Consider the following 111,609-nt stretch of genomic DNA (forward strand, 5'->3'; position numbering starts at 1 on the left):
ATTGCCGAGCCACCCAACGGCTGGATCAAAAGCGTCTTGGGGTTCAGGCAGTTCAGCCTCAGGGGACTACACCGCGTGCAAGCCGAGTGGAAACTCGTTTGCATGGCGTTGAATCTGCGAAGGATGCGCAGCTTGCAACTGCCTTGAGGGGCCAGAACACCCGGCATCGTGCATTGCCGTTCGTCTGAGCGCGGGATGGCGGCTCTAATACCCCACAAAACAGCAAACTTGCTTGCCAGCGTGGATGCCGGGTCAACCCCGGGCATGACAACTACGCTCTGCCGCGCAGACTCCTAGCCCTTCTTCGCGAGCACAGGCTGCCACTGCAGAAACGACTCTGGTGCCCCGTCAGTCCATGGCCAGACACCCTTAGTCGTCGGATAGACAACCTGCACGACTTCGAAGTCTCGGCCTCCATAGAAATCGATGGCCTGGCCAAAGTAGTCGTCATAGACTGACCGCGGCACTGCACCGATGTATATCTCAAAGCCTCCGAGGAAGCCGCCGTAGTATTGTCCGACCGTGAACCGTTCGCCCTCACGGACCCGCCTGTTGTACTCGTTGACGACAGAGTGGGCCATGGGCTGCTTGAGGCCAATGACCACCACCTCAGGTTCACCGGTCTCACGGTGGATTCCGATGGAGTACGCAAACGGCGGCAGATCGCCTTCCGGATCGAACACGTGCATGACGCTGCAGCCGTACTTGGCGATGTCTTCTTTGGTCCTCTGATCGCCCCCACGCTCCATTGGTGCCCTTTAACGTAAAAATGACCGGCGACCAAGACAAGGTGCGACCGAAGGGAGCGGACGCACTTGGGCGTCCGTGTCGATTGAAAAGTTAGAGCGCATTGACGTGCCTTTAGTCAGGATCTTGGTAGTAGAACCCCACATCAAGTGCAATTTGATGCTGCACGAGAAGCCCGGCTAATGGTACCGAAATGAAGGGTCCGCCACCTGTGCCGCTGCCGCCCCAAAAGAAGCCGAGATGAGTTTCAGTCCCGGCGGCGCGCTCTTCAGAGAGGGACACGCCCGGCTTCAGCCGACTAAGAAGCCACTCGACATGCAAGTATGGATCCAGCACGTCTGAGCCAATCGCCTCTTCCGAGTCGAAAGCCCAGGAATACCGAGGAAGGTCGGTCCGCCGAACAAATCCCGCGGCCCTAAGCCGTTCCGCACTCGCTAAGCGCGCCGGCGAGTGCTGGTCATCGCACTCGATCGCTTCGAGCAATTCCGAGCACAGAATTCGAGAAGCCGCGCGTGAGTCATCGGACTTTATGAAGAACGTGCAGTAGTACGCCATGCTGCGTGCGCTCTAACGTTCGACATGAGCGGCATGACGCGGCAGGCGAAGCCTGCCGTGGCATGTCCGCTCGATGGAGGGGTTAGAGCGCATGTTGGCCGTGGGCAGGGGTATTAAAGTTTTGGCAAAGCGCTCCGCAGCCACAACAGCAGCGGTATGCCGGCTACGACTACTACAGCCGTTACCAAGAGAGCCTCAATGTTGAGATTCTCGCGTGCTATTTCGAGGAAGTTCGGCTTTGCGCGGGCTTCCAAGAAGTAGCCTTGCACAGGTGACGCCAGTTTGATTGCCTCGGCGACAACCTGTACCAACCGATGGAGCCCAAGCAGGACGAGCATTCCAAGTATTGCGAACTGCCAGGGCGTCTGGAACGTGCGCCACCACATTGCTGAAGTGACACCAACAAGCATGAGGCATGCAACGAATGGCAGAGCGATGGCGACGAGGAATTGCATCGGGCGAGTGGCGAGGCGGTTGAAGGGAGTGCGCTCTAACGTTGAAGGTAACCGGACCGCAACAGTCGCCGCGGAGCGGCCTCCTGCAGTTGCGTGTCCGTGTTGACCGACCAGTTAACCCACAACCTGATGGCCGGCGTGCGCAATTTACGTGTTGCCAGGATGGAACCCTCCTTCAGCTTGCGAGGTTGGCTCACCTAGTTCCTCCAGCAAGGCCTCAACGATAGCCTGGACCGTGGTACTTGGTTCGGCACCAGTCTCTTCCCGAGTGCCCGCGGCCAGGTGGCGGACAACGTCAGCCAAGAGCGTCCCCCAAGCGGCGGGCTCGTCCACTCCTTGCGCGCGCCACATGCCGATGTTCATCGTGCAATGAAGGCCACGCTCTGCGATCCATGCGCTGAGCATTTGCACCGCGTCTGGATCTCTTTGAGCAGCCGGGGGGATGACGAGTGGGCGCATTGTTGCGGGTTAACGTGATATGGCCCGCAGACCTGCCGCATAACATGGCTGAACGCACATACCGAGTTCCTCCGCTATCTTCTTTAAGTCGTTGGTTTATATCAGGAAGTTGGTGTGGACCGCTACTCGCGCCGGTTGCGAAAAAGCTGCGGGAGCCGGCAACACCGCGGAATAACACCGATCCTCGATCGCTTGATATTCGCTGTAAACGTAGCCGCCGGCCTTGCCACGTCTAGGTTTCGCGGCAATACTGTATGCATGACCAGTTACGAAAATACCGGCAAACCCCGCACACCGCTGTTTCGGCCGCCCTTGCAGGCGCCACGTTTGCTCGGCCAATTGCGCGAGCGCTTGCGGTATTTGCACTACAGCTTGCGCACCGAGCAGACGTATGTGTATTGGGTGCGCTTTTTCATCCACTTCAGCGGCATCAAGCATCCTCGCGATATGGGCAAGCCGGAGGTCGAGGCATTCCTCACAATGCTGGCCACTGAGCGAAAGGTCTCAGTATCCACGCATCGACAGGCGCTGAGCGCGATCCTGTTCCTGTACAAGGAAGTCCTGGGGCACGAATTGCCCTGGCTGCAGGAGATCGGCCGGCCGTCGCCCAAGCGCCGCATACCCGCTGTGCTGACAATGGCGGAGGTCCAGCGGCTGCTTGGTTTCATCGACGGAGAAACGGGATTGCTCGCCCGCTTGCTCTATGGCACAGGCATGCGCCTGATGGAGGGGCTTTCGCTGCGCGTGAAGGACATCGACTTTGATCGCCATGCGATCGTGGTGCGGGAAGGAAAGGGTGCCAAGGATCGCGTGGTGATGCTGCCGCGGTCGTTGCAAGAGCCACTGCGCGAGCAACTGGCTCGCTCGCGGGTTCTATGGGAACAGGATCGAGCCGCCCAACGACCCGGTGTGAGCCTGCCCCATGCGCTCGAGAGCAAGTATCCGCGGGCAGGACAATCGTGGATGTGGCATTGGGTCTTTCCCTCTCCAAAGCTCTCTACGGACCCACGCACGGGCATAGAGCGACGTCACCACCTGTTCGAGGAGCGCCTATCGCGTGCGCTCCGTAGCGCCACCACCATGGGGGGCATCGACAAGCATGTTTCCGCCCACACCCTGCGCCACTCCTTTGCAACCCACCTGCTGCAATCCGGCACTGACATTCGCACCGTCCAGGAGTTGCTAGGCCACAGCGACGTGAGCACCACGATGATTTATACCCATGTGCTGAAGGTGGCCGCCGGCGGCACGTCGAGCCCCCTGGATGCGCTGCTGCCGCCGCCCGTGTGCAAAGAACCAGAAATGGCTTACGCCTGAGGCAAAAAACCTGGATTGCGAATCAGGCCCGCAATGACAAGCCCTACATCCCCATCACTTCCTCGAACCGCTCGCCGCTGCTTTGCTGCTGCAGCGCCCACATCTCCGCATAGCGGCCGCCCCTGGCCAGCAGGTCGGCGTGGGTGCCGCGCTCGACGATGCGGCCGGCGTCCATCACCAGGATCTCGTGCGCGTCCACCACCGTGGACAGGCGGTGGGCGATGACCAGCGCGGTCTTGTTCTGCGCCACGCCTTTCAGCTCCGCCTGGATGGCGCGTTCGTTGGCCGAGTCCAGGGCCGAGGTGGCCTCGTCGAAGATCATGATGGGCGGGTTCTTCAGCAGCGTGCGCGCGATGGCCACGCGCTGCTTCTCGCCGCCCGATAGCTTGAGGCCGCGCTCGCCCACCATGGTGGCATAGCCCTTGGGCGTGGACTCGATGAAACTGTGGATGCGGGCGGCGCGCGCGGCCTCTTCCACTTCGGCGCGGCTCGCGCCCGGTTTGCCGTAGGCGATGTTGTATTCCACCGTGTCGTTGAACAGCACGGTGTCCTGCGGCACGATGCCGATGGCCTGGCGCACGCTGGTCTGCGTCACCTCGCGGATGTCTTGCCCGGCGATGGTGATGCAGCCCTGCTGCACGTCATAGAAGCGATACAGCAAGCGCGCCAGCGTGCTCTTGCCCGAACCCGAAGGCCCGACCACCGCCACCGTCTTGCCCGCCGGGATCTCGAAGCTCACGTGGTGCAGGATCTGGCGCGCCGGCTCGTAGGAGAAGCTCACGCTTTCGAAGCGCACCGTCGGTTGCTCCAGCCCCTGCAGCGGCTGCGCGCCGGGTTTGTCCGCGACCTCGCGCTCTTTTTCCATCAGCACGAACATCTTGTCCAGGTCCGTCAGGCTCTGCTTGATCTCGCGGTACAGCACCCCCAGAAAGTTCAGCGGGATGTACAGCTGGATCATGAAGGCGTTGACCATCACCAGGTCGCCCAGCGTCATGCGCCCTTCCACCACGCCCGCGGTGGCGCGCCACAGCATGGCCACCAGGCCGATCGCGATGATCAACTGCTGGCCGGTGTTGAGCATCGACAGCGTGGTCTGGCTCTTCAGCCGGGCCCGGCGCAGCTTCTCCAGGCTTTCGTCGTAGCGCTTCGCCTCGAAGCCTTCGTTGTTGAAATACTTGACGGTCTCGTAGTTCAGCAGCGAATCCACCGCCTTGGTGTGGGCGGCCGAATCGAACTCGTTGGCTTCCTTGCGGAACTTGGTGCGCCACTCGGTGATGCTGACGGTGAAGAAGATGTACACGGCCAGCGCGGCGATCGTGATCCAGGCGAACCAGGCATCGAACTTGATCGCCAGGATGGACAGCACCAGCGTCACCTCGATCAGGGTGGGCACGATGCTGTAGAGCGAATACGAGATCAGCGACTCGATGCCGCGCACCCCACGCTCGATGTCGCGCGTCATGCCGCCGGTCTGGCGCTCCAGGTGGAAGCGCAGGCTCAGCGCATGCAGGTGCTGGAAGGTTTCCAGGGCGATGCTGCGGGCCGCTCCCTGCGTCGCCTTGGCAAACACCAGTTCGCGCAGCTCGGTGAAGAACGAGGTAGACAAGCGCAGCAGGCCGTAAGCCAGCAGCAGGCCCATCGGCACCACCAGCACGGCCGCCGGGTCGCCCGGCTTGAAGCTCATCGCATCGACCAGGTTCTTCAGCAGCACCGGCACGCCGACGTTGGCCACCTTGGCGCCGATCATGAAGGCCAGGGCGGCGATCACCCGCCACTTGTATTGCCACAGGTAGGGGAACAGCCGCCGCAGCGTCGCCCAGTCGGTGTGGGTGCGCGGCGCGGCGGCGGCGCCGGCGGGCAAAGAGGCTGAGGAGGAGCTAAGTTCGCCGGCACGGCGCATCGGGGACAATCCAGACTTGTGTTCTTAAGAATGAGATTGTGCCCATGTCCGCCAATTCAAGCGCACCCGACCTGGCCTTGCCCACCGACAAGGAACTGGTACTGAAGGTAATTCCGATGCCGGCGGACTGCAACGCCAATGGCGACATCTTCGGCGGCTGGGTCATGGCCCAGGTGGACTTGGCCGGTTCGGTGGTGCCGGCGCGCTATGTGGACGGCCGCATGGCCACGGTGGCGGTCAACCAGTTCATCTTCAAGCAGCCGGTGCGGGTGGGCGACATCCTGTCGTTCTTCGCGGCCATCACCCGCATCGGCAACACGTCGATCACCGTGCAGGTGGAGGTGTACGCCGAGCGCTTCCGGGCCCAGGGGCGCTACGTGAAGGTCACCGAGGCCTCGCTGACCTACGTGGCCATCGACGAGGGCGGAAAGCCCCGGCCTATCCCGAAAAGGTGAAATGTCATCCCGGACACGATCCGGGATCCATCCTCAGAATTTCCCGTGCCGGCCTTCGCCGCCGGCAAAGCGCGTGGCGCCTTCCAGCCCGTCGGCGATGCGGTGCTTGCTGCGCTCCCACTCCAGGCGCAGCGCCTCGGGCAAGGGCAGATCCCACTGCTGGTAGGCGTTCATGCGGTCGGCCAGCATGGTCCTTTGCGGGAACTTCGCCAGCTGCTGTGCCAGAGCCATCGCGGCTTCCCGCGCATCACCCCGGGGCACGACGCGGTTGCACAAGCCCATCTGCAATGCCTCGGCTGCCTCTACCTTGCGGCCGGTAAGGATCAGGTCCATGGCGTGGCCCATGCCGATCAGGCGCGGCAGCCGCACGGTGCCGCCGTCGATCAGCGGCACGCCGAAGCGCCGGCAGTAAACGCCGAAGTAGGCGTCCTCTTCCATGACCCGCATATCGCACCACAAGGCCAGTTCCATGCCGCCGGCGACAGCCGCCCCGCTCACGGCCGCGATGACCGGCTTGGACAGCAACAGGCGCGAGGGCCCCATGGGACCCTGGGGTTTGTCATCGCCGGCGCTGAAGTCGAGATCGGCCAGCGCCGCGCCGGGATGTTGCTGCGCGGCCAGCTGCGCGCCGGCCTGCAGATCCCAGCCGGCGCAGAAATGGCCGTTGGCGCCATGGAACACGGCGACCAGCGCTTCGTGGTCGGCGTCGAAGGCAAGGAAGGCCTGATGCAGGGCATGGGCAGTTGCCGCGTCCACTGCATTGCGCACTTCGGGCCGGTCCAGGGTCACCAAAGTGACGGGCCCGAGCTTCTCAACACGAACGCTTGCTTCCATTTTGTCATTACACCTTAAACGCACGCCTCCGGTCCGCTAAGTGACACCGATCCGGGCAGACCCTGTACATGATGCAGGCCCCGGAAAGTTATAACCGGGCACACAGAAGATGGAGAGACAGTGCAATTCGTACAACTGGTGATCAGCGGCATTGCGCAGGGATGCATCTACGGGCTGATCGCGCTGGGCTTCGTGCTCATCTACAAAGCCACCGAAACCGTGAGCTTCGCCCAAGGCGAACTCATGATGCTGGGGGCGTTCTGCGGCCTGGCGACCATGACGTTCCTGGGCTTCCCGTTCTGGCTGGCCGTGCTCAGCGCGATCGCGGCAATGGCGCTGTTCGGCGTCCTGCTCGAACGCGTGGTGATACGCCCCATCCTGGGGCAACCGGCGTTCTCCATCGTCATGCTGACCATCGGCATCGGCTATGTGGCGCGCGGCCTGATCACCATGATCCCGGCGATCGGCACCGAGACCCACACCCTGCCCGTGCCCTACAAGGACCAGGTCTGGAATGCCGGCCCGCTGGTGCTCAACGCCGAGCAGATGGTCGTGATCGGCGCCACCGCCGCGCTGTGCCTGCTGCTCTTCGCCGTGTTCCGGTACAGCAAGGTCGGCATCGCCATGCAGGCCTCGTCGCAGAACCAGCTGGCGGCCTATTACATGGGCATCCCGGTCAAGAAGCTCAACGGCCTGGTCTGGGGCCTCGCGGCATCGGTCGCCGCTGTCGCCGGCCTGCTGCTGGCGCCCATCACCTTCGTGCACGCCAACATGGGCTTCATCGGCCTGAAGGCTTTCCCCGCCGCGGTGGTGGGCGGCTTCGGCAGCCTGCCCGGCGCCATCGTCGGCGGCCTGATCATCGGCATCGTCGAATCGCTCTCGGGTTTCTACCTGCCCCAGGGTGTCAAGGACATTGCCGCGTACATCGTGGTGCTGATCATGCTCATGGTCAAACCGAACGGCTTGTTCGGCGAAAAACTCCGCAAGAAAGTTTAAGACAGCCATGCGCTTCATCTTCAAGACCGACTACAACCAGGACGTCAAGCTCGCCAAGCATGGCGGCCATGTGTTCTGGTACAGCGCCCTGCTGCTGTTGCTGCTGGCCGCGCCCTGGCTGTTCGCCGAGTACTGGCTGGCCCAGCTCACCTTCGTGCTGATCTACTCCATCGTCGGCCTCGGGCTGATGCTGCTGGCGGGCTTCACCGGCCTCTTCTCCATCGGCCACGCCGCCTTCCTGGGGGTCGGGGCCTATACGCAGGCCGTGTTCGTCAACATGGGCGTGCCCTTCCCCATCGCCCTGGCGCTGGCGGGCCTGCTCTCGGCCGCGGTCGGCGTCATCGTGGGCTTGCCCGCGCTGCGCGTGAAGGGCATCTACCTAGGCATCGCCACCCTGTCCTTCGGCTTCATCGTCGAGGAAGTGCTGGCGCGCTGGGAGTCGGTCACCGGCGGCAACTCCGGCATCCACGTCAAGCAGCCCGATCTGTTCGGCTACAAGGTCGATTCCGCCATCGGTTTCTATTTCCTGTGCCTGGTCATCACCATCGTGGCCACCCTGGGCATCCTCAACCTGCTGCGTTCGGCCACCGGCCGGGCCTTCGTCGCCATCCGCGATTCGGAGATCTCGGCGCAGAGCATGGGCATCCACCTGGCGCGCTACAAGACGCTGTCGTTCGCGCTGTCGGCGGCGCTGGCCGGCGTCGGCGGCGCGCTCTATGCGCACAAGCTGTCCTTCATCTCGCCCGACCAGTTCAACATCCTGCAATCGATCGACCTGCTCCTGATGGTGGTGATCGGCGGCCTGGGCTCGGTGCACGGCGCTTTCCTGGGCGCCATCTTCCTGATCTCCATGCCGCAGGTGATCTCGCTCACCAAGGATTACCTGCCGCCCGTCGTCGGCCAGGCGCCCGGCCTGCAGGGCGTGGTGTATGGCGCGGTGTTGATCGCCTTCGTGCTGTTCGAGCCGCTCGGCCTGTACGGCCGCTGGCTCAAGGTCCGCACCTACCTGCAGCTCTTCCCCTTCTACCGCAAGGGCCTGTTCAAGCGGCAGAAATCCTTCCAGAAATCGGACCGCCTGAGATGATCCAAACGCACAACAGCCCCCTGGCGGCAGCGGGCACCAACGGCCCCCTGCTCTCCGCGAAAAACCTCAGCGTGCGCTTCGGCGGCGTGCTGGCCGTCAACAGCGTGAGCTTCGAGGTCGAGCGCGGCGAGGTGTTCACACTGATCGGCCCCAACGGCGCCGGCAAGACCACGGTGTTCAACCTGATCAGCCGCATCTACACGCCCACCACCGGCGAAATCGAGTACGAGGGCCAGTTGCTCACCGAGCAGCCGCCGCACAAGATCGCCTCGCTGGGCATCGCCCGCACTTTCCAGAACATCGAGCTGTTCGAACACGCCACCGTGCTGCACAACCTGCTGATCGGCCGCCACACGCATCGCACCACGGGCCTGTGGAGCGACCTGTTCTTCACCGGCAAGGCAAGGCGGGGCGAGATCGAGGCGCGCGAGAAGTGCGAGCGCGTGATCGAGTTCCTCGACCTGCAGAAGCACCGCGATTCCATGGTCGCCGGCCTGCCCTATGGCGTGCGCAAGGTGGTCGAACTGGCGCGCGCCCTGTGCACCGAGCCCAAGCTGCTGCTGCTGGACGAGCCTTCGTCCGGCCTGAACGTGGAAGAAACCGAAGACATGGCCTTCTGGATCCAGGACATCAAGCACGAGCTGGGCATCACCGTGCTGATGGTCGAACACGACATGACGCTCGTCTCCAAGGTATCCGATCGGGTGCTGGCGATGAACCAGGGCGAAGTCCTGGCCATGGGCACGCCGCGCGAAGTACAAAACCACCCCGGCGTGATCGAGGCCTACCTGGGCTCGGTCGACGACATGAGCAGCCTCAGAAGGGAGCCGGCATGACGACCAATCCTCCCAGCGTGAGCGACACCCCCGTCCTCAAGCTCTCCAACGTCGAGTCCGCCTACGGACCTATCAAGGCCATCCGCGGCGTCAGCCTGCAGGTGCGCCGGGGCGAGATCGCCACCGTGCTGGGCTCCAACGGCGCCGGCAAGACCACGATCCTCAAGACCATCTCCGGCATCATCGATCCGCGCAAGGGCAGCGTCGAGTTCAAGGGTGACAACATCACCGCCAACGACCCGGCCCACATCGTGCGGCAGGGCCTGTCGCACGTGCCCGAGGGGCGCGAGGTGTTCCCGCTGCTGACCGTGCACGACAACCTGGTGATGGGCGCCTACACCCGAAAGGACAGCGACGGCGTGGCCCGCGACATGGAGGCGGTGTACGGCTACTTCCCCATCCTCAAGGAGCGCGCCACGCAGGACGCCGGCCTGCTCTCCGGCGGCCAGCAGCAGATGCTGGCGATCTCGCGCGCCATCATGGCCGCGCCCGACCTGATCCTGCTGGACGAGCCCAGCCTGGGCCTCTCCCCCAAGCTGACCCGCGAGATCTTCGAGATCGTGGTGCGCATCAACCGCGAACGGGGAACCACCATCCTGCTCGTGGAACAGAACGCCAACATGGCGCTCAACGCCTCCGACTACGGCTACGTCCTGGAGAACGGACGCATCGTGATGGAAGACACCTGCGCGCGCCTGCGCGAGAAGGACGACATCAAGGAGTTCTACCTGGGCATGAAGGAAGCCGGCGTGCGCGGCGAGCGCCGCTGGAAAAAGAAGAAGAACTGGAGGTAGGAACGATGTCGAATCTCTGGGACCTGTCCCATATCCAACCGAATACGTCCGTCGTCCTCGAGGGCGACACCATTCCCGCCATGTTCTGGAACGGCGTGGACAAGCGTGGCCAGCAGATCTGGATGCGCCAGAAGAAGCTGGGCATCTGGCGCGCCTGGTCGTGGCAACAGACCGGCGAGGCCGTGCTCGAAATCGCCGGCGGCCTGATGAGCCTCGGGCTGCAGCGTGGCGGCACCGCTTCCATCCTGTCCAACACCGTCATCGAATGGGTGCTGGCCGACCTGGCCATCCTCTCCTGCGGTGGTGTGTCCAACGGCATCTACCCCACCGACGCCGCCTCGCAGGTCCATTACCTGTGCGAGGACTCGGGCACCACCATCCTGTTCGTCGAAGACGACGAGCAGTTGGACAAGGCCCTCGAAGTGCGCCAGCAACTGCGCGGCCTCACCAAGATCATCGTGTTCGACATGGAGGGCCTGCGCGACCTGGACGATCCGGGCGTGATGAGCCTGGAAGACCTGCGTGTCCTCGGCCGCCAGTACATGGCCAAGAACCCCGAGGCGCTGATGAAGCGCATCAAGGCCTGCCGCCCTGAAGACCTGGCCATCCTGGTCTATACCTCGGGCACCACCGGCAAGCCCAAGGGCGCCATGCACAGCCACAAGGGTTTGATCTACACCGTGCGCGGCTACAACACGCTGGTGGCGCAGGACCACACCGACGAGCGCATGTGCTTCTTGCCGCTTTGCCACATCGCCGAGCGGCTGGGCGGCGAATATTTCTCCCTGTACACCGGCGCCGTCCTCAACTTCGTCGAGAACCCCGAGACGGTGCCCGAGAACGTGCGCGAGATTTCGCCCACCGTGTTCACCGCCGTGCCGCGCGTCTGGGAGAAGTTCTATTCGGCCGTGATGATCGCGCTGAAGGAAGCCAGCCCGCTGCAGCAAGCCGCCTACGCCTGGGGCATCGGCGTGGGCACGAAGATCGCCGACAAGGTGCTGGCGGGCGAACCGGTCGACGGCTTTCTCAAGTTCAAGTTCACCCTGGCGCGCTGGATCGCCTTGAACAACGTACGCAAGCTGATTGGCATCCACCGTTCGCGCTTCCTGGTCACGGGTGCCGCGCCCATTTCGCCGGAACTGGTGAAGTGGTACCTGGCGCTGGGCCTGCCCATGCTGGAAGTCTGGGGCATGACCGAATCGTGCGGCGCGGCCACCGGCGTTCCGGCGAACAAGATCAAGCCCGGCTCCATCGGCCCGGCGGCTTCGTACAACGAGGTCAAGCTGGATCCGCACACCAGCGAGATCCTGGTGCGGGGCGCCAACGTCTTCATGGGCTACCTGAACCAGCCCGAGAAGACCGCCGAGACCATCGACAAGGACGGCTGGCTGCACACCGGCGACGTCGGCCTGGTCGACGAAGACGGCTTCTTCCGCATCACCGACCGGATGAAGGACATCATCATCACGGCCGGCGGCAAGAACATCACGCCCAGCGAACTGGAGAACGAGCTGAAGTTCTCTCCCTACATCACCGACGCGGTGGTCATCGGCGACAAGAAGCCCTATCTCTCGGTGATCGTCATGATCGACCAGGAGAACGTGGAAAAGTTCGCGCAGGACCACGACGTGCCTTTCAGCAACTACGCCAGCCTGACCAGGTCGCCCCAGGTGCAGGAGCTGATACAGGCCGAACTCGATCGCGTGAACAAGAAGTTCGCCCGCGTGGAACAGATCAAGAAGTTTTTCCTCCTCGACACGCAGTTGTCCGCCGAGGACGAAGAGCTCACGCCCACGATGAAGCTGAAACGCAAACTGGTGCAGCAGAAATATGCGCCCCAAATCGAGGCCATGTACCGCTGACCGACTGGTCGGGGCCTATGTGAAACCCCTATGCGCAAAGTCGCCTAGGTGAAAGCCAATGTCGAGCGCTCCGGAAAGAATGCGTTGCCCATACACACCGCCTTCACTCCCGGAGACTCTCGATGAAGTTGAAACTCGCTTTTCTAGCCACACTGGCACTTGCTGCCGGTGCGGCGCAAGCACAATCCGCCGCCCCTGGCGTGAGCAAGAATGAGATCGTGCTCGGCACGATCCAGGATCTCTCGGGCCCTCTCGCCTCGTATGGCAAGCAAATCCGCATGGGCATGCAGATGCGCGTGGACGAGGCCAACGAAATGGGCGGCGTGCATGGCCGCAAGATCAAGCTGCTGATCGAAGACGACGGCTACGATCCCAAGAAGTCGGTGCTGGCCACCCAGAAGATGGTCAGCCAGGAACCGGGCATTTTCGCCATGGTGGGCCACCTGGGCACCGCCCAGAACATCGCCTCCATGCCGGTGCAGTTCGAAAAGAACGTGATCAACTTCCTGCCGATCACCGCCGCGCGCGAAATGTACGAGCCCGTGCACAAGCTGAAGTGGGCCAACGCCGCCACCTACTACGACCAGATGCGCATCGCCGCGCCGCGCCTGGTCAAGGACCGCAACCTGAGCAAGCCCTGCATCATTTACCAGGACGACGACTTCGGCATGGAAGTCCTGCGCGGCGCAGAAGCGGGCCTCAAGACCATCGGCAAGGAAATGGTTGAAAAGACCAGCTACAAGCGCGGCGCCACGGACTTTTCTTCGCAAGTGGCGAAGATGAAGGCCGCCGGCTGCGACCTGGTGGTGCTGGGCACCATCATCCGCGAGACCGTGGGCACCATGGCCGAGGCCAAAAAGACCGGCTTCAACCCGCTGTTCGTGGGCTCCAGCGCCGTCTACACCGACCTCATCCCCAAACTGGGCGGCAAGCTGGCCGAGGGCCTGTTCGCCACCATGACCTCGCAGCACCCGTACCTGGACGCGGCCGAACAGCCGATCCGCTTCTGGGCCAACAAGTACAAGACCCGCACCAACGAAGACCCGACCGTGTTCTCCGTGTACGGCTGGGGCGCGATGGACGCCTTCCTGAAGGTCGCCTTCAAGGCCGGCCCGAGCCTGACCACCGACAACTTCGTGAAGACCATGGAAACCATGACCTTCCCCCGAGATATGTTCGGTACGGCTGAGCTGACCTTCAGCCCGACCAAGCACCTGGGCAACCAGTACGCCCGCCTGTCGCAGATCCAGGACGGCCGCTGGAAGGTGACTTCCGACTACGTCGCCTTCGCCGGCCTGAAGCCGGTCCAGCAGAAGGACGGCAAGTGGAAGGTCGAGTCGGAGTTCTTCAAGGACCATTAAGTTCGTCGTTGCGGGCCTGGTGTCTAAGTGAATACGACAGCTTGACACCCGGGAGCGGCGGGCAAGAATACGCCTGACCCAACAGCCCGATCCACAGGAGACGCACGATGAAACTAAGAACCGCCGCCGCCCTTGCCGCGCTGGCGCTGGGCTCCAGCCTGGCCAGCGCGCAGAACGCCAACCAGGGCGTGAGCAAGACCGAGATCACGCTCGGCTCCATCCAGGACCTGTCCGGGCCGATCGCGGGCTTCGGCAAGCAGGTCCGCCTGGGCATGCTGTTGCGTGTCGAAGAGATCAACGAGCAAGGTGGCATCAACGGCCGCAAGATCAAGTTGATCGTCGAGGATTCGGCCTACGACCCCAAGAAGGCCGTGCTGGCCGCACAGAAGCTGGTCAACCAGGACAAGATCTTCGCCATGGTCGGCCACATCGGCACGGCGCAGAACATGGCCGCGATGCCGGTGCAGTTCGAGAAGAACGTCATCAATTTCTTCCCGGTCACCGCCGCGCGCGAGATGTATGAGCCCTTCCACCGGCTGAAGTACTCCTTTGCGGCCACCTACTACGACCAGATGCGCACCGCCGTTCCCAAGGTCGTCAAGGACAAGGGCGCCAAGAAGGTCTGTACCATGTACCAGGACGACGAGTTCGGCCTGGAAGTGATGCGTGGCGCCGAGGCCGGCCTCAAGGGCATGGGCATGGAACTGGCCGAGAAGACCAGCTACAAGCGTGGCGCCACCGACTTCTCGTCGCAGGTCGCCAAGCTCAAGTCCTCCGGCTGCGACATGGTGGTGCTGGGCACCATCATCCGCGAGACCATCGGCGCCATCGGTGAGGCCCGCAAGACCGGCTACAGCCCGACCTTCATCGGCTCCAGCGCGTCCTATACCGACCTCATCCACAAGCTGGGCGGCAAGGCGATGGACGGCCTGTATGCCACCCACACCGCGCAGCACCCGTACCTGGACGAGGCCGACCAGCCCATCCGCTTCTGGGCCAACAAGTACAAGACCAAGTACAACGAGGACCCGACGGTGTTCTCGGTCTATGGCTATTCCCTGATCGATGCGTTCGCGGCGGCCGCGCGCAAGGCCGGCCCCACCCTGACCACCGAGAGCTTCATCAAGGCCATGGACACCATGGTGATCCCGCCGGACATCTTCGGCAGCCCGGAAGCCAGATTCGGCCCGCAAAAGCGCCTGGGCAACGAGTTCTCGCGGCTCTCGCAGCTGCAGGATGGCCGTTGGAAAGTGGTGTCGGACTACGTCAAGCCCTGAACGGCCCGCACTCTGACAAAGCCGCCCTCGGGCGGCTTTTTTCTTGATAGGAGTGCTAACCTTGGCGGCCATGATCCAGCCGCCCCCTCCCAGCACGCCGCCCGACCCCCTCAACTCGCCGCTCTTGCAGAGCAAGTCCCTGTTGTGGCTGGTGGTGATCGTCACGGTGCTGTTCGCCGTCGTGCTGTGGCCCCTCAGCGGCGCGGTGTCCTGGGCGGTCTTCATGGCCATCGTGTTCTCGTCGCTGCAGGACCGGTCCGTCCTGGTTTGCCGCGGGCGCAAGGGCTGGGCCGCTTTCGGCACGCTGGTGGTCATCATCGTGAGCGTGCTGCTGCCCATGGCCTTGTTGACGGCGTCGATCACGCAGGAGGCTACCGCCTTCTACGAGCGCTTCAAGTCGGGTGACATCCAGCTCGCGGAGTACTTCCAGCGCGGTGTCGACGCGCTGCCCGAGTGGGTCCGCGCCACCCTGGGCCGCCTCGGCCTGGCCGACCTGGCCGCCGTGCAGGGCAAGCTGGTGGACGCTCTGGCCCGCAGCGGCCAGGCGCTGACGGCGCGCGCCTTCACCATCGGCCAGAACACACTGGACTTCGTGGTCAACTTCTTCGTGATGCTGTACGTGCTGTACTTCCTGCTGCGAGACGGCAAGACGCTGTCGGCCCAGGCCCAACGCGCCCTGCCGCTGAAGCCGGAACACAACAGGCGGCTGCTGAACCAGTTCGCTACCGTCGTGCGCGCCACCGTGAAGGGCAACGTGGTCGTGGCGCTGGTCCAGGGCGCGCTGGGCTGGCTTGCCTTCTGGTTCCTGGGCATCACGGGCGCGCTGCTGTGGGGCGCCCTGATGGCGCTGTTGTCGCTCCTGCCGGCCGTGGGCGCGGCCCTGGTGTGGGGGCCGGTCGCGCTCTACCTGCTGTCCACCGGTTCGATCTGGCCCGCGCTCGGCCTGCTGGCCTGGGGCGTGCTGGTGATCGGGCTGGTGGACAACGTGCTTCGCCCCATCCTGGTGGGCAAGGAAACGCGCCTGCCCGACTACCTGGTGCTGGTGGCGACGCTGGGCGGGTTGGCCGTGTTCGGCCTGAACGGTTTCGTCATCGGCCCGGTCATTGCGGCGATCTTCATCGTGGCCTGGGACATCTTTTCGGAAGCGCGCCAGGGACCCGCCGCGCAACGGGCCCCCGCCGCCGGCAAGACCAAGCGGCCCGCCGATCGGGCCACGATGTAAGGCGCAGCTGTTCCTATTTGGAACGCTTCGACTTGGCTGCGGCCTGGCCTTCGCCCGCGTCCCCCTGCATGCCCTGGGACATGCCGATCAGCACGCCACTGGCCAGTGCCGCGTAACTGTCCAGCAGCGCCTGCGCCGTCTTCAGGCCCATGGCCCGGCCTTCACGCAGCACAGCCTGCGCCTGGTCGGTCAGCTGCTCTACGGTTTGGGTTGCGTGCGCGCCGGTGCCGGTGCCCTTCATCTGGAACTTGTCCAGCACATGGGTCCAGGCAAGCTGCAAGGGGTTGGAGCCGTCGCCCACCGCCTTGCGGACCGTGCTGAAGAACATGTCCTCCATCTTCTCCAGGTCCGACAGGGCCTTCTTGACCTGGGTTTCACGCATGCCCGCACCATATTCCACCAACTGCTCCAGGGCGCGGCGATTGGCTTCCACGACCTGCAGCAAGGCTTCGTCCATGCCGGCGACGGCCTTGGCCAGCAGCGGCTCCATCTGTTGGGCGCCCATCGGGTTCTGCACGGCGCCTTGGGCCGCGGCCTGGCTGACCTGCTTGACCACAGCCTGGATGTTCTTCAGGGTCAGCTCGCGCCCCTGCAACGCCTTCAGCGTGGCCTCCTGCACGGACTTGCGAAGGGCTTCGCCTTGCCGCGCCGAGGCCTCGGCGAACTGGCCCATCAGGGCTTCCTGGTCAAAACCGAACTTGGGCATGGTGCCTCCCGGGAGTGGATGGTCGGCACACTATAAACCCGCATCATGAAACGATGTAGGCCCCCGAGCCGGCCGACATCAGCTTGCCGTCGGCCCCATAGAACTCCATGCGAGTGGAGGCGACCCGCGACCCCAGGCGCAGCACCTCGGCCCGCAACTCGAAAAACTCGCTGATGCCGGGCCGCAGGTAGTCGACCCGCAGGTCGATGGTGCCCAGCTTGGCGAAGCGGTGCAGGCGCTGCAAGGGCGGCTCATCCATGTGGCGCGCGCCAATTGCCGCCATCACGGCCAGACCTCCCATCGCGTCCAGGCCGGCGCTGATCACGCCGCCGTGGATGCGGTTGAACGAGTAGTGGCCCACCAGGTCCTTCTTCATGTCGATGCGCCCGGCGACGCGTTCCGGCGCCAGGCTGGTGATCTTCAGTCCGAGCACCTTGTTGAAGGTGATCTTGTCCTCGAAGATTTCCTTGAGGCCGGCGATGAATTCCTGCTCGAATTGGACCGGTACCTGCGGCGGATGTTTTGTCATAGATTCAGTTGCCTTGCAGCCAGGTCCTTCATGATCTCCTCGGCGCCGCCGCCGATCATCATGACCTTGACCTCGCGGTAGATGCGCTCGCTCTTCGTGCCGCGCATGAAACCCATGCCGCCCAGGATCTGCACCGCCTGGTCGGCGCAGAACTGCATGGTCTGGGTCGAGTGATTCTTCAGCATGCAAACCTGGGCAACGCAATGGGGGTCAGATTCCAATTTTCCCTCGTCGGCCAGCACGGTGACGGCATCCAGCCAGGCCCGGGTGGACGCGATGCGCATCTGCATGTCCACCAGCTTGTGGCGTATCACCTGTTTCTCCACCAGGGCGCTGCCGAACGTCCTGCGCTGGCGCGACCAGTCCAGGGCTTCGTCGAAGCAGGCCTGGGCGAAACCCAGCGCCATCGCCGACATGCCCAGGCGCTCGCCATTGAAGTTGCTCATGATGATCTTGAAGCCGCCGCCCTCCTCGCCCAGGAGATAGCGCACGGGGACGCGGACCCGGTCCATGCGCAGGTGCGCGGTGTCGGAGCACCACCAGCCCATCTTGTCGAGCTTGCTGCGCGATAGGCCTGGCGCGTCGCCCGGCACCAGGATCATCGAGATGCCGCCGGCGCCTTTGCTTCCTGCCTCGCCGGTGCGGACCGCCATCGTGATCCAGTCGGCGCGCATGCCGGAGGTGATGAACACTTTCTCGCCGTCGATGACCCATTCGTCGCCTTCGCGCCGGGCCGTGGTGCGCAAGCCCGCCACGTCGGAGCCGGCGCCCGGCTCGGTGATGGCGAGCGCAGCGATCTTGTCGCCGCGCAACACCGCCGGAATCACTTCCTGCTGTAGCTCCGGCGTGCCATGCCGCAGCAGCGGCGGCAGGCCGATGTTCAGCGAGAACAGGCTGGCCATCAGTCCGCCGCTGCCGCTGTGGTGCGCCATGGTGGCGGAGACGGCGTTGCGCAGCGCGAAGGGAGCGGGCGTGCCGCCCAACGCTTCGGGGTAGCCCAGGCCCAGAAGGCCGAGCGCCGCAGCCTCGCGATACAGCTCGCGCGGGAACTCTCCTGCCTCGTCCCAGGCAGCCACATTCGGTGCGATGCGTTCCAGCGTGAAGCGCCGGACCGTATCGGCCAGCGCCTCCACATCCTGCTTCAGATCGGCGTTCATGCCGCAGCCTCGAAAGTCACCAGCACCTGGGACGTAGCCGCCTGCTGGCCCTGTTCCACGTGCACCGCCTTCACCACCCCGTCGCGCGAGGCGGCCAGCACATGCTCCAGCTTCATCGACTCCAGGACCAACAGCGTGTCGCCCCGCACCACGGTGCTGCCGGGCTGAGCCTTGATCGCGATCACCTTGCCGTTGAACGGCGCACGCAGTTCATTCGCGCCGGCTGCACCGCCTGCGTTGGCGGCGGGCTGGAAAGAGACATCCTCCACCACGAGATCGAGTGGTCCGGCCTGCACATGCCAGGCGCCGTCGTCCATGCGAACGCGGGCGCCGGCGGGCGGCTTGATCAGTTGCGTCTGGCCGCCCTGCTCCACGTCCAGCGTGCCGTCGGCTTGTTCGCGCACTTGCAGCGCCAGCACGCGCCCGCGATGCAGCAGCCGCAATGGCCGCGGGAACGGGGCAGGCAGCCCGGTGCCGCGTTCGCCCAGGCCAGCGTAGATCGCCGCCAGTGCCGCCGGCACCAGTGCAAGCTGCTCTTCCCGCACCAGGGCTTCGCGCAGTTCATCGGCGCCCTGGTCCAGGAAGGGGATCAGTGCGGCGCCCTCCCGGAATCGGGGATGCCGCAAACAGGCCGCGAGAAAGCGCCGGTTGGTCGGCAGCCCCAGCAACTGCGTGCGATCGAGCGCCGCAGCCAGCTGGTCGATCGCCTGCGCGCGAGTCGGCGCGTGCGCTATCAGCTTGCCGAGCATGGAGTCGTAGTGCGGCGGCACCTCGAGTCCTTCGAAAAGCGCATGGTCGAAGCGCACGTCGCCCGGTTCGCGGAAATGCCCCACCGTGCCCGCATGCGGCGTGAAGTGCTCATCCTCCGCACACAGGCGCACCTCGATCGCATGACCCTGGAACCGCACCTGCTCCTGCGCCAACGGCAGGGGCTCACCCTGCGCCACCCGCATTTGCCACTCGACCAGGTCCAGACCGGTCACGGCCTCGGTGACCGGATGCTCGACCTGCAGGCGGGTGTTCATTTCCATCAAGTAGAACTGGCCTGCTTCCAGCAGGAACTCCACCGTGCCCGCGCCGACGTAGCCCGCCGCCTGCGCAAGCTCCACCGCACAGCGGCCCATGCGCTCGCGCAAGGCCGCATCGACTGCCGGGCTGGGCGTTTCCTCGATGATTTTCTGGTGGCGCCGCTGCACCGAGCAATCGCGCTCGCCCAGGTGGATGCAATGGCCGTGCGTGTCGGCGAACACCTGCACTTCCACATGGCGTGGTTCGAGCAAGGCTCGCTCCAGCAGCAATTCGCCGGAGCCGAAAGCCGATTGCGCCTCCGAGCGGGCGCCTTGCACGGCCGCCTGCAGCTGGCCGGCCTGGGTCACCAGCCGCATCCCGCGCCCGCCACCACCGGCAGCGGCCTTGACCATCACCGGAAATCCGACGCGCTGCGCCTCGGCGGCGAAGCGCGCATCGGACTGGTCTTCGCCCTGATAGCCCGGCAGGCAGGGCACGCCGCGCGCCTGGGCGATCTGCTTGGCCGACGACTTGCTGCCCAGCGCGCGGATGGCCTGCGGCGGCGGTCCCACCCACACCAGTCCGGCGTCGATGACGGCCTGGGCGAAGTCGGCGTTCTCGCTCAGGAAGCCATAGCCCGGATGCACGGCATCCGCGCCGGTGGCGCGGGCCGCGGCGATCAGCTTGTCGACACGCAGATAGGAGTCCGTCGAAGCATTGCCGCCAAGCGCATAGGCCGTGGTGGCCTCAGTCACGTGCAGCGCGCGGGCGTCGGCATCGGAATAGACCGCGACGGTCTGCATGCCCATGCGGTGCGCCGTGCTGATCACCCGGCGGGCGATCTCGCTGCGATTGGCGATGAGGAGGCGGCGGATCTTCACTGCCGCGTTCACGACGACTGCGGCCGCTTGGCGATGCCCATGATCTTGGCCAGGATGCCCAGCATCACTTCGTCGGCGCCGCCGCCGATGGAGCCCAGGCGGCCATCGCGGTACATGCGCGAGACCTTGTTCTCCCAAGTGAAACCCATGCCGCCCCAGAACTGCAGGCAGGCGTCCGGCACGATGCGGTTCAGGCGCCCGGCCTTGAGCTTGGCCATCGAGGCCAGCTCCAGCACGTCCTGGCCGCTCACATAGAGCTCACCGGCGCGGTAGGTGAGCGCGCGCAGGCATTCCACTTCCGTCTTGAGCTCCGCCAGCTTGAACTGCACCCATTGCTGGTCGGCCAGCGATGCGCCGAACAGCTTGCGCTCCTGCGCCCAGTCGATGGTCCACTGGATGCAGTTGGTGAGCGACTGCAGGCAACTGGCGGCCGCCCACAACCGCTCCTCCTGGAACTGCTGCATCTGGTAGATGAACCCCTGGCCTTCTTCGCCGATGCGGTAGCGCTGCGGCACGCGCACCTCGTCGAAGTAGATCAAGCCCGTATCGGAGGAGTTCATGCCGATCTTCTTGATCTTCTGCGCCACCTCGATGCCCTTGGTGAGCTTGCCGTTGGGGCCGTCGCGCATCGGCACGATGACCAGCGACTTGTTCTTATGAATGGGCCCTTCGCCGGTGTTGACCAGCATGCACATCCAGTCGGCCTGCAGGCTGTTGGTGATCCACATCTTCTGGCCGGTGATGATGTAGTCGTCGCCGTCCTTCACCGCCCGGCTCTTGATGGCGGCCACATCGCTGCCCGCGCCGGGCTCGCTGACGCCGATGCAGGCGACCATGTCGCCGGCGATGGCGGGCGCCAGGAACTGGCGGCGCAGCTCGTCGCTGCCGAAGCGCGCCAGCGCCGGTGTCGCCATGTCGGTCTGCACGCCGATGGCCATGGGCACGCCGCCGCATTCGATGTGACCCAGCGCCTCGGCCATGGCCATGGCATAGGAATAGTCCAGCCCCGCCCCGCCGTATTCCTCCGGCTTGGTAAGGCCCAGCAGGCCCAGCTGGCCCAAGCGCTTGAACACCTGATGCGCGGGAAAGATTTCGGCGGCCTCCCATTCATCGACATGGGGATTGATCTCCTCGTCGATGAAGCGCTTGAGGGTTTTCTGGATCTCGAGGTGCTCGTGGGTGAATTGCATTTCTTGTCTCCTGTTTCTTCTGTCATCCCGGACTTGATCCGGGATCCACCTGGGCGCGCCAACGTGGATTGCGGGTCAAGCCCGCAATGACAAGTCCGGGTTCTTCTACATCCGCGCGACTCCAAACTGCATCGGCCGCAGCTGCCTTTGCTCCGCCTGCGCGCAGATATCGAGGCACTGCGCCAGCACCGCGCGGGTATCGCGCGGATCGATCACGCCGTCGTCGAGCAGCAGGCCGGACGTGTAGAAAGCGTCGGCCTGGGCTTCGAACATCGCGACGATCTTGTCGAACTGGACCTTGGACTGGGCGGGATCCGCCGCTATGCCTTTGCGGGCCAAACCGGCCTCGGTGACGATCTGCATGGTGCGGGCGGCCTGCTCGCCGCCCATCACCGCCGTCTTGGCGCTGGGCCAGCTGAAAAGGAACCGGGGGGCATAGCCGCGGCCGCACATTCCGTAGTTGCCCGCGCCGAAGGAAGCGCCGCACTGGATGGTGATCTGCGGCACCGTGGCGTTGGTCACGGACTGGATCATCTTGCTGCCGTGCTTGATCATCCCGCCCTGCTCGCTGTCCTTGCCCACCATGTAGCCGGTGGTGTTCTGCAGATAGATGATCGGATGGCCCAGCTGGCACATCAGCTGGATGAAATGCGTGGCCTTGTTGGCGCCGGCCACATCGATGGGCCCGTTGTTCGTGATGATGCCGATGCTGTGTCCGTCGATGCTGGCCTGCACGCACACCGTGGCGGGGCCGTACAGCGACTTGAACTCCAGCAGGTCTGAGTCGTCGACGATGCGGGCAATGATCTCGCGCATGTCCACCGGCTCGCGCAGATTGGAGGGCACCAGGCCCAGTAGTTCCTCGGCGTCGAAGCGTGGATGGCTGTCATTGCGGGCCTGACCCGCAATCCATGTAGGCGCGCCACCATGGATCCCGGATCGAGTCCGGGATGACAGCCGGCCTACGACCTCCCGGGCGATGCCCAGCGCATGCCTATCGTCTTCCGCCAGGTACTCGCCCAACCCGGAAACGGCGGTGTGCATCTCGGCGCCGCCCAGTTCTTCCTCGGTCGCCACCTCGCCGGTTGCCGCCATCAGCAAGGGCGGCCCCGCCAGGAAGGCGCGGGAGCGCTTGCGCACCATCACCACGACGTCGCTCAATCCCGGCATATAGGCCCCGCCCGCCGTGCCCGAGCCGTGCTGCACTGTGATGACGGGGATGCCCGCCGCCGACAGCCGCGCCAGGTTGCGAAACAACGCGCCGCCGTGCACGAAGCCTTCCACCCGATAGCGCATCAGGTTGGCCCCGGCGCTTTCCACCAGGTGGATGAACGGCAGCTTGTTCTCCAATGCCAGTTCCTGCACCCGCAGGATCTTGTCGAGCCCCATCGGCTGGATCGCCCCGGCATCGATGCCCGAATCGCTGGCCACCACCATGCAGCGCACGCCGCTGACAAAGCCGATCCCGGCGACGATGCCGCCGCCCGGCACCGAGGCGGCCGGGTCCTTGACGTCCTGCAGATAGCCGGCCAGGGAGCACAGCGGCAGATACGGCATTCCCGCGTCGAGCAGCAGGGCGACGCGCTCACGCGGGAGCAGCTGGCCGCGCTTGTCGAAGACGGGCTTGGACCTGGCCGAAGAAGCGGCCGCTCGTTCCTGCAGCCCGTGCAGTTGGGCGATGCGCGCCAGCATGGCTTCGCGCCGCTGCTGTGCCACGGCCCCCTGTGCGTTCCAGGAAGAAGCGAACACCGTCATGACTGGAAGACCTTCGGCACCACGGCGCGGTGAAAGCCCTCGAACGGCTTCACGGCATTGCGCTGCTGCGCCTCTTCGCCCGGCATCTGCATGGGCCAGCCCATGCGCACCTGCGGGCGCGCGCCGTCGACGCGGAGCACGTCGCCGCTGATGAATGAAGCCGCCGGGCTGAGCAGGAACACCACGGCAGCCGAGGTTTCCGCTTCCGTACCGAAGCGGCCCAGCGGCACGGTATTGCGCATCTCGCGCAGCATGGGCCCCGCTTCCGGGGGGTAATGGTCCATGCCGCTGGAGGCGATGTAGCCGGGCGCGACCGCATTCACGCGAACACCGCTACGGGCCCACTCGGCCGCCGCGGTTTCGGTGAAGCTCACCATGCCGGCCCGCGCCGCGCCGCTGTGGGCCATGTTCGGCATGGAACCCCACATGTCGGCCACGATGTTGACGATGGCGCCGCCGTGCTGCTGCATGGATTGCAGGTAGCACTCACGCGCCATCAGGAAGCCGCCGGTGAGGTTGGTGTTGATCACCGCCTCCCAGCCCTTGGCGCTGATGTTTTCCAGGGGGGTGATGTACTGGCCGCCGGCATTGTTGACCAGCGCGTCGATGCGGCCGTGCACCGCGATCATGGCCTGCACCGTGTTTTTCACCCCCTCCTCGTCGCGGATGTCGCAGGCGTGGAAGCTGGCGCGCCCGCCATCGGCCACGATCTCGCCGGCCGTCTCGTGCAGCTTCTCCAGCCGTCGGCCAATGAGCACCGCGTGTGCGCCCAGCGCCGCGAGTTCATGGGCGATGCAGCGGCCGATACCCGAGCCGCCGCCGGTGACGACAACGACCTTGCCGGCGAAGAGACCGGGCGCGAAGACAGAACGATAATGGGCGCTCAAGTTATTTCCCCAATGAAAAGTTTCATGGCCGCGTCGGCGAGTTCATCCAGCGACGCCCCCTTGCGCCGGTCGTACCACTGGGCCGACCAGTTGAGGGCGCCGAACATCAAGAGGCGCGCCAGTTTCACGTCGGCCCGCAGCTGGCCCGATGCATGCAACGCGTCCAGCACCGGACTCCACGGGGCCTCGTACTCGCTTTGCAGTTCGGCCAGGGTTGCGCGCTGGCGAGGCGTGATCGACCGCGCCTCGTACAACATCACCGGAATGAAGTCGCTGCCCGGCCCGAGCAAGATGTCGAAGTGGTTGCGGATCAGGGTTCGCAGTTGGGCGGCGGCATCGGGGGTGGCCTGCGCGGCACGCTGCAGCGCCTGCTGCTGCCGCTCGATGGCCGAGCGCATGCCCTCTTCCATCACGGCGTACAGCAGCGCGCCCTTGCTCTTGAAGTGATAGAACGGCGAGCCGCTTTGCATGCCCACCGCCGCCGCGATGTCGCGGGTGCTGGTGGCATCGAAGCCCTTGCGCCGGAACAGCTTGGCGGCCGATCGCAGCAACTCGACGCGGCGGTTGCCGTCGTCCCTGTCCTCCACGGTCTTGCGCGGACGCCCGCGTGGGCGCTTGACGCTATCGACGGGACGTGCGGCGGATATCTCCATGGGACCGGACCATAGCAAAGTCCGGTATTTTTAGCAAGCGGCCGCTTGGTGAAAATAGCGGCCGGTCGCGGGCTCTATTGCTGCGAGGAAATCTCCGCGCATTTGCGGCCCATCGCCTCGACGGCGGCGCGGTGCCGCTGGCGCAGCCGCTTCATCTCGAAGGTGGCGTCCGGCGAAGGCCTGATCTGCGCGTTCCACACCGAATGCACCATGTCCACGTGGCCCATCAGTACATCGGCCATCTCCTCGGACAGCTGGGGCAGCGCTCCCTTCATCATCCGGATGTCGTGAAGTTCAGCAGCGACAGTCTGGTAGCAATGCCTGTCCATCCATGACTCGACCATCTCATCGAAGTCGCTTTGGTATCGCTCAAGCGCCTGCGAGAGCTGTGAAGCAACGGTGCGGATGGCCGGCAGCGAAGAGGCTGACATGTAAACCCCCAGGGGTAGATGTCTCGAAGTTTACGGACAGATACCCCGCGTATCCCCCTCAGCAATTAGCTGTTACCACGGCCGGGCAATAAACGCGCCAAAGCGCGGCAGGCCGGCTTGACACAGAATGGAGGGTTGCCGGACCCAGATCCAGACCCCAGAGGAACTCCCCATGACCTACCCCCATACTCAACTGTTCATCGATGGCCAGTGGCAGGACGCCGCGGATGGCCGCAGCCTGGCCGTCTTCAACCCGGCCAGCGGCCAGGAGATCGGCCGCGTTGCGCATGCAGGCAAGCCCGACCTCGACCGTGCGCTTGCTGCCGCGCAGAAAGGCTTCGAAACCTGGCGCGACACCCCTGCGGCCGAGCGCAGCAAGATCATGCGGCGCGCTGCCGCGCTGATGCGCGAACGGGCGGGCGACATTGCCGGGCTGCTCACCCAGGAACAGGGCAAGCCGCTGGCCGAGGCCAAGGGCGAGGCGATCGCGTCGGCCGACATCATCGAATGGTTTGCCGAGGAAGGCTTCCGCGTTTACGGTCGCGTCGTGCCTTCGCGCAACCTCGCAGTGCGCCAATTGGTGGTGAAGGATCCGGTCGGACCGGTGGCGGCGTTCACGCCCTGGAACTTCCCGATCAACCAGGCCGTGCGCAAGATGTCGGCGGCGCTGGCCACCGGCTGCTCCATCATCGTCAAGGCACCTGAAGAAACGCCCGCCGGCCCGGCCGCGCTGGTGAAGGCCTTTGCCGACGCGGGCGTACCTGCCGGCGTGATCGGCCTGGTGTACGGCAACCCGGCGGAAATCTCGGGCTACCTGATCCCCCACCCCATCATCCGCAAGATCACCTTCACGGGCTCCACCCCCGTGGGCAAGCAGCTGGCGGCTCTTGCCGGGCAGCACATGAAGCGCGCGACCATGGAACTGGGCGGCCACGCCCCCGTCATCGTGGCCGAGGACGCCGACGTAGCCTTGGCCGTGAAGACGGCAGGCGGCGCCAAATTCCGCAACGCCGGCCAGGTCTGCATTTCGCCGACGCGCTTCCTGGTGCACGAAAGCATCCGCAACGAATTCGCTGCCGCGCTGGTCAAGCACGCCCAGGGCCTGAAGGTCGGCGATGGCATGACCGACGGTATCCAGATGGGTCCCTTGGCCAACCCCCGGCGCCTCACCGCAATGGCGGAGTTCACCCAGGACGCGGTCGAGCGCGGTGCCCGGGTCGCTGCCGGCGGCGAGCGCATCGGCCAATCCGGCAACTTCTGGGCGCCCACGGTGCTGGTGGATGTGCCGCTGGAAGCCAAGGTCTTCAACGACGAGCCTTTCGGCCCCATGGCCGCCATCCGCAGCTTCAACACGCTGGACGAGGCCATCGCCGAAGCCAACCGCCTGCCTTTCGGCTTGGCCGGCTACGCCTACACCCGCTCGCTCAAGAATGCGCATGCGCTGTCGCAGCGCCTGGAGGTGGGCATGCTGTGGATCAACCAGCCGGCCGCGCCCTGGCCCGAGATGCCCTTTGGCGGCCTCAAGGATTCGGGTTATGGCTCGGAGGGCGGGCCGGAGGCACTGGAGGCCTACCTGAACACCCGCTCGGTCTCCATCATGAACGTCTGAGGACCGGCGTCAGCGACACCGTCCTACAGTCCCCCGCTGGGGCCAGCCCTAGATTCGGGGGCATATGAAACAGGCCCTGCACAGCGCAGCCAACACGGTTACCGATTTCCTTCGACGGATCTGGGGCGCTGTGCGGCGCCACCCGTTCTGGTTCATTGCCGCGCTGCCCGTCCTGGCGCTGCTCTACGTCGTGGCGCACATTCCGTTCACGCCCAGCATCGTGGACGTGCGCAAGGCCAAGTCCGAGCAGCCGACCGTGGTGATGACCGCGGACGGCAAGGAACTGGCCGTGTTCAAGCGCGCCAATCGCGACTGGGTCAAGCTCACCGATATCTCCCCGCACGTGCTGGCGGCGCTTATCGCCACGGAGGACCGCCGCTTCTTCGAGCACGGTGGCCTGGACCTGCGGCGCACCGCTGGCGCGGCGCTGAGCAGCATCGGTGGCGATCTCCAGGGTGGCTCGACCATCACCCAGCAGCTGGCGCGCAACCTCTATCCCGAGCAGGTGGGCCGTGCCGCCACGCTCACGCGCAAGATCAAGGAAGCCATCACGGCGCTCAAGATCGAATCGGTCTACGACAAGAACGAGATCCTGGAGACCTACCTCAACACGGTTCCGTTTCTCTACAACGCCTACGGCATCGAGATGGCGGCGCGCACCTATTTCGACAAGTCCGCCGACAAGCTGGACGAGCTGGAAAGCGCGACGCTGATCGGCATGCTGAAAGGCACCAGCTACTACAACCCGGTGCTGAACCCCGAGCGCGCCGTGCACCGGCGCAATCTCGTGCTGGCGCAGATGGTGAAGTCGGGAAAGCTGGAGCAGGCGAAGTTCGAATCGCTCAAATCCAAGCCGCTGGGCCTCGACTTCGAGCGCCAGGCCGAACCCCTGGGCCCGGCCCCGCACCTGGCCCAGCAGCTGCGCCGCTGGCTGATCGAATGGGCCGACCGCCATGGCTACAACATCCATGCCGACGGCCTGGTGGTGCACACCACCATCGATTCACGCCTGCAGGACATGGCCAACCAGGCCGTGACCCGGCAGGCCGACAAGCTGCAAGCCGTCGCCAGCGCGCAATGGAAGCCGGCCGCGAACAAGGAGCTGGTGGCCACCTTGCTGCGCGAGACGCAGCAATACCGTGCGGCACGAGACACCGGGCTGGCCGACGGCGAGGCCCTGAAGAAGCTGCAATCGGACACGCCATTCATGCAAGCGTTCTGGGAAGAAAAGACGCGGCTGCAAGCCGGCTTCCTGGCCATGGATCCCGCCAACGGCCACGTCAAGGCCTGGGTCGGCAGCCGCGATTTCAGCCAGGACCAGTTCGACCACGTGCAGCAGGCCAGGCGACAACCCGGGTCCACCTTCAAGCCTTTCGTGTACGGCGCCGCCTTCGAGCAGGGCATCAGTCCGGACGAGGTTTTCATCGACCAGGCGGTGGAAATACGGATCGACGAGCGCACGGTCTGGAAGCCTACCGACGTGCACGACGCGACGGGGCTGCCCACCAGCTTGCGCGATGGCCTCATCCAGTCCAAGAACACCATCACCGCGCAGCTGATGCAGAAGGTGGGCCCTGCGCGGGTTGCGAAAACCGCCTACGACATGGGGGTGCGCCAAAGCAAGCTCGACCCGGTGCCTTCGCTCGCGCTCGGCACCAGCCCGGTAACGCTCAAGGAAATGGTGGCGGCGTACGGCACCATCGTCAACAGCGGTAGCTATGTCGAACCCATGCTGGTGACGCGAGTGACCAACAAGCAAGGCCAAGTGCTCCAGGAATTCCATCCCAAGCCCCCGGAACACGGCTTGTCATTGGCTGCCGCGCAGACCTTGCTGGACGTGATGCGCGGAGTGATCGAGAAGGGCACGGGTGCGGGCATCCGCAGCAGGTTCGGCATCCAGGGTGACCTGGCGGGCAAGACCGGCACCACCCAGGACTACACCGACGGCTGGTTCATCCTGATGCACCCGAACCTGGTGTCCGGCGCCTGGATGGGCTTCAACGACAACCGCGTGACCATGCGCAACGACTCGTGGGGCCAGGGCGCCCGCAACGCGCTCAACATCGTCGGAGATTTTTTCCAGCAGACCCTCAAAGCCAAGGTCGTTGACAAGAATGCCCGCTTCTCCGCACCGCGCGACCAAGGCGTGATGAACAGGATGAACGATTGGTTGAACAGCGTTTTCCAGAACCAGCAGCAAGAGCCGCAGGGCGCTCAACCCGCGTTGGTGGCCGAGCCGCAGCCCAACGGGCCGGCCATCAGCCCCGCGCCGGCGGTCGTCTCCGTGCCTGCCGTGATTGCCGAGCCCGCGCCGGCGGCTACAACGTCGCCAGTGCCGCAGCGCAATCCCGAGTTCCAGTGGAACGCGGAGCGCAGCGCCGAGCGGCCGGCACGACTGGTGATCCGCGCCCCCGGCGCGGCTCCGGCGGATGAACGCCGCGACACCGAACAGCGATCGGAATCGTCTGGCGAGGGTAGCTTCCGCATACTGCGCGAGGTCAGGCCCCAGGAGGGCGTGAGCAGCGACCGCTGAAGCTCAGGCCGTCGGCGCCCGCCAGCGCTCAAGCTCGGGCCCGATCTGTTCCAGGGTCGGCATGACCAGGGCGCCGCCAATCTTCCGGCGCGCGAGCAAGGTGCAGGAACCTCCGGCCCAGATCTCCGTCCTCGGCGGCAACAGCCCGCGCAATTCCTGCAGGCCCCGGGCGGCCTGGCCCGGGTTCATGCCGGCGGAAAAACTCAGGCCCACGATATCGGCACGGTGGGCCACGGCCGCGGCAGCAACCTGGGCCACCGGCGCATTGACGCCCAGCGACATGCAGTTGGCACCATGCAGGCCCAGCAGGGCCCAGGCCATCAGCAGGCCCAGGCCGTGCAACTCCTGCGGAAATGTCGCCAGCAAGACCCGCGGCCTTGCAGATGCGGGCACGTCGAGCGCCGCAATGGCGCCGCGCAGGACCTGCTGGACGCCGTCGCTGTACAGGTGTTCCTCGAAAACCTGGAGCTGCCCCTGTGCCCAGGCTTCGCCGACCGCGGCATTCAGGCGCGGCAGCCGGTGGGTGACGAAGGACTCGAGGCCCTTCTGGTCCAGCGCCCGCCTGAGGTGGCCGACCAGGCGGCGCATGTCATGGGCCTTCAGCATCCGGATAAAGGCGTCTTCACGCACGTCTTCAACTGCGGTGCCTCGCGCCCGTGGACCACGCGCCAGCCGCGCCAGTTCGTCCACGCCCATTTCCACCAGCTGCGCCGGGCGGTGACCGAGCTCCAGCAGGCGGCGCATCAGCCGCAGCTTCTCCACCTGGGCCGCAGGATAGCCCCGCTCGCCGCGTTGATCGCGCAAGGGCTGGGGAAAGCCGTAGCGCCGCTCCCAGATCCTCAGGGTCGCGCGCGGAATGCCGCTATCCGCCTCGGCCACGGCAATTGGCAGGGGCTGCGGGGAAACCTCGGTCATCGGCATATGCGCATTGTCGCCACGCCCTCGCACCAACCTGGGTTCGCGGACGGCGGATGTGTGACATAGTTACTTGAAGTTACTTATTTGTCATAGTACAAACAGGCCTTCTGGTGGAGGTTCAACATGCGCGTCATCCCCAATAACGTCCCCGGCCTAACCCTTGTGTTCCTGGCGGCCCTGATCTGGTTCGGTTCAGGACGCGTCGGGGCGCAACCTCGCCCCAATGCCGACGACGCCGGCGAAGTGCTTTCCCATCCCTGGGTCGTGCCGCACCCGAGCCGGCAGCCCGAGGCCTACTTCACCAACATCAAGAGCGGGGAACAGCGCGAGTCGCCGTTCGTGCTGCGCTTCGGGCTTTCCATGCGCGGGCTGGTGCCGGCGGGCAAGACCGCAGGCCGCGCCGGGCATCACCACATGCTGATCAACCAGGCGCTGCCGCTGGACTTCACGAAACCGCTGCCATTCACGGACCAGTACATCCACTTCGGCAAGGGCCAGATGGAGGCCGTGGTGAACCTCAAGCCAGGCACCTACCAGCTGCATCTGTTGCTGGCCGACCAGGGCCATATCCCTTATTTCGTCTACAGCAAGCCCCTCACGATCACCGTCACCAAGCAGAACGCCCAGGTGAGCGCGGCGAGCCTGCAAGGCCCGGCGCGTGTCGAGATCCTCAGTCCGGCCGATCAGGAAAGCCCGCGCGGGCCATTTCGCGTGCAGTTCCATGCCACGGGCTACAACGTTGCGCACGCCGGTCCCCAGGTGCCGGGCACGGGTCATTTCCGGCTGGTGCTGGAGCGCCAGGGCAAGCCGCCGGAGGTACTCAGCTTCCGCCAGGGCCAGACCGAGGTGTGGCTGAACCCTCCGCGCGCCGACTATGCGATGCGGCTGGAACTGGTCGGCAACGACGGCGCCTCGGGCGTCATCGCAAGCAGCAAGCCCGTGCGTGTGAACGTGGCACCGCGCCCACCGGTCTGACTACACGCTGCGCAGGCCTTGTGCGCGCTGCAGCAGCAGATCGCGCTCACGTGCGTTGCCGGCCAATTTGGCGGCGCGCTCGAATTCGGCCCTGGCCTCGTCATTGCGCCCCAGCTTGGCGAGCAGGTCGCCGCGAACGCTGGGAAGCCACTGGTAGTTGCGCAGTGATTTGTCCCCCTCGAGCGCGTCGATGATCGCCAGTCCCGCCGCCGGTCCGAATGCCATGGCGACCGCCACGGCCCGATTCAATTCGACGACCGGCGACGGCGCCACCTGGGCCAGCGCGTCATAAATTGCGGCAATGCGCTGCCAGTCGGTCTCGTCGCCGCTCGAGGCCCTCGCATGGCAGGCGGCGATGGCAGCCTGCAGCGCGTAAGGACCCAACGCCCCGCCCATCGACGCGGCGCGCTCCAGCGCCGCAAGGCCGCGGCGAATGAGCAGGCGGTCCCAGCGCGTGCGGTCCTGTTCCAGCAGCAGCACCGGCCGCCCGGCCGCGTCGACCCGCGCCCCCGCGCGCGAGGCCTGCAGTTCCATCAACGCCACCAAGCCATGGGCCTCGGACTCCTCCGGTGCCAGCTCGGCCAGCATCCGCCCCAGGCGCAAGGCCTCGTCGCAAAGGGCCGGCCGCATCCAGTCCTCGCCCGCCGTGGCGGTGTAGCCCTCGTTGAAAATCAGGTAAACGACTTCCAGCACCGATGCCAGGCGCTCGCCCAGGGCCTCGCCGCGCGGCAGCTCGAACGGCACGCGCGCCTCGCTGAGCGTTCGTTTGGCGCGGACGATGCGTTGGGCGATCGTGGGTTCGGGCACCAGGTAGGCGCGGGCGATCTCGTGGGTCGTCAGGCCGCCCAGCAGTTTCAGCGTGAGCGCGACGCGCGCGTCTGTCGAGAGCACGGGGTGGCAGGCCGTGAAGATCAACCGCAGCAGGTCATCGCCGATCTCGTCGGCACGGGCCTCGTCGAGCGCGTCAACGAAGTCCGGCACGATCAGGGCCTCCTGAGCCTCGAGGTCATGGCCGATCTGGTCCAGCTTGGACTGCAGCACCTTGTCGCGGCGCAGCCGGTCGAGCGCGCGGTTCTTGGCGGTGGCCATGAGCCAGGCGCCTGGCTTGTCCGGCACGCCCTGGGTCGGCCAATGCTCCAGGGCGGCCACCAGCGCGTCCTGCGCCAGTTCCTCGGCCACTCCAACGTCGCGCACCATGCGCGCGACGCCGGCCACGATCTTCGCGGACTCGATGCGCCAAACCGCGTCGATGGCATGGTGGGTGGCCGAGTGCATTGGCGATCAGGCCTGGGGCGGAGCTGCGTTGGGATCCATGTACATCAGCTCCCAGACATGGCCGTCCAGGTCGGTGAAGCCGTGGCCATACATGAAGCCGTGGTCCTGCGGCGGGTTGGGCGCCGTGCCGCCGGCGGCGATGGCCTTGCGCACCAGCTCATCGACCTCGGCGCGGCTCTCGCACGACAGGCAGATCAGCACCTCGGTGCTTTTGGTGGCGTCGGCCACCGGCTTCCTGGTGAAGGTCTGGAAGAAGCTCTCGACCAGCAGCATCGCGTAGATGTCGTCGGCGATCACCATGCAGGCGCCCTGCTCGTTGGTGAACTGCGGATTGAAGGAGAAGCCCAGGGCGCCGAAGAAGGCCTTGGTGAGCTCCATGTTCTTGATAGGAAGGTTGACGAAGATTTTGCGTGACATGGCGGATCTCCTAGACGGCCTTTTCGGCTCGGGCCTTCAGGTTGGCGAGGCCCGCCTCGAAGTCGCGGCCGATCATGCGGTCCATGTTCATGAAGATACCCACCAGCTTGGCCATGAAGGGGCTGGGGCCGTGCATGGCCCAGGTGACTTCCGTGGCATCGCCGCGGGGCACCATGGTGAACTCGACGATGTTGTGGCCTTCGAAGGGTTCGAGCATGTCCAGCTTCATCGTGACCTTGGCAGGGGCCGTGGATTCCAGGATGCTGATGCTGCCCTTGCCCACGTCCTTGTTGCCCGCGAAATGATAGGCCGCACCGGGACCGGCCTGCGGCCCGCTGTACTCGCCGCGGATGTTGGGGTCCTTCAGGTTGTAGGGGTTCCAGGTGTTGAACACGCGCATGTCGTTGATGAGCGGGTACAGCCGCTCCGGCGGCGCCTTGATGCTGGCGCTGCGGTGCACGCGGAAGGTGTCGGGCTTGAACGCGGCCAGCACCAGGGGCACGGCCATTGCCGCGACGGCGATGAGGGCGATGGTCTTGATCATGGCGCTCTCCTCACTCCATGCCGATCTTGTTGAACCGATCGGCTGTTGCCGGTTCGATCACGTCCTTGAAATCGTCCATCTCGTAGAGCTGGCGCACCTCGATCTCGGCGGGCTTGCCTTCACCCACCGGGTTCGGGAAGCGGCGCGACCACTCCAGCGCCTCGTCGCGGTTGCGCACCTGGATCATGGTGTAGCCCGCGATGAGTTCCTTGCTTTCGGTGAAGGGCCCGTCTACCACCACGCGGCGGTCGCCCTCGTAACGGATGCGCCAGCCCTTGCTGCTGGGTTGCAGGCCCGAAGCGTCGAGCAGCACGCCGGCCTTCGCCAGCTGTTCGTGGTACTCGGCCATGGCGGCGAACAGCTTGTCGCTGTCGTCGGGGAAACGGCCCGCTTCCGAATCCGGCGTGGCCTTGACGATGATCATGAATCGCATATCGGTTCTCCTTGCTGTTGGGTGGAAGCGGCAGGAAATGCGCGCCTCTGAACACACGACGAAGCAACCGATGCGAAATCGACAAGTCGCCGGCCTGGGAAAAACCCTAGGTGTAGCAAGGCCCCACGGCGCGCACCTCGACCGTCGCCCATTCAGCTGCGGGACATTGCTTGGCGATGGCCACGGCCTCGTCACGCGTTTCGCAGTCCAGCAGGAAGAATCCGCCGACCATCTCCTTGGCCTCGGCGAACGGGCCATCGAGCACCTGGGCGCGGCCATTGCTGATCTTGACGCGCTGGGCGTCGTCCTGCGACACCAGCGATTCCACGGCGCGCAGGACGCCGCGCGCCTTCAGGCCGTCGGCAAAACGCAGCATGCGTTCATACACCGCCTCGCCTTCGGCCCGGGTGCGGGTGAGCCGCTGGCCGACAGGTTCCTGGATCAAAAGCATGTAGGGCATCGGCAACCTCGGGTTCAAGCCGGCCGGGGGGCCGGTCGCGCCGAAATGATACCTGCGGTCGCCGCCGCGTGCACAGCCCCGTCAAAGCACGCGGAAGATCTCCCAGCGGCTGGTGCCCGAGACCACATGGGGCTCCAGTTCCTTGCTCCATTGCTGGTGGGCCGGTATCGTCGCCAGCTTGTCCCAGACCCGGTTCAACTCTCCAAGATCCTCGATCAGATGTTCAGTCTGGACCGTCGCCTCCAGCGCACCGACCGAGCCGGTGAGCAGGCGCGTGCGGTCGTCCTTGAACCCGGCCTGCGGCCCGATGTCGCGCAGCCAGCGCTTCATGGCGTCCACGACATTCTGCTTGTAGCCGAACTTCGCATCGATGCTCCAGCGTGCCACCATCATGACCGTTCTCCTTGCAAGGGGGAGCAGATTTATAGGCGAGCCATCCCGCCAATTCAAGCAGCGCCTCAGTCGATGAAGAAATCCGGAATGAATTTCTTCGTGCCCGGCTTTACCGCGTACTTGTCGAGGTCCGTGATGCCGTGCGCCGCCAACAGCTCGTCGTCAATGAAGAAGTTGCCGCTGCCGGTACCGGGGCCCGTGAAGATGACATACGCGGCGTCGGAAAGGATCTCGGGCGTGCGGCACATGTTCACATCGACGCCGGGAATCATCTGCAGCGCTGCCGTGGCGATGGCGGTGCGCGGCCACAGGCTGTTGACGGCAATGCCGTATTTCTCGAACTCGCCCGAGTGGCCGAGCGTGCACATGCTCATGCCGTACTTGGCCATGGTGTACGCGGTGTGCGGCGCAAACCAGTGCTGCTTCATGGACAGCGGCGGCGACATGTTCAGCACCTGCGGGTTGCGCCCGGCGGCCGCGGATTTTTTCAGCTCGGGCAGGCAGGCCTGGGTGCACAGGTAGGTGCCGCGCGCGTTGATGCCATTCATCAGGTCGTAGCGCTTCATCGGCGTGTGCTCGGTGTCCGTCATGCTGATGGCGCTGGCGTTGTTGACCAGGATGTCGATGCCGCCAAAGGTCTCGACCGCTTTGGCGACCGCCGCAAGCACGGCCTCCTCGTCGCGAATATCCACCGCCAGCGGCAGGGCCTGGCCGCCCGCGGCCTTGATCTCCTCGGCCGCGCTGTAGATCGTGCCCGGCAGCTTGGGATTGGGGTCGGTGGTCTTGGCCACGATCACGACGTTGGCGCCGTCGGCCGCCGCGCGCTTGCCGATTGCCAGGCCGATGCCGCGCGATGCGCCGGTAATGAAGAGGGTCTTGCCTTTGAGTGTCATGGTCGATCTCCTGGGGTTGTCATTGCTGGCTTGACCCGCAATCCATGCGACTGCGGCCAAGACATCTTCGGGCGAGAGGTGGATCCCGGGTCAAGCCCGGGATGACAATCGTCACACCTTCGAGAAGTCGGGCTTGCGTTTTTCCATGAAGGCGCCGAACGCTTCCTTGGCCGCGGGCTCGCCCAGCATCCGCGAAAAGCTCTGGCCTTCATCGGCCATCTGCTGAAGGATCAGCTGCTGCTGTCCCTTTTTCATCAGCCGCTTGGTTTCGACCAGGGCGCTCAGGGGCTTGGCCGCGAGCTTGTTGGCCGCAGCCTGGGCGACGTTGTTGGCTTCGGTGGGCGGCACGACGCGATTGACCAGCCCGACTTCGAGCGCGGCCTCGGCCATGAAGGGCTCGCCGAGCAGCAGCGCCTCGGCCGCGCGGTGGTAACCCAGCATCTGCGGCACCAGCAGGCTGGAGGCGGCCTCGGGGCACAGGCCCAGATTGACGAAAGGCATGGAAAACGCCGCGTTGTCGCCGGCATAGACCAGGTCGCAGTGGAACAGCATGGTGGTGCCCACGCCGACGGCCGGGCCGCAGACGGCCGCGAGCAGCGGCTTGGGGAAGGTCGCTATGCCGCGCAGGAAGCGGAACACGGGCGAGTCCGTCCCCGCCGGCGGCTTGTTGAGGAAGTCGCCGATGTCGTTGCCGGCGCTGAACACGGTTTCGTGGCCTTGCAGCACGGCCACTCGGACAGTGGCGTCGGACTCGGCCGCGGCCAAGGCGTCTGCCATGGCGCCGTACATGGCGGCCGTGATCGAGTTCTTGCGATCCAGGCGGTTCAGGGTGATGGTCATCACGCCGCGCTCGACGTGGGTGAGGATGTCGTTGCTCATATGCTTGCTTCCAGTGCTTCCTTGACAAAATCGAGCCGGTCCTGGCCCCAGTACATCTGGCCATCGACGAAAAAAGTGGGCGCGCCGAACACGCCGCGGACCACGGCATCTTGCGTCACCGCCTTCAGGCGATCCTTGACCTCGGGGTCATTGGCCAGGGCCAGCAGCGCCATCGGATCGAAGCCGGCCTGTTGCAGCACCTCGGCGACGACCGCCGGGTCGTTCATGTTCTTGCCGTCGACCCAGATCGCACGGTACATCGAATCAACGTAGTGCACCAGGCGCGCCTCGTCGCGCATCTGCAGCCCCGTGGCGCCGCGCATCAGCGTCAGCGTGTTGATGGGGAAGAAGGGATTGTTGCTGAAAGGGATGCCGTGGCGCTGCGCGAAGCGCTCCAGATCGCTGACCATGTAGCGGCCCTTTGCCGGCACGGTCATGGGTGAATGGTTGCCGGTGGCCTGGAACACGCCGCCCAGCAGCATGGGCTTGTAGGCGATGGTGGCGCGGGCTTCTTCGCACAGTTGGGGCAACCGCATCCAGGCCACATAGGCCGCCGGGCTGCCGACGTCGAAATAGAACTCAACAGTCTTGGTCATTTAGAACTTCTCATTCCAGGGCCTCAGGTCCAGCTCGTGGGTCCAGGCATCGCGCGGCTGCTTGTGCAGCATCCAGTAGTTGTCGGCGATATGGTCGGGGTTGAGGATGCCGTCGCTGTCCTTGCGGGCGTAGCGCTCCGGAAAATTTTCGCGGATGAACTCGGTGTCTATGGCGCCATCGATGATGGTGTGCGCGACGTGGATACCGCGCGGGCCCAGCTCGCGTGCCATGCTTTGAGCCAGGGCCCGCAGCGCATGCTTGGCGCCGGCGAACGCCGCGAAGTTGGCCGAGCCGCGCAGCGAGGCCGTGGCGCCGGTGAAGATGATCGTGCCCTTGTGCCCGTCGCCCTCACGCGCCACCATGCGCTTCGCGACCTCCCGGCCGTTCAGGAAACCGCCCAGGCAGGCCATCTCCCAGATCTTGAAGTACTTGCGAGCCGTCTCATCCAGGATGCTGCTGGGCACGTTGGCGCCGATGTTGAACACCAGCACCTCGATCGGGCCGACGGTGGACTCGATCTGCTCGATGAGCGCGACGACCTCCTCTTCCTTGCGGGCGTCGGAAGCGAAGCCATGGGCCTGGCCGCCTTCGGCCTTGATCCGGTCCAGCAAGGGCTGGAGCTTGTCCAGGCTGCGCCGGGTAGCGCACACGGTGTAGCCGCCGCGCGCGAAACGCCGGGCGATCGCGCCCCCCGTCGCATCGCCCGCGCCTACGATCAAAGCGACGGGGTTCATTTTTTCATTCCTTGTAGTAGACGACCTGGTGCGTCGTCACGAGCAGCTTGCCCGCCTCGTTCCACAACTGGGCCGTCTGGTCGAAGTAGCCGTCGTGGAAGGCCTGGGCCTGGGCCTGCCCGAGCAGGTAGCCGCTGCCGGTGGCTTGCAGTTGCGCCTGGCCTGCATGGAAATAGATCGTCATCGACACGGTGCCTATCGGCACTGGCTTGGCGCGCCGGCGCCAGATGCGCGGGAAGAAAACATCGGACAGGGCCGTGAGCGACGCGAAGTCCAGGGGCCGCTGCGGGTTGTCGCGTACCCACAAAAGGGTGCGGCTGTCCTTGCCCTCTGCGCCGTCCCAGGCGGGAGGAAATGTGCCGGCCAGGAAACGCATGTCGTAGCGCTCGATCCACGCGACACGGCCAGGCCCTTCCCGGGGCGGCACGTCGTGCGGACGCGGCACCTCCGGCATGGGCACGTCGGTGGCGCCCCATGTATCCCGCCGCACCGCCGTCACGGCGGTGGCGGTCAACACGGTCTGATCACCCTGGCGGACCTCGACGATCCAGTGCTGTGTGGAACGATTGGTGCGGGCCGGACGGGCCTGGGCCACAAACGGCCCGTCGGCCAAGGCGGCCGCGAAATTGACCGTGAGCGCCACCGGATCGCCCAACCGCTGGGGGTGCTGCAGTACCGCGTTGAGCGCCTGCGCCGCCGTCACGCCGCCGAACGGACCGATCATGTTGGAATACGCCGGGCTGGTGCAGCCCTGCCAAACGCCCTCGCCCTGCGGGGCCAGTGCAATCGCTGCGTCGAACACGTGCGAGTTCATGCGGCCTTCGGGTCGGACAGCCCGCTGAACCATTGGGCCATGCGCGGCCAGAGCTGGGCCTCGTGTTCGCTGCGGAAGGGGCCGAAGTGGCCGAGCCGGCGCACACCCAGATCGCCCGGCGCGATGCGCTCCACGTCGCGCGGAGCGTTCTCATAGAGGTTGATCAGGCTGTGGGTGCCGACCAGCGTCATCAGTTCATCGTCGGTGATCGACAAGGCATGCACCGGGAAGCGGGCATTGGCATAGCGCTGCCGCACGGCCTCGCCCTCGGCGCCCACGCTGTACTTGGGATTCAGGCACCACTTGCGCCACTGCATGACGACGCCGGCGGGCAGGTCGCCGACCTTGCGCAGCTTGCGCCCGGGGAAGTAGCCGAACAAGCTGGTTGCCAGCGGGACCAGCACGAACCAGAAATAGAAAACGATGCGCTTGAGCTGCGGGGCGTTCTCGCGCCAGTAGCCGCTGCCGGCGGCCACGCTCAGCATGCCGCTGACCTTGTGCTGGTTATTCAACAGGCCAGGCAGCTGCGCACCCAGGCTGTGGCCCAGCAGGTACAGCGGGCGCTCGGGCAATGCGGCGTGCGCATGGTCGATGGCTGCTTCGTAGTCGCGCGTCCAGTCGAACAGGTCGGCCTTGAAGCCGCGCAGGCCCTTGCCGCCGGGCCCGGAGTCGCCGGAGCCGCGGTAGTCGAAGGTGGTGACGCGCCAGCCCTGGCCGGCGAGCCATTGGGCAAACGACGCGTAATAGTCCTGGCGTACGCCCATGGCGCCGCCGATCACGACGCTGCCCCGGTCCGGGCTGTCCGGCTCGTAAATGCGGGTCGACAGCTTCGTGCCGTCGGCCGCTTGAATCGTCTCAGCCTTCATGTCGATCTCCTGGGTTGTTTACACCCGCTCGAAAATGCCCGCAGCGCCCTGCCCCATGCCCACGCACATCGTGACCATGCCGTACTTCAGATTCTTGCGCTGCAAGGCGTGCACCACTGTCGCCGACCGGATAGCGCCGGTGGCGCCCAGCGGGTGGCCCAGCGCGATGGCGCCGCCCATGGGGTTGACCTTGCTCGCATCCAGACCGAGCGTATTGATGACGGCCAGCGACTGCGCGGCAAAAGCCTCGTTGAGTTCGAACCAGTCGATGTCCTCGTGCTTCAACCCGGCATAGCGCAGCGCAGCAGGAATGGCCTCGATCGGGCCGATGCCCATGATGTGCGGCGGCACACCACGGCTGGCGTAGCTGACAAAGCGAGCCAAGGGCTTCAGGCCGAAGCGCTTGACAGCCGCTTCGCTAGCCAGGATCAGCGCGCCCGCGCCGTCGGAAGTCTGCGAGCTGTTGCCGGCCGTGACCGAGCCGCGCGCGGCAAACACGGTCTTGAGCTTGGCCAGTCCCTCCACGGTGGTGTCGGGACGCGCGCCTTCGTCGAGGTTGACGGTACGCTTCTTCACCGCCACCTCGGCCGAATCGAGATCGACCGATCGCTCGGACACTTCAACCGGCGTGATCTCATTGGCGAACTCGCCGGCCTTCATGGCGGCGATGGCCTTCATGTGGGAGTGATAGGCAAATTCGTCCTGCGCGTCTCGGCTCACCTTCCACTGCTGGGCAACCTTCTCCGCCGTGAGGCCCATGCCATAGGCAATGCCATAGCTCTCGATGTCGTCGGGGTTGGAGAAGATGGTGGGCGACAGCGACGGCGAGTTGCCCATCATCGGCACCATGCTCATGCTCTCGGTGCCCGCGGCGATCATCACGTCGGCTTCACCGACGCGGATGCGATCGGCGGCCATCTGCACGGCCGACAGGCCCGAAGCGCAGAAGCGATTGACGGTGATGCCGCCCACGCTCTTGGGCAGGCCGGCCAGCACCGCGCCGATGCGCGCCACGTTCAGGCCCTGCTGGGCCTCGGGGATGGCGCAGCCGCAGATCACGTCCTCGATGGCGTGCGGGTCCAACCCCGGCACCTGGGCCAGCGCAGCGCGCAGCGCGGTGGCCAGCAGGTCGTCTGGACGGGTGTTGCGAAAGTAGCCACGATGCGACCGCCCGATCGGTGTGCGCGTGGCCGCGACGATGTAGGCTTCTTGAATCTGTTTCATAGGAGTATTCCTTTTCAGTGTGTCTTCACTCCCTCTCCCGCTTGCGGGAGAGGGTTGGGGTGAGGGCCTCGGCCGATTGCCGGATCTTTTCCATCACACCGTCCGTCTCATTCAGCACTTCGTTGTTCCAGAAGCGCAGCGTCCTGAAGCCGAGGGCGGCCATATCGGCCGCGCGCACTCGGTCGTAGTCGGCGGCTGCCGACTCATTGTGTTGACCGCCGTCCAGTTCTATGACCAAGCGAATCTCCAGGCAGGCAAAGTCCGCGAAGTAGTGGCCCAAGGGGTGCTGTCGCCGAAACTTCAAGTCGAGAACCTGCCGGTTTCTCAGCCTGGACCACAGCAGGGCTTCGGCGTCGGTCTGGCCTTTTCGCAGGGCCCGCGCCCTCACCCCAGCCCTCTCCCGCAAGCGGGAGAGGGAGCCGGAGTCGTCGACGCGGTCCAACCACCTACCCTCAGTTGCGAACCGGCTTGCCGGTCGACAGCATGCCCATGATGCGTTCCTGCGTCTTGGGATGGGTCAGCAGCGAGCAGAAGGCCTGGCGCTCCAGCGCCATCAGGTACTCCTCGGTCACCAGCGTGCCGGCGTCCACGTCGCCACCCGTCACCACATTGGCGATGAGCGATGCGATATGGAAATCGTGCTGGCTGATGAAGCCGCCGTCACGCATGTTGACCAGCTGGCCCTGGATGGTGGCCTTGCCGTTGCGGCCGGCCACGGCGAACTGGCGCTTGTGGGGCGGGCGGTAGCCGGCCGTGAACATCGCCTTGGCTTCGTTCAAGGCCACGAACAGCAGCTCGTCCTTGTTCGGCACGATGGTGTCGCTGTCCAGCAGGTAGCCGAGCTTGCGCGATTCGATCGCGCTGGTCCCCACCTTGGCCATCGCCGCGGCGGTGAAGCCCTCGGTCAGGAACGGCAGGATGTCCTTGTGCACCGAGGCCGCCTGGTTCTCGGCAGCTCGGCGCGCGATGTAGGCCAGGCCGCCGGCGCCCGGCACCAGGCCCACGCCCACTTCGACCAGGCCGATGTAGCTTTCCATCGCCACTACGCGCTTGGCCGAGTGCACGGCGATCTCGCAACCGCCGCCCAGTGCCATGCCGCGGATGGCCGAAACCACGGGCACGCTCGCATAACGCAGGCGCAGCATGGTCTGCTGCAGGAAGTGCTCGGCCTCGTCGATGGCGCTCACGCCCACGGCCATGAAGGCCGGCAGCATGGCTTGCAGGTCGGCGCCGGCGCTGAACGGATCGTCGCCCGACCAGATCACCACGCCCTGGTAGTCTTTCTCGGCCATCTCGACGGCCAGCTGCAGGCCTTCGGCCACCTCGGGGCTGATGGCATGCATCTTGGTCTTGATGCTGGCGATCACGACTTCGTTGTCGATCGTCCACAGGCGGATCGCGGCGTTCTCGTGCAGCGTCTTGCCCGCGGTTTCGAACCCCTGGGCCTTGCTGCCCAGTACCGTCTCGGGGAAATGCTGGCGCGAGTACACGGGCAGCACGCGGCGCGGCTCGAATTTCTTCGAGGTCGGGTTCCAGGAGCCTTCGGGCGTGTGCACGCCACCGGCGTCCGCCACCGGGCCCTTGAACACCCACTCGGGCAGCGGCGCTTTGGACAGCGCCTTGCCCGATTCGATGTCTTCCTTGATCCAGTTGGCGACCTGCAGCCAGCCCGCTTCCTGCCACAGCTCGAACGGGCCCTGCTTCATGCCGAAGCCCCAGCGCATCGCGAAGTCCACGTCGCGCGCGGTCTCGGCGATCGAGGCCAGGTGCACGGCGGCGTAGTGGAAGCTGTTGCGCAGGATGGACCACAGGAACTGGCCCTGCGCGCCTTCCGCGTTGCGCAGCAGCTTCAGGCGCTCGCCGGCCGGCTTCTTGAGCATGCGGCCATAGACCTCGTCGGCCTTCTCGCCGCCGGGCACATAGCCCTTGGTCGCCAGGTCGAAGCGCAGCACGTCGCGGCCGGCCTTCTTGTAGAAACCGGCCTTGGTCTTCTGGCCCAGGTTGCCCATCTCCAGCAGGGTCTTGAGCACTTCGGGCGTGCCGAAGCTCTCGTAGAACGGGTCGGTCTCGGCGTTCAGGTTGTCCTGCAGCGTCTTGACGACATGGGCCATGGTGTCCAGGCCCACCACGTCGGCAGTGCGGAACGTGCCTGAGCTGGCGCGGCCCAGCTTCTTGCCGGTGAGGTCGTCGACCACATCGTAGGTCAGGCCGAATTTCTCGACTTCCCTCATCGTGGCCAGCATGCCGGCGATGCCGACGCGATTGGCGATGAAGTTGGGCGTGTCCTTGGCGCGTACGACGCCCTTGCCCAGGCCGCTGGTGACGAAGGTCTCCAGGTCATCCAGGATCTCGGGGCGGGTGGTGGGCGTGTTGATCAGCTCCACCAGGTACATGTAGCGCGGCGGGTTGAAGAAATGGATGCCGCAAAAGCGCGGCTTGATCTCTTCGGGCAGCGCTTCGGACAGTTTGGTGATCGACAGGCCCGAGGTGTTGGACGCGACGATGGCGTGCGGTGCGATGAACGGCGCGATCTTCTTGTACAGATCCAGCTTCCAGTCCATGCGCTCGGCGATGGCCTCGATGATGAGGTCGCAATCGCGCAATTGCTCCATGTGCTCTTCGTAATTGGCCTGGACTATCAGCACGGCGTCGTCGGCCACGCCCAGCGGCGAAGGCTTGAGTTTCTTCAAGCCCTCGACGGCCTTGGTGACGATCCCGTTCTTCGGGCCTTCCTTTGCGGGCAGGTCGAACAGGACGACCGGCACCTTGACGTTGACCAGGTGCGCGGCGATCTGCGCACCCATCACGCCGGCGCCGAGCACGGCGACCTTCTTCACCTGGAAACGGCTCATGGTTCTCGGCCTTTCGCTGTTGGCGCCAGGCTCGGCCTGGCCACGTGCTTCACGTTCTTTGTACATGGTGAACTTCTGAATTGGTTATTGGACGCGAACCCAGGTCTGGGTGCGCCCGAAGGGGCCGAAGGAGCCACGCACTTCGAGCTTCTTGCCGGCTTCGATGGGCGTGAGGCGCAGCGTGTATTCGCGGCCGTTCTCGGGGTCGAGAATCTTTCCGCCTTCCCACACTTCCTTGTCCACGGCCTTCTTGGCCCCGCGGATGATCTCCAGGCCGACCATGGGCTTGTCCTTGCGGTCGTCCTTGCACTCGTCGCATTTCTCGTCGGGCTTGGCGTCCTTGCGCAGGAGCTTTTCGATGCGTGCGTTGAGCCCACCCGCGGTTTCGCCGATGCGAATCTGGGCCTTGGGCTCGCCGGTCTTGTCGTCGATGTTGTGCCACACGCCCACCGGCGTCGCTTGCGCGAAAGCCGGTGCCATGGCAACCCACAGAAGGGCTGTCATTGGTCGCTTCATGCCAGCGCCAGATCCGTATCCATCAGCACCTTGCTGCCGGAACGGGCCGTGCGCATCAGCGTCGCGGTTTCCGGGAACAGCTTGGCGAAGTAGAAGCGCGCCGTCTGCAGCTTGGCCTGGTAGAACGGGTCGGTGTTACCGGCTGCGATCTCGCGCAGCGCCACTTGTGCCATGCGGGCCCAGAAGTAGCCGTGCACCAAGTGGCCTGCCACGCGCAGGTAGTCCACCGCCGCCGCGCCCACCTCATCGGGATTCTGGAAACCCTTGAAGCCCAGCTCGGTCGTGAACTTGGTCATCTGGTCGCCCAGGTAGGCGATGGGGTTGATGAACTCGGCCATCTTCTCGTTGACGCCTTCTTCTTCCACCAGCTGGGCGACCATCTTGCCGAACTTCTTGAGCGTGGCGCCGTTGTTGCCCAGCACCTTGCGGCCCAGCAGGTCCAGCGACTGGATGGTGTTGGTGCCTTCGTAGATCATGTTGATGCGGTTGTCGCGCACGAACTGCTCCATGCCCCATTCCTTGATGAAGCCGTGGCCGCCGAAGACCTGCATGCAGGCATTGGTGGCGATGTGGCCGTTGTCGGTGCTGAAGGCCTTGGCGATGGGGGTGAGCAGCGAGAGTAGTTCGTCGCTGTCCTTGCGGACCTTTTCGTCGGGGTGGTAGTGCGCCTTGTCCAGCAGCACGGCGCAGAAGATCGACAGCGCGCGGCCGCCTTCGGCGTAGGCCTTGGCCGTGAGCAGCATCTTGCGCACGTCCGGGTGCACGATGATCGGATCGGCCGGCTTGTCCTTGGCCTTGGGTCCGGACAGCGAACGCATCTGGATGCGGTCCTTGGCATAGGCCAGCGCGTTCTGGTAGGCCACCTCGGTCAGGCCCAGCGACTGGTTGCCGACGCCCAGGCGGGCTGCGTTCATCATCACGAACATCGCCTGCATGCCCTTGTTCGGTTGCCCCACCATCCAGCCGGAAGCGCCGTCGATCACGATCTGCGCCGTCGAATTGCCGTGGATGCCCATCTTGTGCTCCAGGCCGCCACAGTAGATGCCGTTGCGCTTGCCCAGTGTGCCGTCCTTGCTCACCAGGAATTTCGGGACGATGAACAGGCTGACGCCCTTGATGCCGGGAGGCGCATCCGGCAGGCGCGCGAGCACCAGATGGATGATGTTCTGCGCCATGTCGTGTTCACCGGCGCTGATGAAGATCTTGTTGCCCGTGATGCGGTAGCTGCCATCGGGCTGGGGCTCGGCCTTGGTGCGCATCAGGCCCAGGTCGGTGCCGCAATGCGGCTCGGTCAGGCACATGGTGCCGGTCCATTCGCCGCTCGTCATCTTGGGCAGGTAGGTTTGCTTCTGCTCGTCCGTGCCGTGCGTGCTCAGCGCGGCGTAGGCGCCATGCGTGAGGCCGGGGTACATGGTCCACGCCTGGTTGGCGCTATTGAGCATTTCGTAGAAGCACTGGTTCACCACCAGCGGCAGGCCCTGGCCGCCATAGGCGGGATCGCAGCTCAGCGCCGGCCAGCCCGCTTCGACGTACTGCGCGTACGCTTCCTTGAAGCCCTTGGGCGTAGTGACTTCGTGCGTTTCCTTGTTCAGCTTGCAGCCTTCCTCGTCGCCGCTCATGTTCAGCGGGAAAGTGACTTCGGAAGCGAATTTGCCGGCTTCTTCCAGCACCGCGTTGATCGTGTCCGCGTCGGCATCGCCGTATTTGGGAATGGCCTTGAATTCATCGGCGACCTTGAGCACTTCGTGCATGACGAATCGCATGTCGCGCAGGGGCGGGGTGTAGCTGGGCATCGTGTTACTCCTTCGAGGCTTTGGTTGATTTGGTGGACTTGTTGGGCAAGCGGGCGGGCAGCGCGTCCTGCGCACCGTACAGCTTGAGGATGTTGTCGAAACCGGCGTTGGCGCGGTCTATCGAGCCGGGGTTCTTCAGGAAGCGGGCCTCGTAGTGCAACGCCAGGATCAGGCCGTGGATCTCGAATGCCAGCTGCTGCTCGTCGATGTCGGCGCGCAGGTGGCCCTCTTCCTTGGCCTGGACCACGGCGCGGTTCATCGCGGCCAGCCAGGACTTGACGGAGCCCACCAGCGCATCGCGCACCGGGCCCGTGCGGTCGTCGAACTCGACGGCGCCGCTGATGTAGATGCAGCCCGAATCGATTTCGATCGAGGTGCGGTTCATCCAGTTCCTGAACAGCGCGCGCAGGCGCGGCAGCCCGCGCGGCTCCTGCATGGCCGGGTAGAAGACCTCTTCCTCGAACCGCGAGTGGTATTCGCGGATCACGGAGATCTGCAATTCCTCGCGGGAGCCGAAATGGGCGAACACGCCCGACTTGCTCATCTGCGTGACTTCGGCCAGGGCACCGATCGAGAGGCCTTCCAGGCCGATCTGCGTGGCCAGGCCCAGCGCCGCATCGACGATCGCAGCCTTGGTCTGCTGGCCCTTTTGCAGGGCACGGCCTTCACGCGTGGTGCGAGGCGACTTGAGAGGCAATTCAGTGACGGACATGGGTTCCAGGCAAAATAAAACGAACGGTCGTACTATTTTGCATGAAACAGGGCCGGGCAACCGGACCGTGGGCGTTCTAGAGGGGTGTTTCTAGCGATCTCGCGGGTAAACCCTAGATGAGTACGAAAGAGGGCCCGGGCCATTGCTGAACTTGCTAACGTGTCCCTCTCGTCGCAGCAAACGTCATGACGCGCTCACAGGAGACCGCGATTGCCCTTCGTGCTTGTCGGAAACAGCGCTCGCATTGCGCTGCCTGTGCTTCAGGCGGTGCGAAGCTTCGGCGACGAAACCTGCTTTCTTGCGGGTAGCAAGGAAACGGCGGCGCTGCGCTGGTCGCGGCTTTGCACGCGCCATGTGCTGATCGACTTCGACGACGACGAGAGGTCGGTGCGCCGGATCAACGATCTGGCAGCGAAAGCGCCCCAGGCCATGCTGATCCCCTTCGACTGCGAGGGCATCAGGCTGGTGAACCGCGTAGGCGGCAGGTTGGCGCTCTCCTCCATTCCCGTGCCCGACCTGCCGACTCTCGAGATGTTCGACGACAAATGGCGCTTCTACCATTTCTGCGTGGCCAATGGGCTTCCGGCGCCCGCAACCCGCTGGATCGGTTCGAAGGAAAATCTGGATTTCAGCGCGCTCGAGGCCCAGTTGGGCTTGCCCTTTGTGATCAAGCCCACGAACTGCTCCGGCTCGCTTGGCGTGCAGATCGTGGGCAGCCAGGAAATCTTCGAGGAAGAAATACTCCTCAACCCGCGCTATCAGCACGAACCCCTGATCGCCCAGCGATATGTCGATGGGATGGACATGGACATCAACCTGCTTTCGGTGCACGGCCGCCTTGGCGCGTTATCCATCCACCGGATCGAAGGCTCCTGGATGGACTTCGTACCCCATACCCAGCTGGAAGAGATGGCCGAAAGGCTCTGCCGCGCCAGCGGCTACCACGGCGTCATGAATGTCGATGTGCGCCTCGACAAGCGCACCGGAGAAGTTTTTCTCGTCGAGTCCAACCCGCGTTTCTGGGCCTCGCTGGTGGCCGCCGTGGGATGCGGGCTGAACTTCGTAGCCGAAAGCGTCAAGCCGCCGGGACCGCAAGAGCGCCCGCGGCGGCTCACCTCAGGCAGATTTCACACCCGCCATCCCCTGCTGCGGCCCTCCGCCTGGCGGCCGCTCTTTTCCGACAGCGGCGAAACCGGGCGTCTGTTGCGCGCCAGGCTGTTCGACCCCTATTCCCTGGGCCAGCTCGCGCGGGAAATGCCCGGGATGGCATCGAGATTCCTGGATCGCAGCAAGGTGCCGCTTCGCCCTCTCGCTACGCCTTGAACGGCACCACCGTCTGCCGCTGCTCGCCCAGCCCCTGGATCCCTAGCGTCATCACGTCGCCCTTCTTGAGGTAGACCGGCGGCTTCATGCCCAAGCCGACGCCGGGCGGCGTGCCGGTGGTGATCACATCGCCGGGCAGCAAGGTCATGAAGTGGCTGACGTAGCTCACCAGCTTGGCCACGTCGAAGATCATGGTGCGGGTGTTGCCGGTCTGCATGCGCTTGCCGTTCACGTCCAGCCACATGTCCAGGCGCTGCACGTTCTCGATTTCGTCCGGCGTCACCAACCAGGGACCGATCGGGCCGAAGGTGTCGCAGCCCTTGCCCTTGTCCCATTGCGGGCCGCGCTCCAGCTGGTACTCGCGCTCGCTCACGTCGTTGATCACGCAGTACCCGGCCACATGGGCCAGCGCGTCCTTCTTGGACACATAGCGCGCACGCGTGCCGATCACCACCCCAAGCTCCACTTCCCAGTCGGACTTGACCGATCCACGCGGCAGCATCACCGGGTCGTTGGCTCCCTGGATGCAGCTGGTCGCCTTCATGAACACCACCGGCTCCTTCGGGATCGGCACGCCCGATTCGGCGGCATGGTCGGCGTAGTTGAGGCCGATGGCGATGAACTTGCCGACCTGCGCGACCGGGCAAGCGAAGCGCGGCGTGCCGCGCACCAGCGGCAGCTTGTCCGGGTTGACCTTGCGCAGGCGGGACATGCCCACGCTGCCGAGTTGGGCCGGGCCGATGTCGGGCACGATGCTGCTCAAGTCGTGCAGCCTGCCTTCCAGATCGATGAGGCCGGGCTTTTCCTTCCCGGGGTTGCCGTAGCGAACCAGTTTCATTTCTTTCTTTCCTTTCGGTTGTTCTTTAATAGGTGGCGCGTCCGCCGGACAGGTCGAATACCGCGCCGGTGGAGAACGAACATTCCTCGGTGCAAAGCCAGCCGACCAGCGCCGCCACTTCTTCGGGCGTGCCGAATCGGCCCATGGGAATCTTGGACAGCATGAACTGGATGTGCTGTTCGCTCATCTGGTCGAAGATAGCGGTTTTGACAGCGGCCGGCGTAACGCAATTGACGCGAATGCCGGTGTCGGCGAGCTCCTTGCCCAGCGACTTGGTCAGGGCCATCACCGCCGCCTTGCTGGCGCTGTAGGCACTGGCGTTGGGGTTGCCGTCCTTGCCCGCGACCGATGCGATGTTGACGATGCGGCCGTAGCCGGCTTCGCGCATCACCGGCACGACCTCGCGGCAGCAATAGAACAGGCCGTTGAGGTTGACGTCCATCACCTCCCGCCAGGCTTGCACCGGGTAGTCCCACAGGCTGGTGTTGGGCCCGGTGATGCCGGCGCTGTTGACCAGCGCGTCGATGCGAGAAGCCCGCTGCAAGGTGGCTTGCACGGCGGCCTGCACCGATTCGTGGACGGAAACATCGACCGGCACCGAATGGGCCTTCGCGCCCAGCGCAAGAGCGGCCTCGGCCGCGGCTGCCTCGTCGCGGTCCCACAGGGTGACGCTGCCGCCGGACTGGATCAGCCGCTGCGCAATGGCATAGCCCAGGCCGGTGGCGCCGCCGGTGACGACAGCGTGGCGGCCTTGGAAATCCAGCTGGTTCATATGGTGATGCCACCGTCCACGGCATACGCCTGCCCGGTGACGAACACCGACTCGTCACTGGCCAGGAACACGACCAGCGGCGCGATCTCGTGGGCTTGCGCCAGGCGGCCCATGGGCTGGCGGGAGATGAAGCCCTTGCGCGCCGCCTCGGGATCGGCGTTGGCGTTGATGCGGTCCTGCAGGGAGGGCGTGTCCACCGTACCAGGGCAGATGGCGTTGCAGCGGATACCGTCCGCCACATAGTCCGCCGCCACGCTCTTCGTGAGGCCGATCACCGCCGCCTTGGTGGTGCCGTAGATGAAGCGGTTGGGCAGGCCCTTGATGCTGCTGCACACGCTGGCCATGTTGATGATGCTGCCGCGCCCGGCGGCCAGCATCCTGGGCAGCACGGCCTGTATGGTCCAGAACTGCGCGCGCACGTTCAGGTTGAGCGCGAAGTTCCACTCCTCGTCGGTGGCTTGCAGCACGGTACCGCTGTGCACGAAGCCGGCGCAGTTGAAGAGCACGTCCACGGCCGGCAAGCTCGCGACCAGCCGCACCAACGCCGCCTTGTCCAGCACGTCGAGCGCCGCGGCATGGACCCGCTCCACGCCTTGGTAATGCTCCAGCAGCTGGGGGTTGATGTCGGTGGCCCAGACCTCGGCCCCCTCAGCCGCCAGAGCCAAGGCACTGGCGCGGCCGATGCCCTGCCCGGCTGCGGTGACCAGCACGGTTTTTCCTTTGAGTCTCATCGCTTCTCCACGGGTTAAGCCGCTGCTACAGGGTTTTGCCGGATGCCGCGGCCGTTGTTTGACGCCATATTAATTGGTCTTACCACTTGGCCACTTCTGGCTAACCCTGATGCCCGTGCAAATCGTAGAACCGCAACGCCTGTACCGGCAGATTGCCGAGCAGTTGCGCACGCTGATGACGGCAGGCGAATTCACACCCGGCAGCAGGCTGCCGGCCGAGCGCGACCTGGCCAAACAGTTCGGGGTGAGCCGGCCGTCGGTGCGCGAAGCCCTGATCGCGCTGGAAGTCGAAGGCTGGGTCGAGGTGCGCACCGGCTCGGGCGTGTACGTGCTGGAGCGCGGCGGACGCACGCGCGGCGACGATCGCAAGGTGCCGCCGGCCGAATGGGGGCCGCTCGAGCTGATCCGCGCGCGCCGGGTGATCGAGGGTGAGATCGCATCCCTGGCCGCCACCCAGGCCAAGCGCAAGCACATCCAGGCGATCCAGGACGCCATCGAACTGATGCAACAGGACACCGACCGCGGCATAGCTCCGCTGGCCGGCGATCGCGCCTTCCACACCGCCATTGCCCAGGCCTGCGACAACGTGGTGCTGCTGGAAACCGTGCAGACCTTCTGGGACGCGCGCCGTGGTCCGCTGTTCGAGCGGCTGGGCGACTATTTCGAAACCGTTCCGTCCTGGCGCATGGCCATCGCCGAGCACGAGGCCGTGCTCGAAGCCATCCGTGCCCACGATGCGCAAGGCGCGCGGGCCGCGATGCAGCAGCACATGGACAAGGCCCACGCCCGATTCAGCGCGAGTTGGCGCCGCGCCAACCCATCCTGACCAGCCATAACCCAACCAACCACAGGAGACTTCATGGACAAACGCCTCACTCTGAAACTCATCGCGGCCAGCGCCGTTCTGGCGGCCGCCGCCGCACCGTTCGGCGCCGCGCACGCGCAGACCAAGCTCAAATGGGCGCACGTGTACGAAACCTCCGAGCCCTTCCATAAGTGGTCGGTGTGGGCCGGCGACGAAATCAAGAAGCGCACCAACGGCAAGTACGAAGTGCAAGTGTTCCCGGCCTCCTCGCTGGGCAAGGAATCCGACATCAACCAGGGCCTGACGCTGGGAACGGTGGACATCATCCTCACTGGCGCCAGCTTCGCCGCCAGCAGCTACAAGCCGCTCGCGATCACCTACTTCCCCTTCATCTTCCGCGACGCTGAGCACCAGCTGAAGTACGCCAAGAGCGATGTGTTCCGTGAACTGGCCAAGGGCTACGACGACAAGACATCCAACCACATCACGGCGCTGACCTACTACGGCGCGCGCCAGGTCACGTCCAACCGCCCGATCCAGAAGCCCGAAGACATGAAGGGCCTGAAGATCCGGGTTCCGGACGCGCCGGCCTACCTGGCCTTCCCCAAGTCGCTGGGCGCCAACCCGACCCCGATCGCCTTCGCCGAGGTCTACCTGGCGTTGCAGAACGGCACCGTGGATGCGCAGGAAAACCCGCTGCCCACCATCGAGGCCAAGAAGTTCTTCGAGGTGCAGAAGAACATCTCGCTGACCGGCCACATCGTCGACTCGCTGCTCACCGTGACCTCCGGCCAGCTGTGGGGCAAGCTCTCCGAGGCCGAGAAGAAGATCTTCACCGACGTGATGCAGGAAGCCGCCGAAAAGACCGGCCGCGAAATCATCGCCTCCGAAGTACGCCTGACGGAAGAGTTCAAGAAGAAGGGCAACAACGTGATCACGGTCGACAAGAACGCGTTCCGCGAGGCCGTTCTCAAGAACACCAAGCCCACGGATCACGGTTATCGCCAGCAGGATTACGACCGCATCCTGGCCATCAAGTAAAGCCGCCTCAGGCCAGGACCACAGCATGGAAACCATTGATGACATGCCCCACGTGATGGGGGAAGACGGCCAGTTCCACGCGCAGGACCAAGCGGTGGACCTGTCCGGCACCGCTCCCGAGGCCTGGGTGGCCCTGGGATTCTTCTGGATCCTGGGCCTGACGGTGTTCTACCAGTTCTTCACCCGCTACGTGTTGAACGACTCGGCAGCCTGGACCGAGGAGATCGCTCGTTACCTGCTGATCGCCACGGTCTTCACCGGCGCGACCATCGGGGTGGTGAAGAACAACCACATCCAGGTCGATTTCTTCTACCGCTTCATGTCGCCCCGGTTGGGGCGCGCGATGGCCACCCTGGCCGACCTGCTGCGGATCGGCTTCTTCGCCGCCGCAGTGGTGCTCACGGCGATGATGATGATCCGGCTGGGCAGCAATTCCCGCATGACGATGGTCGACCTGCCGATGAACTGGGTCTACGGTGTCTGCCTGCTCGGCTTCGTCGCCATGACCTTCCGCTCGGTGCAGGTCTGCCTGGCCCATCGCCGGCGCGGCTATTCGGTGCTGGAGCGGCCGGAGTCCACCATGGACGACGGTCTGGCGCGCGCCTCCTGAAGAACCCACGACAAGAACCAACATGCTCAAAGTCATCTTCCTGCTGCTCATGAGCAGCGGCCTGCCGGTGGCGATCGCCATGGCCGGCTCCTCGCTGCTGTACATCTGGTGGGCCGGCACGCTGCCGGGCTTCGTGGTGATCCACCGGATGGTCAGCGGCATCGACAGCTTCCCGCTGCTGGCCGTGCCGTTCTTCATCCTGGCCGGCAACCTGATGAACAACGCCGGCATCACCAACCGCATCTACAACTACGCGCTGGCGCTGGTGGGCTGGCTCAAGGGCGGCCTGGGCCACGTGAACGTGGTGGGTTCGGTGGTGTTTGCCGGGATGAGCGGCACCGCCATCGCCGACGCCGCAGGCCTGGGCACCATCGAGATCAAGGCCATGAAGGACCATGGCTACAGCACGGAATTTGCCGTGGGCGTCACGGCCGCCTCGGCCACGCTGGGCCCCATCATCCCGCCCAGCCTGCCCTTCGTGATCTACGGAATGATGGCCAACGTCAGTGTCGGCGCGCTGTTCCTGGCCGGCATCCTGCCGGGCCTGCTGATGGCGGTCGCCATGATGCTGACGGTGGCGTACTTCGCCCACAAGAACGGCTGGGGCGCCGACATCAAATTCGAATGGCCGCGCGTGATCAAGGCTCTGGCCGAGACCGCCGTGGTGATCGCCTGGCCGCTGGTTCTTTGGGTGCTGATCGTCAAGCTGGACTTCCCGCCCAGAACCACCGTGCTGGCCGGCCTGATCGCGCTGTTCATGGCCGACAAATATTTCCGCTTCCAGGCCGTGCTGCCCATCATGACGCCGGTGCTGCTGATCGGCGGCATGACCACCGGCATCTTCACGCCCACCGAAGGCGCCATCGCCGCCTGCATCTGGGCCATGGTGCTGGGCTTCGCCTGGTACCGCACGCTCGACTGGAAGATGTTCGTCAAGGTCTGCCTGGATACGGTGGAGACGACGGCCACGGTGCTGTTCATCGTCGCGGCCGCCAGCATCTTCGGCTGGATGCTCACGGCCACCGGCGTCACGGCGGCGATCTCCGAATGGGTGCTGGGCTTCACCAAGGAACCCTGGGTCTTCCTGCTGCTGGCCAACCTGCTGATGCTGTTCGTGGGCTGCTTCCTGGAACCCACGGCCGCGATCACGATCCTGGTACCCATCCTGGTACCTATCTGCCAGCAGCTGGGTATAGACTTGGTCCACTTCGGCCTGGTCATGGTGCTCAACCTCATGATCGGACTCCTGCATCCGCCCATGGGCATGGTGTTATTTGTCCTGGCCAGGGTCGCCAAGCTGTCGGTGGAACGAACCACCATCGCCATTCTTCCTTGGCTGGTCCCTCTGCTCGGGTCGCTGGTGGTCATCACCTACTTCCCCAAACTGGTTCTCTGGCTGCCCAAATTCTTCTACTGAGCTTACGATGACTCCCTTCATTCGACTCCATCCCCAGGACGACGTCCTGATCGCCCGCGCCCAGCTGGTGGGCGGCACCCGGGCGGAAAACGTGGTGATCAAGGGCCTGATCCCGCCGGGCCACAAGGTCGCCACGCGCGACCTCGCGCAGGGCGAGCCTGTGCGTCGCTACAACCAGATCATCGGCTTCGCGAGCAAACCCATCGCTGCCGGCGAGCACGTCCACACGCACAACCTCGTGATGGGCGAATTCGAGCGCGACTATGCTTTCGGCGCCGACGTCAAGCCCGAGCCGACCAGGCGCGAGGCGATCTTCATGGGCATCAAACGATCGGACGGCCGGGTTGCCACGCGCAACTATGTGGGCATCCTGTCCAGCGTGAACTGCTCGGCCACGGCGGCCCGCGCGATTGCCGACTACTTCTCGCGCCAGAACCACCCGGAAGCCCTGGCGGACTACCCCAACGTCGATGGCGTGGTGGCCCTCACCCACGGCACCGGCTGCGGCATGGACACCGAAGGCATGGGCATGCAGATCCTGGAGCGCACGCTGGCCGGCTACGCCACCCACGCCAATTTCTGGGGCGTGCTGGTGGTGGGCCTGGGCTGCGAAGCCAACCAGATCAACGCCTGGCTGGCCCACAGCTCCTTGCGCGAGGGCGAGTCGCTCAAGGTCTTCAACATCCAGGACACCGGCGGCACCCGCAAAACCGTGGAGAAGGGCATCGCCCTGATCAAGGAGATGCTGCCCAAGGCCAATGCGGTGAAGCGCGAGCCGTGCAGCGCGGCCCACATCACCATCGGCCTGCAATGCGGCGGCTCCGACGGTTACTCGGGCATCAGCGCCAACCCGGCACTGGGTGCGGCGGTCGACCTGTTGGTGGCCCATGGCGGCACGGCCATTCTTTCCGAGACGCCTGAGATCTATGGCGCCGAGCACCTGCTGACGCGCCGCACCGTCAAGCGCGAAGTCGGCGAGAAGCTGCTCGAGCGGATCAAGTGGTGGGAGCACTACACCGAAGTCAACGAGGGCGAGATGAACAACAACCCCTCGCCCGGCAACAAAGCTGGCGGCCTCACCACCATCCTGGAAAAGTCGCTGGGCGCCGTGGCCAAGGGCGGCACCACGAATCTGCAGGCCGTGTACGAATATGCCGAGCCGGTGAAGGACCATGGCTTCGTTTACATGGACACGCCCGGCTACGACCCGGTGAGCGCCACGGGCCAGGTAGCGGGCGGCGCCAACATGATCTGCTTCACCACCGGCCGCGGCTCGGCCTACGGCTGCGCGCCCTCGCCCTCGCTCAAGCTGGCAACCAACTCGGCGCTGTGGCTAAGGCAGGAGGAGGATATGGACATCAACTGCGGCGAGATCATCGACGGCAAGGTTTCCATCCAGGAGATGGGCCAGCGCATCTTCGAGCTGGTGCTGGCCACGGCCTCGGGCGAGCAGTCCAAGAGCGAGAAGCACGGCTATGGGCAGAACGAGTTCGTGCCCTGGCAAGTCGGTGCGGTGATGTAGCGCCATGGCCAAGACTTTCACGGCGCAGGACCTGCGCACCCGCTGCGCCGCCATCGTGCAGGCCGCCGGCAGCGCACCCGAAGAGGCCCGGCTGGTTGCCGACAACCTGGTCCTGGCCAACCTCAGCGGCCATGATTCCCACGGCGTGGGCATGATTCCGCGCTACGTCGATGCCGTGCTGGAAGGCGGGCTCGCGCCCAATGCCTCGGCGAAGGTGCTGCTCGACATCGGAACCATGCTGACGCTGGACGGGCAGCGCGGCTATGGGCAGGTCATCGGTGAGCAGGCCATGCAGCTCGGCATTGCGCGAGCCAAGCTGCACGGCAATTGCATCGTGGCGCTGGGCAACTCGCACCACCTGGGCCGCATCGGGCACTGGGCCGAAATGGCGGTTGCCCAGAACCTCGTCTCCCTCCATTTCGTCAATGTCCTCTCACGCCCCGTGGTGGCGCCCTGGGGCGGCGGCGACGGCCGCTTCGGCACCAACCCCTGCTGCATCGGCGTTCCGCTCAAGGGCAGCGAGCCGTTCGTGCTGGACTTCGCGACCAGCCGCGTGGCGCAGGGCAAGATGCGCGTGGCCCATAACGAGGGGCGGACGGTCGAACCCGGGTACCTGATCGACGAGCAAGGCAGGCCCACGACCGATCCCGGCGTCGTGGTGGTACCGCAGGCGAACGGCCTCTTCGGCGCACTGATGACCTTCGGCGAGCACAAGGGCTACGGTATGGCGGTGGCTTGCGAGCTGCTGGGCGGCGCCCTCACCGGCGGCGGCACCTGGCACCGGGCGCCCGATAGCGCCCGCGCCGTCGTCAACGGCATGCTCACCATCCTGATCGACCCCGCCAGGCTGGGCACCCAGGATGGCTTCGAGCAGGAAGCGCTGGCCTTTGTCGACTGGCTCAAGCAGGGACCGGCGGCACCGGGGTCGGATGGCGTGCGCATCGCGGGCGAGCCCGAGCGAGAGGCGCGAACGCGGCGCGAGCGCGAGGGCATCGCCATAGACGACCAGACCTGGGCGGAAATTCTGGCCGCGGAAAAGAAACTAGGCTGAAGGGCAAGGAAGCGGAACCGCGAGGCTGATGCGCGTTCCGCCCTCCTGCTGCTCGATCAGCTTCAAGGCCGCCCCGATCTGCTCTGCCCGCTGTTTCATGCTGGCCACGCCCCTGCCCATGTAAGTCGACCCCGACTTGTCCTCTGGCGAAGCGAGGCCGCGGCCGTTGTCTATGACCTCCAGCAGCAGCACGCCGCCACGTGGCGGGCAGCTGAGCTTGACCACCAGCTGGGTGGCGTGGGCATGCTGCAGCACATTGCTCAGCGCCTCCTGAACGAGCCGGATGAAGTGCCGCGCTGCCGGCCCCACGAGCACATCGTCCGGGATATCTTCGTCCACCTGCCAGATCAACTCCAGGCCCTGCCTATCCAGGATAGGCTGGATGCGGTAGCGCAGGTTCGCCATCGCCTCGACGATGGGAACGCTATTCGACTGCGCCCAGTGCACCACCGTGTGGAGTTCCAGAACCGCCAGTTCGAGCGCGAGCCGAACATCCGCGGCGGTTGCTTCCGTGGTGTTCCGGGCAAGCGAAAGCGCGGTTACCAACTGGAAGCCCAGCCCGTCATGCAGGTCACGCGCGATTCTCACGCGCTCGGCCTCGAGCTCTTTGGATATGCGCGCCGCGCGCCGCTTGAAATAGGCCAACATCGTCAAGATGAGGGCCCCGACGTCGAATGCCAATATCAACCCGGTTGCGGCCCTGACCTCGAAAATCCGCGCAAGAACATCTATCGCCAGATGGCAGAGCATCAAGCCCGTGGTCACGGCAAGCAGCAGGTCGACGCGCAGCGATTTCATCGCCAGCTCGTTCCGTCAGAAGTCACAGAAACCCCCAGGTGCTGGCGCAGCTCACGGCCTGCGCCCGGGTTCTGACGTGGAGCTTGTGATAGATGTTCTTCACATGCGTATTGACCGTCAGGTCGCTGATGGCGAGCCGGCTGGCGATCTCCGCGCTGGTGAAACCATTCGCGATCATTCGCAGGATTTCCCTCTCGCGATCCGATAGCTTGCTCGGACCTTTGCTGGATGGGTATGAGCCTTCGGCCCGGGACTTGTTGCGATCCATTTTCAGCAGGAGCCGCCGCGCGAGGCTGGGTGTTATCGATGCACCCCCGTTGGCCACCTGCAGCACAGCCTGGACAAAGCTGCCAAACCAGGAATTTTTGACCAGAAACCCGGCGGCGCCCAGGTCGAACGCGCGCATCGCATCGTCATCCCCCTCCAGTATGGAAACCACGACGACCTCCGCCGTGCCGCGAATGTGCTTCGCGTAGGTGATGAGGTCGTAACCGATGCCGTCGCCCAGGTTGAGGTCCACCAGCATCACCTCGAAGTCGTGTTCGCGTACCAGCCGCCGACCTTCCCGCAGCGTTTCTGCTTGCCCCACGACAACGGTGCGAGGGTCGCTCATGAGTTCCTGCGATATGACCCGTCGGATGTGCGGGTCGTCGTCGACCACGACGACTCGTATGGGTTTTTCGGCTTGGCCAGCAAGGTAATCGGGCCACACCGACGGCGGATTGTTGTGTGTCGCGAACTGGAATTGTCCAGCCCCAGGTGCTACTGGTTGCTGCGGTGCCGGGGCACTTTCGCTGACTTCGTTCAACACATCGCCTCCGTTGTTTTTGGATGATTCACCCCCGATGGGATCGCGGGTAATTGCCGTTTGGACAAAGATTACCCGCTCTGGGAAAGACGTGTAAAAAAATAACTCATCACTTGGCTGATTTACCTGGGTTTCTGATGCTTACTACCGCAAATTTACTGGATGAGTTCTCGGCGCCCCGCGGTTTTCGCCAGCCCTGTCCTAGCGATCCGGCGGCTGGGCTCACTACTGCCGAGGTCAATCCCGGTAACCGGTGCGAGGCATTGGCTCGTTGGCCTGCGGCCCCGAGACTGAACCCAGACAGTGCGCAAAGCGAAACAAACGCCGATCGCGCTGTCGGGCCGGCTTTGCCGCGGAGCTTCCCCGGCGCAGCCTTTCATCCGTACTGCGATACAAGGAACCCATCATGAAATCACTTGCATTGTTTGCCCTGAGCGTCGTGGCGACCGCAGCCATGGCCGTCGAACCGGCAGACGAAATCGTCATCAATGGAAACTCTACCCAGGCGGTCTCGCTGACCCTGTCGGCCGTGAGCAACACGGCGAACGAGAACACCACTGCCTTGCAAAACCTGGCCAGCAACTCCGGCAACGTGCGCGTCAGGGCCGGTGGCAATTCGACGCAGGCCGTCGTGGGCGTGGGCTCCTACGTGACCAATTCGGCTGACGGCTACCAAGCCTTCGCCAACCAGAACCTGTCCTCCAACATGGGCGACGTGACGATCGGCGGAGACTCCGTGCAGATCACCAGCCTGCTCATCTCCTCGGTCACCAATACCGCGGACGGCGCGCACAGCAAAGCGGTGCAGAACATCGCCAGCAACAACAGCTGCTTCGGCTGCCCCGACCGTCATAGCAACAACGGCCCGCGCTAATCAAGTCGCGTCCCTCAAGGTGGCGCCCAACCCTACCCGGGCGACGGCGCCACCTGTTCTTCCAGGAGAGGATGATGAATAAACTCATTGGGTGGCAGCGGGCGGCAATGGCTTCGGCCGCCCTCTTCGTGTTGCCCGCCGGGGCCCAGGCGCCGGGCGAAGATCCCGTCATCCTGAAGGGCAAGCTGTCGATCCAGATGCAGCCCACGAACCCGCCGCCCAAGTCCGGCAACATCGAGAGCAAGGCGGGGATGCCGGCGGCGACGCGGGCCCGCGTTGCACGCTACGAGGCCAAGTCGTTCTCAGCCGACACCACGGGCATCGCGACCGACAGCGACGCGGTCAACGCCGCCACGGCGGAGGGAATGCACAAGACCTGCGTCCAGGAGGTGGGCAGCAATACCGTGGCCAACCCCACGCCCGGAACTAAATACGGCCCCAACCAGGCACCCCAGATCGTCGTGCTGCGCGGCGACCTGGTCAACATATGCAGATAGCCCGGACCGCTACCCTGCTGGCGCTTTGCGCCGCGCTGCTGGCCAGCGGCTGCAGCACGCCCCTGAACGCGCGCAAGGACGCCGCCTACCAATCGCACGCCTATGCCGCCGATCGGCCGGTCGTCAGGCCGACGCGCTCGATCTCCAGCTTTTCGGAGTCGCTGGTGTGCATGGACCACATGCTGCGCAGCAGCGAGATTCCCACCACGCTGATCAGCAGCAAGCACATCCCCGACGTCTCGGGGCGCGTATCGGTCGCGACCAAGGAAATGATCATCACGGCGTTGTCGCAGATGTCCAGGCTGAGCAATGCGTTCCGCTTCGTCGACTACGAAGTGGACATCGCACGGCAGGACACGGTGCAGAACCTGACCACCATCATGCTCAACACCAACCAGGTCCAGTTGCAGCGACCGGCCCTGTACCTGTCGGGCGCGATCGCCTTCGTGGACCAGAACGTCCTGAGCAACAGTTTCGATGCCGCCGTGTCGGGTTCACGCTTCGAAGCCGCCTTCAGCAAGAACCGCAGTGCAACGATCATCGGCCTGGAGATGCATCTGGGCGACTTCCGCTCGCGCACCCTGATACCCGGCATGGACTCGGCCAACGAGGTGATCGTCGGCACCGGCGGCCAGGGGCTGGATCTCGCAGGACGCATCCGCTCCTATGGCGTCCAGTTCAACGTGGGGCGCGACTACACCCAGGGCGCAGGCGCCGCCGTACGCACCCTCGTCGAACTGGCGACCATAGAGTTGATCGGCAAATGGGCGCGCGTCCCGTATTGGCAGTGCCTGACCCTCGAGCAGACCCATCCCGATTTCCAGCGCCAGCTGCGCGATTGGTATGACGAGGGCGGGGCTGCGGCGCAGAGCCAGTTGATCAAGCGGTCCCTGATCAGCCGCGGCTACCTGCGTCCGGGCGACGACGGGCTGGCCCCGAACAGCCCCGTATTGCGCGAAGCCCTGGCCCGGTTCCAGGCAGACAGCGGAGTCGCCGTGACCGGTGTGCTCGATTTCAACACCTACGAGCGGTCCCTGCGCAACTTCGTGGGCCTGGGCGAGGACGGCAAGCTGCTTCGCATCGGCTGGACAGAGACGGCGCCCACGCGCAGCCAGGCACGCACCCTGGAGATGCAGATCGAAAACGTCAAGCAGGATCGCAGCACGTTCGAAGTCGGCGAGCAGATCTTCGTGTCGGCCACCATCTCGCGTTCCTCGTTCCTGTCCTGCTACTACTCGGATGCGCGCGGAGGCATCACCCGATTGATCCCCAACAACTCGAATCGCTCCATGTGGGTAGCGGCCAACCACGCCATCCGCATACCCGACTGGATGGCCCCGAATCCCGGCTTCATCATGGATGCCACCAGCCCGGGCGTGGAAGGCATGGCCTGCTTCGCTACCGACGACGAGGGCACGGCCAAGTTGCCCGAAGCCATGCGCGGCCTGTCTTTCAAGCCGATCCCCGGGTATTCGTCGCTGGACCAGGTGGACAAGGCCTACGCCGACGCATGGGGCCCGGACGGCTACACCAGCAGTACGCTGCGCTGGCAAGTAGGGCCGCGGCGCGCACCCCCGGCGCCTGCGCAATAGATAGAGGCACGAAGCCATGCTTGGGGCGGCTTCCACCTTGCGCCGCCTGCTGGCGGCAGCCGCGGTGTTCGCGCTGGCTGGGGCCGGCCGAACCGGCCCGGGGCAGGACGTCAGCCCGCCGGTGCTCGACCCCTCCCGGCTGGGCGAGGCCGCACCGCAGTTCATCGAACCGCCGAATGGCGTCCATGAGCGGGCCGTGCAGAGACTGCGCGCGGATGCGGCTGCTGCGCGGTCCCGCCCCGCTGCGGCGCGCGACGCCGCCTGGTTGCTGGGCCTGCTTGCATTGCACGGCTTGGCCATGCCCCAGGACACTGCCCAGGCGCAAACCTGGTTCCAGCAGGCCCGGCAACTGGGACACCCGTTGGCGCCGGCCGGTCTCGCGTGGTGCGCCATCGACGGTTGCACGGGCGTTGCGCAACCCGCTGCGGCTCGGCAATGGCTCGCACCCCTGCGGGAACTCGACCCCGGGCGGGCGCTGTATCTGGAATGGCTGATGGAGAACCGGCTGGCGCCGCTGCAGGTCGCCACGCCGGATTTACGGGGCCACTCGCTGCCGCCGCTGCCGCGGCGCGACCTGCTGCTCCGGGCCGCGAGGGCCGGCGATGTCCACGCACAGACAGAGCTGGGCATTGAAAGCGCCGGCGCAGGCCGGCTGCAGGAGGCAATCGATCAGTTCCGGGCGGCCAGCCGGCGATCTCCGGCGGCCGCCGCGAATGCGGCGCTGATCGGGGAAAGGCTGGGCCTCGGCGCCGGTCCCCCAGGCTCGCAGGCGGATCAATGGTTCCTGCAAGCGAGGCGCTATCACCGCGGAGAGGGGGTGCCGTCCAACTATGCCGAGGCGATGAGGCTGTACGAGATGGCGGCGGCCAAAGGCCACCCGCAGGCACGCCGCATGCTCGAGCTGATCTTCTCGCGTCCCGCCCCCGGCGGTGGAGTCGATATCGCATGGATGCAGCAGTTGGCGCGCATGGATGTTTCGGCCGTCGGCGGGGTCACCTTGCTGCCGCCCACGGTCACCGCCGCGTTGCAACGCGACCCCACGCCGTTGTATGACCTCGTCCCTGCGGAATGGCGCGGAGCCCGCAGGCCGCCCTGATCAGACCACCGGCAGGATCGGGATCGCGCGCACCACATCACCGGCCACCGGAAAAATCCGGTCGCCGGTGCGCGGCTCGATCCGGTGCATGCCGGTGAAACTTCCGAAGGCGGGCAAGACCCCGACCGCGTTGTCGGGCAACGCGCCCGTGTCATCGCCGAACCAGAAGCAAGGCAGGCGCAGCCGCTCGAAGGCCCGTCCGCCCACGCTGATGCAGGGATGCCAATGGCCCGCCAGCACGTAGCCGTCCTGCGAAGGTTTGGGGTAGTGGCACAGCGCGAAAGGCCCCAGCGGCAGCGGCTCGTCGACCACCGCGATGTCCAGGCTCGCGGGCGGATCGCCGGCCCGGTCGTCGTGGTTGCCGCGCACCAGCGTCATTTCCAGGTCGGCATGTTGGGCCCGCCAAGCTGCCAGCGCGCCCATGGTGCCGGCGGCATGTGAGCGGCGCGAATGCAGGAAATCGCCCAGGAAGACGATGCGCCGCGCCTTGGTGTCCGCCAGCGCAGCGGAAAGTCCGTCCAGGGTTTCGGCGGTCGTGCCGCTGGGCACCGGCACCCCGAGCTGGCGAAAGCTCACGGCCTTGCCGAAATGCGCATCGGCAACCAGCAAGGTCTGTTCGGCCGAGAGCAAGGCCGCTCCGCTGGGATGCAGGACGACGTCCGCCCCCGCGACCCGAATCCTCAACATCAGGGCTTTCCTAGAGCATGCGCGCCAAGCTGGCTTCCAGGTGCTCCGATGGGGCGCGCTTGAAGCCCGAGCGGGCGAAGCGCTGCAGCCGGCCCACGACGAACGCGGTGAGCATCGAGGCGCGCACCTGGGCGTCGAGGCTCGGCGTCGCAGAACTGTCGGCATCCAGGCCGGCGCGCAGGCTCTGCTTGAGCGTGGACTCGATCTTGTCGAAGAACTGGTTCATGCGTTGCTGCAGGCGCTCGTTCTCGAACACCAGGGCATCGCCCACCATCACGCGGGTCATGCCGGGATTCTTCTCGGCGAACTGCAGCAACATGGCGACGGTCTTGGCGGCCTGGGCGGTGCCGGCCGGCTCGCGCTCGCCGATCTGGTTGACCAGGGAGAACACGCTCTGTTCGATGAATTCGATCAGGCCCTCGAACATCTGGGCCTTGCTCGCGAAATGGCGGTACAGCGCCGCCTCGCTCACGTCCAGCCGCGCGGCCAGGGCCGCCGTGGTGATGCGCTCGGCACCCGGCTGTTCCAGCATGGTGGCCAATGCCTGCAGTATCTGCACCCGGCGCTCGCCCGGCTTGGGACGCTTGCGCGCGACAGCCGGGGCCTCTTGGGCGGCGGTGGAACCGGGGCTGGCGAAATCGGCGTCGGACATAGTTTGAAAGATATGTGTTGATTTGATTCTCGCATACCCGGACCTAGGGTTTTCGCGGGGCACCTTCCGATTTGTGCGGCCTGCGCGCCAAGTGCGCACTTACCCCGCGAACGAGAGCGTCACCCTGAGGCCGCGGCCCTTCGCTGCCGGCTGCAATTGCAGGTGGCTGTGATGCACGCGCGCGATCTCGTCGGCGATGGCAAGCCCCAGGCCATTGCCCTCGCCCTGCGTGCCTTGGACACGGTAGAAGCGCTCCAGCACGCGCTGCCGCTCGGCGGGTGCGATGCCGGGGCCGTCGTCCTCGACTTCGAGGAACGCGCCATCCGGCCGCCGGCCGCAGCGGATCGTGATCGTGCCGGCTTCGGGGGTGTACTTCACGGCGTTGTCCACCAGGTTGGCCAGCAGCTCGCGCAGCAGCCACTCGTGGCCCATGACCTGCACCGCCTGGGCGTCCAGGCCCAGATCGATGCGCTTGGCCGTCGCCGCGTCCAGGTGCGTCTCCAGCATGTCCGCACACAGCTCCTTCAGATCGACCCGTTGCATGGGCTGGGCCTGCATGGAGCGCGCGTCGGCCCGCGACAGCGCCAGCAGTTGGTTGGCCAGCTGCGAGGTGCGGCGGGTCGCGCCGCGCAGCTTGTTGACCTGCTCGGTGCGCAGCCGCACGGTCCCGTCGCCCGGGCCTGCGATATTGGCAGCCTGCGCCCAGGCCTCCACCTGGGCCTGCAGGCCCGCCAGCGGCGTGCGCAGCTGGTGCGCCGCGTCGGCGATGAAGCGCCTCTGGCTTTCCGCCTGGGCATTGACCAGCCCGAACAGGCGATTGAGCGAATTGACCAGCGGCCTGACCTCTTCAGGCGAGGCGCTTTCGTCGATGGAGCTCAAATCGCGTGGCGATCTTCGCTCCACCGCTTCGCGCAGGTCGAGCAAGGGCTTGAGCGCCCGCTGGACCGCCCAGCGCACGGCGAACGCAGCGGCGGTGACCAGCACCAGATTGGGCAGCAGCACCTTGAACAGGATGGAGCGCGCCCACTGCTGGCGCGGATCGGACCCGTCGGCCAGCGCGACCACCACCTCGCCCAGCACGGTCTGCTGGCGCTGGCGCACGATGCGCCAGGTGATGCCGCTGTTTTCTTCGCTGTGGAACTCGGGCTCCAGCGTGGTGGGCGCCAGTCCTGCCAGCCACGGCTCGCCGCGCAACACCTTGCCGTCGGCATCGGAGACCGCAAAGGCGGCGTGGGCCGGTGCATTGTTCAGGAACTCCTCGACGGCGGGCGCGAGCAGCAGCACCGGCGGGTCGATTTGGTTCAACCCCTCGCCAATGATGGAATCGCCCAGCAGCGGCAACAGAGCCAGCAGCCGCTGATCCTGCTGCAGCGCCACGTTGTCGGCAGAGCGGTAATCGAACCAGGCATTCAGCAGGGCCAGCAGGACCAGCGGCGTGATCAGCATCACCAGCAGCCGCCTCCGCAGGCCCGACGTCACGCCCAGCCCATCGCCGCCGCTCTTGCGGGCGGCGCCTCGGTTCGCCATGAAATGGAAGTTCACTCCGCCTGCGGCTCGTTGAGTTCCAGCCGGTAGCCGAACCCGCGGATCGATCGCAGCGCCACGCCATGGGGTTCCAGCTTGCCGCGCAGCCGGGAGATGTAGACCTCGACGGCATTCGGCGTGATCTCCTTGTCCCAGCCGGTCAGCGCCTGCAGCAGCTTCTCTTTGCTGGCCGGCTTGGGCGCGTTGATCAGCAGGTACTCCAGCACGGTCCATTCGCGCGGCCCCAGCTCGATCGCCGCCGTCTGGCCGTCGTGGCGGGCGGCGGCCCGGCGGTTGGCCGTGTCCAGCTCGATCGGCCCGAAGCTCAGCACCGCGGTTGTCGCCGCCTGCGAGCGCCGCAGCAACGCGCGCAGCCGGGCCAGCAGCTCGGGCAGCTCGAAGGGTTTGATCATGTAGTCGTCCGCGCCCAGGTCCAGCCCCTGGACGCGGTCGTGCAAGGCATCGCGCGCGGTGAGGATCAGGACCGGCATCCCCTGGCTGGCCATGTCGGGGCGGCGCAGGCGCTTGGTCAACTCCAGGCCATCCATGTTCGGCAGCCCGATGTCGATGATGGCGGCGTCGAACACCTCGCCCTTGAGCACTTCTTCGGCACGCTCGCCGCTGCCGACCCAGTCCACGGCATAGCCGGCGTCGGACAGCCCCAGCTTGATGCCGCTGGCGACCATCACGTCGTCTTCGACCAGGAGCAGACGCATATTCAGTGTGACCGGATCATGGTGCCGTAGGCCTGATCGGTCAGGATTTCCAGCAGCATGGCGTGCGGCACCCGGCCGTCGATGATGTGCACCGAGTTGACGCCGCTCTTGGCCGCGTCGAGCGCGCCGCTGATCTTGGGCAGCATGCCGCCCGAGATGGTGCCGTCGGCGAAGAGCTCCTCGATCTCGCGGGCCGTGAGGTCGGTGAGCAGCTTGCCGGACTTGTCGAGCACACCGGGCGTGTTGGTTAGCAGCACCAGCTTTTCGGCCTTCAGCACGGTGGCCAGTTTGCCGGCCACCACGTCGGCATTGATGTTGTAGCTTTCGTTGTTCTCGCCGAAGCCGATCGGCGAGATCACGGGGATGAACTGGTCGTCCTGCAGCGCCATCACCACGCTGGGATCGATGGACACGATGTCGCCGACCTGGCCCACGTCGTGCTCCTTGGTCGGGTCGCTGTTGTCCACCATCTTGAGCTTTTGCGCCCGGATGAGGCCGCCGTCGCGGCCGGTCAGGCCCACGGCCTTGCCGCCGGCCTGGTTGATCAGGCCCACGATGTCCTGCTGCACCTCGCCGGCCAGCACCCATTCCACCACTTCCATGGTTTCCGCGTCGGTCACGCGCATGCCCTGGATGAACTCGCCCTTCTTGCCCAAGCGGCCCAGCGCCGCTTCGATCTGCGGGCCGCCGCCATGCACCACCACCGGGTTCATGCCGACCAGCTTGAGCAGCACCACGTCCTCGGCGAAATCGGCCTGCAGTTCGGGATCGGTCATGGCGTTGCCGCCGTACTTGATCACCATCGTCTTGCCATGGAATCTGCGGATGTAGGGCAGCGCCTGGGCGAGGATCTCGGCCTTGTCGCGGGGGGCAATATTCAGGAGGTCGGTCATGGCGGTGGGCTGGTGCAATTGCCCAAATTGTGCCGCAAGCCGGTATCCCGCTCAGATCAGCGGGGGGTAGCTCAGGCTAATGTCGCCCAGGGCGACGAAATTGGGGTTCAACACGGGTTTGAGCAGGCCATAGGCCAGCGGTCGCCCATCCTGGTCGAGGACCGCGCCGCCCGCTTCCTGCAAGACCGCCTGCCCGGCTGCGGTGTCCCATTGGCAGGTGGGGCCGATGCGCGGGTAGATGTCGGCCTGGCCTTGTGCCAAGCGGCAGAATTTGAGGGAACTGCCGGCGGCCACGAAGCAGTGCTCACATTGCAGCCGAGCCAGCCAGGCCGCAAGCGCTTCCCCGCCGTGCCGGCGGCTGCCGATCACTCGCAGCGGTTGGCCGGGCACATTGCGAGCAACGCGGATCGGCGTCACAGCGCCCGCAGCCTTCATCCAGGCCCCGACTCCCCGCGCGGCGAAAAACAACTCGCCGAGAGCGGGGGCCAGTACCACACCGGCCACCGGCTCCCCCCGATGGATCAGCGCGATGTTCACCGTGAATTCGCCGTTGCGCTGGATGAACTCCTTGGTGCCGTCCAGGGGATCGACCAGGAAGAAGGTATCGCGATCCGATGGCTGGCCCGAGATCGACTCTTCCGAGAGGATGAATACGCCGGGAAAGGCCTGGTTCAATCCCTCCCGTATCACCGCGTCGGAACGCAGGTCGGCGTTGGTGAGCGGTGAACTGTCCTGCTTGTTCCAGCTGGCGATGTCGGCCGCGTACACCGCCATCACCTCGTGTGCCGCCAGCTCGGCGATGCGGCACAGGGCGGCGAGGTCGGGCTCGCCGAATTTCAGAACTTGCTCCTCACCCAGCGTTGCACCTTGAAGCGGATGATGCTGACGTAGGCAAAGACGTAGGAAACCATGAAAAGCGCGCAAAAGAACATCAGCACCGGCGTGTTCGACCAGAACAGCAGGGCGGGCGCGACCGTGAGGACGGTGAAGCCCCAGAGGTAGGGCGAAGTGCGGTTGTTGCGCGTCAGCATGCGCCGCGCCTCGTCGTCGTGGAACACGCCGCGCACGATCCGCCGATAGATCAGCTGGTGGAAGTGCAGGGCATCGGCCACGCCCGGCGAGCCGCCGCGCGCGAGCTTGCGATAGATGGAGAACAGCGTTTCCCACACCGGGTAGATCACCAGCAGCATCGGGAACCAGGGCGATACCAGTGAATGGCGCTGCACCAGCAGGATGGAGGAGATCGCGATCACCAGCCCCCAGAGATAAGCACCGCCATCACCGGCGAAGATCAGGCCGCGCGGATAGTTCCAGAAAAGGAAGCCTGCTGTCGCACCGGCGAGGCAGAGCACCAGCGCGGCCAATTGCCGGTCGCCGACCTGCAGGGCCACGTGCGCCAGGGCAAGACAGATGAGGATGGCGACCGTTCCGGCCAGGCCGTTGTAGCCATCGATGATGTTGAACGCATGAGGCAGCCCGCAGATGGCCAGGAACGCCAGCATGACGCCCACCCAGGGCATGGTCAGCAGCCATGCGTCCACGCCCGGAATGCCGATGCGGCTGACCGTCAAGCCCAGCAGCCAGCACGCCAGGCCCGCACTCAGGCCCGTCAAGGCAAGCCGGAAGCGTACGGGGATGCGCTGGGTCAAGTCTTCGAACGCTCCGCCAAGCACGGCCGGCAGCAGCATCGCCAGCCAGACAAGGGCGTTGTAGAACGTGATGTGCACGTTCAGCCTGTCCCCCAAGCTCGCCGCGATCGCGGCGGCGAACCACCCGATCGAAAGGCCGAGCAGGATCGCAATGCCGCCGACGCGCGGAATATCGCCGGCGTGAAAGCGCTGGACCATGTCGGCGGCATAGCGTTTTGCATGGCCGCGCGCGCTGCGGATCATCAAGACCGCAATGATGAGCGTTGCGGCGAAGCTGACGAAGATCAGGAAGATCATTTGCCCCAGACCTTGCGGTTGACGAAGCCGGTGTAGCTGAGGACGATCCTCAGCACCTTGTCGGACACGTTCAACGCAGCGTAGTCGGCAACGAGATTGAGCAGCCGCTCGTCGCCGCGCGGCTGGTCTTCCAGGATGGCAAGACCCTGCATGACGCGCTCGACGTCCATGCCGACGAACATGACGCTCGCCTCTTCGAACCCTTCGGGCCGCTCGTGGACGTCGCGCAGGTTCAGGGCCGGAAAATTGAGGATCGACGATTCCTCGGTGATCGTGCCGCTGTCGGAAAGCACCGCCCGCGCCTTCATCTGCAGTTTGACATAGTCCAGGAAGCCGAAAGGCTTGTGGAACTGCACCCGCGCGTGCGCCTGCAGCCCCAGCGCATCCATGCGCTTGCGGGTGCGCGGATGCGTGGAAACGATCACCGGCTTGTCGAACTGCTCAGCCAGCGCATTGAGCACGCCGAACAGCTTGCGCAGGCTGTCGGGCGAGTCCACGTTTTCCTCGCGATGCGAACTGACGACGAAATAGCCGCCTTCGACCAGTTGCAGGCGCTCCAGCACGTCCGAGGACTCGATCCCGTCGCGGTGATGCGCGATGACTTCGCGCATCGGGCTCCCGGTCTTGATCACCTGGTCGGCCGGCAGGCCTTCGCGCAACAGGTATTCGCGCGCGATTTCGCTGTAGGTGAGATTGATGTCGGCCGTGTGATCCACGATGCGGCGGTTGATCTCCTCCGGAACGCGGAAATCGAAGCAGCGGTTGCCGGCTTCCATGTGGAAGATCGGCACCTTGCGGCGCTTCGCGGCGATGGCCGCCAGGCAGCTGTTGGTGTCGCCCAGCAGCACCAGCGCCTCGGGCTCGTACTTCTCGATCACCTTGTCCGCGGCGATGATGACGTTGCCGATGGTTTCCGCCGCGCTCTGGCCCGCCGCTTCGAGGAACGCATCGGGCTTGCGAATGCCCAGGTCCTTGAAGAACACTTCGTTCAGCTCGTAGTCGTAGTTCTGGCCGGTATGGACCAGGGTATGGTCGCAATGGCGGTCCAGCCGGTCGATCACGCGCGACAGACGGATGATTTCCGGCCGCGTGCCGACGATCGTCATCACCTTGAGTTTACGCATTGACGGCCTGGCGGATGATGTCGAGTTGCATGAGTACCTGCTTGACCTGCTCGACGTCGAGCCGGCGGGTGTTGTGCGAGGTGTAGTCGTCGATCTGGGCGATCTCGAGTTCGCCCTCGACGAAGTACTTGGCGTAGTTGAGGTCGCGCGAATCGGCTGGAATGCGGTAGTAGCCGCCCAGGTCTTCGGCCCGCGCCATCTCTTCGCGGGAAACCAGCGACTCGTACAGCTTCTCGCCGTGACGCGTGCCGATGATCTTGATCTCGCTCTTTCCGCTGAGCATCTCCTTCATGGCCTGCGCCAGGTCGCCCACGGTGGAGGCGGGGGCCTTCTGCACGAAGATGTCGCCGGGACGGGCGTTCTCGAAGGCATACAGGACGAGATCGACCGATTCCTCGAGCGACATGAGAAAGCGGGTCATGCTGGGGTCGGTGATGGTGAGCGGCTTGCCCTGCTGCAGCTGGTCCAGGAACAGCGGGATCACCGATCCGCGCGAGGCCATCACGTTGCCGTAGCGGGTGGCCGACAGCACGGTCTTGCCGGGGTCGCACAAGCGGGATTTGGCCACCATGACCTTTTCCATCATGGCCTTGGACATGCCCATGGCATTGATGGGGTACACGGCCTTGTCGGTGCTGAGCACCACACAGCGCTTGACCTCGTGATCGATCGCCGCGCGCATGACGTTTTCAGCGCCCACGACGTTGGTACGCACGGCTTCCATGGGATAGAACTCGCAGGACGGCACCTGCTTGAGCGCCGCGGCGTGGAAGACGTAGTCAACTCCGCGCATGGCGTCATGGACGGCGTCGTACTCGCGCACGTCGCCGATATAGAACTTGACCTTGTCGCTCTTCAGGTGGATGCGCATGTCCTCCTGCTTCTTCTCGTCGCGGCTGAACACGCGAATCTCGGCGAAGTCGGAATGGATGAAGCGCTGGAGCACGGCGTTGCCGAAAGAGCCGGTGCCTCCGGTGATCATGAGGGTCTTGTCTTTGAACATCAGTTAATCCTGTAAATCTTGGGCGAGGTCAGCTGAATTCCGCCATGCGGCGTACCAGCTCGGGCCACGACGGCGGCTGGTAGCCGGTGGCTTGGCGAAAACGGGTGGAATCGAGCGAGCGGTCAATGACGAGCCGCGCGTCGGGTGTTATCTCGGTGTCGCGTCCATAGGCCTTGGCCACCAGGCTCAAGAGCTCGAACTTGTCGATCGGCGCCGCCGACACATGGTAGGTGCCGCGCAGCTCGGGATGCGGCAGCACATGGTCCCGGATCACGCGCGCCAATTCGACGGTGGGCAGGCCGGAGAACACTGCCTTGGTGAATCCCTTCACCCCGCCCTGCTGGGCCAGGAACCAACCCACCAGCCCGTGAGCGCCGGCCAGTTCGTGGCCGATGATCGAAGTGCGCAGGGTCACGGCGTGCGGATAGTCGACCTCGCCCAGGTACTTGCTGCGGCCATACAGGTCGTTGGCGTCGGGGAAGTCCGACTCCAGGTACATGCCCTTGCTGCCCGAGAACACGCAGTCGGTGCTGACGTGCACCAGTCGGGCGCTCGCCACGTCGCAAAGGCGCGCGAGGCGGTGGGGGAGTAGCGAATTGATGGGTATGGCGGCCAGCGGGTCGTCGGCCTCGGCCAACTGCTTGACCAGGCCGATGCAGTTGATGACCGCGTCGGGACGGGTGCGGGCCAGCAGCGCCGCCAGGCTGTCGCTGTTTTCCACGTCCACCCCGGTGACGATACGGGGGCGCAAAGCCTCCGGCAGCAGGCGCAAAGCCGCAGCCGAACGCACGGAACCGCTGACTTCATAGCCATCGCTGGCGCCGAACAGGCGTAGAACGGCATTGCCCAGCATGCCCGAGGCGCCCAATACGAGCACCTTGACCGCGGGTTTGTGGGTCATGAAACAGTCCCTTCGTTCGAAAAATCAAAAACCATCATTATTGCAACTCACGAAAACGGGCCGCCAGCCGCAGCGCCAGGGGCGCCGGGTCGAAATTCGCCAGGTAATAGTCGCGCCCGGCCCGCCCCATGGCTTCGCGCTCGGCTGGCGCCATCGCACGCAGGCTGAGCACCGCCTGGGCCAGCGCTGCCGGGTCCTCCGCCCTGCAGGCAAACCCCGCCCCTGCTTCACTCACCACCCGGGCGCCCTCGCCGTCCAGCGACGCGATCACGGGCCGTCCGGCGGCCAGGTAGGCCTGGAGCTTGCTGGGAACCGTCAGGTTCATGGCGGGATCGCTCACCAGGCTCACCAGCAGGGCCGACGCCTGGGCGAACAGGTCCGGCATGGCCTGTGGGGGGAAGCGGCCGGCGAGCTGCACATTGCGCAGGCTCCGACGGGCCACCTCGTTCTCGAGCCACTCGCTGCGGCGGCCGCTGCCCACCAGGACCACGCGCACGTCTTCGTAGGGCAAGAGCAGCTGGGCCGCGTCCAGAACGCAATCCAGGGACTGCACCGTGCCCATGTTTCCGGCGAAGACGAGGTTGAAGCCCGGCTCCAGCTGCGGGCCAGGCTCGTCCACGAGGCCGCGCTGGTGCAGTGCGGCCTCCCCAGGGTTCGGGTAGTACTCCACGGGGGTGGTGCCGGCCATGTCCTTGACGGCGCCGATGAATGCATGGGACTGCACGAGCAGTAGATCGGCGCGCCGATAGATCCAGCTCACCACCTTGGCGACCGCGGCCAGAACGCGGCGATTGCGCACGAAGCCAGTCACCTCCAGGCTTTGCGGCCACAGGTCCTGCACCCAGACGGCCAGCTTCGCTCCTTTCAGCCACTTCAGGAAGACGCCCGGGATGGCCTGGAGGATCGGGGAAGTGCCGTAGACAAAGATGACATCGAAGCGCTGCCCGCGCAGCAGCCAGGGACCGAGCAGGCTGGCGAAAAAGATGAACGACAGGTAGTTCAGCGCCAGTTCAACCGCCCGGCCCCGGCCGCGCGCGACCAGCGGTACGCGGTAGACGGGAATGCCCGCGAAGTCTTCGCGCTGGGTCCCGCTTGCCCGGTACCCCGGAAACACATCCCCCTGGGGATAGTTGGGCTTGCCGGTCAGCACACTCACTTCGCAGCCGTTGTCACGAAGCTGCGCCGCCACTTCGTTGATGCGGAAGGACTCCGGCCAGAAATGCTGGCTCAATATCAAGACCTTCATGGTGCGCCGGCCAGCAGCCTCTGGACGAGCTCATCCGCGGAGTAGTACTGAGTTGTCGGCGCCACCTGTCCTTCGACGAAGCGCCGCACGGCGCAGGCGATCGAAGCGGGGGAACCGGGATCGAAGGACTGCGCCGGCTCGCACACGTCACGGACAAAATCGCGTTCCGAAGCAAGGATTGGAACGCCCAATGCGCGCGCTTCGAGCAGGGGCAGTCCCAGCGTCTCGGCCCGCGAAGGAAAAATCAACGCCGAACTCTGGCTCATCCGCTCCAGCACTTCCTGCCTGGGCAAACGCCCCAGGTTTTCCACCGATGGCAGCTCGCCACTCCGCACGCCCGCGCCAAGCAGCGCCGCTTCCATCTCGCCGGGCCGCAGCGTCAGGAACAGCTTGGGGTACAGGCCATCGGCCGCCAGCAAGGTCCAGGCCTTGAGGAGGTTGGGATGGTTCTTGTGCGCCACACCGTCTGCCGGATAGAAGAAGCTGTGCGCGGCGTGGTCCGCGCTCGCTCCTGCCTTGGGGTCATCGGCGGCGAGTGCGCGCAGCGCCTCGGCCAATTGATCGTCGACGAACGGCACCACGTGGACCACGGTGCCGGGGTAGGCCGCCCGCATGGCCCGCGCCATGGTCGGTGTTTGCACCCAGACCTCGTCGCAGTTGCGCACTCCGGCGCGAAACCACATGCGTTCGATCGACTGGCGCAGTGCCGAGAACCACTGATATCGAACCTGGGGATCGCGGCCGACGATATAGGGCGCATGGACATAGTTCACGACGCGGCCAAGCGGCCTTCTTACTGGCGGGAGGCTGTTGAAGCAGAACAGCACGTCGCCGGGCCGGGTGCGCGCAGAAAGCGCCATCAGCCCCAACCATCGCGCAATCATGCTTCGCCGCACGTACTGAACGCTAACCGTCTCCGGATGGATCGAGATTTCGGCGCCCGCGCGCTCGTCGATCAAGGCGTCCTTGAGCGAGCCGCCCAATCCTTGCACGAGGGCCTTCAACAGCACCAAGCCGCCGCCGAAATGCACCGCGAAGGCGCTCAGGAACACACGGCCCGGCCGCTCATTGCCGGTCATGGGGTCGCGAGGCACGCCACGCTCAAACGGATCGCTTCCATTCTTCATAATCGAGAGTTCTTGCAGCGCGCGCTGCGCCGCCGGTAAAACAGTTTGGATTCACACTTGGAACGGAAACATCAGCCGCAGCCCGCCCTGCCAGACACGATCGGAGCTGCTCGCCACGTCGGAACTGCCGTCGCCCTCGCGGCGGCGCTTGCAACGCTGCTCCTGAGCTGGCACCGCCTCTACTACGGCGTCGACTTCACGGACGAGGCCTTCTACGTGGCACTGCCCTTGCGGTTCGCCCTGGGCGACATCCCTCTGAAAGACGAACAAAGCCTGGCGCAATTTGCCGGGGTGCTGGTCCTGCCGCTGGTTCGCCTGTTTCTCTGGCTCTCGGGCGGCGCCGAGGGCATCGTCCTGTTCACACGCCACCTTCATCTTGGCTTCACGGCGCTGGTCGGGCTTTCGGTCTTCCTGGCCGTTCGCCGCGCCCTGCACTGGCAGGCTGCGCTACTCACGGCTTGCATATGCCTTGTGTTCGTCCCTTTCAACATTCATGGGCTGAGCTACAACACCATGGGCTGCGGCTTCCTGACGGCGGGCTGCTTCTTGAGCCTGTGCGCCCGCGAGGAGCGCCCGGCGCATGCCTGGCCCTGGTTCCTGTGCGGCGTCAGCCACAGCCTGGCCATTTTAGTTTATCCCCCGCTGGCGGCCGCCGCGCTCGTTTTTGCGGTCATGGTGCTCTTTGGCCGCAGGCCCGGCAGGCACCGCCGGCTCTGGTCCGCCTACCTGGGCGGCGGCTTGGCAGCGGCCATGGTTCCTCTTTGGCTGCTCTGGCGGGCGGGTCTGGAGAGCTTGCCGCCGATGGCCGCCTATTTGGCCTCCTTTGACGGCCAGGGGCGCGGCATGGGCAAGTTGGCGGATGTGGCGTTCGGATTCTGGCGCGATGCGCCGCCCTTGCTGCTCGCGGCCTACAACAATGGCGCAAACGGCACGGCCTCGCTCTACATGATCGTCGCGATCGCGCTCCTGGGGGGCCTCGCCTACCCGTTCCTCGCGCGCCATCCCTTCGCTCGCGACCTGATGCGCTGGGTCTGGATCCCTTCATTCGCCGGCGGCTTCGCCACGGCCTGGTCCAGCAGCAATGGCGCGGCCAATGCATGCATCGGCATGTTCCCGGCCGCATTGGCCGCTGTTGTTCTGATACAGCTGGCCCTGCGCGAGCTTCCGGCTGCGAACCGGCTGGCCGCCCTCGTCCTTGAAACCACGGCCCTGGCGGTCCCCCTGGTCGTCATCGTGCCTTTGCTCGAGGGCGGCTATGCGGACTTCTACGGCGAGCCTGTGCAACTGCCCAAGCTGACGGAGCGGGTCGCGGCGGGCCCTTTCAAGGGCATCCGCACAACGCCGGAGAAGCTCTCATTCATCGAGACCTTCGCCCGGGATGCCCTCCCGCTGATCGGTCCGCGGGACCGCATCCTGGTTTTCAGTGATTTTCCGGCGGGCTATCTGTTGGCCGGCGTGCGCCCCGCGGTGAACTCGGTATGGCTGCCGCCCGCTTCGGCCAGCGCAGCCCACGACCGGACGCCCACGTTCAGGTATTGGGAGGCCACCGGCCAACGGCCAGACGTCGTCATGTTGCTCAGGAAATCAGCGCTTGCCGGCGATCCGCTGGTCGACCGGCTCAGGAGCGATGGCGAGTACCGGCCCTTCGCCGACCTTGGCTTCGCCACCTTGCTGCGCAGGCGGGCGGCGCCGTGACCCGCTCAGGCAACGACCAACAGGCACAACAGTAAACTGCCGCAGCCGGCCAGCATGAGGTTCCCGACACCCATCGTGCGGCCATTCTCATCGCAGCCGCTCAGGAGCTGGCGCACCAGCAGCGAGTCGACCATCAACCGGGCGGTGAAGGCGATCGCCGCGCCGTTGATGCCGAATGGCGGGACCAGCAAAGCCAGAGCCACGCACACGAACAGCACGTGAAAGACTTGCAGAAAAGCTCCCCGCTGCTCGCCCCCGTGCACTTGCAGCAGCGAGAAGTTGATCTGTGTGAGGTTGTTGATGCCCACGCCGGCCGCCATGATTTGCAGCGGCAATACCGAAGCCGGGTCGAAGTTGCCGCGTAACCAGAGCTTGAGGATGGGCCCGCCGAACAGGATCAGGATCACGGCGGGCAAAACCCCGGCGATCCACATGATGGCTACCAGCTGGCGTGTCGTCTTGCGCAGTTCCCCCGCTTGCGAGGCCTCGCGCTGTGAAGCCAGGCGCGGCATGGCGGCGGAAATGACCGCCCCCGAGGCGATCCACATCTTGGTGACCACTTCCTGGGCGATGACGAACTGGCCCACCATGATCGTGGAACCCATGGCGCCCAGGATGAATCGGTCGATGTAGGCGATGAGCATCGACAGCACATTGGTGAGTCCCAGCCAGCCCGCCTTGCGCAGGAATGCGAGCCGAAGCTCGCGGTCCGCGGTCGCCGCGCCCGCCGGCACCACGCCACACGCCCAGAAGTAGCATGCTGCGGCCATGACCCGTGTGACAAGAATGCTCAGGGCTGCCGAAGTCAACGTGTTGCTGACCAGCAGGGCGCCCAGCGGAGCGATGAAGATCGCCGCCGCCGCCGGGCCGCGGATCAGATTGGCCAGCAGAAAACGCTGCTGCGCCTCTAGCACCGCGCGCGGCGCCTGGGACAGCAGCATGATTGCCGCGCTCAAGAACATGAGGCCCGTGGAAAGCGCCAAATCCTGCCCATCGACGTGCGCGGGATGCCATCGGTATAGCAGCGCGCTGACCGGAAGCCCCAGGATCGCAACGATCGCCGCCAGCGCGGCGCTGTACCGCAAGCCGATCCGGTAGGGACGCAGCCAGCCTTCGCCTGCCGAGAATCGGTCGTCGAACGAGAGCAGCACGATGGCGCGCGAGATGCCGAAATCGGACAACCCGAAGAAGAACAGCGCCGCCACCTGCATGGAAAAGACGCCGAAGACGCCCATACCCAGATGGCCCACCAGCATGGGGACTGCAATGAGCGCAGCGGCGGCTGGCAGAATCGTGCCTACGATATTGCTGCCTATGTTCCTGAGCACGGCGCTGTGGGTTAGAGATAGGGGGCTGTGACTCTACCATGCCCCCTCAGCGGGAAAACCGGAAAAAAACAAATGGATAGAAGACTGAGCCTGCTGCGGGTCCTGGCATGTTTCATGGTGGTCATGCTGCATGTCTCCGGCCAGGTTTTCGGCACTTGGGACGGCCGGTGGTGGGCGGGCAACGTATATGACTCGCTGGTGCGCTCATGCGTACCGCTGTTCTTCATGATCGCCGGGGCCAGCCTGCTGCGCGTGGACGAGCCACTACGCGTTTTCTTCGGCAAGCGCTTCTTGCGGATCGTGCCGCCGCTGCTCTTATGGTCGGTGTTTTACCTGTGGTGGCTGCACCGGAACGGCGTGGCCACAGGCAACTGGGCCCTGGCGATCCTGAAGGGCCCCACCATGTTCCACCTTTGGTATTTCTATGCGCTGGTTGGGCTCTATGCACTGGTGCCGGTCCTGCGGAAGTTTCATCAGCACAGCACCCGGCGCGAACAAGGCTGGTTCATCGCAGTGTGGCTCGTTGTGGCCTCACTGATTCCGACGGCCCAGAACCTGCTATTCAACCTGCACTGCGAAGGCTACATCGCCTTTGACCGCCTTCCGGTCACCTACCACCTCTCGTATTTCGGCGGCTATGTGGGCTACCTGATGCTGGGGGCCTACATCGCCGAGGGGAAGGCCGGCAGGACGACCGGATTCGCGATTTTCCTGGCCGCATCCGTCGCGACGATGGCCGGAAACTATCTGCTGTCGCGCCACTTCGGCAAGTCCTGCGACTTCTTCCTCGTTTACCTGTCGCCATTTGTGGTGGCCGCCGCCTATGGCCTTTTCTCGGCTGTCATGGCCATGCGCCCCGGGGCGCCTTCGAAACTGCTCTCCACCCTTGCCGACTGCTCGCTCGGCATCTATGGGCTGCACGTGTTCGTGATCGACCCGCTGTTCCAGAGGAAGGGGTGGACTGCCGCCGCCGGAAATCCCTGGCTCGTCACCCCCGCCGTCGCAGCCGGGGTCTTCGTGGTTTCATTCGCGATCATCTTCGCGGTTCGCCTGATCAAACCCGCTCGCCGTTTCGTCTGAGTCCCGCCGGCAGCGGCCCGCAGCGCCTGTACGACAATAGCGCCATATGAAAAGCGTCGCCGTGTTGCAGTCGAACTACATTCCGTGGAAGGGATATTTCGACCTCATTGCGTCGGTGGATGAATTCATCCTCTTCGACGACATGCAGTACACCCGGCGCGATTGGCGAAACCGCAACCAGATCAAGACGCCGCAAGGGCTGCACTGGTTGACGGTGCCGGTGAAGGTCAAGGGCAAGTATCACCAGAGCATCCGGGAAACGGAGATCGACGGCACCGAATGGGCGCCACAGCACTGGAAGGCGCTTTGCCAGAACTACCGCCGGGCGAAGCGTTTCGACGAGGTGGCTGCCTGGCTTGAACCCATCTTTCTCGCTGAGCCACCCGCCCACCTGAGCACGCTCAACCGAACTCTCATCGAGGCGGTATGCCGCTTTCTGGGGATCAAGACCCTCATCACCAACTCATGGGACTACGAGCTGGAAGAAGGGAAGACAGAGCGGCTTGCCGGCCTTTGCGCCCAGGCAGGTGGCGCCCGATATGTATCGGGCCCTTCGGCCAAGGACTACATCGACGAAAATGTGTTCACCGAGCGCGGCCTGGACCTCGCCTGGTTCGAGTACGGCGGCTACCCTCCCTACCCCCAGCTGTGGGGCGAGTTTGTCCACAATGTCTCGATCCTCGACCTGTTGTTCAATTGCGGCAGTGAAGCTCCTCGCTACATGAAACACGTTACGGCATGAAACTGTCAATCGTCGCGACCCTTTACCAGTCGGGCCCGTATGTGGATGAGTTCTGCGCGCGCGCGTCCGCGGCGGCGCGCCAGCTTGCGGGTGAAGATTACGAATTGGTCCTGGTCAACGATGGCTCCCCAGACGACAGCCTGCAACGGGCAGTGCGCCTGGGCGCATCCGACCCGCACATCGTCGTCGTGGACCTGTCGCGAAATTTCGGCCACCACAAGGCGATGATGACCGGGCTGGCACATTCGCGCGGCGAGCGCGTGTGGCTGATCGATAGCGACCTCGAAGAGGAGCCGGAGTGGCTGCTGTCCTTCGCCCGGCAGATGGATGAGGAGCGCTGCGATGTCGTGTACGGCGTGCAGGAGCGCCGCAAAGGCGGACTGTTCGAGCGCTGGAGCGGGCAATGGTTCTACCGCTTCTTCCGGGCGCTGACCGGCTTGGCGCTCCCCGAGAACGTTGTGACCGCGCGATTGATGACGCGACGCTACGTCGACAGCCTGCTGACGCACGGCGAGCGTGAGGTCTTCATGGCCGGCCTGTGGTTCATCACCGGATTCGACCAGCATCCGCAGGTGGTGCTCAAGGGCGGCACCAGCGAAACCACCTACACATTGCGGCGAAAGATGTCGCTCCTGGTCAATTCCGTCACCTCCTTCAGTAACGCTCCTCTCATAGCCATCTTCTACATCGGCCTTGCCATCTTTCTGGTGGCCTGCGGCTACGCGTTCTGGCTGGTGGTCAGCTGGACCTTCTTTGCCAAGCCACTCAGTGGCTGGACTTCGGTGATGGCTTCGATCTGGCTGTTGGGCGGTCTGGTCATTTCCTTCATCGGCGTCGTGGGCATCTACCTGTCCAAGATATTCTCAGAGACGAAGCAGCGCCCCTACACGATCGTAAGGCAGGTCTATGGCCGCTAATGACGAAAGCATCCTGGCCGACGTGGCCGGCTACTATGCCTCCACGCTTGCTCTGCACGGAGAAACCGCGCGCGGGGTCGACTGGAACGGCGAGGAGAGTCAGCGCCTCCGCTTCGAGCAGCTGGCGCGCATCGTGGACGTTCCCGCGGGCTTTTCGGTCAATGACCTCGGCTGTGGCTATGGCGCGCTGTACGACTTCCTGCGGGACGGCTGGTCGGATTTCTCCTATACCGGCTGCGATGTCGCGGCGGAGATGATCGACGCCGCGGCGCGCCGCCTGCCGAAGGAAACGGCGGGCATCCGGCTGGTGGTGGCGTCCGAGCCGCCCGGGGTGGCGGACTTCGGCATTGCCAGCGGCATCTTCAACGTGAGGATGGGGCGGGACAATGCGCAATGGGAAGAGTACCTGCTGGCCACCCTCGACACGCTGGACCGCACCAGCCGGCGCGGCTTTGCATTCAACTGCCTGACTTCGTACTCGGATCCTGACAAGATGCGGGACCATCTCTTCTATGCCGACCCTTGCCGCCTGTTCGATTTCTGCAAGCGCCGCTACTCGCGCCAGGTTGCGTTGCTGCATGACTACGGCCTGTACGAATTCACGATGCTGGTGAGAAAGCCGCAATGAACAAGCCCCTGGTCATCTTCGGAACCGGCGAGATCGCGCAACTTGCCCACTACTATTTCACCCAGGATTCGCGACAGGTTGCCGGTTTCGCGGTGGATCGCGCATTCCAGAAATCCGACGAGTTCTGCGGGCTTCCCGTGGTTGCCTTCGAGGAGATAGAGCAGCGCTTTCCCGCGGCGACCCACGACCTTTTCGTGGCACTCGCCTATGCGGGCCTGAACGAATTGCGAAAGCAGAAGTACCTAGCCGGGCTTGCGCTGGGCTATCGCCTGGCGAGCTATGTCAGCCCCCGCGCGACGGTGCTCAATGGCGGCCAGATCGGCGACAACTGCTTCATCCTGGAAGACAACACCATCCAGCCGTTCGCGCGCATCGGCAACAACGTGACGCTGTGGAGCGGCAACCATATCGGCCACCACAGCACCATTCGCGACCACTGCTTCATCTCCTCGCACGTGGTCGTCTCCGGCGGGGTCGACATCGGCGAGGCCTGCTTCATCGGGGTCAACGCCACCCTGCGCGATCACATTCAGGTGGGCGAGCGCTGCATCGTCGGCGCCGGCGCGCTGCTGCTGAGCGACGCTCCCCCCGAGGGCGTCTACATCGGCAGCGCAACCGAGCGCTCGCGAGTGCCCAGCACGCGCCTGCGCAAGATCTGAGCTCCCATGAGGTGGAAGAAGCTCGGTCGCGTTTTCGCTCCAGCTGGAGATGTGCCATGGATGCGCTCGCATGCGGCGGTTCCTATCGCCGAGGCACTTGGCGGGGATCTGTTTCGCATCTACTTCAGCACGCGTGACTCGGCCAACAGGTCGCATACCGGCTCCCTGGTCCTCGACATCACCCGCCCGACGCAAGTGATCGAGATAGCGCCCGACCCCGTGCTGGTGCCCGGCGAACTGGGCGAATTCGATGACAGCGGAGCCATGGCGAGTTGGCTGACCCAGAGCGCCGGCAGGCGGCACTTGTACTACATAGGCTGGAATCTCGGCGTCACCGTCCCGTTTCGCAATTCGATCGGACTGGCCACCAGCGACGGCGGCAGCTCTTTCAGCCGGTTCGCCAACGGCCCCATCGTCGATCGCACGATGACCGAACCCCATTTCTGTGCCAGTTGCTGCGTGCTCGAAGAAAAGGGCTTCTGGCGCATGTGGTACCTGTCGTGCACGGGATGGTCAGGCGCACCCGGACAGCCCAGGCACAGCTATCACATCAAATATGCCGAGTCGCGCGACGGCATCCATTGGCTCAGGGAGGGCTCTGTCGCGATCGACTTCTCGGGGCCGGGCGAGTACGCCATCTCGCGGCCCTGCGTCCTGCGCGACGGCGACCTCTGGAAAATGTGGTACTCCCACCGAGGTGAAGCGTACCGCATCGGCTATGCGGAATCCCCCGACGGACGAACCTGGCTGCGCAAGGACAGTGAGTCCGGCATCGACGTATCGGCAAGCGGCTGGGACAGTGAAATGATCGAATATCCTTTCGTGTTCGATCATCGCGGGAAGCGCTACATGCTCTATAACGGAAATGGGTACGGCAAGACCGGATTCGGCCTGGCCGTCCTGGAGGCGGAATGACCCAGCGCTGGGCCGACTACCTCTACATCGCCGCCACCATGGGATTCACGGTCTATGGCCAGCTGATTCTCAAGTGGCGCATCGCACATTTCGGCTCCATGCCGGTCGAACATGGCAAGAAGCTGGGGTTCCTCCTGAACCTCCTGCTGGACCCGCTGATATTCTCCGGCTTCGCCGCCGCCTTTCTGGCTTCGCTGGCCTGGATGGCCGCCATGACCAAGTTCGATTTGAGCCATGCCTACCCGTTCATGAGCCTGAACTTCGTGCTGGTGGTCTTGCTGAGCGGCTGGCTGCTCAGTGAACCCCTGTCGCTGCAAAAGCTGGTGGGCGTCACATTGATCGTGGCCGGCACCATCGTCGCCGCCCGCGGTTGACCCAACTTCCATGATGGAGTGCACCTGACGTGATCCCCTTCAACCGTCCCTACATGACCGGCAAGGAGTTCGAACACATTGCTCAAGCCAACCTCAACCACATGCTGGCCGGCGACGGCCCGTTCACGAAGCGCTGCCATGCGTGGTTGGAGCAAAACACCGGGACCCGCAAGGCTCTTCTGACCCATTCGTGCACGGCGGCGCTCGAAATGTGCGCCTTGCTGCTCGATATTGCGCAGGGCGACGAGGTCATCATGCCCTCGTACACCTTCGTATCCACGGCCAATGCGTTCGTGCTGCGAGGCGCCGTGCCCGTCTTCGTCGATGTGCGCCAGGACACGCTCAATCTCGATGAGAGCCTGATCGAGGAAGCGATCACGTCGCGCACGCGGGCGATCGTGGCGGTCCACTATGCCGGCGTGTCGTGCGACATGGACGCGATCATGGCCATCGCCCGGCGCCATGGGCTGAGGGTCGTGGAGGATGCGGCCCAGGGCGTGATGGCTACCTACAAAGGGCGGGTGCTTGGAGGCATCGGCGACCTGGGCGCCTACAGCTTCCACGAAACCAAGAACGTGATTTCGGGCGAAGGCGGCAGCCTGCTCGTCAACGATCCGGCGCTTGCCACGCGCGCGGAAATCATCCGAGAGAAAGGCACGGACCGCAGCCGATTTTTCCGCGGCGAGGTCGACAAGTACACGTGGCAGGACGTCGGCTCCTCCTTCTTGCCGGGCGAGATGGTGGCAGCTTTTCTGTGGGCCCAGCTCGAAGAAGCCAGGCGGATCACGGACGAGCGGCTGGCTATCTGGGAGAAATACCACGCCTTGCTCGAGCCGCTGGAAGCCCGGGGCCTGCTGCGCCGGCCCATCGTTCCGGCCGACTGCCAGCACAACGGCCACATGTACTACGTGCTGTTGAAGCCAGGCATGGCGCGGCAACCCGTGCTGGAGTCGCTCAAGCGCTCGGGCGTCGGCGCGGCATTCCACTACGTGCCGTTGCACAGCGCTCCGGCCGGGCTTCGATTGGGGCGGGCATCAGGCGACCTCAAGGTGACCAACACCATCTCGAGCCAGCTGGTCCGCTTGCCGATGTGGGTGGGCCTGAAGCAAGAGCACCTGGAGCAAACAGCGGCAGCGCTGGCCGAGGCCTTGGCGGTCTAAGCCTGCGATTACCGCAAGGCACCGGCCTCCTGCTCCGGCGGCAGGTCGGGACTCTGGGCTGCGGGCTGGATGCGAGCTGCTGCGCCGCTCAGCGCCCAGCCCATAAGCACCAGGAAGAACACGGCGCAGGTTTCTGCGGTCTGGAAGATCTGGTTGTTGGCGGGCACGTAGTAGAACAGCACGAACAGCAGGTAGACCATGATGACGGGCCAGTGCCCGGCACCCGCGAGTGCCCTGCCCCAGCTCAGGCCGAAGATGTAGGCGAACCCCGCCAGCACGACCAGCGCACCGGTAAATCCGAAGTCCGAGGCCAGCCAGGGATAGATGGAGTGCCAGAGGGCGAGCATGCCCCAGCCGGTTTCATCCTCCAGCAGGCCCGGCAAGGAACCTGCAGTGAAGTGGGTCGTGCCGAAAAGTTCATCGGCATTTCGGGCCAGGAACATGGAATGGCCGAAACCCCATGTTGTCGAGTGATCCAGCTCGAAGGTCATGGACAGCGCGTAGTAGCCCTGCCCCAGGTAGCGCGCCAAGGATTCATAGATAACCCGCTGGGCTTCGCTCATGTGGACGGAGACGCTGTCGAAGCGATCGGCTTCGATGATGGAAAAGCCCGTGTTGAAGACGCCGAGCTCGCCGACTCCGCCTTCGCGCTGTGTCTGTCCTGCGCCGAAAAACGCCAGGAAAGCCATGAACAGCAGGGCAAAGGCGATGCCCAGCGTGCGGTTGGACACCGGAAGTTTCAGCGTTCCGATCGACACCCCGAGGAAGATCAGCCACGGCACGCTGATGGCGAAATCGGCAATGCCCTTGTTGGTTCCGGTCGCCACGTAGAGCGAAAGATGAAAGGCGATGGCGACGAGGCAGGCCAGTTTCAGCCCGCCGGAAAGGCGGGACCAATAGACCACGGCCAAGGGCACGATGCCCACCAGCAGCGGCGACAGCAGCATTCGCAGGTACTCGACGATCACGTAGGGATTGCCGGCCTGCAGCCGTTCGAAATTGGCGTTGTAGACCGCGCCCGGGTCGGCGATCCCAGCCAGCAGGCCGGGCAGCAACTCGCCTGTTCGCGAAAGCGAAGTGGGTACCAGCAGCAGGAAGGTGACTATCGCGCCCAGCTTGATGAAGGCGACGGCACGGCGGTCACTTTCGGCAGTATCGAAAGTCGACGCCGGTATCGCATTGACCCTCTTCCACGCCTTCAGGTAGCCGAAGGCGATTGCGAACTGCGCAAGCACCAGATAGGCGAAAAGCACGGTGGGCTGGCTGGGCTCCCAAGGCCAGGGACCCCAGAAGAAAAGGACGACGGTGACGGTGAGATACAGCTGAAAAAATATCAGCGGCAGCAGCCACTTGCGCCGCGTCAGCCCGCCGGAGTTCATGAACCGGCGGCTCTGAAAGCGGAGCGCAGCCCGGCAATCGCGATCCGGACTGGCTTGCTGATCACGTTACGCAGCAGGCGCGCCTTGACGCCGGCGGCGCCCAAGGGCGGGTGCAGGGAGCATGCCTCTTGGTAGAGCTGCGCCCCGCGCCGCAGATCCCCGGCGCGAAAACGGTTGCGCGCCAGGATGAGGGTCGCGTAGCCATAGGCCTCAGCCTTGCGCGCTGCAATGTCTGCCGGAACGCCCGGCGAGCTGAAGTAGTCGTCCAGCACGCGGATGTATTCGCGGGAGGTCTCCTCCGACACGTCCTTGTACGAGATGGACTTGGGGTGCATCCGGTAGCCGGCAAGCGATTCCTGGTGGAAGTGGATGCGCCCCTGCGTGGCCAGCCGCATCCAGAACTCGCGGTCGGGTGCGAGCCGCAATTCGGGTTTCCATCCGCCAACGGCTTCGAACGCCGAGCGCCGGAAAATCGCACCAGGCGCTATGTAGCACTCCTGCCTCACGACAAGTTCTGCGAGATCGAAGGGCCTGCAGACGCCTCGTTTGATCACTCGCGACTGCTCGTCGATCAGGTCGGCGTCGGGGAACACGCAGGCGATGCCCGGGTCGGCTTCGAGCACGGCGATCAATTTGCTGACAGCGCGAGGGTAGAGCGTGTCGTCGGAACTGAGATAGCCCAAGTACTTGCCGGACGCGCGTGCCCAGCCCTTGTTGAGCGTGCGCACCTGGCCCAGGTTGGCCTGGCGCTCCGCCTGCAGACGTCCCGCGTACCGCTCGAGAACCTGGGGTGTGCTGTCGGTGGACCCGTCGTCGATGACTTGGTAATCAATCGCGGCGTAGTCCTGGGCCAGAACGCTGTCGATGGTTTCGGCAAGGTAATTGCCCTGGTTGTACGCGGGCGTCACCAGGGTAAGAATTGCAGCATCACCCATCGATGCGGTCCCGGTTCTTGTGCCCGCCGGGCAACGACTGCCGCAGGCGCCGTAACTTCTCGGCAGTGCGCGCATCCTGCATGGCCGCGTCGAGCATCTGGCGCAGCAACAGGTAAGCAAGCACCGCCGCGCCGGCGGCCAGGGCCGCGATGACGGCGATCCTGGCCTTTCTGGGCGTTACGGCCTTGGTGGGCAAGGTGGGCGCCTGTTTGATCACGTCCGGCGATAGGCCCTCCAGTTGCCGCGGGATCGCAAGCACCTGTTCCAGGTAGCGATCCCCCAACTCGCCGATGGCCACCAAAGAGAGGCTGCCTTCCTTGCGGCCGGCCGGGCCCGCGGCGGCGGGGTTTTCGACGACCAGCTGCTTGAGCGCCTGCTGTACGTTGGCTAGCGCAGCGGAGGCGTGGGCAAGTTTTTGCTTGAGGTCCGCTTTTTCCCGGTCGCTGGGCACGGTGCTTTTCAGCCAGGCGCTCAGAATGGTGTTGGCGGTTTGCTGCGCCTGCTCAGGGGTGGGGGCTATCACCTCGAGCCGCACGAGAAGATCTTTCCCGACGCTGGTTTTGACCCGCTCGGCCAGGGCGAGTCGGGCGTCGTCGCGTGGCAGGCCGGGGCTCAGTCGAAGCGTATCGATCACGGAATCCAGCACAACAGGCGACACAATAAGTGAGGCTGCCTGCTGCGGCGTGATCGTTGCGGTGGGCCCAGTGGGGACGCCGACTATCGCCGTGCTGGCGTAACCCTGCGGCAGCGCATAGGCGACCGCGAGAGCGACCAGCCCCACCGCCAGCGGCACCCCGAGCAGGAGCTTTAAATTCTTGGCCAGCACCAGCAGGGTGTCGAGCACGTCCCTGCCAGCGCTCGGGGATGTAGGTACAACTTGTTCTTGCATGCTTTGTCTTTGATTCAGTAGTAACCGAGGCCGATCAGCGGGTGGCAGTCTCGTGCAGGAGTTGAAGCAGGTATTGGCCGTACCCATTGCCGATGAACGGTTGGGCCAGGGTTTCCAGTTGGGCCGAGGAGATGAAGCCACAGCGCCAGGCGGTTTCTTCCGGGCAGGCGATCTTCAAGCCTTGCCGGTGTTCGAGCGTAGCGATGAACTGGCCGGCCTCCAGCAAGCTTTCGTGCGTGCCGGTGTCTAGCCAGGCGTAGCCGCGATGCATGATCTTGACCTGCAGCCGCCCTTGCTCCAGATAGACCTGGTTCAACGCGGTGATTTCCAGTTCACCACGCGCGCTCGGCTGAAGGGTGCGGGCGATCGTGGGAGCATCCTGGTCGTGAAAATAAAGCCCCGTCACGGCGAAATGGCTCTTGGGCTGCTTGGGCTTTTCCTCGATGCTGATGGCCTTGCCGTCGGGGCCGAAGGCCACCACGCCGTATCGCTGGGGATCGCTCACCCGATGGGCAAAAACCGTCGCACCCGCATTGGCGGCGGCGTGCGTCAGCAGGCCGCCCAGTTCGTGGCCATAGAAGATGTTGTCGCCCAGGATCAGCGCACTCGGAGCGCCGTTCAGGAATTTTTCGCCGATGAGGTATGCCTGCGCCAAGCCGCCCGGCGAGGGCTGCTCCGCATATTGCAGGTCGAGCCCCCACTGCGAGCCGTCACCCAGCAGTTGCTGGAACAGCGGCAAGTCGCGGGGCGTGCTGATGAGCAGGATCTCGCGAACGCCGGCAAGCATCAAGGTGCTCAAGGGGTAATACACCATGGGCTTGTCGTACACCGGCATCAACTGCTTGCTGACCACCAATGAAGCGGGATGGAGCCGTGAGCCCAGTCCGCCCGCGAGGATGATGCCTTTGCGTTGGGTCATATGCCGCTCTCAGTCGAATAGGGATGCCGTGTCCAGCCCGCCTGCCGCGGCGTCGAGCGCTGACAGCACCGGCTCGCGCCGCAGCGGCCATTGGACGCCGATGCTCGGCTCATTCCAGGCAATACGCCGTTCGTCCGCAGGTTCATAGTAGTCGGTCGTCTTGTAGAGTAATTCGGCGGTTTCACTCAATACGAGGAAACCGTGCGCGAAACCCGGTGGTATCCAGAGTTGCCGGTGTTCTTGTGCGCTCAGTTCGGTTGCAACCCACTGGCGGAACGTGGGCGATGACTTGCGAAGATCCACCGCCACGTCGAAAACCGCGCCGCGCACGACGCGAATCAGCTTGCCCTGGGGCCGCGCGAACTGGTAGTGCAGGCCGCGCAGCACGCCTTCGTGCGAGCAGCAATGGTTGTCCTGCACGAACGAGGCATCCAGCCCGGTCGCCCGGTTGAACTCACGCTGATTGAAGCTCTCGAAGAAAAATCCCCGAGCATCATAGAACACTCTGGGTTCGATCAGGAGGACATCTGGAATGGAACAGGGCACCACCCTCATGCCTTCGTCTCCACCGTCCCGATGGCTTGCGCCACCATTCGATCGACACCCTGCGTCCAGTGAGGCAGGCGCAAACCGAACGCGCTGCGCAGCTTGGTCGTATCGAGCCGTGAGTTCAGAGGCCGCTCGGCTGCGCCGGGGAGCTTGCTTGTGGGCACCGGCTCGATCCGCCCGGGGGCTGTCTTGAGCGGCACGCCGGCCTGGGCCGCCCGTTCCAGCAAGTAGCGCGCATAGCCGTGCCTGGTGGTTTCGCCCTCGGCGGCCACGTGATAGAGGCCCGCGAGGCCGGGTTTGGCCATGGCGTCACGCAACACATGCGCCGACACGTCTGCCAGCAGTTCGGCACTGGTCGGCGCACCGACCTGGTCGTCGACCACCTGCATGTGGTCGCGCTCCCTCGCCTGCCGCAGGATCGCGGTGGCGAAATTGGCGCCACGGGCGGAGTACAGCCAGCTCGTGCGAAGAATCAGGTGGCGCTCGCATTGGCTTGCCACCCGCCGCTCACCCTCCAGCTTGGATCTGCCGTATTCGCTCAACGGCCGTGCGGCATCGGCTTCACGCCAAGGCAATGTGCCGCTTCCATCGAACACGTAGTCGGACGAGAAATGCAGCAGCCACGCTCCCAAGGCCTGCGCCTGCGCCGCAAGGACACCGGGCGCCTCGGCGTTGATGGTGCCTGCGATTGCGGCCTCGTCTTCGGCGCGGTCCACCGCCGTGTATGCGGCGGCCACGACGACGACCTCCGGCCGGACCTTGCGCACGGTTTGTGCAACGCCTTCGAGGTCAACGAGGTCGCCACACAGTTCGGAGTCTTGCCTGCGCGGGGCAACCACCTCCCCCAAGGGCGCCAGGCTGCGCTCCAGCTCCCAGCCCAGTTGGCCGCTCTTGCCAAACAGGAGGATCTTCACTGCGGCCTCACTGCAGGGAACCTTGGTAGTGGGCCTGGACCCACTCGCGGTAAGCCCCTGTCTTCACCCTTTCCACCCAACCCGGCCGGTCGAGGTACCACTGCACCGTCTGGCGAATCCCTTCCTCGAAGGTATGCGCGGGCCGCCAGCCCAACTCGGTCGCAATCTTGCTCGCATCGACGGCATAGCGGCGATCGTGCCCAGGCCTGTCGGCGACGTGGGTGATGAGACCGCGAAAGCTGCCCCCGGCCCTGGGCGCCAGCTCATCGAGCAGGTCGCACACCCGTTGGACGATCTGGATGTTGGCGAGCTCATTGCGCCCGCCCACGTTGTAGGTCTCGCCTGGCCGCCCCGCTTCCAGCACCCGCCGGAGAGCTTCGCAATGATCCGCGACATGCAGCCAATCCCGCCTTTGGAGGCCGTCGCCATAGACCGGCAGGTTCTGGCCCGCGAGCGCGTTGACGATCATCAGGGGGATCAGCTTTTCCGGAAACTGGAAAGGGCCGTAGTTGTTCGAGCAATTGCTCGTGAGCACCGGCAAGCCGTAAGTGTGGTGGTAGGCGCGCACCAGGTGGTCGCTGGCCGCCTTGCTGGCAGAGTACGGACTGTTCGGCTGGTAGGCGTTGTCCTCGCGAAACGCCGGATCCGAGGCCTGGAGCGAGCCGAAGACTTCGTCGGTCGACACATGCAGGAAGCGGAACAGCCGGCGCGGCTCGCCTTGCAGCCCCGCGAAATAGTTCCGTACTGCCTCCAGCAGATGGAACGTTGCGACCACGTTGGTCTGGACGAATGCCGCCGGGCCGTGAATCGAACGATCGACGTGAGACTCCGCCGCGAGGTTGATCACCGCCCGCGGCTGGTGGTCGCGCAGCAGCCGCGCGACCAGTTCCCCGTCGCCGATGTCGCCGTGAACGAAGGCATAGCGCGCGTCCCCTTGCAACGAAGCAAGGTTCTCGGGATTGCCGGCATAGGTCAACTTGTCGAGGTTGAGAACCGGCTCCTCGCTGCGCGCGAGCCAGTCCAGGACGAAGTTACTGCCGATGAAGCCGGCGCCGCCGGTGACAAAAATCATGAAGAATCATTATCTCATTGGCATTTCACATCAAAAAAGCGCCCAAAGGCGCCTTTGCAGGGGTGCGGCGTTACGCTGTCAGAAGTGGATCCCCCGCATCATCTGCTGCATCGCGATCGCTTCCGGCGACAACGTGGGCTTGGCGCCCTTCTCGCCCTTGGCGGCCGACGAATCCGGAAACATGCGGAAACTCGTGTTCATGGCGATCTGCGCCACGCGCGGCAGCAGCGCGTGCAGCAACTGGCCGGTGATGCCCAGGCGCGTGGCGATGCGCACCGGCTTGGCGATGCAGGCTTCGGCGATCATGTCGGCCGCCTCTTCCGGTGCCAGCGTCGGCACATTCTTGTAGATCTGGGTCGGCGCGATCATGGGCGTGCGCACCAGCGGCATGTTGATCGTGGTGAAGCTGATGCCCTGGTCGGCGAATTCGCTGGACGCGCAGCGGGTCCACGCGTCCAGCGCCGCCTTGGAGGCGACGTAGGCCGAGAAGCGCGGTGCGTTGGTCAAGACACCGATCGAGCTGATGTTGACCACGTGTCCCTTGCGCTTTTCCACCATGCCCGGCAACAGCCCCATGGTCACGCGCAGGCAGCCGAAATAGTTGAGCTGCATGGTGCGCTCGTAGTCGTGGAAACGGTCGTAGCTGGCCTCGATGGCCCGGCGGATCGAGCGGCCGGCGTTATTGATCAGGAAATCGACGCCGCCGTGGTTCTCCACCAGCAGGTGGATGAAGCGGTCGCAATCGGCCATGTCGGCGATGTCGGCCGCGTAAGCGACGAACTGATAGCCCTTCGCCTTGGCCTCCTTGCAGGCCTCGTCCAGCTTGTCCTGGTCCCGGCCGCAGATGACCGTGATCGCCCCCGCCTCGGCGAACTTGTGCGCAGCCGCCAGGCCGATGCCGGAGGAGCCCCCGGTGATCAGCACCACCTTGCCGCCCACGGTGCCCTTGAGCGTGCGGTCGATGTGCAGGTCCGGGTCGAGGTGGCGTTCCCAGTAGTCCCACAGCCGCCAGGCGTAATCCTTCAGGTTGGGCACTTCGATGCCCGAGCCCTTGAGCGCCGCCTGCGTCTCGCGGCTGTCGAAGCGCGTGGGGTAGTTGACGAAGGTGAGGATGTCCTCCGGCAAGGCCAGGTCCTTCATGATGGCGCTGCGGATGCGACGCACCGGCGCCACGCCCATCAAGCCCTTCTTCACGCTCTTGGGAATGAACCCGAGCAAGGCCGCATTGATGAACAGGTTCATCTTGGGCGCGTGGGCCGCGCGGCTGAAGATGTCCAGCACGTCGCCCACGCGGTAACCCACCGGGTCCACCAGGTGGAAGCAGCGCTTGTTGATGTCGGCCTTGTGGCTCAGGTAGTCGAGCGCGTTGACGACGAAGTCCACCGGCACGATGTTGACGCGCCCGCCCTCCAGGCCCACGGCCGGAAGCCACGGCGGCAGCAGTTGGCGCATGCGCTGGATCAGCTTGAAGAAGTAGTAAGGCCCGTCGATCTTGTCCATCTCGCCGGTCTGGCTGTCGCCCACCACCATGGCGGGGCGATAGACCGACCAGGGCACCTTGCACTCTTTGCGGACGATTTTCTCGCTCTCGTGCTTGGTCAGGAAGTACGGATGCTCGTAGTTCTCGGCCTCGTCGAACATGTCTTCCCGGAACACGCCTTCATACAAGCCTGCGGCGGCGATCGACGAGACGTGATGGAAGTGCCCCGCATCGATGGCCTTGGCGAATTCCACCGTGTTGCGCGTGCCCTCGACGTTGACGGCGATCTGGCTTTCCTCGTCGGCGGACAGGTCGTATACCGCGGCCAGGTGGTGGAAATGGTCGATCTGGCCCTTGAGCCTTTTCACGTCGTCGGCGGCCACGCCCAGCTTCTTGCTGGTGAGGTCGCCGAACACGGGCACCGCGCGGGCCGCCGGGACACCCCAGTACTCACGCAAGGCGGGAACCTTGCCCTCGCTCTCCTTGCGGATCAGGAAATGCACCACCGAGCCCTTGCGCTCGAGCAGCTTCTTGACCAGGCGCTTGCCGATGAAACCGGTCGCGCCGGTGACGAAATAGTGCATTGGAAGATCTCCGGAGGAATTGGTTTTCTGATTTTGCTTTGCGGGCATTCTTGCGCAAAGCCAAGCCGCGATCATTCCGCACAAACCCGCGCGCCGGCTAGGGTTGACCGCCTAGCGGTTTAGGAAGCGGCACCTAAACGGGGGCAGGCCCAAGCCTTAAAGTGCCCCCATCCCCAATTCATTTTGTCTGGAGTTCACCATGGTCAAGAAAACCCAAAAATCCGCATCCGCCGAAAAGAACACCGCCGCCCAGCTGTCGGGCACCGTCAAGGAATCCGCCCAGCAAATCTGGCTGGCCGGCCTGGGCGCATTCGCCAAGGCGCAGGAAGAAGGCACCAAGGTGTTCGATTCCCTGGTCAAGGAAGGTATGTCCATCCAGCGCAAAACCCAGGCCGCTGCCGAAGAGAAGATCTCGGAAGCCACCAATCGCATGGCCACGATGGCCACCGACATCTCTTCCAAGGCGTCGGGACAGTGGGACAAGCTGGAAAACATCTTCGAAGACCGCGTATCCAAGGCCCTCAACAAGCTGGGCGTGCCGTCCGCCAAAGACATCGATGTGCTGATCGCTCGCATCGATGAGCTCAATCGCAACGTCTCCAAGCTGAGCGCCAAGACCGGTGCCGCTCCGCGAAGCGCCACCAACGGCGCCGCCAAGCCGGCTGCCAAGCGCGCTTCGGCCCGCAAGTCGGCTTGAGACTCGAACACTTGCATGCAGGGCGCTTCGGCGCCCTTTTTGCATTCACATAACAAGCTTCGCAGTTGTTAGTGAATGCGCAACCGAGGGCGGTTGAGTATGCCCGCTTGCTTTGCTGCAATGCAGCACGGAACGCTAACCAAGCCCCCTACACTGCCCGCACATGAGTATCAAAAAATCGCCCTCGCCGAAAGTAGCGCTTGCACTTGCTGGAGGCGGTCCGTTGGGCGCGATCTATGAGATTGGCGCCCTGTGCGCGCTGGACGAAGCCCTGGAAGGCCTGGACCTCACGGCCCTGCACCACTATGTCGGCGTGTCCGCAGGCGGATTCATCGCAGCCGGATTGGCCAACGGCATGTCGCCGCGCGAACTCTGCGCTTCCTTCATCGAGAACGACGACCGGGCCAGCGACGTCTTCGATCCTTCGTGGTTGATGGTGCCGGCCTATGGCGAGTTCGCCCGGCGCGCCATCATGTTCCCCGGCTTGGCCGCATCGGCGCTGTGGCGCGGCACGCTAGGGCGCAGGTCGCTCACCCATTCGCTGGAGCGCCTCGGCCCCAGCCTGCCCACCGGCATTTTTTCCAACGACCTGATCGACCGGCGGCTGGCGCTGCTGTTCTCGCGCGACGGCCGAACCAACGATTTTCGCAAGCTCAAGGCCCAGCTCACCCTGGTAGCCACCAACCTGGACACCGGTGAAGCGGCGCCGTTCGGGCGGCCCGGTTGGGATCATGTGCCGATCTCCAAGGCCGTGCAGGCCAGTTCCGCGCTCCCCGGGCTGTTTCCGCCGGTCGAGATCGACGCCCACTACTTCGTCGACGGCGCCTTGAAGAAGACCCTGCACGCCTCGGTGGCACTGGACGACGGCATCGACCTCATGCTGTGCCTCAACCCCCTGGTGCCCTTCAACTCGACAGAATCGACTGCGGCCAAGGTCATGCAGGGCGGATTGCCGCGCGAAAAGCGCCGCATTCCGCGCATCGTCGATGGCGGCCTGCCTGCAGTGCTGAGCCAGACCTTCCGTTCCATGATTCATTCGCGCATGGAGCTGGGCATGAAGCACTATGAGCGCGCCTACCCCAAGACCGACATCGTGCTGATCGAGCCCGACCATCGCGACCCCGAGCTGTACCTTGCCAACACCTTCAGCTACGGCCAGCGCCGCCAGCTGGCCGAGCATGCGTACCAGACGACGCGCGCCATGCTGCGTTCGCGCCGCACCAGCCTCGGCACGAAACTGGCCCGCCACGGCATCAGCCTGCGCGGCGATGTGCTGGATGACCCGCGCAGGCACCTGGTGGCCTTGCGCAAGCCGCCCACTCGTATCGGCCGAGCCATCGTCTCGCTGCAGGAGGTGATGGAAGATCTCGGCCGCGCGATGCAGCCGGCGCTGGAGCGGGCGCGCTGAGCATGGCAAAAAAGGCCCCCCGCCGCACGGCCGAGCGCATCCTGGAGGTGACGCTCGACCTGTTCAATCGCTTTGGCGAGCCGAACGTATCGACCACGTTGATCTCGGCCGAACTCAACATCAGCCCGGGCAACCTTTATTACCACTATCCGGCCAAGGACGAACTGATCAACTCGCTGTTCGATCGTTACGAACGGTCACTGAGCGAGCTGCTCAACGCCAGCGATGGGGTGCGCGATGTGGAAGACGCCTGGTTCTTCATGCACACCCTGTTCGAGCTGATCTGGCAGTACCGCTTTCTCTACCGCGACCTGAACGACCTGCTGTCGAAGAACCGGCGCCTGGAGACCCACTTCCAGTGGGTGCTGAAGAACAAGACGCGCGCCATCAAGGCCATGCTCGACAGCATGAGCCGCTCGGGCGCGGTGAGCATCGATTCGCGCGAGGCGCCGGCGACGGCAACCAGCATGGTGGTGGTGCTCACCTACTGGCTGAGCTACGAGTACGTGCGCGACCCGCGGCGGGCGCTCGAACCCGAGAGCGCCCAGGTGGCTCTGCTGCGAGGAGCTCACCATGTCCTCAATCTACTGGTACCCTATCTCGAACAAGGCCAGCGAATGCATTTGCTGGGGCTCGTCGCGGCCTACAGCAACTCGACAGTTGAGACATAAGGAACAGGAGACAGAATGGCCAAGTGGACAGCATTTCCCCACCTGGGCGACTACCAGTTCGACTCCGGCAACCTGAAAAAGCATTGGGCGCGGCTGCACGCCGGCGACGCTGAGCCCCTACCCCAGGACCTCGAGGTCCTGGAAGCCTGGGCTCTCTTCCACAACGGCGAGTTCCAGCAGGCCGCCGAGGCGGGCCTGAAGTGCGGGGGCGACGGCATCACCGTGGCCAACAAGGCCACGGCCATCTACGCCAACTACCTCGAGAAAAAAGAAAAGACCAAGCTCGACTTGTTCATGGCGGTGGCGCAGCGCGCCGAGGCGCAAGCGACGCAAGACCCCAAGAACGCCAACGCCTGGTACTGGCAGGCCTATGCACTGGGGCGCTACAGCCAGGGCATCAGCGTCGCCAAGGCACTGGCACAGGGCCTTGGCAGCAAGGTGAAGGAAGCGCTGGAGAAAACCATCAAGCTGCAGCCCAAGCATGCCGATGCGCACATCGCCCTGGCCGCCTTCCATGCCGAAGTCATCGACAAGGTCGGCTCGCTGATCGGCGGCATGACCTACGGCGCCAAGAAAGACGTGGGCCTGAAATTGTTTCAGGACGCACTGAAGATCAACCCTGCTTCAGCCATCGGCATGATCGAGTACGCCAACGGGCTGGTCATGCTCGAAGGTGACAGGAAGATGAAGGAAGCGACCAAGCTCTATGAGCAGGCCGCGGCCAGCCAGCCCCTGGACGCCACGGAGCGGCTGGACGTGGAACTGGCCACGGCCGAACTTCAAGACTAGCTGCGGGTTTTTCGCGCCTCGCGCCTACAGACGCGCCCGCCGTTCATCCGCAGAATGGCGCGGATGAACATCTTTGAAGCACTTCGCGTCAGCCACGAAACCCAGCGGGCCTTGTCGGCCCGTTTGCTTGCCAGCCAGGCCGACAGCCCCGAGCGGCAAGACATCTTCGAGGAACTCAAGTCCGAGCTGCTCGCGCACGAAACCGCGGAAGAGCGCTGCCTCTACGTGCCCCTGTTCGACCACGACGTCACGGTGGAGGCGTCCAGGCATGCCATCGCGGAACACCATGAGATGGACGAGATGGTGGAAGACCTGGAAGAACTGGTCGGCGATTCCGCCCAGTGGATGGAGAGTGCGCGCAAGCTGTGCGAAAAGATCGCGCACCACCTGTCCGAAGAAGAAACCAAGTTCTTCCAGCAGGCCGGCAAGGTTCTGACCGAAGCCCAGAAACTGTCGCTGGCGAAGGAATACGAAGCGGAGTTCCTGACGCTGCGGGTGAAGGAAGCCTGAAGCTGTCATCCCGGACCTGATCCGGGATCCATTCCCTACTCCCCCCAGGGGAGCATCAGGGTCACCAGCGAGAGTTTGGCGAATTCCGGTTCGAACTCGTCGATGATCTTCTGCGGATCGGGACACAGCAGGGTGTCGGTGATCACGCCGAACTGCACGCCGCCGCCGTAGCTCAGGATCGAAACGCCCAGCCCGATGTCGCCGGACTGCGGCACCCAGAACATGCTCTGCTCCAGGGTGGAGCCCAGGAACTTCAGCTTCTCGCGCGGCCCCGGCACATTGGTCATCACCGCCGTGGTCTTCTTGCCAAAGAGGCTGAGCATGGCTTCTTGCGCCGGCTTGATCAAGAGCCCCGCCACCGCCAGCAAGCCAAAGGCCAGCAAGGGTTGCGTGCTGCCCTTGAGGGCGTTCATGCGCCGGCGCACTTCGTACACCCGTTCGATCGGATTTTCCATGCCGATCGGCAGCACCAGCGGCACCAGCCCGAAGCGGTTGCCCAGCTTGTAGGCCTGGTCCAGCGGCCGCAGGTTCACCGGGATCATGGCGCGGATTTCCTGGCCCGTCACGTCGTCACCGAGCGACTTCAGGTACTCGCCGATGGCGCCCGCCACGCAACTGAGCAGCACGTCATTGATCGAGCAGTTGAGCGCCTTGCCGACGGCCTTGACTTCTTCCAGCGGGATCGGCTCGCACCAGGCCACACGCTTGGCGGTGCCGGGCTTGCCTTTCAGGCGGGTCCGGGAGTCGTCGGGCATCAATGCGAGCGAAGCTGCATCGCTGAGCACCTGATAGGCCAGCTTGGCCAGGTCCAGGGAGCCCGACAGGCCTTTCTGCGGGTCGCGCAGCAGGCCCAGCGAACGGACGGCGCCCTCGCCCGCCGCGCCCAGCGCCTTGACGGTCATGTCGGTGAACGGCTTGATCAGGGTGTCGGTGATCCAGTCCTCGGCCCCGTTGGGGGCGGCCTTGCGCGTGCGCTCCGGGGGCGGCGCCCCGCCATCCACCAGCGACATGGTCACCGAGATCAGCGCGATGCCGTCGGCGATGCAATGGTGAATGCGCACCAGCAGCGCGCTGCCGCCCCGGTAGTCCTCGACCAGATGGATCTGCCACAAGGGATGCTTGTGGTCCAGAGGCTGCATCGCCAGCTCGCCCACGCGGTCCTGCAGCGCGGACTGCTCCTCGCCCTTGGCGCGCTTGGGCAGCTTTTCGCGGATCACATGGCGCGCGATGTCGAAATCGGCATCGTCCACCCAGGTCGCGCCGGCCGCGTCTTCTTCGACGCGCTGGCGGAAGCGGTTGTATTTGAGCAGCCGCTCCTGCACGCGCTGGCACAGGGCTTCGTAGCCGATGCCGGGCCGGAGCGTCCACACGCCCACGATCATCATCAGGTTGCTGGGCGAATCCATGCGCAGCCAGGCGGTGTCCACCTTGGTCATGCGCTCGCCCGTGAGGCCCAGCACGCCGCTGGCCGCCTTGCGGGCTGTCTTGCCCGCGCGCCGGGCTGCTTGTTGGGCGGTGATGCGCGTGACCATGGTGTCTCCGGTGGGCTGTGGCGGGTGGTTGTTATTCGGGGCCGGCCTCTATTCTGGGTTGCCGGCTGGCCGTAAGATACCGCGAAGTTACCCGCAGACACCAGGAAAAGGTAGACGCGGTTCCCCACCGCAAAAACAAGCAAGGAGCATCCATGGCCGACCTGAAAGCCGCGTTCGAATCCGCTGTCGCCAACTCGAAGAACCTGAGCGAGCGTCCCGACAACGCCACGCTGCTGAAGCTCTATGCGCTGTACAAGCAGTCGACCGCGGGCGACAACGGCGAGAAGAAGCCGGGCTTCGGCGACATGGTCGGCCGCGCCAAGTGGGACGCCTGGAACGGCCTGAAGGGCACGTCGCAGGACGACGCCATGCAGCAATACATCGACCTGATCGGCTCCCTCAGCTAAAGCCCCGGCCCCAGGCCTCAGTCGGCCTTGATGTTCGCCGCCCGCACGATGCGCGCCCACATGTTGCGTTCGTCGGCGGCCATCTTGCCCAGCGCCGGTCCGTCCAGGAACAGCGCCTTGGCACCCTGCTCTTCGGCGCGCTTGCGGAACGGCTCCGACTCCACCACCTGCTTCACGGCGGCGGAAAGCCGGGTCACCGCGTCCGCGGGCAGGCTGTTTGGCCCATAGACCCCGAACCAGGACGAAGCCACCAGCGACAGGCCGCTCTCCATCGCCGTCGGGATGTTGGGCAAGGCCGCCATGCGGGTGCGGCCCGTCACCAGCAAGGCCTTGAGCTTGCCGGCCCGGATGTGCGGCAGCAACGGCGGGGGTGTGGTGATGGTCAGATCCACCGTTCCCGCCAGCAGATCGTTCAATGCCGCGCCCGTGCCACGGTACGGGATGTGGGTCATGTAGGTCTTCGTCAGGTCCTTGAGCAGTTCCGTGGTCACGTGCTGCAGCGAGCCATTGCCGCTGGAAGCGTAGTTGACCTTGCCTGGATTGGCCTTGACGTAGCGGACGAACTCGGCGAAGTTGTTGGCCGGGAAATCGCCGCGCACCACCAGCAGCTGCGGCGCGTCGATCAGGTGGCCGATCGGTTTCAGGTCGCGACCGGGATCGAAGCCCGGCACCGGTTGCACCAGCGGCGTGATGCTCTGGTAGCCGGAGTACTGCACCAGCAAAGTCGTGCCGTCGCCCGCCGCACGCGCGACCAGTTGGCCCCCGATGTTGCCGTTGCCACCCGCGCGGTTGTCAACGACCACCGAGGTCTGCAGGATCTTGCCCAGCGGCTCGGCCAGCATGCGCGCCGCGATGTCGGTGGTGCCACCGGCAGTGGCGGGCACCACCAGCGTGATCGGCCGGCCGGCCAGTTGGGCGCGGGCCGGCAGCGCGCAAGCGGCTGCGCCCAGGCCTGCGGCGGCGACGAAGGTTCTGCGGGAAATGAGGGTCATGCTGAGTTTCCTTGTGATTCGGTGAGTCGTTACGCGACGGCGGGCGCAGGATGCAGATCGGAAATCCTGCCGGCCTTGGCCAGCTGGCCGGGGACTTCGTGGCCGACCAGCCGCGGCAACTCCCGCGCCACCGCGAGCAGCCTGTCCAGGTCGATGCCGGTGTCCAAGCCCATGGCGTCGAGCATGTGGATGGCGTCTTCGCTGCTGATGTTGCCGCTGGCCCCCGGGGCGTAGGGGCAGCCGCCCAGGCCGCCGAGCGACCCGTCGAAGCGGACGATGCCGCCCTGGACCGCCGCCAGCAGGTTGGCCAGCCCCATGCCGCGCGTGTTGTGGAAGTGAAGCGTCAACTGCAGGCTGTCGAAGCGCTGGCGCAGTGCTTCGACCATCCGGGCGACTTGGGCAGGATGCGCCATGCCGGTGGTGTCGCAGATCGTCAGGCCCCGCACGCCCAGGTCGGCGAACCGCTGCGCCCATCCCAGGACCTCCTGCTCGGGCACTTCGCCTTCCATGGGGCAGCCAAAGCAAGTCGAGAGCGATACGTTGACCGGCACCTGCCCATCCACCCTGCGCACGACCTCGGACAGGGCGGCGAAGCTCTGCTCGCGCGGCATGCGCAGGTTGGCGAGGTTGTGCGTCTCCGAAGTGGACATGACGAGGTTCAATTCGTCGGCGCGGGACTCCAGCGCGCGCTCGGCGCCGCGCAGGTTGGGCACCAGCACGGTGTATTCAACGCCGGCGACGCGGCGGATGCGGCCCATCACTTCCTCGGCATCGCGCAGCATCGGGATGGCCTTGGGCGAAGTGAACGAGGTCACCTCGATCTTGGCGTAGCCGCATTCGCTCAAGGCGTCGACCAGCGCCACCTTGGCATCGGTGGCGACAAAGTCGGGCTCCATCTGGAAGCCGTCGCGCGTCACCACCTCGTTGAAATAGATACGCTGTTTCATTTCGTGCTCCCAGCGACAATGCCGCGCGCCTTGAGCGCGTCGATCTGAACCTGCGTGATCCCGAGTTCATGCAGCACCGCGTCGGTGTCCTGCCCCAGTGCCGGCGCGTTGCGGCGATGGCCGCCGGGCGTAAGCGACAGCTTGGGCACGATGCCGGGCATCGCGAGAGCGCTACCGTCATCCATGGTGATCTGGTCGAGCATGCCACGCGCCTTGTAGTGCGGATCGGCGGCGATGTCGGCCACCGTGTAGATGCGGCCTGCCGGCACCGACGCCTTGTCCAGCTCGGCCAGCACGGTGTCGACGGTGCGGCTCGCGGCCCATTCGCCGATGGCGGCATCGATCCGCTCCACGTGTTCCACCCGGCCGGCGTTGTCGGCGAGCCGCGCATCGGCCGCGAGGTCGGGACGACCTATCACGGCCATCAGCCTTTTGAAGATGCTGTCGCCATTGCCGGCGATGAGCGCGTAGCCGCCGTCGCTGCACGGATACGCATTGCTGGGCGCGATGCCGGGCAAGGCGCTGCCCGCCGGACCGCGCACCGCGCCGAACGCGCTGTACTCGGGCAACAGGCTTTCCATGCAGTTGAAAACCGCTTCGTACAGAGCCACATCCACCACCTGGCCCTTGCCCGACACATGGCGGTGCTGCAGCGCGAGCAGGATGCCGATGACCCCGTGCAGCGCCGCCAGGGTGTCGCCGATCGACACACCGACGCGCACCGGCACGCGGCCCGGCTCGGCTGTCAGGTGGCGCAGCCCGCTCATCGCTTCGGCCACCACGCCGAAGCCGGGGCGGTCGCGGTACGGCCCGGTCTGGCCATAGCCGCTGATGCGCAGGACGATGAGGCGCGGATTGAGCTCCAGCAGCGCATCGGGCCCCAGGCCCCAGCCTTCCATGGCGCCGGGCCGGAAGTTCTCGATCAGCACATCCGACTCGCGCGCCAGGCGCCGCACGATGTCCTGCGCGTCAGGCGACTTCAGGTCCAGCGCGATCGAGCGCTTGTTGCGCGACTGCACCTGCCACCACACCGAGGTGCCATCCTTGAGCAGGCGCCACTTGCGCAGGGGGTCGCCCGCGCCGGGCGGTTCGATCTTGATCACCTCGGCGCCGAAATCGGCGAGCGACTTGGCGGCGAAGGGGCCCGCGATCAGCTGGCCGAGTTCCAGGACCTTGAGCCCGGCGAGGGGACCGGCCGGGGGATTTGTCGATGAAGAAAGTAAGGTAGCCATGCCGCGCAGTCTGCGCGCGGCGGGCCCCTAAGGTCCATTACTTCCTGCGAGCGGCAGCCTTCGGCTTTTGCGAAGGCTCGACCAGGAAATCCACCAGCGCCGCAATGCCGGCATCGCCCTGCCCGGCCTGCGTGGCCACCAGCAGGCGCCGCTTGGCCCAGGGGTCGGCCAGCGCTCTCGATTGCAGCCGCATCGCGCGAATCATCGGCTCGGCTGCCGCCTTGGGCAATATGGCCAGACCCAGGCCCGACGCCACGAGATGGCACACCGCGTCGAAGCTGCGCACCTGCATGCGCAGGCGAAACGGCTTGTTCGCCGCCAGCGCTGCCTGCTGCTGTTGTTGCAGCATGGCGGCGCCGGTGTTCAGGCTGATCCAGTCCTCGTCCAGGGCGTCGACAAACGCCAGCGGCGAGCGCGCGCCCGCCAGCCGGTGGCCCGCGGGCAAGACCAGCACCAGCTCGTCGTGTCGGAACAGCCGGGTTTCCAGGCCGGTGACGTCGGGCCCTTCGACGAACACGGCGACATCCGCCCGCGATTCGCGCAGGGCGGCCACCACCGCTTCCGAGACATGCTCCTCCAGATCCACGCGGACATGCGGATGCAATTTCGCGTAACGCGCCAGCAGCGGGGGCAGGAACTGGTTGATGGCCGCAGTGCTGGCGCACAGCCGCACATGGCGGGCAATGCCCTGGCGCAAATCGGTGAGCTCGCCGCCCAGCTGTTCCATCGTCTGCAACAACGCCAGGCCATGCTTGACGAAAAGCCTGCCGGCCGCAGTGGGCAGCAGGCCGCGTGCGTGGCGCTCGAACAATACCGACCCCAGCGCGTCCTCCAGCTCGCGGATGCGGCGGCTGGCGGCCGCCAGCGCCAGGTGCGATTCCCTGGCGGCGGCCGTCAGGCTGCCGGTCTGTGCGCAGGCAACCGCGAGGCGGATCGACACCAGGTCGAAACGCGCCAGGTTGTAGGGGGCGGCCACCGCAGGGCTATTTCTTGCGCGCGGCAGTCTTCTTCGCTGCCGGTGCCTTCTTGGCGGCGGCCCGTTTCGCCAGCGCGTGATCGAAAGCCTTCGCAGGTTCCTTCTCCGCCAGCAGCAGGTCCAGGTTCTTCACGATCTCGCCTTCGATACGGTCCTTGAAGGCGCCCAGCAGGAATCCCAGCCGCGCGTCTAGCTGAAACCTGTCCTTGGTCACCTTGAGTTCGCCATTCACGCCCGACCGCGTGAAGCTCACCAGGTCCGCGCTCTTGCCCTCCTCGTAGGTGCACTCCATGTCGAACTTCTCCTCGGCCGCCTCCGCCCATCTGAAGGCCAGCTTGCGCGCCTCCGGCAAGCCCAGTGAGTGTTCGCGTGTGATATGGATGTCAGGCACCTGTGTCTCCTTTTAGCAGCTTGTGGCGCTCGCTTTGGGGCAATGCGGCCAAAGCCTTTGCCGCATCATAAAACCGCTTCCAGTCCCGGCCCTCCCGCTCGAACAGGGCCTCGAAGCCGGGAACCAGTTCGTCGTAGGCCGCCTGCGCGCCGAACGACGCATTGTTGGCACCTTCCACCCAGCGATCGTAGGCGCGGAAGCGCGTGGGGTCCCCGCCCCAGCTGTCTCGCAGCTGCTCGTAGTGCTGCCGGAATTTTTCGAGGGCCACTGCCTTCAAGGCAATCCGCTCGACACCCTCGTTGTCCCGGTAAATCTGTTCCAGGCGCTTGCGGGTGTCGCGGGCCAGGGCGCGAAACTGGTTGCGCCGGCTATCGAACTGCGCGTATTCCTGGCGCGCGGCATCGGGGGCCTGCGTCGCCAGCCAGCGAGCGCTGCCCAGGCGTTCGACGGCGGTCGCGAACGACTCGTTGAACATCGTGTCGTTCTTGGCGTAGACCACCTGGTGGGCCAGCTCGTGAAATATCAAGCGCGCGAGTTCGCCTTCCGGGTAGTTGATGAAGGTGTTGAGCAGCGGATCGCCGCCGGCCCAGTTCATCCAGCCCAGCGTGGAATAAGCGGGCACTGGGTAGACGCTGGTTTCCAGGCCTTCGGCCAAGACCCGGGCGGCTTCGGCCCGGGCCTCGGCCTCGTCGAAATAGCCGCGGTAACCCACGCAGCCCGTGACGGGGAAGCACCATTGCTTCAAGGTGAGGGAATACGGGGGAGCGGCCACCACATTCCAGACCACGGCGCTGCGCCGCAGGTCCGCGTAGCGGCGGTAGCTGGGGTTGTCCGGCAGCTTGAGTTCGGACACGGCGAAATCGCGGATGCGCTGGCTGAGGGCCAGCCGTGTCTTGAGACGCTCGGGCGCCTGCGGATCCGCCAGCCACTCGTCGACCGGCTTGGCCGCGCCCATCATCTTCATGTGGCCGCTGGCCGACTGCCAGTAATAACCCAGGTTGGAACACCCCGAGAGACACAGCGTTGCCGCCGCCACCACCGCCACGACCCCTGTGAGTGCCATGATCAGCCCGCGCCTCACGCCGATTCGACTTCGACCAGGCAGTCGTAGAACACCGGGCCGCGCCCCATGTCGGTGAGCTTCTGGCTGGTGAGCTGGTTGACGTTGGTGCCATCCAGGCCGAGCTTGCGCCACCAGATGCCGAGCCCGTTGACGACGCCGGGTCGCGCGCGGTCGGACACCTTGGCCTTGCAACGGTATTCGCCGCGATCGTTGAAGACCCGCACCACGGAGCCGGAGGCAATGCCGCGCGCCGCCGCATCGCTGGCGTGGATCTCGAGCAGCGGTTCGCCCTCGATGTCGCGCAGGCTGCGCAGATTGACGAAGCTCGAGTTGAGGAAGTTGCGCGCCGGCGGCGAGATCATGGCCAGCGGGAAGCGCCCCGTTGCATCGGCCACCTCGTAGTTGGGCAGATGGTCAGGCAGGCCGTCCTGGCCTTGCCGGGCGAGGCGTTCGCTGAAGAATTCGCACTTGCCCGAGGGCGTGGGAAACCCGCCCTCGGCAAACGGCGCATCGGGCATCGCCAGCGTGGCATAGCCCTGCGCCAGCAGCAGATCGAAATCGACCTTGTCCCCATAGGCGCTGCGGCACAGGCTCTCGTCGTCCTCGGCGAAGCAGGCTTCGGTGTAACCCATGTGCTGCGCCAGCTCGCGAAAGATCTGGGTGTTGGGCAGCGCCTCGCCCAGCGGCGCGATCGCCGGTCGGTTCAAGAGCACGTCGGTGTGGCCGTAGGAAGCGTGCACGTCCCAGTGTTCCAGCTGGGTGGTCGCGGGCAGGATGTAGTCGGCGTAGTCGGCGGTGTCGGTCTGGAAGTGCTCCAGCACCACGGTGAACAGGTCCTCGCGCGCAAAGCCCGCCACCACCTTGGACGACTCGGGCGCCACCGCGACCGGGTTGCTGTTGTAGACGACCAGCGCCTCGATCTTCGGCCCGAACTGCGCCGATGCCGGGCGCAGCAGGTCGTCGCCGATGGTGCTCATGTTGATGGTGCGCGGCGAGCGGCCCGCCAAGAGGTCGGGCCGCTGCAGCGCCGCCTTGTCGACAGGAAACATGCCCGAGCTCGATAGCAGGACGCCGCCGGCGCGGTCGCGCCAAGCCCCCGTCAGTGCCGGGAGGCAGGCGATGGCGCGCACCGCGTTGCCCCCGCCCCGCACCCGCTGCATGCCGTAATTCAGGCGTATGGCGGCTGGTTGCGTCGTGCCCCAATCGCGCGCCAGCGAGCGTATCTGCTCAGGGGCAATGCCGCACACCGCTGCGGCCCGCTCCGGGCTCCAGCGCAGCGCCCGTTCGCGCAAGCCGTCCCATCCGAGCGTGTGCCGGGCAATGTAGTCGTGATCCAGCCAGTCGTTGACGATCAGCTCGTGCATCAGCGCCAAGGCCAGCGCGGCGTCGGTCCCGGGCCGCAGTTGCAGATGCTCGTGGCATTTTTCCGCGGTCTCGCTGCGGCGCGGATCGATGCACACCAGCTTGGCGCCGGCCCGCTTGGCCTCCTGGGCCAGGCGCCAGAAATGCAGGTTGCTGGCGATCGAGTTGCTTCCCCAGATGAGGATCAGCTTCGATTGCGCGAAGAACTCCACCTTCATGCCGACCTTGCCGCCCAGCGTCTGGGTCAGGCCCTCGCCGCCGGCACTGGCGCAGATGGTGCGGTCCAGCAAGGATGCGCCGAGCTTGTTGAAAAAGCGCGCAGCCATGCCCTCGCCCTGCACCAGCCCCATGGTGCCGGCGTAGCTGTATGGCAGGATCGCTTGGGGGTCGCGCGCCGCTATGGCCTCGAGCCGCTGGGCAATGTCTTGCAGCGCTTCACCCCAGCTCACCCGTTCGAATTGGCCCGATCCCTTGGGGCCGCTGCGGCGCATGGGATGCAGCAAGCGCTCTGGATGGTGGGTTCGTTCGGTGTAACGCGAGACTTTGGTACACAGAACCCCATCGGTATGGCGGTGATCCGGGTTGCCCTGGACTTTGACCGCGACCCCGTCTTCGACCGTCGTCACCAATGAACAGGTATCGGGACAGTCGTGGGGGCAGGCGCCTATTACCTGACGGGAGGCTGTCACTGGACCCAGTCTAGGGGAGATGCCGATGGTGCCGCTCATGAGGTAACCCTATAGTTTGCGCGCAAGCTCAGCTTTTCACACGGGTTTTGCAGGAGACAAAGCATGAAGAACATCAAATCGTTGGCCCGGAGCCTGATGGTAGCCGCCCTGGCCCTTGCCAGTGTGGCTGCCCAGGCCCAGGACGGTGTGAGCAAGACCAGCATCGTGCTGGGCCAGTCGGTGGCCCTCACAGGCCCCGGGTCGGCGCTTGCATTGCCTTTCCATCAGGGAGCCAAGCTCTACTTCGACCGGGTGAATGCCGCCGGCGGCGTCAACGGCCGCAAGATCGAACTGGTCACGCTCGACGACCGGGGCAATGCCCAGCAGACCGCCGCCAACACCAAGAAGCTGCTGGACCAGGGCATCCTATCGCTCTTCGGCTACTACGGGTCGCCCCAGGTCACGGCGGCTTATCCGATGATCAGGGACGGCGACGTACTGATGTTCGCGCCCATGTCCGCGGCGGACGAATTCCGCGGTGCGATGTACGGCAACGTCTATTCGATACGGCCGGGCTATTCCGAGGAAGCCGCCGCCATCACGCGCCATGCCGAAACGCTGGGCGCCAGGCGGCTCGCCATCCTGCACGGCAATGACAGCGAATCGCTCGCCGCGCTCGACTCCGCGCAGCGAACCATGTCCAGCCTCGGCGCGAACGTCGTGGCCAATGCGGTGATGTCCAGCGGCAGCATCGCCAACAGCGTGGACAAAGCCGTGGCCGCCAAGCCCGAGTCGGTGCTGGTGATCGGCGACTCGAACACCGCCGCCAGCGCCGTGCGCGATATTCGCGCCAAGGGATTCCGCGGCCCCATCTACGGCTTCTCCAACACCGGCGAGAGCCTGCTGGCCGAAGAGCTGGGGTCTATCGGGGCCGGCGTCGTGGTAGTTCGCGTGGTACCCAAGAGCGACACCCCCAAAGTTGCCGTGGTGCGCGACCTGCTGGCCGACGCGGAAGCCGCCAAGCTGGGCAAGCCCAACGTGTACATGCTGGAGGGCTACATCGCCGCGCGCGTGTATTCCGAGGCATTGCGCCGCATCCAGCGCGACCCCAACCGCGCGCGCCTGAAGAAGGCGATCGAGGGGCTCGACGATGTCAACGTCGGCGGCTTCCGCGTCCACTTCGCCGAAGACCGCGTCGCCTCCAGGATGGTCGAACTGAGCCTGATCGACTCGCAGGGCAAGGTTCGGGAATAGCTGTACCTCGCGTCGCGGCAGGCGGTACCCGGCAGGGGCTCATACTGTGGCGGTCGGCGCTTTGCGCCGACTCCGCTGCGAGGCTCGGCCTGGGGTCGGCGTCGCGACTTGTCGCAGCTGTTTGAGCGAAGCGGCCTCAGGGCGCGCAGCGAGTTCTGCGACGGGCCGCGAAATCGAGCAAACCCAGGGAAGTCGGTGCGAAGCACCGACCGCCTTGTCGATGCGACGCGGCCTGCCCGGACACGCCTTTGCCGCGTGCCTCCGCATTCCTGCTCGGATTTCCCTAGCCGATCTCGCGCGTCGCAGCCAGTCCCCGCATGAAGGCCTCGCAGCGGGCCAGTTGCTCCAGGCTCACGTATTCATCCGGCTGGTGCGCCTGGGTGATGCTGCCGGGTCCGCACACCACCGTCGGGATGCCGGAATTCTTGAAGATCCCGGCTTCCGTACCGAAGGCCACTTGCGTGGTTCGCTGCTCGCCCGACAGGCGCTGGGCCAGCTTGGTGATACTGCTTTCGGCCGTGCCGAGGAAACTGGGAATCTCGCAGATGGTCTCGAAGCGAAAGCCGGCGTCGGGCGCCACTTGCTTCATCGCCGGCTCGAGCGAGCGGGCATGGGCCAGCACTTCCTCCTGCATCGCCCTGGCGTCGGCGGTGGGCAGGTCGCGGAATTCATAGCGGAACTCGGCGTCGCGTGGCACCACGTTGTCGGCGATGCCACCGTGGAACTGGCCGACGCTCGCCGTTGAGAACGGCACGTCGAATCCCTCGTAGCGCGGCTCGTTGCGCTCGAAGCCCTCGGCCATATCGCGCACCTTGCCGATCACGCGCGCCGCCATCTCGATGGCGTTGACGGACTGCGGCGTCAGCGACGAATGCGCTTCCTTGCCGCGCACGCAGCACTTGTAGCGATAGACGCCCTTGTGCGCGATGGCCGGCACCATGTTGGTGGGCTCCCCCACGATGCAAGCCAGCGGCTTGACGCCGGCGTCGCGCATGTCGGCAATCAGCTCCTTGACGCCGAAACAGCCGACCTCCTCGTCATAGCTGAAAGCGAAATGGATGGCGAAGGGCGCGTTGCTCCGCAGGAAGACCTCGGCATGGGCCAGCGCAATGGCGATGAAGCTCTTCATGTCGGCCGAGCCTCGGCCGTAGAGCTTGCCGTCACGCACCTGAGCGCTCAGCGGGTCGCCGGACCAGTTCTGGCCGTCCCAGGGCACCGTGTCAGTGTGACCGGAAAGAATGATGCCGGCCGGCTTGCCCTCGCCCAAGGTGGCGAACAGGTTGGCCTTGGTCTTTTCCTGGTTGAAGGTCAGGCGGCTGGCGACACCGAGCCGGGCCAGTTCATCGCGCACCAGGTGGATAAGCGGAAGGTTCGAATTGGCGCTCACGGTATTCATGCGAACCATCGCCTGCGCCAGCTCGAGTGCACGCGGAGAAACCGCGGTAGTCATTGGGTTCATCTAGGGATTTTCGCGGATATCCTGACTCAGCGTGGAACCACCCGCCGGGCTAGACTGGAGGACTCCCCAGCGATAAACATTTGTCATGAATATCCTCGACTCCTTGGTGACCCAGGCGGCCGCCATCGCCGCCATCCGGCGCGACATCCATGCCCATCCCGAACTGTGTTTCGAGGAGGTGCGCACAGCCGACGTGGTGGCCAAAAAGCTGACCGAATGGGGCATCCCGGTTCACCTCGGGCTGGGCAAAACCGGCGTGGTCGGCATCGTCAAGGCCGGCAACAGCGACCGCGCCATCGGCCTGCGCGCCGACATGGACGCGCTGCCCATGCAAGAGTTCAACACCTTCAGCCATGCCAGCCAGCACCAGGGAAAAATGCATGCCTGCGGACACGACGGCCATGTCGCCATGCTGCTGGCAGCGGCCCAGCACTTCGCCAAGAACCGCAACTTCGACGGCACCGTGTACCTCATCTTCCAGCCGGCCGAAGAAGGCGGCGGCGGCGCGCGCGAGATGATCAAGGAAGGCCTGTTCGACCAGTTCCCGATGGAAGCCGTGTTCGGCATGCACAACTGGCCCGGCAGCCAGGTGGGCAAGTTCGCGGTGAGCGCGGGGCCGGTCATGGCCTCGAGCAACGAGTTCAAGATCACGATCCGCGGCAAGGGCAGCCACGCCGCCCTGCCCCACAACGGCATCGACCCGGTGCCGATCGCCTGCCAGATGGTGCAGGCCTTCCAGACCATCATCAGCCGCAACAAGAAGCCGATCGACGCGGGCGTGATCTCCGTGACGATGATCCATGCCGGCGAGGCCACCAACGTCGTGCCCGACAGCTGCGAGCTGCAGGGCACCGTGCGCACTTTCACGCTGGAAGTACTGGACCTGATCGAAAAGCGGATGCAGCAGATAGCCGAGCACGTGTGCGCGGCACACGACGCGGCCTGCGAGTTCCAGTTCGTTCGCAACTATCCCCCCACCATCAACTCCGCCGCCGAGGCCGAGTTCGCCCGCAAGGTCATGGCGTCCATCGTCGGTGAGGACAACGTCGAGTCCCAGGAGCCCACCATGGGCTCCGAGGACTTCGCCTACATGCTGCAGGCCAAGCCGGGGGCCTACTGCTTCATCGCCAATGGGGACGGCAGCCACCGTGAGATGGGCCACGGCGCCGGCCCGTGCATGCTGCACAACCCCAGCTACGACTTCAACGACGACCTGATCCCGCTGGGGGCGACCTACTGGGTGCGGCTGGCCGAGGCCTGGCTGGCAAAGGACAAGGCATGAGTGGAACAACCGCTCACGACGTCTTCTCGCCCTCCTACGCGCAAGCTCGCATCCGGTTCCTGGCCGCTGCTGCCGCCGCGGGGCTGCAGGTGGAGAGCAAGCCTCATCCGCTGAAGGGGCGCGACGGCGAGGAGCTGGCGATGGACGTCGCGCGCGACGGCCATCCCGGCGCCGACAAGCTGCTGATCGTCAGCAGCGCCTGCCACGGCGTGGAAGGCTTTTGCGGCAGCGGCGTGCAGATAGCCGCGCTGCATGATGCGCAGTGGCGCGAGCACGCCGCCCGGCGCGGCGTGGCCGTGCTCTACGTCCACGCGCTCAATCCCTACGGTTTCTCCCACATCCGCCGCGCCACCCATGAGAACGTGGACCTGAACCGCAACTTCCAGGACTTCAGCAAGCCGCTGCCGGTCAACCAGGCCTATCGCGACATACAGCCCTTGCTGCTGCCGGACGAATGGCCGCCCTCGCCGGCCAACGGCGCCGCCATCGGCAACTACATCGCCACGCATGGCGAGGCGTCGCTGCAGGCGGCGATCACGCGCGGGCAGCACGACTTTCCGGACGGGCTGTTCTTCGGCGGGACGGAGCCCACCTGGAGCAACCTGGCCTTGCGCGAGATTCTCCGCGCGCACGGTCGGCGCGCGACGCGCATCGCCTGGATCGATATCCACACCGGGCTGGGCCCCAGCGGCGTGGGCGAGCGCATCTTCGCCGGCCGCGACGACCAGGCGGCGGTGGCCCGCGCCCGGGCCTGGTGGAGCGGCCAGGGGGCGACTCCCGTGACATCGATCTACGACGGCTCCTCCACCTCGGCATTTCTCACCGGCCTGATGTGGGGCGCGGCCTACGAGGAGTGCCCGCAGGCGCAATACACGGGCATTGCCCTGGAATACGGCACTGTCCCCGTGCTGGATACGCTCCAGGCCCTGCGCGGCGAGCACTGGCTGCACGTGCATCCCGAGGCGCCGCCGGCGCTGGCGGCGCAGATCAAGCAGCAGATGAAGGACGCCTTCTACACCGACACGGACGAGTGGAAGAACGAGGTACTCAGGCAGGGCCGCGAGGTGCTGTTCCAGGCGGCCGACGGCCTGGCGAGCTGAGTAATCTCAGGGCGCCAGCCGGCTCTGGGCGATCTCCATCAAGCCGTCGAAGATCAGGCTTTCCACCAGTTCGAAGGACACCGACATGTGCGGGGCCATCTTCCAGCCCGCACCCCCGGTCATGAAGCAAGCGGGCTCGGCGCCGCAATGCCTGCGCACGTGCTGCACCATGCGCTCGATCGCGCCGGCGATCGCATAGGTGCCCCCACTGGTCAGCGCATCGCTGGTGTTGGTCGGGAATTCGCGGACATCGCCGGTCGGCACGTGC

The 111,609-nt window shown here is 65.1% G+C and carries 112 protein-coding genes and 2 pseudogenes (1 of these 114 only partly in view); 43 read left to right on the top strand and 71 right to left on the bottom strand.

Annotated elements, in window-relative coordinates; translation table 11 throughout:
- A partial coding sequence (locus HNE04_RS08660) for a transposase (protein WP_172218143.1) occupies positions 1 to 147 on the top strand: 147 nt, incomplete at its 5' end.
- 146 nt (positions 148 to 293) lie between these two features.
- On the opposite strand, the gene HNE04_RS08665 is transcribed toward HNE04_RS08660, so the two are convergent.
- The 4 genes from HNE04_RS08665 to HNE04_RS28510 form a co-directional block, all read right to left on the bottom strand.
- Positions 294 to 749 (bottom strand): DUF4262 domain-containing protein, encoded by a 456-nt coding sequence (locus tag HNE04_RS08665; protein WP_172218144.1) that lies wholly within the window; start codon positions 747 to 749, stop codon positions 294 to 296.
- Positions 750 to 861: 112 nt separating this feature from the next.
- A complete protein-coding gene (locus tag HNE04_RS08670) occupies positions 862 to 1,230 on the bottom strand; it encodes a hypothetical protein (RefSeq protein ID WP_172218145.1) in 369 nt (122 codons plus the stop codon).
- Between the two features lie 185 nt (positions 1,231 to 1,415).
- A complete protein-coding gene (locus HNE04_RS08675; protein WP_172218146.1) occupies positions 1,416 to 1,757 on the bottom strand; it encodes a hypothetical protein in 342 nt (113 codons plus the stop codon).
- A gap of 147 nt (positions 1,758 to 1,904) precedes the next feature.
- Entirely contained in the window at positions 1,905 to 2,216 is a 312-nt protein-coding gene (locus HNE04_RS28510; protein WP_407926595.1) for a DUF5076 domain-containing protein, read from the bottom strand.
- 114 nt (positions 2,217 to 2,330) lie between these two features.
- On the opposite strand from HNE04_RS28510, the gene HNE04_RS08685 reads away from it, so the two are divergent.
- Positions 2,331 to 3,533 carry an integron integrase gene (locus HNE04_RS08685; protein WP_456237039.1) on the top strand — a complete coding sequence of 401 codons (1,203 nt, stop codon included), beginning with the start codon at positions 2,331 to 2,333 and terminating at the stop codon, positions 3,531 to 3,533.
- Positions 3,534 to 3,576: 43 nt separating this feature from the next.
- Here HNE04_RS08685 and HNE04_RS08690 read toward each other — a convergent pair whose 3' ends face one another.
- The gene (locus HNE04_RS08690) at positions 3,577 to 5,433 is read right to left on the bottom strand and encodes an ABCB family ABC transporter ATP-binding protein/permease (protein WP_172218454.1); all 1,857 of its coding nucleotides are present in this window, start codon (positions 5,431 to 5,433) and stop codon (positions 3,577 to 3,579) included.
- A gap of 44 nt (positions 5,434 to 5,477) precedes the next feature.
- Between HNE04_RS08690 and HNE04_RS08695 the strand changes: the two genes are divergently transcribed.
- On the top strand, positions 5,478 to 5,888 hold the full coding sequence (locus HNE04_RS08695) for an acyl-CoA thioesterase (protein WP_172218148.1): 411 nt from the start codon (positions 5,478 to 5,480) through the stop codon (positions 5,886 to 5,888).
- A gap of 33 nt (positions 5,889 to 5,921) precedes the next feature.
- Here the strand turns inward: HNE04_RS08695 and HNE04_RS08700 are convergent, their stop codons facing one another.
- Entirely contained in the window at positions 5,922 to 6,722 is an 801-nt protein-coding gene (locus HNE04_RS08700) for a crotonase/enoyl-CoA hydratase family protein (RefSeq protein WP_172218149.1), read from the bottom strand.
- Between the two features lie 120 nt (positions 6,723 to 6,842).
- Between HNE04_RS08700 and HNE04_RS08705 the strand changes: the two genes are divergently transcribed.
- The 8 genes from HNE04_RS08705 to HNE04_RS08740 all read left to right on the top strand — a co-directional run bounded on the left by HNE04_RS08705 (position 6,843) and on the right by HNE04_RS08740 (position 16,154).
- Complete coding sequence (locus HNE04_RS08705) at positions 6,843 to 7,718, top strand: branched-chain amino acid ABC transporter permease (protein WP_172218150.1); 876 nt, start codon at positions 6,843 to 6,845, stop codon at positions 7,716 to 7,718.
- A gap of 7 nt (positions 7,719 to 7,725) precedes the next feature.
- Positions 7,726 to 8,802: a branched-chain amino acid ABC transporter permease gene (locus tag HNE04_RS08710; protein ID WP_172218151.1), complete on the top strand. Its 1,077-nt coding sequence runs from the start codon at positions 7,726 to 7,728 to the stop codon at positions 8,800 to 8,802.
- Positions 8,799 to 9,638, top strand: coding sequence for an ABC transporter ATP-binding protein (locus HNE04_RS08715; protein WP_172218152.1), 840 nt, complete (start codon positions 8,799 to 8,801; stop codon positions 9,636 to 9,638). Before HNE04_RS08710 ends, HNE04_RS08715 begins: the two co-directional genes overlap by 4 nt.
- On the top strand, positions 9,635 to 10,432 hold the full coding sequence (locus tag HNE04_RS08720; RefSeq protein WP_172218153.1) for an ABC transporter ATP-binding protein: 798 nt from the start codon (positions 9,635 to 9,637) through the stop codon (positions 10,430 to 10,432). The genes HNE04_RS08715 and HNE04_RS08720 overlap by 4 nt, the downstream gene beginning before the upstream one ends.
- A gap of 5 nt (positions 10,433 to 10,437) precedes the next feature.
- Entirely contained in the window at positions 10,438 to 12,294 is a 1,857-nt protein-coding gene (locus HNE04_RS08725; RefSeq protein ID WP_172218154.1) for an AMP-dependent synthetase/ligase, read from the top strand.
- A gap of 122 nt (positions 12,295 to 12,416) precedes the next feature.
- Positions 12,417 to 13,655 carry an ABC transporter substrate-binding protein gene (locus HNE04_RS08730; protein WP_172218155.1) on the top strand — a complete coding sequence of 413 codons (1,239 nt, stop codon included), beginning with the start codon at positions 12,417 to 12,419 and terminating at the stop codon, positions 13,653 to 13,655.
- A 107-nt stretch (positions 13,656 to 13,762) separates the two neighbouring features.
- Positions 13,763 to 14,932: an ABC transporter substrate-binding protein gene (locus HNE04_RS08735; RefSeq protein ID WP_172218156.1), complete on the top strand. Its 1,170-nt coding sequence runs from the start codon at positions 13,763 to 13,765 to the stop codon at positions 14,930 to 14,932.
- A 70-nt stretch (positions 14,933 to 15,002) separates the two neighbouring features.
- A complete protein-coding gene (locus HNE04_RS08740) occupies positions 15,003 to 16,154 on the top strand; it encodes an AI-2E family transporter (RefSeq protein WP_172218157.1) in 1,152 nt (383 codons plus the stop codon).
- A 13-nt stretch (positions 16,155 to 16,167) separates the two neighbouring features.
- Here the strand turns inward: HNE04_RS08740 and HNE04_RS08745 are convergent, their stop codons facing one another.
- The 9 genes from HNE04_RS08745 to HNE04_RS08785 form a co-directional block, all read right to left on the bottom strand.
- Complete coding sequence (locus tag HNE04_RS08745; RefSeq protein WP_172218158.1) at positions 16,168 to 16,860, bottom strand: DUF6781 family protein; 693 nt, start codon at positions 16,858 to 16,860, stop codon at positions 16,168 to 16,170.
- A 43-nt stretch (positions 16,861 to 16,903) separates the two neighbouring features.
- On the bottom strand, positions 16,904 to 17,389 hold the full coding sequence (locus HNE04_RS08750; RefSeq protein ID WP_172218159.1) for a thioesterase family protein: 486 nt from the start codon (positions 17,387 to 17,389) through the stop codon (positions 16,904 to 16,906).
- Entirely contained in the window at positions 17,386 to 18,546 is a 1,161-nt protein-coding gene (locus HNE04_RS08755; RefSeq protein WP_172218160.1) for an acyl-CoA dehydrogenase family protein, read from the bottom strand. The genes HNE04_RS08750 and HNE04_RS08755 overlap by 4 nt, the downstream gene beginning before the upstream one ends.
- Positions 18,543 to 20,429, bottom strand: coding sequence for an acetyl/propionyl/methylcrotonyl-CoA carboxylase subunit alpha (locus HNE04_RS08760; protein WP_172218456.1), 1,887 nt, complete (start codon positions 20,427 to 20,429; stop codon positions 18,543 to 18,545). The genes HNE04_RS08755 and HNE04_RS08760 overlap by 4 nt, the downstream gene beginning before the upstream one ends.
- Positions 20,430 to 20,443: 14 nt before the next feature.
- Positions 20,444 to 21,625 (bottom strand): acyl-CoA dehydrogenase family protein, encoded by a 1,182-nt coding sequence (locus tag HNE04_RS08765; RefSeq protein WP_172218161.1) that lies wholly within the window; start codon positions 21,623 to 21,625, stop codon positions 20,444 to 20,446.
- A gap of 105 nt (positions 21,626 to 21,730) precedes the next feature.
- On the bottom strand, positions 21,731 to 23,380 hold the full coding sequence (locus HNE04_RS08770; RefSeq protein WP_172218162.1) for an acyl-CoA carboxylase subunit beta: 1,650 nt from the start codon (positions 23,378 to 23,380) through the stop codon (positions 21,731 to 21,733).
- Entirely contained in the window at positions 23,377 to 24,267 is an 891-nt protein-coding gene (locus HNE04_RS08775) for an SDR family oxidoreductase (protein WP_172218163.1), read from the bottom strand. The genes HNE04_RS08770 and HNE04_RS08775 overlap by 4 nt, the downstream gene beginning before the upstream one ends.
- Positions 24,264 to 24,920, bottom strand: coding sequence for a TetR/AcrR family transcriptional regulator (locus tag HNE04_RS08780; RefSeq protein ID WP_172218164.1), 657 nt, complete (start codon positions 24,918 to 24,920; stop codon positions 24,264 to 24,266). The genes HNE04_RS08775 and HNE04_RS08780 overlap by 4 nt, the downstream gene beginning before the upstream one ends.
- Before the next feature lie 74 nt (positions 24,921 to 24,994).
- Entirely contained in the window at positions 24,995 to 25,351 is a 357-nt protein-coding gene (locus HNE04_RS08785; protein ID WP_172218165.1) for a hypothetical protein, read from the bottom strand.
- A 172-nt stretch (positions 25,352 to 25,523) separates the two neighbouring features.
- Here HNE04_RS08785 and HNE04_RS08790 point away from each other — a divergent pair, with 172 nt between their 5' ends.
- Together HNE04_RS08790 and HNE04_RS08795 are read left to right on the top strand one after the other, a co-directional pair.
- Entirely contained in the window at positions 25,524 to 26,960 is a 1,437-nt protein-coding gene (locus HNE04_RS08790; protein WP_172218166.1) for an NAD-dependent succinate-semialdehyde dehydrogenase, read from the top strand.
- Between the two features lie 64 nt (positions 26,961 to 27,024).
- A complete protein-coding gene (locus HNE04_RS08795) occupies positions 27,025 to 29,493 on the top strand; it encodes a penicillin-binding protein 1A (RefSeq protein WP_172218167.1) in 2,469 nt (822 codons plus the stop codon).
- Between the two features lie 3 nt (positions 29,494 to 29,496).
- On the opposite strand, the gene HNE04_RS08800 is transcribed toward HNE04_RS08795, so the two are convergent.
- Positions 29,497 to 30,414 (bottom strand): MerR family transcriptional regulator, encoded by a 918-nt coding sequence (locus HNE04_RS08800; protein ID WP_172218168.1) that lies wholly within the window; start codon positions 30,412 to 30,414, stop codon positions 29,497 to 29,499.
- Positions 30,415 to 30,534: 120 nt separating this feature from the next.
- On the opposite strand from HNE04_RS08800, the gene HNE04_RS08805 reads away from it, so the two are divergent.
- On the top strand, positions 30,535 to 31,386 hold the full coding sequence (locus HNE04_RS08805; protein ID WP_172218169.1) for a DUF4399 domain-containing protein: 852 nt from the start codon (positions 30,535 to 30,537) through the stop codon (positions 31,384 to 31,386).
- On the opposite strand, the gene HNE04_RS08810 is transcribed toward HNE04_RS08805, so the two are convergent.
- The 18 genes from HNE04_RS08810 to HNE04_RS08895 form a co-directional block, all read right to left on the bottom strand.
- Entirely contained in the window at positions 31,387 to 32,661 is a 1,275-nt protein-coding gene (locus tag HNE04_RS08810) for an RNA polymerase sigma factor (protein ID WP_172218170.1), read from the bottom strand.
- Between the two features lie 6 nt (positions 32,662 to 32,667).
- Complete coding sequence (locus HNE04_RS08815) at positions 32,668 to 33,078, bottom strand: VOC family protein (protein ID WP_172218171.1); 411 nt, start codon at positions 33,076 to 33,078, stop codon at positions 32,668 to 32,670.
- Between the two features lie 10 nt (positions 33,079 to 33,088).
- Positions 33,089 to 33,622, bottom strand: coding sequence for an SRPBCC family protein (locus HNE04_RS08820; RefSeq protein ID WP_172218172.1), 534 nt, complete (start codon positions 33,620 to 33,622; stop codon positions 33,089 to 33,091).
- A gap of 10 nt (positions 33,623 to 33,632) precedes the next feature.
- On the bottom strand, positions 33,633 to 34,055 hold the full coding sequence (locus HNE04_RS08825) for a YciI family protein (RefSeq protein ID WP_172218173.1): 423 nt from the start codon (positions 34,053 to 34,055) through the stop codon (positions 33,633 to 33,635).
- A gap of 106 nt (positions 34,056 to 34,161) precedes the next feature.
- On the bottom strand, positions 34,162 to 34,515 hold the full coding sequence (locus tag HNE04_RS08830; RefSeq protein ID WP_172218174.1) for a YciI family protein: 354 nt from the start codon (positions 34,513 to 34,515) through the stop codon (positions 34,162 to 34,164).
- An 81-nt stretch (positions 34,516 to 34,596) separates the two neighbouring features.
- Complete coding sequence (locus HNE04_RS08835; protein ID WP_172218175.1) at positions 34,597 to 34,908, bottom strand: hypothetical protein; 312 nt, start codon at positions 34,906 to 34,908, stop codon at positions 34,597 to 34,599.
- 65 nt (positions 34,909 to 34,973) lie between these two features.
- A complete protein-coding gene (locus HNE04_RS08840; RefSeq protein WP_172218176.1) occupies positions 34,974 to 35,801 on the bottom strand; it encodes an SDR family oxidoreductase in 828 nt (275 codons plus the stop codon).
- Positions 35,802 to 35,912: 111 nt separating this feature from the next.
- Entirely contained in the window at positions 35,913 to 36,680 is a 768-nt protein-coding gene (locus HNE04_RS08845) for an enoyl-CoA hydratase (protein ID WP_172218177.1), read from the bottom strand.
- A complete protein-coding gene (locus HNE04_RS08850; RefSeq protein ID WP_172218178.1) occupies positions 36,677 to 37,276 on the bottom strand; it encodes a 2-hydroxychromene-2-carboxylate isomerase in 600 nt (199 codons plus the stop codon). The genes HNE04_RS08845 and HNE04_RS08850 overlap by 4 nt, the downstream gene beginning before the upstream one ends.
- Entirely contained in the window at positions 37,277 to 38,011 is a 735-nt protein-coding gene (locus tag HNE04_RS08855) for an SDR family oxidoreductase (RefSeq protein ID WP_172218179.1), read from the bottom strand.
- Positions 38,012 to 38,015: 4 nt separating this feature from the next.
- Positions 38,016 to 38,825 (bottom strand): acyl-CoA thioesterase, encoded by an 810-nt coding sequence (locus HNE04_RS08860; protein ID WP_172218180.1) that lies wholly within the window; start codon positions 38,823 to 38,825, stop codon positions 38,016 to 38,018.
- Positions 38,822 to 39,691 carry an alpha/beta hydrolase family protein gene (locus HNE04_RS08865; protein WP_172218181.1) on the bottom strand — a complete coding sequence of 290 codons (870 nt, stop codon included), beginning with the start codon at positions 39,689 to 39,691 and terminating at the stop codon, positions 38,822 to 38,824. Before HNE04_RS08865 ends, HNE04_RS08860 begins: the two co-directional genes overlap by 4 nt.
- Positions 39,692 to 39,709: 18 nt before the next feature.
- The gene (locus HNE04_RS08870) at positions 39,710 to 40,915 is read right to left on the bottom strand and encodes an acetyl-CoA C-acyltransferase (protein ID WP_172218182.1); all 1,206 of its coding nucleotides are present in this window, start codon (positions 40,913 to 40,915) and stop codon (positions 39,710 to 39,712) included.
- A 25-nt stretch (positions 40,916 to 40,940) separates the two neighbouring features.
- Entirely contained in the window at positions 40,941 to 41,357 is a 417-nt protein-coding gene (locus tag HNE04_RS08875; protein ID WP_235964888.1) for an endonuclease domain-containing protein, read from the bottom strand.
- A gap of 10 nt (positions 41,358 to 41,367) precedes the next feature.
- Complete coding sequence (locus HNE04_RS08880; protein ID WP_172218460.1) at positions 41,368 to 43,767, bottom strand: 3-hydroxyacyl-CoA dehydrogenase/enoyl-CoA hydratase family protein; 2,400 nt, start codon at positions 43,765 to 43,767, stop codon at positions 41,368 to 41,370.
- Positions 43,768 to 43,851: 84 nt separating this feature from the next.
- Positions 43,852 to 44,271: a DUF2147 domain-containing protein gene (locus HNE04_RS08885; protein ID WP_407926596.1), complete on the bottom strand. Its 420-nt coding sequence runs from the start codon at positions 44,269 to 44,271 to the stop codon at positions 43,852 to 43,854.
- An 8-nt stretch (positions 44,272 to 44,279) separates the two neighbouring features.
- Positions 44,280 to 46,076 carry an acyl-CoA dehydrogenase C-terminal domain-containing protein gene (locus HNE04_RS08890; protein ID WP_172218184.1) on the bottom strand — a complete coding sequence of 599 codons (1,797 nt, stop codon included), beginning with the start codon at positions 46,074 to 46,076 and terminating at the stop codon, positions 44,280 to 44,282.
- A 4-nt stretch (positions 46,077 to 46,080) separates the two neighbouring features.
- Entirely contained in the window at positions 46,081 to 46,788 is a 708-nt protein-coding gene (locus tag HNE04_RS08895; RefSeq protein ID WP_172218185.1) for a TetR/AcrR family transcriptional regulator, read from the bottom strand.
- A 219-nt stretch (positions 46,789 to 47,007) separates the two neighbouring features.
- On the opposite strand from HNE04_RS08895, the gene HNE04_RS08900 reads away from it, so the two are divergent.
- Positions 47,008 to 48,111, top strand: a complete 1,104-nt coding sequence (locus tag HNE04_RS08900) for an ATP-grasp domain-containing protein (protein ID WP_328700302.1) — start codon at positions 47,008 to 47,010, stop codon at positions 48,109 to 48,111.
- Here HNE04_RS08900 and HNE04_RS08905 read toward each other — a convergent pair.
- Genes HNE04_RS08905 through HNE04_RS08915 form a run of 3 tightly spaced genes read right to left on the bottom strand, consistent with a single transcriptional unit; the run spans position 48,101 to position 50,452 of the window.
- On the bottom strand, positions 48,101 to 48,949 hold the full coding sequence (locus HNE04_RS08905; protein WP_172218187.1) for a fumarylacetoacetate hydrolase family protein: 849 nt from the start codon (positions 48,947 to 48,949) through the stop codon (positions 48,101 to 48,103). The genes HNE04_RS08900 and HNE04_RS08905 overlap by 11 nt on opposite strands.
- A gap of 25 nt (positions 48,950 to 48,974) precedes the next feature.
- On the bottom strand, positions 48,975 to 49,721 hold the full coding sequence (locus tag HNE04_RS08910) for an SDR family NAD(P)-dependent oxidoreductase (protein WP_172218188.1): 747 nt from the start codon (positions 49,719 to 49,721) through the stop codon (positions 48,975 to 48,977).
- A complete protein-coding gene (locus tag HNE04_RS08915) occupies positions 49,718 to 50,452 on the bottom strand; it encodes an SDR family oxidoreductase (protein ID WP_172218189.1) in 735 nt (244 codons plus the stop codon). Before HNE04_RS08915 ends, HNE04_RS08910 begins: the two co-directional genes overlap by 4 nt.
- 109 nt (positions 50,453 to 50,561) lie before the next feature.
- Between HNE04_RS08915 and HNE04_RS08920 the strand changes: the two genes are divergently transcribed.
- Genes HNE04_RS08920 through HNE04_RS08945 form a run of 6 tightly spaced genes read left to right on the top strand, consistent with a single transcriptional unit; the run spans position 50,562 to position 56,898 of the window.
- The gene (locus HNE04_RS08920) at positions 50,562 to 51,278 is read left to right on the top strand and encodes a FadR/GntR family transcriptional regulator (RefSeq protein WP_172218190.1); all 717 of its coding nucleotides are present in this window, start codon (positions 50,562 to 50,564) and stop codon (positions 51,276 to 51,278) included.
- A gap of 33 nt (positions 51,279 to 51,311) precedes the next feature.
- On the top strand, positions 51,312 to 52,298 hold the full coding sequence (locus HNE04_RS08925; protein WP_172218191.1) for a sialic acid TRAP transporter substrate-binding protein SiaP: 987 nt from the start codon (positions 51,312 to 51,314) through the stop codon (positions 52,296 to 52,298).
- 25 nt (positions 52,299 to 52,323) lie between these two features.
- Positions 52,324 to 52,908 carry a TRAP transporter small permease gene (locus HNE04_RS08930; protein ID WP_172218192.1) on the top strand — a complete coding sequence of 195 codons (585 nt, stop codon included), beginning with the start codon at positions 52,324 to 52,326 and terminating at the stop codon, positions 52,906 to 52,908.
- A 22-nt stretch (positions 52,909 to 52,930) separates the two neighbouring features.
- Positions 52,931 to 54,325, top strand: a complete 1,395-nt coding sequence (locus tag HNE04_RS08935; RefSeq protein ID WP_172218193.1) for a TRAP transporter large permease — start codon at positions 52,931 to 52,933, stop codon at positions 54,323 to 54,325.
- A gap of 7 nt (positions 54,326 to 54,332) precedes the next feature.
- Positions 54,333 to 55,847: a UxaA family hydrolase gene (locus HNE04_RS08940; RefSeq protein WP_172218194.1), complete on the top strand. Its 1,515-nt coding sequence runs from the start codon at positions 54,333 to 54,335 to the stop codon at positions 55,845 to 55,847.
- A 4-nt stretch (positions 55,848 to 55,851) separates the two neighbouring features.
- A complete protein-coding gene (locus HNE04_RS08945; RefSeq protein ID WP_172218195.1) occupies positions 55,852 to 56,898 on the top strand; it encodes a malate/lactate/ureidoglycolate dehydrogenase in 1,047 nt (348 codons plus the stop codon).
- Here the strand turns inward: HNE04_RS08945 and HNE04_RS08950 are convergent.
- Entirely contained in the window at positions 56,890 to 57,696 is an 807-nt protein-coding gene (locus HNE04_RS08950; RefSeq protein ID WP_172218196.1) for a sensor histidine kinase, read from the bottom strand. The genes HNE04_RS08945 and HNE04_RS08950 overlap by 9 nt on opposite strands.
- 22 nt (positions 57,697 to 57,718) lie before the next feature.
- Positions 57,719 to 58,504 (bottom strand): LuxR C-terminal-related transcriptional regulator, encoded by a 786-nt coding sequence (locus HNE04_RS08955; protein WP_172218197.1) that lies wholly within the window; start codon positions 58,502 to 58,504, stop codon positions 57,719 to 57,721.
- A 406-nt stretch (positions 58,505 to 58,910) separates the two neighbouring features.
- Between HNE04_RS08955 and HNE04_RS08960 the strand changes: the two genes are divergently transcribed.
- The 4 genes from HNE04_RS08960 to HNE04_RS08975 all read left to right on the top strand — a co-directional run bounded on the left by HNE04_RS08960 (position 58,911) and on the right by HNE04_RS08975 (position 62,563).
- Complete coding sequence (locus HNE04_RS08960) at positions 58,911 to 59,378, top strand: hypothetical protein (RefSeq protein ID WP_172218198.1); 468 nt, start codon at positions 58,911 to 58,913, stop codon at positions 59,376 to 59,378.
- Between the two features lie 74 nt (positions 59,379 to 59,452).
- Entirely contained in the window at positions 59,453 to 59,875 is a 423-nt protein-coding gene (locus HNE04_RS08965) for a hypothetical protein (RefSeq protein WP_235964891.1), read from the top strand.
- Positions 59,866 to 61,467, top strand: a complete 1,602-nt coding sequence (locus HNE04_RS08970) for a DUF4384 domain-containing protein (RefSeq protein WP_172218200.1) — start codon at positions 59,866 to 59,868, stop codon at positions 61,465 to 61,467. Before HNE04_RS08965 ends, HNE04_RS08970 begins: the two co-directional genes overlap by 10 nt.
- A 16-nt stretch (positions 61,468 to 61,483) precedes the next feature.
- Entirely contained in the window at positions 61,484 to 62,563 is a 1,080-nt protein-coding gene (locus tag HNE04_RS08975; protein WP_172218201.1) for an SEL1-like repeat protein, read from the top strand.
- On the opposite strand, the gene pdeM is transcribed toward HNE04_RS08975, so the two are convergent.
- The 13 genes and pseudogenes from pdeM to HNE04_RS28390 all read right to left on the bottom strand — a co-directional run bounded on the left by pdeM (position 62,564) and on the right by HNE04_RS28390 (position 74,349).
- Positions 62,564 to 63,250, bottom strand: a complete 687-nt coding sequence (pdeM, locus tag HNE04_RS08980; RefSeq protein ID WP_172218202.1) for a ligase-associated DNA damage response endonuclease PdeM — start codon at positions 63,248 to 63,250, stop codon at positions 62,564 to 62,566.
- Between the two features lie 10 nt (positions 63,251 to 63,260).
- On the bottom strand, positions 63,261 to 63,902 hold the full coding sequence (gene slmA, locus HNE04_RS08985; protein WP_172218203.1) for a nucleoid occlusion factor SlmA: 642 nt from the start codon (positions 63,900 to 63,902) through the stop codon (positions 63,261 to 63,263).
- 99 nt (positions 63,903 to 64,001) lie between these two features.
- Positions 64,002 to 65,429 carry a sensor histidine kinase gene (locus HNE04_RS08990; RefSeq protein ID WP_207717503.1) on the bottom strand — a complete coding sequence of 476 codons (1,428 nt, stop codon included), beginning with the start codon at positions 65,427 to 65,429 and terminating at the stop codon, positions 64,002 to 64,004.
- Positions 65,430 to 65,440: 11 nt separating this feature from the next.
- A pseudogene (locus HNE04_RS28515) lies at positions 65,441 to 65,623 on the bottom strand (winged helix-turn-helix domain-containing protein); the annotation flags it as partial.
- Positions 65,624 to 65,809: 186 nt separating this feature from the next.
- Positions 65,810 to 66,142: pseudogene (locus HNE04_RS28520) on the bottom strand (response regulator); the annotation flags it as partial.
- A gap of 2 nt (positions 66,143 to 66,144) precedes the next feature.
- Positions 66,145 to 67,035: an acetylglutamate kinase gene (gene argB, locus HNE04_RS09000; protein WP_172218464.1), complete on the bottom strand. Its 891-nt coding sequence runs from the start codon at positions 67,033 to 67,035 to the stop codon at positions 66,145 to 66,147.
- Between the two features lie 51 nt (positions 67,036 to 67,086).
- Positions 67,087 to 67,893, bottom strand: a complete 807-nt coding sequence (gene cysQ, locus HNE04_RS09005) for a 3'(2'),5'-bisphosphate nucleotidase CysQ (RefSeq protein WP_407926599.1) — start codon at positions 67,891 to 67,893, stop codon at positions 67,087 to 67,089.
- The gene (locus HNE04_RS09010) at positions 67,872 to 68,981 is read right to left on the bottom strand and encodes an MraY family glycosyltransferase (RefSeq protein ID WP_172218206.1); all 1,110 of its coding nucleotides are present in this window, start codon (positions 68,979 to 68,981) and stop codon (positions 67,872 to 67,874) included. The genes cysQ and HNE04_RS09010 overlap by 22 nt, the downstream gene beginning before the upstream one ends.
- Complete coding sequence (wecB, locus tag HNE04_RS09015) at positions 68,978 to 70,105, bottom strand: non-hydrolyzing UDP-N-acetylglucosamine 2-epimerase (protein WP_172218207.1); 1,128 nt, start codon at positions 70,103 to 70,105, stop codon at positions 68,978 to 68,980. Before wecB ends, HNE04_RS09010 begins: the two co-directional genes overlap by 4 nt.
- Entirely contained in the window at positions 70,098 to 71,108 is a 1,011-nt protein-coding gene (locus HNE04_RS09020) for a polysaccharide biosynthesis protein (RefSeq protein ID WP_172218208.1), read from the bottom strand. The genes wecB and HNE04_RS09020 overlap by 8 nt, the downstream gene beginning before the upstream one ends.
- 28 nt (positions 71,109 to 71,136) lie before the next feature.
- Positions 71,137 to 72,009 carry a dTDP-4-dehydrorhamnose reductase family protein gene (locus HNE04_RS09025; RefSeq protein ID WP_172218209.1) on the bottom strand — a complete coding sequence of 291 codons (873 nt, stop codon included), beginning with the start codon at positions 72,007 to 72,009 and terminating at the stop codon, positions 71,137 to 71,139.
- Between the two features lie 37 nt (positions 72,010 to 72,046).
- On the bottom strand, positions 72,047 to 73,255 hold the full coding sequence (locus tag HNE04_RS09030; protein ID WP_172218210.1) for a glycosyltransferase family 4 protein: 1,209 nt from the start codon (positions 73,253 to 73,255) through the stop codon (positions 72,047 to 72,049).
- Positions 73,252 to 74,349, bottom strand: a complete 1,098-nt coding sequence (locus HNE04_RS28390) for a glycosyltransferase (RefSeq protein WP_172218211.1) — start codon at positions 74,347 to 74,349, stop codon at positions 73,252 to 73,254. Before HNE04_RS28390 ends, HNE04_RS09030 begins: the two co-directional genes overlap by 4 nt.
- Positions 74,350 to 74,439: 90 nt before the next feature.
- Here HNE04_RS28390 and HNE04_RS09040 point away from each other — a divergent pair, with 90 nt between their 5' ends.
- A complete protein-coding gene (locus HNE04_RS09040) occupies positions 74,440 to 76,077 on the top strand; it encodes a hypothetical protein (protein ID WP_172218212.1) in 1,638 nt (545 codons plus the stop codon).
- 5 nt (positions 76,078 to 76,082) lie between these two features.
- On the opposite strand, the gene HNE04_RS09045 is transcribed toward HNE04_RS09040, so the two are convergent.
- A complete protein-coding gene (locus HNE04_RS09045; protein ID WP_328700295.1) occupies positions 76,083 to 77,405 on the bottom strand; it encodes an oligosaccharide flippase family protein in 1,323 nt (440 codons plus the stop codon).
- 72 nt (positions 77,406 to 77,477) lie between these two features.
- Here HNE04_RS09045 and HNE04_RS09050 point away from each other — a divergent pair, with 72 nt between their 5' ends.
- The 8 genes from HNE04_RS09050 to rffA are packed head-to-tail and all read left to right on the top strand — an operon-like array spanning position 77,478 to position 83,880.
- Entirely contained in the window at positions 77,478 to 78,485 is a 1,008-nt protein-coding gene (locus HNE04_RS09050) for an acyltransferase (RefSeq protein ID WP_172218214.1), read from the top strand.
- A gap of 46 nt (positions 78,486 to 78,531) precedes the next feature.
- Positions 78,532 to 79,227: a WbqC family protein gene (locus HNE04_RS09055; protein ID WP_172218215.1), complete on the top strand. Its 696-nt coding sequence runs from the start codon at positions 78,532 to 78,534 to the stop codon at positions 79,225 to 79,227.
- Positions 79,224 to 80,144, top strand: coding sequence for a glycosyltransferase family 2 protein (locus HNE04_RS09060; RefSeq protein ID WP_172218216.1), 921 nt, complete (start codon positions 79,224 to 79,226; stop codon positions 80,142 to 80,144). The genes HNE04_RS09055 and HNE04_RS09060 overlap by 4 nt, the downstream gene beginning before the upstream one ends.
- Positions 80,134 to 80,772: a class I SAM-dependent methyltransferase gene (locus HNE04_RS09065; protein ID WP_172218217.1), complete on the top strand. Its 639-nt coding sequence runs from the start codon at positions 80,134 to 80,136 to the stop codon at positions 80,770 to 80,772. Before HNE04_RS09060 ends, HNE04_RS09065 begins: the two co-directional genes overlap by 11 nt.
- Complete coding sequence (locus HNE04_RS09070) at positions 80,769 to 81,431, top strand: acetyltransferase (protein WP_172218218.1); 663 nt, start codon at positions 80,769 to 80,771, stop codon at positions 81,429 to 81,431. Before HNE04_RS09065 ends, HNE04_RS09070 begins: the two co-directional genes overlap by 4 nt.
- A 60-nt stretch (positions 81,432 to 81,491) precedes the next feature.
- The gene (locus HNE04_RS09075) at positions 81,492 to 82,346 is read left to right on the top strand and encodes a glycoside hydrolase family protein (RefSeq protein ID WP_235964892.1); all 855 of its coding nucleotides are present in this window, start codon (positions 81,492 to 81,494) and stop codon (positions 82,344 to 82,346) included.
- Positions 82,343 to 82,720 carry an EamA family transporter gene (locus tag HNE04_RS09080; protein ID WP_172218220.1) on the top strand — a complete coding sequence of 126 codons (378 nt, stop codon included), beginning with the start codon at positions 82,343 to 82,345 and terminating at the stop codon, positions 82,718 to 82,720. The genes HNE04_RS09075 and HNE04_RS09080 overlap by 4 nt, the downstream gene beginning before the upstream one ends.
- Positions 82,721 to 82,749: 29 nt before the next feature.
- On the top strand, positions 82,750 to 83,880 hold the full coding sequence (gene rffA / locus HNE04_RS09085; protein WP_407926597.1) for a dTDP-4-amino-4,6-dideoxygalactose transaminase: 1,131 nt from the start codon (positions 82,750 to 82,752) through the stop codon (positions 83,878 to 83,880).
- A gap of 8 nt (positions 83,881 to 83,888) precedes the next feature.
- On the opposite strand, the gene HNE04_RS09090 is transcribed toward rffA, so the two are convergent.
- From HNE04_RS09090 to HNE04_RS09125, 8 genes are all read right to left on the bottom strand, one after another.
- Entirely contained in the window at positions 83,889 to 85,259 is a 1,371-nt protein-coding gene (locus HNE04_RS09090) for a hypothetical protein (protein WP_172218221.1), read from the bottom strand.
- Positions 85,256 to 86,194: a glycosyltransferase gene (locus HNE04_RS09095; protein ID WP_172218222.1), complete on the bottom strand. Its 939-nt coding sequence runs from the start codon at positions 86,192 to 86,194 to the stop codon at positions 85,256 to 85,258. The genes HNE04_RS09090 and HNE04_RS09095 overlap by 4 nt, the downstream gene beginning before the upstream one ends.
- On the bottom strand, positions 86,187 to 87,038 hold the full coding sequence (locus HNE04_RS09100) for a Wzz/FepE/Etk N-terminal domain-containing protein (protein ID WP_172218223.1): 852 nt from the start codon (positions 87,036 to 87,038) through the stop codon (positions 86,187 to 86,189). The genes HNE04_RS09095 and HNE04_RS09100 overlap by 8 nt, the downstream gene beginning before the upstream one ends.
- Positions 87,039 to 87,117: 79 nt before the next feature.
- Positions 87,118 to 88,002 (bottom strand): glucose-1-phosphate thymidylyltransferase RfbA, encoded by an 885-nt coding sequence (gene rfbA, locus HNE04_RS09105; RefSeq protein WP_172218224.1) that lies wholly within the window; start codon positions 88,000 to 88,002, stop codon positions 87,118 to 87,120.
- Positions 88,003 to 88,011: 9 nt separating this feature from the next.
- A complete protein-coding gene (gene rfbC / locus HNE04_RS09110) occupies positions 88,012 to 88,557 on the bottom strand; it encodes a dTDP-4-dehydrorhamnose 3,5-epimerase (RefSeq protein WP_172218225.1) in 546 nt (181 codons plus the stop codon).
- Positions 88,554 to 89,465, bottom strand: a complete 912-nt coding sequence (gene rfbD / locus HNE04_RS09115) for a dTDP-4-dehydrorhamnose reductase (protein WP_172218226.1) — start codon at positions 89,463 to 89,465, stop codon at positions 88,554 to 88,556. The genes rfbC and rfbD overlap by 4 nt, the downstream gene beginning before the upstream one ends.
- Positions 89,466 to 89,472: 7 nt before the next feature.
- Positions 89,473 to 90,537, bottom strand: coding sequence for a dTDP-glucose 4,6-dehydratase (gene rfbB / locus HNE04_RS09120; protein ID WP_172218227.1), 1,065 nt, complete (start codon positions 90,535 to 90,537; stop codon positions 89,473 to 89,475).
- Between the two features lie 78 nt (positions 90,538 to 90,615).
- Positions 90,616 to 92,601, bottom strand: coding sequence for an SDR family oxidoreductase (locus tag HNE04_RS09125; protein WP_172218228.1), 1,986 nt, complete (start codon positions 92,599 to 92,601; stop codon positions 90,616 to 90,618).
- Between the two features lie 199 nt (positions 92,602 to 92,800).
- On the opposite strand from HNE04_RS09125, the gene HNE04_RS09130 reads away from it, so the two are divergent.
- The 5 genes from HNE04_RS09130 (at position 92,801) to HNE04_RS09150 (ending at position 96,676) form a co-directional block, all read left to right on the top strand.
- A complete protein-coding gene (locus HNE04_RS09130; RefSeq protein WP_172218229.1) occupies positions 92,801 to 93,298 on the top strand; it encodes a phasin family protein in 498 nt (165 codons plus the stop codon).
- Positions 93,299 to 93,461: 163 nt separating this feature from the next.
- Complete coding sequence (locus tag HNE04_RS09135) at positions 93,462 to 94,706, top strand: patatin-like phospholipase family protein (protein ID WP_172218230.1); 1,245 nt, start codon at positions 93,462 to 93,464, stop codon at positions 94,704 to 94,706.
- A gap of 2 nt (positions 94,707 to 94,708) precedes the next feature.
- Complete coding sequence (locus HNE04_RS09140) at positions 94,709 to 95,377, top strand: TetR/AcrR family transcriptional regulator (RefSeq protein WP_172218231.1); 669 nt, start codon at positions 94,709 to 94,711, stop codon at positions 95,375 to 95,377.
- A gap of 15 nt (positions 95,378 to 95,392) precedes the next feature.
- Complete coding sequence (locus HNE04_RS09145; RefSeq protein ID WP_172218232.1) at positions 95,393 to 96,166, top strand: tetratricopeptide repeat protein; 774 nt, start codon at positions 95,393 to 95,395, stop codon at positions 96,164 to 96,166.
- 63 nt (positions 96,167 to 96,229) lie between these two features.
- Positions 96,230 to 96,676: a hemerythrin domain-containing protein gene (locus tag HNE04_RS09150; RefSeq protein WP_172218233.1), complete on the top strand. Its 447-nt coding sequence runs from the start codon at positions 96,230 to 96,232 to the stop codon at positions 96,674 to 96,676.
- Between the two features lie 35 nt (positions 96,677 to 96,711).
- Here the strand turns inward: HNE04_RS09150 and HNE04_RS09155 are convergent, their stop codons facing one another.
- Positions 96,712 to 98,208 (bottom strand): wax ester/triacylglycerol synthase family O-acyltransferase, encoded by a 1,497-nt coding sequence (locus HNE04_RS09155; protein WP_172218234.1) that lies wholly within the window; start codon positions 98,206 to 98,208, stop codon positions 96,712 to 96,714.
- 152 nt (positions 98,209 to 98,360) lie between these two features.
- Here HNE04_RS09155 and HNE04_RS09160 point away from each other — a divergent pair, with 152 nt between their 5' ends.
- On the top strand, positions 98,361 to 98,615 hold the full coding sequence (locus HNE04_RS09160) for an acyl-CoA-binding protein (RefSeq protein ID WP_172218235.1): 255 nt from the start codon (positions 98,361 to 98,363) through the stop codon (positions 98,613 to 98,615).
- 17 nt (positions 98,616 to 98,632) lie between these two features.
- Here HNE04_RS09160 and HNE04_RS09165 read toward each other — a convergent pair whose 3' ends face one another.
- The 7 genes from HNE04_RS09165 to HNE04_RS09195 are packed head-to-tail and all read right to left on the bottom strand — an operon-like array spanning position 98,633 to position 106,306.
- Positions 98,633 to 99,607 carry a Bug family tripartite tricarboxylate transporter substrate binding protein gene (locus HNE04_RS09165; protein ID WP_172218236.1) on the bottom strand — a complete coding sequence of 325 codons (975 nt, stop codon included), beginning with the start codon at positions 99,605 to 99,607 and terminating at the stop codon, positions 98,633 to 98,635.
- Between the two features lie 29 nt (positions 99,608 to 99,636).
- Positions 99,637 to 100,554, bottom strand: coding sequence for a hydroxymethylglutaryl-CoA lyase (locus HNE04_RS09170; RefSeq protein ID WP_172218237.1), 918 nt, complete (start codon positions 100,552 to 100,554; stop codon positions 99,637 to 99,639).
- A complete protein-coding gene (locus HNE04_RS09175; RefSeq protein ID WP_172218238.1) occupies positions 100,551 to 101,786 on the bottom strand; it encodes a CaiB/BaiF CoA transferase family protein in 1,236 nt (411 codons plus the stop codon). Before HNE04_RS09175 ends, HNE04_RS09170 begins: the two co-directional genes overlap by 4 nt.
- Positions 101,787 to 101,823: 37 nt before the next feature.
- Positions 101,824 to 102,762 (bottom strand): LysR family transcriptional regulator, encoded by a 939-nt coding sequence (locus HNE04_RS09180; RefSeq protein WP_172218239.1) that lies wholly within the window; start codon positions 102,760 to 102,762, stop codon positions 101,824 to 101,826.
- A 7-nt stretch (positions 102,763 to 102,769) separates the two neighbouring features.
- A complete protein-coding gene (locus tag HNE04_RS09185) occupies positions 102,770 to 103,153 on the bottom strand; it encodes a polyhydroxyalkanoic acid system family protein (protein WP_172218240.1) in 384 nt (127 codons plus the stop codon).
- Positions 103,146 to 104,216 carry an aminopeptidase gene (locus tag HNE04_RS09190; RefSeq protein WP_172218241.1) on the bottom strand — a complete coding sequence of 357 codons (1,071 nt, stop codon included), beginning with the start codon at positions 104,214 to 104,216 and terminating at the stop codon, positions 103,146 to 103,148. The genes HNE04_RS09185 and HNE04_RS09190 overlap by 8 nt, the downstream gene beginning before the upstream one ends.
- A gap of 14 nt (positions 104,217 to 104,230) precedes the next feature.
- Complete coding sequence (locus HNE04_RS09195) at positions 104,231 to 106,306, bottom strand: molybdopterin-containing oxidoreductase family protein (protein ID WP_172218242.1); 2,076 nt, start codon at positions 106,304 to 106,306, stop codon at positions 104,231 to 104,233.
- A gap of 63 nt (positions 106,307 to 106,369) precedes the next feature.
- Between HNE04_RS09195 and HNE04_RS09200 the strand changes: the two genes are divergently transcribed.
- Positions 106,370 to 107,500, top strand: coding sequence for an ABC transporter substrate-binding protein (locus tag HNE04_RS09200; RefSeq protein ID WP_172218243.1), 1,131 nt, complete (start codon positions 106,370 to 106,372; stop codon positions 107,498 to 107,500).
- A gap of 283 nt (positions 107,501 to 107,783) precedes the next feature.
- Here the strand turns inward: HNE04_RS09200 and argE are convergent, their stop codons facing one another.
- The gene (argE, locus tag HNE04_RS09205; RefSeq protein WP_407926598.1) at positions 107,784 to 108,959 is read right to left on the bottom strand and encodes an acetylornithine deacetylase; all 1,176 of its coding nucleotides are present in this window, start codon (positions 108,957 to 108,959) and stop codon (positions 107,784 to 107,786) included.
- A gap of 85 nt (positions 108,960 to 109,044) precedes the next feature.
- On the opposite strand from argE, the gene HNE04_RS09210 reads away from it, so the two are divergent.
- Both HNE04_RS09210 and HNE04_RS09215 read left to right on the top strand, forming a co-directional pair.
- Positions 109,045 to 110,241, top strand: coding sequence for a M20 aminoacylase family protein (locus tag HNE04_RS09210; RefSeq protein WP_172218244.1), 1,197 nt, complete (start codon positions 109,045 to 109,047; stop codon positions 110,239 to 110,241).
- The gene (locus HNE04_RS09215) at positions 110,238 to 111,341 is read left to right on the top strand and encodes a M14 family metallopeptidase (protein WP_172218245.1); all 1,104 of its coding nucleotides are present in this window, start codon (positions 110,238 to 110,240) and stop codon (positions 111,339 to 111,341) included. The genes HNE04_RS09210 and HNE04_RS09215 overlap by 4 nt, the downstream gene beginning before the upstream one ends.
- Positions 111,342 to 111,347: 6 nt before the next feature.
- Here the strand turns inward: HNE04_RS09215 and HNE04_RS09220 are convergent, their stop codons facing one another.
- On the bottom strand, positions 111,348 to 111,609 hold the final stretch of the coding sequence (locus tag HNE04_RS09220; protein ID WP_172218246.1) for a type III pantothenate kinase. It continues 509 nt past the right edge of the window; only the last 262 of its 771 coding nucleotides appear in the window; its start codon lies beyond the right edge, outside the window; it ends in the stop codon at positions 111,348 to 111,350.

This window comes from Caenimonas soli (assembly GCF_013155545.1).
Classification (GTDB): domain Bacteria; phylum Pseudomonadota; class Gammaproteobacteria; order Burkholderiales; family Burkholderiaceae_C; genus Ramlibacter; species Ramlibacter soli.

Bases quoted from the DNA above. Each gene is read 5' to 3' on its own strand.
- HNE04_RS08695 (WP_172218148.1), top strand. From the start codon at position 5,478: ATGTCCGCCAATTCAAGCGCACCCGACCTGGCCTTGCCCACCGACAAG.
- HNE04_RS08815 (WP_172218171.1), bottom strand. From the start codon at position 33,078: ATGTCACGCAAAATCTTCGTCAACCTTCCTATCAAGAACATGGAGCTC.
- HNE04_RS08895 (WP_172218185.1), bottom strand. From the start codon at position 46,788: ATGTCCGTCACTGAATTGCCTCTCAAGTCGCCTCGCACCACGCGTGAA.
- HNE04_RS08790 (WP_172218166.1), top strand. From the start codon at position 25,524: ATGACCTACCCCCATACTCAACTGTTCATCGATGGCCAGTGGCAGGAC.
- wecB (WP_172218207.1), bottom strand. From the start codon at position 70,105: ATGCGTAAACTCAAGGTGATGACGATCGTCGGCACGCGGCCGGAAATC.
- HNE04_RS09070 (WP_172218218.1), top strand. From the start codon at position 80,769: ATGAACAAGCCCCTGGTCATCTTCGGAACCGGCGAGATCGCGCAACTT.
- HNE04_RS08770 (WP_172218162.1), bottom strand. From the start codon at position 23,380: ATGACGGTGTTCGCTTCTTCCTGGAACGCACAGGGGGCCGTGGCACAG.
- HNE04_RS08925 (WP_172218191.1), top strand. From the start codon at position 51,312: ATGGACAAACGCCTCACTCTGAAACTCATCGCGGCCAGCGCCGTTCTG.
- HNE04_RS08745 (WP_172218158.1), bottom strand. From the start codon at position 16,860: ATGCCCAAGTTCGGTTTTGACCAGGAAGCCCTGATGGGCCAGTTCGCC.
- HNE04_RS08830 (WP_172218174.1), bottom strand. From the start codon at position 34,515: ATGCCCTACATGCTTTTGATCCAGGAACCTGTCGGCCAGCGGCTCACC.
- HNE04_RS08930 (WP_172218192.1), top strand. From the start codon at position 52,324: ATGGAAACCATTGATGACATGCCCCACGTGATGGGGGAAGACGGCCAG.
- HNE04_RS08850 (WP_172218178.1), bottom strand. From the start codon at position 37,276: ATGACCAAGACTGTTGAGTTCTATTTCGACGTCGGCAGCCCGGCGGCC.
- pdeM (WP_172218202.1), bottom strand. From the start codon at position 63,250: ATGTTGAGGATTCGGGTCGCGGGGGCGGACGTCGTCCTGCATCCCAGC.
- HNE04_RS09080 (WP_172218220.1), top strand. From the start codon at position 82,343: ATGACCCAGCGCTGGGCCGACTACCTCTACATCGCCGCCACCATGGGA.
- HNE04_RS09155 (WP_172218234.1), bottom strand. From the start codon at position 98,208: ATGGTCACGCGCATCACCGCCCAACAAGCAGCCCGGCGCGCGGGCAAG.
- slmA (WP_172218203.1), bottom strand. From the start codon at position 63,902: ATGTCCGACGCCGATTTCGCCAGCCCCGGTTCCACCGCCGCCCAAGAG.
- HNE04_RS08835 (WP_172218175.1), bottom strand. From the start codon at position 34,908: ATGATGGTGGCACGCTGGAGCATCGATGCGAAGTTCGGCTACAAGCAG.
- HNE04_RS09140 (WP_172218231.1), top strand. From the start codon at position 94,709: ATGGCAAAAAAGGCCCCCCGCCGCACGGCCGAGCGCATCCTGGAGGTG.
- HNE04_RS09075 (WP_235964892.1), top strand. From the start codon at position 81,492: ATGCGCTCGCATGCGGCGGTTCCTATCGCCGAGGCACTTGGCGGGGAT.
- HNE04_RS08975 (WP_172218201.1), top strand. From the start codon at position 61,484: ATGCTTGGGGCGGCTTCCACCTTGCGCCGCCTGCTGGCGGCAGCCGCG.
- HNE04_RS08935 (WP_172218193.1), top strand. From the start codon at position 52,931: ATGCTCAAAGTCATCTTCCTGCTGCTCATGAGCAGCGGCCTGCCGGTG.
- HNE04_RS08860 (WP_172218180.1), bottom strand. From the start codon at position 38,825: ATGAACTCGCACGTGTTCGACGCAGCGATTGCACTGGCCCCGCAGGGC.
- HNE04_RS08990 (WP_207717503.1), bottom strand. From the start codon at position 65,429: ATGGCGAACCGAGGCGCCGCCCGCAAGAGCGGCGGCGATGGGCTGGGC.
- HNE04_RS08950 (WP_172218196.1), bottom strand. From the start codon at position 57,696: ATGAAATCGCTGCGCGTCGACCTGCTGCTTGCCGTGACCACGGGCTTG.
- HNE04_RS08965 (WP_235964891.1), top strand. From the start codon at position 59,453: ATGAATAAACTCATTGGGTGGCAGCGGGCGGCAATGGCTTCGGCCGCC.
- HNE04_RS08780 (WP_172218164.1), bottom strand. From the start codon at position 24,920: ATGGAGATATCCGCCGCACGTCCCGTCGATAGCGTCAAGCGCCCACGC.
- HNE04_RS09200 (WP_172218243.1), top strand. From the start codon at position 106,370: ATGAAGAACATCAAATCGTTGGCCCGGAGCCTGATGGTAGCCGCCCTG.
- HNE04_RS09170 (WP_172218237.1), bottom strand. From the start codon at position 100,554: ATGAAACAGCGTATCTATTTCAACGAGGTGGTGACGCGCGACGGCTTC.
- HNE04_RS28510 (WP_407926595.1), bottom strand. From the start codon at position 2,216: ATGCGCCCACTCGTCATCCCCCCGGCTGCTCAAAGAGATCCAGACGCG.
- HNE04_RS09090 (WP_172218221.1), bottom strand. From the start codon at position 85,259: ATGAACTCCGGCGGGCTGACGCGGCGCAAGTGGCTGCTGCCGCTGATA.
- HNE04_RS08885 (WP_407926596.1), bottom strand. From the start codon at position 44,271: ATGACAGCCCTTCTGTGGGTTGCCATGGCACCGGCTTTCGCGCAAGCG.
- HNE04_RS08880 (WP_172218460.1), bottom strand. From the start codon at position 43,767: ATGAGCCGTTTCCAGGTGAAGAAGGTCGCCGTGCTCGGCGCCGGCGTG.
- HNE04_RS08725 (WP_172218154.1), top strand. From the start codon at position 10,438: ATGTCGAATCTCTGGGACCTGTCCCATATCCAACCGAATACGTCCGTC.
- HNE04_RS08960 (WP_172218198.1), top strand. From the start codon at position 58,911: ATGAAATCACTTGCATTGTTTGCCCTGAGCGTCGTGGCGACCGCAGCC.
- HNE04_RS08870 (WP_172218182.1), bottom strand. From the start codon at position 40,915: ATGAAACAGATTCAAGAAGCCTACATCGTCGCGGCCACGCGCACACCG.
- HNE04_RS09010 (WP_172218206.1), bottom strand. From the start codon at position 68,981: ATGATCTTCCTGATCTTCGTCAGCTTCGCCGCAACGCTCATCATTGCG.
- HNE04_RS08855 (WP_172218179.1), bottom strand. From the start codon at position 38,011: ATGAACCCCGTCGCTTTGATCGTAGGCGCGGGCGATGCGACGGGGGGC.
- HNE04_RS08665 (WP_172218144.1), bottom strand. From the start codon at position 749: ATGGAGCGTGGGGGCGATCAGAGGACCAAAGAAGACATCGCCAAGTAC.
- HNE04_RS08795 (WP_172218167.1), top strand. From the start codon at position 27,025: ATGAAACAGGCCCTGCACAGCGCAGCCAACACGGTTACCGATTTCCTT.
- HNE04_RS09095 (WP_172218222.1), bottom strand. From the start codon at position 86,194: ATGGGTGATGCTGCAATTCTTACCCTGGTGACGCCCGCGTACAACCAG.
- HNE04_RS09020 (WP_172218208.1), bottom strand. From the start codon at position 71,108: ATGTTCAAAGACAAGACCCTCATGATCACCGGAGGCACCGGCTCTTTC.
- HNE04_RS09050 (WP_172218214.1), top strand. From the start codon at position 77,478: ATGGATAGAAGACTGAGCCTGCTGCGGGTCCTGGCATGTTTCATGGTG.
- HNE04_RS09210 (WP_172218244.1), top strand. From the start codon at position 109,045: ATGAATATCCTCGACTCCTTGGTGACCCAGGCGGCCGCCATCGCCGCC.
- HNE04_RS08865 (WP_172218181.1), bottom strand. From the start codon at position 39,691: ATGAAGGCTGAGACGATTCAAGCGGCCGACGGCACGAAGCTGTCGACC.
- HNE04_RS09030 (WP_172218210.1), bottom strand. From the start codon at position 73,255: ATGAAGGTCTTGATATTGAGCCAGCATTTCTGGCCGGAGTCCTTCCGC.
- HNE04_RS08720 (WP_172218153.1), top strand. From the start codon at position 9,635: ATGACGACCAATCCTCCCAGCGTGAGCGACACCCCCGTCCTCAAGCTC.
- HNE04_RS08825 (WP_172218173.1), bottom strand. From the start codon at position 34,055: ATGCGATTCATGATCATCGTCAAGGCCACGCCGGATTCGGAAGCGGGC.
- HNE04_RS08740 (WP_172218157.1), top strand. From the start codon at position 15,003: ATGATCCAGCCGCCCCCTCCCAGCACGCCGCCCGACCCCCTCAACTCG.
- HNE04_RS09145 (WP_172218232.1), top strand. From the start codon at position 95,393: ATGGCCAAGTGGACAGCATTTCCCCACCTGGGCGACTACCAGTTCGAC.
- HNE04_RS08715 (WP_172218152.1), top strand. From the start codon at position 8,799: ATGATCCAAACGCACAACAGCCCCCTGGCGGCAGCGGGCACCAACGGC.
- HNE04_RS09060 (WP_172218216.1), top strand. From the start codon at position 79,224: ATGAAACTGTCAATCGTCGCGACCCTTTACCAGTCGGGCCCGTATGTG.
- HNE04_RS08765 (WP_172218161.1), bottom strand. From the start codon at position 21,625: ATGCAATTCACCCACGAGCACCTCGAGATCCAGAAAACCCTCAAGCGC.
- HNE04_RS08710 (WP_172218151.1), top strand. From the start codon at position 7,726: ATGCGCTTCATCTTCAAGACCGACTACAACCAGGACGTCAAGCTCGCC.
- HNE04_RS09165 (WP_172218236.1), bottom strand. From the start codon at position 99,607: ATGACCCTCATTTCCCGCAGAACCTTCGTCGCCGCCGCAGGCCTGGGC.
- HNE04_RS09065 (WP_172218217.1), top strand. From the start codon at position 80,134: ATGGCCGCTAATGACGAAAGCATCCTGGCCGACGTGGCCGGCTACTAT.
- HNE04_RS09195 (WP_172218242.1), bottom strand. From the start codon at position 106,306: ATGAGCGGCACCATCGGCATCTCCCCTAGACTGGGTCCAGTGACAGCC.
- HNE04_RS08820 (WP_172218172.1), bottom strand. From the start codon at position 33,622: ATGATCAAGACCATCGCCCTCATCGCCGTCGCGGCAATGGCCGTGCCC.
- HNE04_RS09215 (WP_172218245.1), top strand. From the start codon at position 110,238: ATGAGTGGAACAACCGCTCACGACGTCTTCTCGCCCTCCTACGCGCAA.
- HNE04_RS09135 (WP_172218230.1), top strand. From the start codon at position 93,462: ATGAGTATCAAAAAATCGCCCTCGCCGAAAGTAGCGCTTGCACTTGCT.
- HNE04_RS08750 (WP_172218159.1), bottom strand. From the start codon at position 17,389: ATGACAAAACATCCGCCGCAGGTACCGGTCCAATTCGAGCAGGAATTC.
- HNE04_RS09150 (WP_172218233.1), top strand. From the start codon at position 96,230: ATGAACATCTTTGAAGCACTTCGCGTCAGCCACGAAACCCAGCGGGCC.
- HNE04_RS08730 (WP_172218155.1), top strand. From the start codon at position 12,417: ATGAAGTTGAAACTCGCTTTTCTAGCCACACTGGCACTTGCTGCCGGT.
- HNE04_RS09175 (WP_172218238.1), bottom strand. From the start codon at position 101,786: ATGGCTACCTTACTTTCTTCATCGACAAATCCCCCGGCCGGTCCCCTC.
- HNE04_RS09190 (WP_172218241.1), bottom strand. From the start codon at position 104,216: ATGGCACTCACAGGGGTCGTGGCGGTGGTGGCGGCGGCAACGCTGTGT.
- HNE04_RS08805 (WP_172218169.1), top strand. From the start codon at position 30,535: ATGCGCGTCATCCCCAATAACGTCCCCGGCCTAACCCTTGTGTTCCTG.
- HNE04_RS08970 (WP_172218200.1), top strand. From the start codon at position 59,866: ATGCAGATAGCCCGGACCGCTACCCTGCTGGCGCTTTGCGCCGCGCTG.
- HNE04_RS09130 (WP_172218229.1), top strand. From the start codon at position 92,801: ATGGTCAAGAAAACCCAAAAATCCGCATCCGCCGAAAAGAACACCGCC.
- HNE04_RS09160 (WP_172218235.1), top strand. From the start codon at position 98,361: ATGGCCGACCTGAAAGCCGCGTTCGAATCCGCTGTCGCCAACTCGAAG.
- HNE04_RS08890 (WP_172218184.1), bottom strand. From the start codon at position 46,076: ATGCCCAGCTACACCCCGCCCCTGCGCGACATGCGATTCGTCATGCAC.
- HNE04_RS08945 (WP_172218195.1), top strand. From the start codon at position 55,852: ATGGCCAAGACTTTCACGGCGCAGGACCTGCGCACCCGCTGCGCCGCC.
- rfbA (WP_172218224.1), bottom strand. From the start codon at position 88,002: ATGACCCAACGCAAAGGCATCATCCTCGCGGGCGGACTGGGCTCACGG.
- HNE04_RS08755 (WP_172218160.1), bottom strand. From the start codon at position 18,546: ATGAACGCCGATCTGAAGCAGGATGTGGAGGCGCTGGCCGATACGGTC.
- HNE04_RS08840 (WP_172218176.1), bottom strand. From the start codon at position 35,801: ATGACACTCAAAGGCAAGACCCTCTTCATTACCGGCGCATCGCGCGGC.
- HNE04_RS09125 (WP_172218228.1), bottom strand. From the start codon at position 92,601: ATGCACTATTTCGTCACCGGCGCGACCGGTTTCATCGGCAAGCGCCTG.
- HNE04_RS09025 (WP_172218209.1), bottom strand. From the start codon at position 72,009: ATGACCCACAAACCCGCGGTCAAGGTGCTCGTATTGGGCGCCTCGGGC.
- HNE04_RS08920 (WP_172218190.1), top strand. From the start codon at position 50,562: ATGCCCGTGCAAATCGTAGAACCGCAACGCCTGTACCGGCAGATTGCC.
- HNE04_RS08800 (WP_172218168.1), bottom strand. From the start codon at position 30,414: ATGCCGATGACCGAGGTTTCCCCGCAGCCCCTGCCAATTGCCGTGGCC.
- rfbB (WP_172218227.1), bottom strand. From the start codon at position 90,537: ATGATTTTTGTCACCGGCGGCGCCGGCTTCATCGGCAGTAACTTCGTC.
- argB (WP_172218464.1), bottom strand. From the start codon at position 67,035: ATGACCGACCTCCTGAATATTGCCCCCCGCGACAAGGCCGAGATCCTC.
- HNE04_RS08940 (WP_172218194.1), top strand. From the start codon at position 54,333: ATGACTCCCTTCATTCGACTCCATCCCCAGGACGACGTCCTGATCGCC.
- HNE04_RS08915 (WP_172218189.1), bottom strand. From the start codon at position 50,452: ATGAGACTCAAAGGAAAAACCGTGCTGGTCACCGCAGCCGGGCAGGGC.
- HNE04_RS08700 (WP_172218149.1), bottom strand. From the start codon at position 6,722: ATGGAAGCAAGCGTTCGTGTTGAGAAGCTCGGGCCCGTCACTTTGGTG.
- HNE04_RS08690 (WP_172218454.1), bottom strand. From the start codon at position 5,433: ATGCGCCGTGCCGGCGAACTTAGCTCCTCCTCAGCCTCTTTGCCCGCC.
- HNE04_RS08675 (WP_172218146.1), bottom strand. From the start codon at position 1,757: ATGCAATTCCTCGTCGCCATCGCTCTGCCATTCGTTGCATGCCTCATG.
- HNE04_RS09055 (WP_172218215.1), top strand. From the start codon at position 78,532: ATGAAAAGCGTCGCCGTGTTGCAGTCGAACTACATTCCGTGGAAGGGA.
- rfbC (WP_172218225.1), bottom strand. From the start codon at position 88,557: ATGAGGGTGGTGCCCTGTTCCATTCCAGATGTCCTCCTGATCGAACCC.
- HNE04_RS08785 (WP_172218165.1), bottom strand. From the start codon at position 25,351: ATGTCAGCCTCTTCGCTGCCGGCCATCCGCACCGTTGCTTCACAGCTC.
- HNE04_RS08735 (WP_172218156.1), top strand. From the start codon at position 13,763: ATGAAACTAAGAACCGCCGCCGCCCTTGCCGCGCTGGCGCTGGGCTCC.
- HNE04_RS08810 (WP_172218170.1), bottom strand. From the start codon at position 32,661: ATGCACTCGGCCACCCACCATGCCATCGACGCGGTTTGGCGCATCGAG.
- HNE04_RS08910 (WP_172218188.1), bottom strand. From the start codon at position 49,721: ATGAACCAGCTGGATTTCCAAGGCCGCCACGCTGTCGTCACCGGCGGC.
- HNE04_RS08845 (WP_172218177.1), bottom strand. From the start codon at position 36,680: ATGAGCAACGACATCCTCACCCACGTCGAGCGCGGCGTGATGACCATC.
- HNE04_RS08905 (WP_172218187.1), bottom strand. From the start codon at position 48,949: ATGAAACTGGTTCGCTACGGCAACCCCGGGAAGGAAAAGCCCGGCCTC.
- argE (WP_407926598.1), bottom strand. From the start codon at position 108,959: ATGAACCCAATGACTACCGCGGTTTCTCCGCGTGCACTCGAGCTGGCG.